General features: G+C 71.3%; 78 protein-coding genes, 2 tRNA genes and 4 pseudogenes (1 of these 84 cut by a window edge). 51 read left to right on the forward strand and 33 right to left on the reverse strand.

Features of this window, described 5'->3' with window-relative positions:
- Window positions 1–1,895, reverse strand: the 5' portion of a protein-coding gene (locus BLT82_RS11675; RefSeq protein ID WP_244291924.1) for a serine/threonine-protein kinase. It extends 22 nt beyond the left edge of the window; 1,895 of the gene's 1,917 nt are visible here — the first part of the coding sequence; the start codon lies at window positions 1,893–1,895; its stop codon lies beyond the left edge, outside the window.
- A 301-nt stretch (window positions 1,896–2,196) separates the two neighbouring features.
- Between BLT82_RS11675 and BLT82_RS11680 the strand changes: the two genes are divergently transcribed.
- The gene (locus BLT82_RS11680) at window positions 2,197–3,081 is read left to right on the forward strand and encodes a glycoside hydrolase family 19 protein (protein ID WP_093653840.1); all 885 of its coding nucleotides are present in this window, start codon (window positions 2,197–2,199) and stop codon (window positions 3,079–3,081) included.
- A gap of 149 nt (window positions 3,082–3,230) precedes the next feature.
- On the opposite strand, the gene BLT82_RS11685 is transcribed toward BLT82_RS11680, so the two are convergent.
- Complete coding sequence (locus tag BLT82_RS11685) at window positions 3,231–5,396, reverse strand: S1 family peptidase (protein ID WP_093653841.1); 2,166 nt, start codon at window positions 5,394–5,396, stop codon at window positions 3,231–3,233.
- 31 nt (window positions 5,397–5,427) lie between these two features.
- Complete coding sequence (locus BLT82_RS11690; RefSeq protein WP_093653842.1) at window positions 5,428–5,937, reverse strand: hypothetical protein; 510 nt, start codon at window positions 5,935–5,937, stop codon at window positions 5,428–5,430.
- A gap of 430 nt (window positions 5,938–6,367) precedes the next feature.
- Between BLT82_RS11690 and BLT82_RS11695 the strand changes: the two genes are divergently transcribed.
- Window positions 6,368–10,063 carry an ALF repeat-containing protein gene (locus BLT82_RS11695; RefSeq protein WP_167745997.1) on the forward strand — a complete coding sequence of 1,232 codons (3,696 nt, stop codon included), beginning with the start codon at window positions 6,368–6,370 and terminating at the stop codon, window positions 10,061–10,063.
- Between the two features lie 43 nt (window positions 10,064–10,106).
- The gene (locus BLT82_RS11700) at window positions 10,107–10,346 is read left to right on the forward strand and encodes a hypothetical protein (RefSeq protein WP_244291925.1); all 240 of its coding nucleotides are present in this window, start codon (window positions 10,107–10,109) and stop codon (window positions 10,344–10,346) included.
- Window positions 10,347–10,418: 72 nt separating this feature from the next.
- Here the strand turns inward: BLT82_RS11700 and sigJ are convergent, their stop codons facing one another.
- The gene (gene sigJ, locus BLT82_RS11705; RefSeq protein ID WP_093653845.1) at window positions 10,419–11,303 is read right to left on the reverse strand and encodes an RNA polymerase sigma factor SigJ; all 885 of its coding nucleotides are present in this window, start codon (window positions 11,301–11,303) and stop codon (window positions 10,419–10,421) included.
- 597 nt (window positions 11,304–11,900) lie between these two features.
- On the opposite strand from sigJ, the gene BLT82_RS11710 reads away from it, so the two are divergent.
- Window positions 11,901–13,028, forward strand: coding sequence for a CapA family protein (locus tag BLT82_RS11710; RefSeq protein WP_093653846.1), 1,128 nt, complete (start codon window positions 11,901–11,903; stop codon window positions 13,026–13,028).
- A gap of 81 nt (window positions 13,029–13,109) precedes the next feature.
- Here BLT82_RS11710 and BLT82_RS11715 read toward each other — a convergent pair whose 3' ends face one another.
- The 3 genes from BLT82_RS11715 to BLT82_RS11725 all read right to left on the reverse strand — a co-directional run bounded on the left by BLT82_RS11715 (window position 13,110) and on the right by BLT82_RS11725 (window position 16,837).
- A complete protein-coding gene (locus BLT82_RS11715) occupies window positions 13,110–15,044 on the reverse strand; it encodes a serine/threonine-protein kinase (protein ID WP_093653847.1) in 1,935 nt (644 codons plus the stop codon).
- Between the two features lie 393 nt (window positions 15,045–15,437).
- Window positions 15,438–15,926, reverse strand: coding sequence for a MarR family winged helix-turn-helix transcriptional regulator (locus BLT82_RS11720; protein ID WP_093653932.1), 489 nt, complete (start codon window positions 15,924–15,926; stop codon window positions 15,438–15,440).
- Between the two features lie 266 nt (window positions 15,927–16,192).
- Window positions 16,193–16,837 carry a DJ-1/PfpI family protein gene (locus BLT82_RS11725; protein ID WP_093653848.1) on the reverse strand — a complete coding sequence of 215 codons (645 nt, stop codon included), beginning with the start codon at window positions 16,835–16,837 and terminating at the stop codon, window positions 16,193–16,195.
- A gap of 178 nt (window positions 16,838–17,015) precedes the next feature.
- Between BLT82_RS11725 and BLT82_RS11730 the strand changes: the two genes are divergently transcribed.
- The 3 genes from BLT82_RS11730 (at window position 17,016) to BLT82_RS11740 (ending at window position 20,310) form a co-directional block, all read left to right on the forward strand.
- A complete protein-coding gene (locus tag BLT82_RS11730) occupies window positions 17,016–18,377 on the forward strand; it encodes an aspartate aminotransferase family protein (protein WP_093653849.1) in 1,362 nt (453 codons plus the stop codon).
- A gap of 292 nt (window positions 18,378–18,669) precedes the next feature.
- Window positions 18,670–19,356: a GntR family transcriptional regulator gene (locus tag BLT82_RS11735; protein ID WP_093653933.1), complete on the forward strand. Its 687-nt coding sequence runs from the start codon at window positions 18,670–18,672 to the stop codon at window positions 19,354–19,356.
- Window positions 19,357–19,659: 303 nt separating this feature from the next.
- The gene (locus tag BLT82_RS11740) at window positions 19,660–20,310 is read left to right on the forward strand and encodes a hypothetical protein (protein ID WP_093653934.1); all 651 of its coding nucleotides are present in this window, start codon (window positions 19,660–19,662) and stop codon (window positions 20,308–20,310) included.
- Window positions 20,311–20,601: 291 nt separating this feature from the next.
- Here the strand turns inward: BLT82_RS11740 and BLT82_RS11745 are convergent, their stop codons facing one another.
- The gene (locus BLT82_RS11745) at window positions 20,602–21,390 is read right to left on the reverse strand and encodes an SLATT domain-containing protein (RefSeq protein ID WP_093653850.1); all 789 of its coding nucleotides are present in this window, start codon (window positions 21,388–21,390) and stop codon (window positions 20,602–20,604) included.
- Between the two features lie 341 nt (window positions 21,391–21,731).
- On the opposite strand from BLT82_RS11745, the gene BLT82_RS11750 reads away from it, so the two are divergent.
- From BLT82_RS11750 to BLT82_RS11780, 7 genes are all read left to right on the forward strand, one after another.
- Window positions 21,732–22,073: a YbaB/EbfC family nucleoid-associated protein gene (locus tag BLT82_RS11750; RefSeq protein WP_093653851.1), complete on the forward strand. Its 342-nt coding sequence runs from the start codon at window positions 21,732–21,734 to the stop codon at window positions 22,071–22,073.
- A gap of 82 nt (window positions 22,074–22,155) precedes the next feature.
- Window positions 22,156–22,755, forward strand: coding sequence for a recombination mediator RecR (gene recR / locus BLT82_RS11755; RefSeq protein WP_093653852.1), 600 nt, complete (start codon window positions 22,156–22,158; stop codon window positions 22,753–22,755).
- Window positions 22,748–23,416 (forward strand): DUF5063 domain-containing protein, encoded by a 669-nt coding sequence (locus BLT82_RS11760; RefSeq protein WP_093653853.1) that lies wholly within the window; start codon window positions 22,748–22,750, stop codon window positions 23,414–23,416. The genes recR and BLT82_RS11760 overlap by 8 nt, the downstream gene beginning before the upstream one ends.
- Before the next feature lie 522 nt (window positions 23,417–23,938).
- Window positions 23,939–25,219, forward strand: a complete 1,281-nt coding sequence (locus tag BLT82_RS11765; protein WP_093653854.1) for an aspartate kinase — start codon at window positions 23,939–23,941, stop codon at window positions 25,217–25,219.
- A 28-nt stretch (window positions 25,220–25,247) separates the two neighbouring features.
- Entirely contained in the window at window positions 25,248–26,297 is a 1,050-nt protein-coding gene (locus BLT82_RS11770; protein WP_093653855.1) for an aspartate-semialdehyde dehydrogenase, read from the forward strand.
- A 287-nt stretch (window positions 26,298–26,584) separates the two neighbouring features.
- Complete coding sequence (locus BLT82_RS11775) at window positions 26,585–27,343, forward strand: SigE family RNA polymerase sigma factor (protein WP_093653856.1); 759 nt, start codon at window positions 26,585–26,587, stop codon at window positions 27,341–27,343.
- A gap of 353 nt (window positions 27,344–27,696) precedes the next feature.
- Window positions 27,697–28,848, forward strand: a complete 1,152-nt coding sequence (locus BLT82_RS11780; RefSeq protein ID WP_244291926.1) for a hypothetical protein — start codon at window positions 27,697–27,699, stop codon at window positions 28,846–28,848.
- Between the two features lie 322 nt (window positions 28,849–29,170).
- Here the strand turns inward: BLT82_RS11780 and BLT82_RS11785 are convergent, their stop codons facing one another.
- Complete coding sequence (locus BLT82_RS11785; RefSeq protein WP_093653858.1) at window positions 29,171–29,920, reverse strand: SURF1 family protein; 750 nt, start codon at window positions 29,918–29,920, stop codon at window positions 29,171–29,173.
- A 182-nt stretch (window positions 29,921–30,102) separates the two neighbouring features.
- A complete protein-coding gene (locus tag BLT82_RS11790; RefSeq protein WP_093653859.1) occupies window positions 30,103–31,968 on the reverse strand; it encodes a S9 family peptidase in 1,866 nt (621 codons plus the stop codon).
- 186 nt (window positions 31,969–32,154) lie between these two features.
- Between BLT82_RS11790 and BLT82_RS37850 the strand changes: the two are divergent.
- Window positions 32,155–32,474, forward strand: a pseudogene (locus BLT82_RS37850) (SAM-dependent methyltransferase); the annotation flags it as partial.
- Here the strand turns inward: BLT82_RS37850 and BLT82_RS11800 are convergent.
- The 4 genes from BLT82_RS11800 to BLT82_RS11820 form a co-directional block, all read right to left on the reverse strand.
- Entirely contained in the window at window positions 32,456–34,090 is a 1,635-nt protein-coding gene (locus BLT82_RS11800; RefSeq protein WP_208867848.1) for a pectate lyase, read from the reverse strand. The pseudogene BLT82_RS37850 and the gene BLT82_RS11800 overlap by 19 nt on opposite strands.
- 799 nt (window positions 34,091–34,889) lie before the next feature.
- The gene (locus BLT82_RS11805; RefSeq protein ID WP_093653861.1) at window positions 34,890–35,441 is read right to left on the reverse strand and encodes a YciI family protein; all 552 of its coding nucleotides are present in this window, start codon (window positions 35,439–35,441) and stop codon (window positions 34,890–34,892) included.
- A 650-nt stretch (window positions 35,442–36,091) separates the two neighbouring features.
- Window positions 36,092–36,787, reverse strand: coding sequence for a class F sortase (locus BLT82_RS11815; protein ID WP_093653862.1), 696 nt, complete (start codon window positions 36,785–36,787; stop codon window positions 36,092–36,094).
- Between the two features lie 65 nt (window positions 36,788–36,852).
- Window positions 36,853–37,347 (reverse strand): hypothetical protein, encoded by a 495-nt coding sequence (locus tag BLT82_RS11820; protein WP_093653863.1) that lies wholly within the window; start codon window positions 37,345–37,347, stop codon window positions 36,853–36,855.
- A 380-nt stretch (window positions 37,348–37,727) separates the two neighbouring features.
- Between BLT82_RS11820 and BLT82_RS11825 the strand changes: the two are divergent.
- Window positions 37,728–38,137: pseudogene (locus tag BLT82_RS11825) on the forward strand (VOC family protein).
- A 19-nt stretch (window positions 38,138–38,156) separates the two neighbouring features.
- On the opposite strand, the gene BLT82_RS11830 reads toward BLT82_RS11825, so the two are convergent.
- Window positions 38,157–38,681, reverse strand: a complete 525-nt coding sequence (locus BLT82_RS11830) for an HAD domain-containing protein (protein WP_093653864.1) — start codon at window positions 38,679–38,681, stop codon at window positions 38,157–38,159.
- A gap of 573 nt (window positions 38,682–39,254) precedes the next feature.
- Here BLT82_RS11830 and BLT82_RS11835 point away from each other — a divergent pair.
- Window positions 39,255–40,199 (forward strand): ice-binding family protein, encoded by a 945-nt coding sequence (locus BLT82_RS11835; RefSeq protein ID WP_244291927.1) that lies wholly within the window; start codon window positions 39,255–39,257, stop codon window positions 40,197–40,199.
- A 1,374-nt stretch (window positions 40,200–41,573) separates the two neighbouring features.
- Window positions 41,574–43,979 carry a hypothetical protein gene (locus tag BLT82_RS36800; RefSeq protein ID WP_143041490.1) on the forward strand — a complete coding sequence of 802 codons (2,406 nt, stop codon included), beginning with the start codon at window positions 41,574–41,576 and terminating at the stop codon, window positions 43,977–43,979.
- Window positions 43,980–44,203: 224 nt separating this feature from the next.
- Here BLT82_RS36800 and BLT82_RS11845 read toward each other — a convergent pair whose 3' ends face one another.
- Both BLT82_RS11845 and BLT82_RS11850 read right to left on the reverse strand, forming a co-directional pair.
- Window positions 44,204–44,878 (reverse strand): YdcF family protein, encoded by a 675-nt coding sequence (locus BLT82_RS11845; RefSeq protein ID WP_093653866.1) that lies wholly within the window; start codon window positions 44,876–44,878, stop codon window positions 44,204–44,206.
- 2 nt (window positions 44,879–44,880) lie between these two features.
- Window positions 44,881–45,669: a GntR family transcriptional regulator gene (locus BLT82_RS11850; RefSeq protein ID WP_093653867.1), complete on the reverse strand. Its 789-nt coding sequence runs from the start codon at window positions 45,667–45,669 to the stop codon at window positions 44,881–44,883.
- 444 nt (window positions 45,670–46,113) lie between these two features.
- Between BLT82_RS11850 and BLT82_RS11855 the strand changes: the two genes are divergently transcribed.
- From BLT82_RS11855 to BLT82_RS38955, 3 genes and pseudogenes are all read left to right on the forward strand, one after another.
- Window positions 46,114–46,389: a DUF6284 family protein gene (locus tag BLT82_RS11855; protein WP_093653868.1), complete on the forward strand. Its 276-nt coding sequence runs from the start codon at window positions 46,114–46,116 to the stop codon at window positions 46,387–46,389.
- The gene (locus tag BLT82_RS11860) at window positions 46,386–47,240 is read left to right on the forward strand and encodes a protein spdB (RefSeq protein WP_093653869.1); all 855 of its coding nucleotides are present in this window, start codon (window positions 46,386–46,388) and stop codon (window positions 47,238–47,240) included. Before BLT82_RS11855 ends, BLT82_RS11860 begins: the two co-directional genes overlap by 4 nt.
- Window positions 47,240–47,374, forward strand: a pseudogene (locus tag BLT82_RS38955) (RRQRL motif-containing zinc-binding protein); the annotation flags it as partial. The gene BLT82_RS11860 and the pseudogene BLT82_RS38955, both read left to right, overlap by 1 nt.
- Before the next feature lie 185 nt (window positions 47,375–47,559).
- On the opposite strand, the gene BLT82_RS11870 reads toward BLT82_RS38955, so the two are convergent.
- The 4 genes from BLT82_RS11870 to BLT82_RS11885 all read right to left on the reverse strand — a co-directional run bounded on the left by BLT82_RS11870 (window position 47,560) and on the right by BLT82_RS11885 (window position 50,772).
- A tRNA-Pro gene (locus tag BLT82_RS11870) sits at window positions 47,560–47,633 on the reverse strand.
- Between the two features lie 231 nt (window positions 47,634–47,864).
- Complete coding sequence (locus tag BLT82_RS11875; RefSeq protein WP_093653870.1) at window positions 47,865–48,806, reverse strand: metallophosphoesterase; 942 nt, start codon at window positions 48,804–48,806, stop codon at window positions 47,865–47,867.
- Window positions 48,689–50,041: a glycosyltransferase 87 family protein gene (locus BLT82_RS11880; protein WP_143041491.1), complete on the reverse strand. Its 1,353-nt coding sequence runs from the start codon at window positions 50,039–50,041 to the stop codon at window positions 48,689–48,691. The genes BLT82_RS11875 and BLT82_RS11880 overlap by 118 nt, the downstream gene beginning before the upstream one ends.
- Entirely contained in the window at window positions 50,038–50,772 is a 735-nt protein-coding gene (locus BLT82_RS11885; protein WP_093653871.1) for a hypothetical protein, read from the reverse strand. Before BLT82_RS11885 ends, BLT82_RS11880 begins: the two co-directional genes overlap by 4 nt.
- A 224-nt stretch (window positions 50,773–50,996) precedes the next feature.
- Between BLT82_RS11885 and BLT82_RS11890 the strand changes: the two genes are divergently transcribed.
- A complete protein-coding gene (locus tag BLT82_RS11890) occupies window positions 50,997–51,461 on the forward strand; it encodes a GatB/YqeY domain-containing protein (protein ID WP_093653872.1) in 465 nt (154 codons plus the stop codon).
- A gap of 169 nt (window positions 51,462–51,630) precedes the next feature.
- On the opposite strand, the gene BLT82_RS11895 is transcribed toward BLT82_RS11890, so the two are convergent.
- Window positions 51,631–53,880, reverse strand: coding sequence for a transglycosylase domain-containing protein (locus BLT82_RS11895; RefSeq protein WP_093653873.1), 2,250 nt, complete (start codon window positions 53,878–53,880; stop codon window positions 51,631–51,633).
- A gap of 360 nt (window positions 53,881–54,240) precedes the next feature.
- Here BLT82_RS11895 and BLT82_RS11905 point away from each other — a divergent pair, with 360 nt between their 5' ends.
- Window positions 54,241–54,585: a WhiB family transcriptional regulator gene (locus tag BLT82_RS11905; protein ID WP_171052979.1), complete on the forward strand. Its 345-nt coding sequence runs from the start codon at window positions 54,241–54,243 to the stop codon at window positions 54,583–54,585.
- 518 nt (window positions 54,586–55,103) lie between these two features.
- Here BLT82_RS11905 and BLT82_RS11910 read toward each other — a convergent pair.
- Window positions 55,104–56,399: an ATPase BagB gene (locus BLT82_RS11910; RefSeq protein ID WP_093653875.1), complete on the reverse strand. Its 1,296-nt coding sequence runs from the start codon at window positions 56,397–56,399 to the stop codon at window positions 55,104–55,106.
- 13 nt (window positions 56,400–56,412) lie between these two features.
- On the reverse strand, window positions 56,413–57,405 hold the full coding sequence (locus BLT82_RS11915; RefSeq protein WP_093653876.1) for an ATPase BagA: 993 nt from the start codon (window positions 57,403–57,405) through the stop codon (window positions 56,413–56,415).
- A 137-nt stretch (window positions 57,406–57,542) separates the two neighbouring features.
- On the opposite strand from BLT82_RS11915, the gene BLT82_RS11920 reads away from it, so the two are divergent.
- The 5 genes from BLT82_RS11920 to BLT82_RS11940 all read left to right on the forward strand — a co-directional run bounded on the left by BLT82_RS11920 (window position 57,543) and on the right by BLT82_RS11940 (window position 61,326).
- The gene (locus BLT82_RS11920; RefSeq protein ID WP_017947820.1) at window positions 57,543–57,701 is read left to right on the forward strand and encodes a Sp36 family protein; all 159 of its coding nucleotides are present in this window, start codon (window positions 57,543–57,545) and stop codon (window positions 57,699–57,701) included.
- Window positions 57,698–58,168: a RidA family protein gene (locus BLT82_RS11925; RefSeq protein WP_093653877.1), complete on the forward strand. Its 471-nt coding sequence runs from the start codon at window positions 57,698–57,700 to the stop codon at window positions 58,166–58,168. Before BLT82_RS11920 ends, BLT82_RS11925 begins: the two co-directional genes overlap by 4 nt.
- A 238-nt stretch (window positions 58,169–58,406) precedes the next feature.
- Entirely contained in the window at window positions 58,407–59,363 is a 957-nt protein-coding gene (locus BLT82_RS11930; protein ID WP_093653878.1) for an NUDIX hydrolase, read from the forward strand.
- Window positions 59,360–60,190 carry an MBL fold metallo-hydrolase gene (locus BLT82_RS11935; protein WP_093653879.1) on the forward strand — a complete coding sequence of 277 codons (831 nt, stop codon included), beginning with the start codon at window positions 59,360–59,362 and terminating at the stop codon, window positions 60,188–60,190. The genes BLT82_RS11930 and BLT82_RS11935 overlap by 4 nt, the downstream gene beginning before the upstream one ends.
- Window positions 60,191–60,441: 251 nt before the next feature.
- A complete protein-coding gene (locus BLT82_RS11940; protein ID WP_093653880.1) occupies window positions 60,442–61,326 on the forward strand; it encodes a prohibitin family protein in 885 nt (294 codons plus the stop codon).
- Window positions 61,327–61,435: 109 nt separating this feature from the next.
- On the opposite strand, the gene BLT82_RS11945 is transcribed toward BLT82_RS11940, so the two are convergent.
- Window positions 61,436–62,110: a Crp/Fnr family transcriptional regulator gene (locus BLT82_RS11945; RefSeq protein WP_017947815.1), complete on the reverse strand. Its 675-nt coding sequence runs from the start codon at window positions 62,108–62,110 to the stop codon at window positions 61,436–61,438.
- Between the two features lie 325 nt (window positions 62,111–62,435).
- On the opposite strand from BLT82_RS11945, the gene nth reads away from it, so the two are divergent.
- From nth to BLT82_RS11960, 3 genes are all read left to right on the forward strand, one after another.
- Window positions 62,436–63,539: an endonuclease III gene (gene nth / locus BLT82_RS11950; protein WP_093653881.1), complete on the forward strand. Its 1,104-nt coding sequence runs from the start codon at window positions 62,436–62,438 to the stop codon at window positions 63,537–63,539.
- A gap of 214 nt (window positions 63,540–63,753) precedes the next feature.
- Window positions 63,754–64,449, forward strand: a complete 696-nt coding sequence (locus tag BLT82_RS11955; protein WP_093653936.1) for an NUDIX hydrolase — start codon at window positions 63,754–63,756, stop codon at window positions 64,447–64,449.
- A 115-nt stretch (window positions 64,450–64,564) separates the two neighbouring features.
- Entirely contained in the window at window positions 64,565–65,764 is a 1,200-nt protein-coding gene (locus tag BLT82_RS11960; protein ID WP_093653882.1) for a MarP family serine protease, read from the forward strand.
- 501 nt (window positions 65,765–66,265) lie between these two features.
- Here BLT82_RS11960 and BLT82_RS37855 read toward each other — a convergent pair.
- The 5 genes from BLT82_RS37855 to acs form a co-directional block, all read right to left on the reverse strand.
- The gene (locus BLT82_RS37855) at window positions 66,266–66,445 is read right to left on the reverse strand and encodes a hypothetical protein (protein WP_093653883.1); all 180 of its coding nucleotides are present in this window, start codon (window positions 66,443–66,445) and stop codon (window positions 66,266–66,268) included.
- Window positions 66,446–66,634: 189 nt separating this feature from the next.
- On the reverse strand, window positions 66,635–67,597 hold the full coding sequence (locus BLT82_RS11970; protein WP_093653884.1) for an alpha/beta fold hydrolase: 963 nt from the start codon (window positions 67,595–67,597) through the stop codon (window positions 66,635–66,637).
- Window positions 67,594–68,097, reverse strand: a complete 504-nt coding sequence (locus BLT82_RS11975) for a phage holin family protein (protein WP_093653885.1) — start codon at window positions 68,095–68,097, stop codon at window positions 67,594–67,596. Before BLT82_RS11975 ends, BLT82_RS11970 begins: the two co-directional genes overlap by 4 nt.
- A 40-nt stretch (window positions 68,098–68,137) precedes the next feature.
- The gene (gene nhaA, locus BLT82_RS11980; RefSeq protein ID WP_093653886.1) at window positions 68,138–69,535 is read right to left on the reverse strand and encodes a Na+/H+ antiporter NhaA; all 1,398 of its coding nucleotides are present in this window, start codon (window positions 69,533–69,535) and stop codon (window positions 68,138–68,140) included.
- A 218-nt stretch (window positions 69,536–69,753) separates the two neighbouring features.
- Complete coding sequence (gene acs / locus BLT82_RS11985; protein WP_093653887.1) at window positions 69,754–71,709, reverse strand: acetate--CoA ligase; 1,956 nt, start codon at window positions 71,707–71,709, stop codon at window positions 69,754–69,756.
- A 739-nt stretch (window positions 71,710–72,448) separates the two neighbouring features.
- Here acs and BLT82_RS11995 point away from each other — a divergent pair.
- Window positions 72,449–73,927: a polysaccharide deacetylase family protein gene (locus BLT82_RS11995; protein ID WP_244291929.1), complete on the forward strand. Its 1,479-nt coding sequence runs from the start codon at window positions 72,449–72,451 to the stop codon at window positions 73,925–73,927.
- Here BLT82_RS11995 and BLT82_RS12000 read toward each other — a convergent pair.
- Window positions 73,905–74,900 carry an ATP-binding protein gene (locus BLT82_RS12000; RefSeq protein WP_093653889.1) on the reverse strand — a complete coding sequence of 332 codons (996 nt, stop codon included), beginning with the start codon at window positions 74,898–74,900 and terminating at the stop codon, window positions 73,905–73,907. The two genes, BLT82_RS11995 and BLT82_RS12000, sit on opposite strands and share 23 nt — an antisense overlap.
- Window positions 74,901–75,002: 102 nt before the next feature.
- Between BLT82_RS12000 and BLT82_RS12005 the strand changes: the two genes are divergently transcribed.
- Window positions 75,003–75,827: a Fic family protein gene (locus tag BLT82_RS12005; RefSeq protein ID WP_093653890.1), complete on the forward strand. Its 825-nt coding sequence runs from the start codon at window positions 75,003–75,005 to the stop codon at window positions 75,825–75,827.
- 354 nt (window positions 75,828–76,181) lie between these two features.
- Here BLT82_RS12005 and BLT82_RS12010 read toward each other — a convergent pair whose 3' ends face one another.
- On the reverse strand, window positions 76,182–77,027 hold the full coding sequence (locus BLT82_RS12010; RefSeq protein ID WP_093653891.1) for an HAD family hydrolase: 846 nt from the start codon (window positions 77,025–77,027) through the stop codon (window positions 76,182–76,184).
- 652 nt (window positions 77,028–77,679) lie between these two features.
- Between BLT82_RS12010 and ssd the strand changes: the two genes are divergently transcribed.
- The 7 genes and pseudogenes from ssd to BLT82_RS12045 all read left to right on the forward strand — a co-directional run.
- The gene (ssd, locus tag BLT82_RS12015; protein WP_208867850.1) at window positions 77,680–78,723 is read left to right on the forward strand and encodes a septum site-determining protein Ssd; all 1,044 of its coding nucleotides are present in this window, start codon (window positions 77,680–77,682) and stop codon (window positions 78,721–78,723) included.
- On the forward strand, window positions 78,720–79,868 hold the full coding sequence (locus BLT82_RS12020; protein ID WP_093653892.1) for a TadA family conjugal transfer-associated ATPase: 1,149 nt from the start codon (window positions 78,720–78,722) through the stop codon (window positions 79,866–79,868). The genes ssd and BLT82_RS12020 overlap by 4 nt, the downstream gene beginning before the upstream one ends.
- Complete coding sequence (locus BLT82_RS12025; protein ID WP_093653893.1) at window positions 79,865–80,719, forward strand: type II secretion system F family protein; 855 nt, start codon at window positions 79,865–79,867, stop codon at window positions 80,717–80,719. Before BLT82_RS12020 ends, BLT82_RS12025 begins: the two co-directional genes overlap by 4 nt.
- Window positions 80,709–81,500: a type II secretion system F family protein gene (locus BLT82_RS12030; RefSeq protein ID WP_093653894.1), complete on the forward strand. Its 792-nt coding sequence runs from the start codon at window positions 80,709–80,711 to the stop codon at window positions 81,498–81,500. Before BLT82_RS12025 ends, BLT82_RS12030 begins: the two co-directional genes overlap by 11 nt.
- Before the next feature lie 167 nt (window positions 81,501–81,667).
- Entirely contained in the window at window positions 81,668–81,880 is a 213-nt protein-coding gene (locus BLT82_RS12035) for a DUF4244 domain-containing protein (protein WP_244291930.1), read from the forward strand.
- Complete coding sequence (locus BLT82_RS12040) at window positions 81,867–82,265, forward strand: TadE family type IV pilus minor pilin (protein ID WP_093653896.1); 399 nt, start codon at window positions 81,867–81,869, stop codon at window positions 82,263–82,265. The genes BLT82_RS12035 and BLT82_RS12040 overlap by 14 nt, the downstream gene beginning before the upstream one ends.
- A gap of 53 nt (window positions 82,266–82,318) precedes the next feature.
- Window positions 82,319–82,525, forward strand: a pseudogene (locus BLT82_RS12045) (Rv3654c family TadE-like protein); the annotation flags it as partial.
- Window positions 82,526–82,703: 178 nt separating this feature from the next.
- Here BLT82_RS12045 and BLT82_RS12050 read toward each other — a convergent pair.
- Window positions 82,704–85,328 carry a DEAD/DEAH box helicase gene (locus tag BLT82_RS12050; protein WP_244291931.1) on the reverse strand — a complete coding sequence of 875 codons (2,625 nt, stop codon included), beginning with the start codon at window positions 85,326–85,328 and terminating at the stop codon, window positions 82,704–82,706.
- Between the two features lie 78 nt (window positions 85,329–85,406).
- Between BLT82_RS12050 and BLT82_RS12055 the strand changes: the two genes are divergently transcribed.
- From BLT82_RS12055 to BLT82_RS12105, 11 genes are all read left to right on the forward strand, one after another.
- Window positions 85,407–85,760, forward strand: a complete 354-nt coding sequence (locus BLT82_RS12055; RefSeq protein ID WP_003967428.1) for an STAS domain-containing protein — start codon at window positions 85,407–85,409, stop codon at window positions 85,758–85,760.
- A gap of 135 nt (window positions 85,761–85,895) precedes the next feature.
- The gene (locus BLT82_RS12060; protein ID WP_093653897.1) at window positions 85,896–86,345 is read left to right on the forward strand and encodes an ATP-binding protein; all 450 of its coding nucleotides are present in this window, start codon (window positions 85,896–85,898) and stop codon (window positions 86,343–86,345) included.
- A gap of 272 nt (window positions 86,346–86,617) precedes the next feature.
- Entirely contained in the window at window positions 86,618–89,014 is a 2,397-nt protein-coding gene (locus BLT82_RS12065; RefSeq protein WP_093653898.1) for a sodium-translocating pyrophosphatase, read from the forward strand.
- A gap of 231 nt (window positions 89,015–89,245) precedes the next feature.
- Window positions 89,246–89,917, forward strand: a complete 672-nt coding sequence (locus BLT82_RS12070; protein ID WP_093653899.1) for a small secreted protein — start codon at window positions 89,246–89,248, stop codon at window positions 89,915–89,917.
- A 187-nt stretch (window positions 89,918–90,104) separates the two neighbouring features.
- Entirely contained in the window at window positions 90,105–91,622 is a 1,518-nt protein-coding gene (locus BLT82_RS12075) for a DUF7059 domain-containing protein (protein ID WP_093653900.1), read from the forward strand.
- Between the two features lie 386 nt (window positions 91,623–92,008).
- Window positions 92,009–92,206 (forward strand): hypothetical protein, encoded by a 198-nt coding sequence (locus BLT82_RS12080; RefSeq protein ID WP_093653901.1) that lies wholly within the window; start codon window positions 92,009–92,011, stop codon window positions 92,204–92,206.
- 235 nt (window positions 92,207–92,441) lie between these two features.
- Complete coding sequence (topA, locus tag BLT82_RS12085; RefSeq protein ID WP_093653902.1) at window positions 92,442–95,306, forward strand: type I DNA topoisomerase; 2,865 nt, start codon at window positions 92,442–92,444, stop codon at window positions 95,304–95,306.
- Between the two features lie 149 nt (window positions 95,307–95,455).
- Entirely contained in the window at window positions 95,456–98,587 is a 3,132-nt protein-coding gene (gene tmk, locus BLT82_RS12090; protein WP_093653903.1) for a dTMP kinase, read from the forward strand.
- A 414-nt stretch (window positions 98,588–99,001) separates the two neighbouring features.
- Window positions 99,002–100,207: a DNA polymerase III subunit delta' gene (locus BLT82_RS12095; RefSeq protein ID WP_093653904.1), complete on the forward strand. Its 1,206-nt coding sequence runs from the start codon at window positions 99,002–99,004 to the stop codon at window positions 100,205–100,207.
- A gap of 192 nt (window positions 100,208–100,399) precedes the next feature.
- Window positions 100,400–101,965 carry an alpha/beta hydrolase gene (locus BLT82_RS12100; RefSeq protein ID WP_093653905.1) on the forward strand — a complete coding sequence of 522 codons (1,566 nt, stop codon included), beginning with the start codon at window positions 100,400–100,402 and terminating at the stop codon, window positions 101,963–101,965.
- 140 nt (window positions 101,966–102,105) lie between these two features.
- A tRNA-Thr gene (locus BLT82_RS12105) sits at window positions 102,106–102,179 on the forward strand.
- Window positions 102,180–102,232: the final 53 nt, after the last annotated feature.

Below are 102,232 nucleotides of genomic sequence, written 5' to 3' on the forward strand. Positions count from 1 at the left end.
GGCTCCCCGTCCGGACCCATCCCGTACACGAGCAGCCGCTCCTTGCCCCGCACCCGGTCGATGCGCAGGGTTTGGGAGACGTCGCCGGGAGTGCAGTCGGAGTCGGACGCGGCGGCGTCGGGCACCGTGGGGCCGGCGACGAGCACATGCCCGACGCCACCGAGCACGCTCGTGCCGGCGCAGTCGACGGTGGCGTCGAGGAGTTCCCCCGTGGCGCCGTCGGTCTTCGGGTACGACTGCCGGAAGCGGAGGAGCGGGGCGCCGACGGGGCCCTGGGTGATCGTGACGGTGTTGTCGAAGAGGTCGTTCTGATCGCCCCCGGACAGCTCGTCGAAGTGCTGCTTCCACGTGCCCAGGAAGGCCGCGGGCACGATGCGCGGCCCCGTCACCGCCCTGCGGAGGGTCGCGGTGACCGCACCGGACCGCCATTCGACGACGTCCTGGGAGCGCACGCTGAGCGTCTGGTGCGCGGCCGGCTGGCACTCCGCGGCCGGGACGCTCGTGGTCACGTCGCTCTCGCCGAACACGATCCGGTCGTCGTCCGCCGACACGAGCACGGACCGGCCCATGCACAGCCGCTCACCGGTGACCTGTACGTACGTGGCGGTCTTGGCGCCCTTGCGGCCCTGGGCGATCTCGATGCGGGCGGTCGACTTGGGGCTGTCGTCCGAGCCCTTCAGCACGCCCTCCCAGGCACCGAGGAACACGGCGGGGACCTCGCCGGCGCCGCTCGTCCGGGTGGAGCCCGCGGGCGGCTTCTCGTACGACTCGGGCTCCCCGTCCGGCCAGTACGCCACGGCGAGGGCGGTGCCGCCCGTGAGCACGGCACCCGCGCAGGCGACGGCGAGGAATGTCCGCCACCGGCGGCGCGGCCGTGGCGGGGGAGCGCCGGGCCCGGTTCCGGACCCCCCGCCGCCGGGGGGCGTGGGCGCTTCCGCGGCGCCCTGACCGCCATGGGCCCGGGTGTCCCGGGAGGAGGCTTCCGGTGACGGGTCGTGCGGTGCCGGGGTGTCCGCGTCCAGCAGCCTGGCCGCCTGCTCGCCGAGCCGCGCCAGCAGTTCGGACGGCAGCCACGCGCCACCGGACTCCGGTGCGACCCGGGCCAGTTCGGCGGCCGAGGGCCGGCGGGCGGGGTCCTTGTCGAGACAGGCGCGGACGAGCGGTCCGAGTTCCTCCGGGAGCCCTTCCAGGTCCGGTTCGTCGTGCGCGATGCGGAACATGATCGCGTGCACACCGCTGTCGGAGGCGCCGAACGGCTGCCGCCCGGTCGCCGCGTACGCCAGCAGCGCGCCCACGCAGAAGATGTCGGAGGCCGTGCCGACCTTCTCGCCGCGCACCTGCTCCGGCGACATGAACCCGGGCGAGCCCACGACCGCGCCGGTGCTGGTGAGCCCGCCGTCGGTCACGGTGTCCACGGCCCGTGCGATCCCGAAGTCGATGATCCGCGGACCCTCCACCGCCAGCAGGATGTTGGACGGCTTCAGATCGCGGTGCACGAGCCCGGCGGAGTGGATGTGCTCCAGCGACCGCCCCAGCCCGGCGGCGAGCGTGCGCACCGACGCGGGCGGCAGCGGACCCTGGTCGTCCACGACCGCCCGCAGGGCGGGCCCGGGCACGTAGGCGACGGCCACCCACGGCGAACCGGCGTCCGTGTCGGAGGCGATCAACGGCGTCGTCCCGGCCCCGCCCACCCGCTCCAGCGCGGCGACCTCCCGCGCGAAGCGGAGCCGGAACTCCTCCTCGGCGGCGAGCTGCGGATGCACCACCTTCACGGCCACCGTCCGCCCGCCCTCGGAGCGGGCGAGATACACCCGTCCCATGCCGCCGGTCCCGAGCCTGCCGAGAAGACGGAACGGACCGATGCGTACCGGGTCTTCGGGGGTCAGCGAGTCCACGTCGGGATCCTCGCACACGGTCCGGGAGAAGCCACCGGGCGTCCGGGGCGGTCTCCCTACCGGCACCGGCACCGGCACCGGCACCGGGGCACCGGGCCTGTGCCGGACGCCTGCGGGGTCCGCGGTCACGCCTCGGCCGGAAGCGGGGATTCGGCCAATCCTGGTCTAGACCTTGACAGGTCCAGACCATTACCTGTTCAGTGCTCAACACGCCCTACGGCGACACGACTTGGGAACCCCGTCCCGCGTACCTCCCCGCTCCCGCACCCCCACAACCCCCCACAGGGAAAGGTCGATAACGTTGTCGCGTCGGATCATCACCCTGCTCGCCGCCTTCGTGGCGGTGCTCGGACTCACGGTCCTCGTCCCCTCGACCGCGTCCGCCGCCGCGTGTGCTGCGGCCTGGAACTCCTCGTCCGTCTACACCGGCGGCATGACCGCGTCCCACAACGGCCGCAACTGGCAGGCCAAGTGGTGGACCCAGAACGAGACCCCCGGCTCCGCCGAGGTCTGGGCCGACCAGGGTGCCTGCGGCGGCGGTGGCGGCAACCCGAACCCGGACCCCTCGGGCTTCGTCGTCAGCGAGGCGCAGTTCAACCAGATGTTCCCGAACCGGAACTCCTTCTACTCCTACAGCGGGCTGACCGCGGCCATGAGCGCGTACCCGGCCTTCGCCAAGACCGGCAGCGACACGGTCCGGAAGCAGGAGGCGGCGGCGTTCCTCGCCAACGTCGCGCACGAGACGGGCGGCCTGGTCCACATCGTCGAGCAGAACACCGCGAACTACCCGCACTACTGCGACTGGAGCCAGTCCTACGGCTGCCCGGCCGGCCAGGCCGCGTACTACGGACGCGGCCCGATCCAGCTCAGCTGGAACTTCAACTACAAGGCCGCCGGTGACGCCCTCGGCATCGACCTGCTGGGCAACCCCTGGCGCGTCGAGCGCGAGTCGGCCGTCGCCTGGAAGACCGGCCTCTGGTACTGGAACACCCAGAGCGGCCCGGGCACGATGACCGGCCACAACGCCATGGTCAACCAGGCCGGCTTCGGCCACTCGATCCGCTCGATCAACGGTTCCCTGGAGTGCGACGGCAAGAACCCGGCGCAGGTCCAGAGCCGGGTGAACAACTACCAGCGCTTCACCCAGATCCTGGGCGTGCCGACCGGCGGCAACCTGTACTGCTGATCCCGGTACGGCGGGCCCGTCACACGGCCCGTACGCGCCGAAGGGCGGCCACCGAGAGGTGGCCGCCCTTCGTCCGTCCCGGTCGATCGGTCCGGAAGCGGGTGGTCCCGCCGGAAGCCGGAAGCCGGAAGCCGGGGCCGGGGTCCCCGCTACTGGCTGACCGCGCCGAACTCGTCGCCCGCCGCCGGAAGTCCGCCCGCGCCGGGCTGGTACGAGACCACCGGCTCGGCGGCGCCGTCGACCAGGCTCGCCCACGGCAGGGCGTGGAGCGCGCCGCGCGCGTTGGGGCCGACCGGCATGCCGACGTAGAGGTGGGTGGCGGCGGCGGTCAGATGGTTGCCGACCGCGTGGGAGGCGCCCGCCGCTCCCGGCAGACCCGCCTTGCCCTCCTCGACCACGACCTCGGACGCTCCCGGGCTGCCGATCAGCGGCACGACCCGGACGGAGCCGGCATCCTTCACGGTGCCGATGTCCTCTCCGGGGACCCCGATCGACAGCAGCACGGTCCGGGCGGTGCCGACCGCCCCGGGCCGGATGTTCACTGCGGCGACCTTCCGGCCGAAGTTGTCGCCGGCCTCGTGCTCGCCCGCGATGCCGGGGCTTCCCTGGGTGATGTCGGCCAGCTGCGTGATCTTGCCCGCCGCGTCCACGCGCACGGTCACGACGCGTCCGGCGTCCTTGATGAGCGTGCTTCCGCTCCCCATGTCCTCGCCCGGCGAGCCGATCGCGAGGATGGACTCCGTCCCGGTGGACGTGGCGTTCGGGCGGTGCTCGACCATCGCCAGGGAGGCGCCGAACTGGTCACCGGCCTCGGCGCCGCCACTGATCAGGTTTGAGTCCTGGTCGAAGCCGGCCAGCGGGGTGGGCCCACCGGACGAGTTGACGGCATGCCCGTAGATCTGCACCCCGCCCGACCCGGACTCGGTGCCGATGTCCTCGCCCGGGGTACCGACGGCGAAGTGCCCGGGGGCGCCGGCGAGGGCGGTGCCGAACCGGTCGTCCTTCTCGGCGGCCCCGGCCGCTCCGGGCTTGTCCTGGTGCGTCGAGGCGTTCGTGGTACCGCGCAGGTAGAAGACGTTGCCGGCGTTGGCCACGTCGGCCAGGTCCTCGCCGGGGACGCCGATGACGAGGTAGGGCTCGCCCGCGACGGTGGCACCGGCGGCCAGGGCGTGGCCCATCCGGTCGCCGGCCTCGCTGGCGGAGGCCTTGATGGCGCCCGCGCCGCTGGCCTGTTCCAGGGTCAGCGCCGTGGGTCCCTTTGTCAGCCCGCCGGTCGCGCCGTACAGCACCTGCACCATGCCCGCGTCAGCCGCGTCGCCGAGGTCCTCGCCCGGGATTCCCACGACGAGGTCGGTGCAGCCGTCCAGGTTGTGGTCGAAGCTAGCCAGCGCCTCGCCGAACTGGTCGTTCGCCTCCGCGCCGCCCGGAACACCGGGGCTGTCCTGGTTCAGCTCAGCCGTGCCCCTGCCGCCGCCGTACACGACCCGTACGACCCCGGCCTTGGCGTGGGCGCCGACGGTGGCCTTCGGGTCCGAGACCGCGATGTCGCGCACTCCGTCGCAGTTGAAGTCGGTCGGCCTGGCGGCCGTCACGGTGGCGGAGACCCAGCCGGCCAGGTCGTCCGCACGGGAGGCCACGGCGCCGGTGCGCGTCTCCTGCTCGCCGAAGCAACCGCCCTGCCAGGACCGGCTGTTGACGCCGACCAGCTGAACCGAGCCATTCGCCTCGCGAAGCAGCGGGGCGCCGGCGTCCCCCTTGCAGAGTCCGCCGTTCACGCCGGTGACGGCGATGTCGTCGGAGCCTGCGGTGTCCACCGTGAGAGATGCGGTGTGCGGCGTGCCCGGTACCCATTCGGTCCTGGTGCGGCCGTGACCGACGGCCTTCAGCTCCTCGCCGGGAGCGGCCGCGGTCGCCGACACGGTCACCGGTGCCGTTCCGGAAATCGGCTTGGCGAGCCGGGCGAGTACGAGGTCGCGGCCGGTGCGGGGCACCAGCTCGACGATCTCGCCGGTCTTCCCGGCGACCGTGGCGGTCGTCCGGAGAGCGGGCTTGCCCGCGGCGACGGAGGCGGACTCCGGGTCGGCCGCGAAGCAGCTCGCGGCGGTGAGGATCCACTGCGGGGCGACGAGCGAGCCGGTGCAGGCGCGGGCGGCCTCGTCGGCGCCGATGGCGAGCCGGGCGGCGAATGCGTAGCTGCCGGCGGGTGCGGGGTCGCCCGCGGCGGCGTGGGCGGGGACGGAGACGAGCGCACCGGCGGTGGCGACGGCGGCTACGAGGGCGGCGCTCGCGCCGGCCCGTGGACGAACGGGGGTCACGTTTCTCGATTCCTTGATGCGGGGAGGCCGGTCAGCCGGTGACGCGGATCTCGACGAGCACGGACCGGGCGCCGCCGACGGTGCCCTCGCCCACGCTCTCGAAGCCGTCCTTTGGCACGTCGACGGTGGTGGTGTCACCGTTGGCGGTCAGGTCGGCGCTGATGGGATGGTCTTCCGTCTCCAGGGCGAAGACACGCGGCAGTTCGAGGGTGAGGTACCCCGACTTGGCGGTGGCGCGGAAGCAGTAGTTGGGCTTGCGGCCGACCGCGTCGTCCTTGACCGTGTAGACCTTGATCTGCCCCGGAGCGGTGTCGCACTCCGCGAGGAGGATGCGTCCGTCGCCCTTCTTCAGCTTGATTCCCTGGCCGGCCAGGATGCCGTCGGCACCGGGGTAGTTGTAGTCCTCCACCGCGACCGGGGGGTTGCCGGCCGCGTTCGCCCCGGCAGTCGATTCGCTCGCCACGGCGAGGGGAATTCCCACTGCCGCGGCGAGGACGCCAATGGCTCCCGAGAGAAGAAGACGACGAGTGCGGAAAGTCACCGCACACTCCTTTCAGGCGGCACCCATGCGTTCGGAGTGGCCGAAAAGTAATTGTCCAGTAAAGGTGACGAGCGAATGTAGATCCATCGGTGAAGGGTCGTCAACTTCGTTTCACAGTACGGAAGTAGCGTCGCGTCAGGGTTTGATGGGGTAGTTCCCGGACTGTCGTGGCGCCGATGATGCGCGTGTCACATCGGAATTGCGTCACCGCGGGTTCCGGTATCCGGATGCCTGTATTCAGGATGTGAAGAACGGAGTTCGTGATTCCGGTGATGTGGGCAACATGCAGGCGTCTGCGGCGCGACTGCACGCTCTCTCGGAAAATCCCCGCGTTATGCTCCCGACGCCAAAGCGGAGTAACGGCAACTCTCGTTGCCGGTAACCGAGATGAGTGTTTCTTTTGAATCGAAGAATTCATGGGGGGAGACGGGTGAGGGGAGCCGGGAGAGCGGCACGCACGTCGCTGATCACCGGCCTGCTCCCGCTCGCCCTGCTGGTGGGTCTGCTGGGGGGCACCGCGAACGCCGCCGACGACCCGCTCTCCGACGACGGCCTGTTCAGCGGCCAGAGCGGCAGCCCCACACCGCTCACCAGCCGCGCCCTCGTCGTGGACCTGTGGAAGACCGGCGGCCCGGGCGTCAAGGCGGCCGCCGAAGCGGCCCTGACCGGTAGCGACGCAGACGTACAGAACCTCCTGGACACCGTGCGCCAGACCGGGGTGCAGGACAACCGCGTCGCCGCGGCCCAGCTCGCGTCCATCGGCGGCAGCCAGCTGCTGGACGCCGCGCGCACGGCGCTCTCGGGTACGCCGGAGGATCTGGAGACCTTCCTCGCCGAGGGCTGGGAGGACCCGCTCCTCCAGGACCAGCGGGTCCAGGCCGCGCAGATCGTCAGCTCGGGCGGCCCCAACGTGCAGGAGGCCGGCCGGGCCGCACTGAACGGAACCCCCGCGGACGTGCAGGCGTTCCTCTCCTCCGGCCAGTACGCCAAGCGGCAGGAGGACGAGCGCGTCCAGCTCGTGCAGATCATCGGCACCGGCGGGGCCAATGTGAAGGCTGCGGGGCGCCTCGCGCTGAGCGGGACACCCGAGGACGTACGGGAGTTCCTCGAGGTCGGACAGCACGTGGCGCGCTCCCGCGACCAGGAGCGGGCGACCGTCGAGCAGCTCGCGGCCCGGGCGAAGGAGGCAGGCCGGCAGGCGGCCAAGGAGACCGAGGCCGCCAAGGCCGCGTCGGCCAAGGCCGTGAAGGCCGCCGAACTCGCCAAGGAGGCCGCGGAGAAGGCCGCGAAGGAAGCATCCCTCGCCGAGAAGGACTCGCTGGACGCCGCGGCCGCGGCAGGACGTGCCGCCAAGGCCGCCAAGCAGGCCGCCACCGCCGCGCAGCAGGCCATCTCCGCGGCCAACGCCGCCAACAACTCGGCGCGGGTCGCGGCGAGCGCCGCCTCCCAGGCAGCCGCCGCTGCCGCCGGTGCGGCACGCGCTTCGTCGAACGCCCGCAGTGCGGCTGCAGATGCCGCACGTGACGCGAAGAACGCGGCCGCAGCCCGCAAGGCGGCCGAGGACGCCCGGGCCGCCGCCAAGGGCGCCGACCTCGCGGCCGACGCGGCCGACCAGGCGTCCAAGGCGGCCACCGCCGCCGGCGCCGCGGCCCTCTCCGCCATCAGCGCGGGCGCGAACGCCGATCGGGCCGCCACCGCCGCCGCTGAGGCGAGCGGCTACGCGAACCAGAGCAGCGCACAGGCGGCCGAGGCCCGCCGCGCCGCCGCTGCCGCCAAGCGCCACGCCGCCGAGGCCAACCGCGCGGCGACCGCCGCCGAGAAGCTCGCCCGCAAGGCAGCCGCGGCGGCAGGGCAGGCCCGTGACGAGGCCCGTTCGGCCGCCGCCCACGCCAACGCGTCCGCCAAGGCGGCCGACGACGCGGCCGACCACGCGGGCGAGGCGGCCCAGGCCGCCAACAGGGCCACCGCGCACGCGAACGCCGCCTCGGAGGCCGCCGCCACGGCGTCGAAGGCGGTGACGAAGGCGCAGGAGGTCTTCGACCTCGCCCGCGAGGTGGAGGCCGAGGAACTGCGCGGCCGGACCAACGCCGGCATCGAGCAGGCCAGGGACCTCAAGGAGCAGGACGACCTCCGCCGGGCCGCGGTGGCCGACGGCGTCCAGAAGGCCAGGGACCGGGACGCCGAAGCCCAGCGCCTGGCGGCCGCTGCCGCCCGGCCGGGAGCGGACCTCGGCCGGGTCGCGACCGACGGACGCAAGCTCGCGCTGCTCGCCGCCCGGAACGCGGATGCCTGGAGCCGGGCCGCCGCCGAGGTGGCTCTCGCCTCCCCCGACGACCACGTCGTCGACTACATCCGCAACGGCTGGCAGGAGGCGCGCGAGCAGGACGAGCGCTTCCAGGTCGAGCGGCTGGCCGAGGACAGCATGAGCAAGGCCGTGCGCGACGCGGCCGAGACCGCCCTCGCGGGTGACGCCGCCGGTGTCCACGCGTTCCTGGTCGAGGGCCAGTACGACGCGGGTGCCGAGGACTTCCGGGTCGCGATCGCCCAGGTGGCCTCCACCGGCGGCCCGGTCCTCACCGACGAGGCACGGAAGGCGCTCGCCGCCGGCACCCCGGCCGCGTACCGGCAGTTCCTGCTCACCACCCAGCACACCGCCCGCACCCAGGACGAGCGGGTCCAGGCGGCCCAGCTCGTCTCCAGCGGCGGCCCCGAGGTGAAGTCCGCCGCGCGCATCGCCCTCGAGGGATCGCCGCAGGCGCTGCACGCGTTCATCGCCAAGGGCCGGTTCATGGCCCAGCGCAAGGACCTGCTCGCGGCGACCCACGTCGCCCAGGTCCGCCAGCTGATCTCCGAGGCCGCGGGTGTCGCGGCCACCGCCCAGCAGGATGCCGCGGAGGCCCAGCAGGCCGCCGCACTGGCCCGCAAGGCCGCGGCCGACGCGGACAGGTACGCCAAGGAGGCCAAGGACTCCGAGACCAAGGCCAAGGGGCACGCCGCCGAGGCCGCGAAGCACGCCGACGCCGCGGAGAAGTCCGCCGCACAGGCCGCCGAGTCGGCACGCACCGCCCGCAACGCGGCGAACAACGCCAACAGCGACGCCCGCGCCGCGGCCGCGTCGGCGGCCACCGCGACCGTCTCCTCGGAGATGGCGCAGGCGTCGGCGTCGATCGCATGGTCGGCGTCCAACGAGGCGCGCGCGTCGGCCAGGGCGGCGGGCAAGGACGCCAAGGCGGCCCTCGCGGCGGCCAAGGACGCCTACTCCGTCGCCGTCAAGAAGCTGAAGGTGGAGGAGGAGGCGCGCCGCAAGGCCGCCGTCGCCGTCAAGGAGAAGGCGGCGAACGACCCGGGAGCGAAGGCCCGCGAGATCTACCGCTGCGGCTTCGTGGGCTGCGATCTGGCCTCCACCAACCACCCGCGCTGGTGCCAGCAGAACGAGCTCCTGTGCGCGATCTTCGCCGACGCGAGCCGGTTCGGCGAGGCGATGAAGCAGCTCCACGACGTCGCCTCGATCTTCACCGACCTCGGCCTCCTGGAGGCGTGCGCGGACGACCCGACCATCTCCAACTGCTGGGAACTCCTGGCCGACGTCACGGTCAAGTCCAAGGCGCGGTGGGCGGAGCAGTCCTACGACCTGCTGCGCAAGCTGTTCAAGGTCAACAAGGTCTGCGAGAAGGCCAAGCCGCTCGCGGTCTCCGGGCAGCGCTCGTCGGTGCAGCGGGCGTCCGTGCGGATGGCGGCTGCCGCCCCGAAGCGGGCGTGCGGCGACTTCACCAGAGGGTACGACGGGGACGGCATGATCACCGCCAACGTCACGGACGGCGTGCTGACCATCGCGGTCGAGAGGAACGGCAGCAAGACCAAGGGCTACCAGATGTTCGACGACATGATGGCCCACTACGGGGCGGAGGGCATCGAGGTGGTCCAGGGAAACTGGAACCGCAGCATGCCCAGCAACCTGGACGAGTTCAACAAGCTGTTGCGTGAGGGCAAGTCGCTGGAGGAGGCCGCTGCCGGCACCTTCACCGGCAGGAACTCGGCACGGTACGGGTTCGGCAGGGTCTACGGCATCAAGGTCGAGGGAGAGCACGGGCACTACACGAAGGTCCAGGTCCACTTCGGAAGGTAGGACGGAAGAGACAGTGGAGAAGGCAGCCGAAAACGTCCGCCGCATGGCGACGGAAGGCGCGGGGCTCCTCGCGGTCATCGAGATGCTCAGGAACGACGCCGAGTTCCGGCTGACACCGCTGCACCTGCTGCGGATCCTCGGCGAGGCCGTCGGTGTCCCGTGGACCGAGTCCCGGGTCCTCCTGGAGTTCTTCGACCCCGAACTGCGGCCCCTCGTCCCCGAGGACGAGATCGAGCGCAGGGCCGAGGAACTGCTCGCCCCCTATGTGGCGGCGGAGGGGTAGCCGAGGGCGGTGAAGGGGCCGGTGCGGACCGCGTGCATGCGCGGACCGCACCGGCCCCTGCCCTGCCGGGCGTCAGTCGCCCAGGAACGAGAGGTCCACCAGCGCCAGCCGTTCCGGGTCCGCGAGGATGTCGATGCGCACGACCCTGCCGTCCACGACGGTGAAGGACATGACCGAACGGGCCTCTCCCTCGGGCGCCGTGAGCGTGCCCACCGTGCCGTTGACCAGCACCAGCCGGGCCAGCGGGGCGAAGCGCCGGTACATGAGGGCCTGCCCGGCGACGGACTTCGCACCCTGGACGACCTTCGACAGGTTCCGGGCCAGGACGCCGCCGTCGACGCGCAGGGTGATGTCCGGGTCGAGCAGGGCGACCAGCGCCTCGAAGTCCCCGCCCCGCGAAGCCGCGACGAACGCCTCGACGACCTTCCGCTGACGGGCCACGTCCCGGTCGGGCGCCGGTCCGGCGTCCTGGACCCGGCGACGGGCGCGGCTCGCCAGCTGCCGCGTCGCGGCCGGTGCGCGGTCGACGATCGGAGCGATCTCGTCGAAGGGCACGGCGAACAGGTCGTGCAGGACGAAGGCCAGCCGCTCTGCGGGGGCGAGCGTGTCCAGGACCACCAGCATGGCGAGCCCCACGGAGTCGGTGATCAGCGCCTCCTGCTCCGGGTCGGCACCGCGCAGATCGCTGACGACCGGATCCGGTACGCGGACGTCCAGCGGGTCCTCGCGCCGGGACGTCCGTGACCGGAGCATGTCGAGGCAGATCCGGCCGACGACCGTGGTCAGCCAGCCGCCGAGGTTCTCCACACCGCTCGGGTCGGAGCGGCTGAGCCGCAGCCATGCCTCCTGCACGGCGTCGTCGGCCTCGGCGAGCGAGCCGAGCATGCGGTACCCCACCGCCCGCAGATGGGGGCGGTGCTCCTCGAAGCGCCGCGCCAGGAGTTCGTGGTCGTCCACCGGTGCCGTGTCTCCGTCCCGTTGTGCCACTGCGCCCACGCCTGTGTCACTGCGCCTGCGCCGGCAACGCCGGCCAGGCGCCTGACGCGACCGTCGTGAGGACCCGGTTGCCGGCGGGCCCCGAGTCCCGGACGCGGACGGTCCGGTCGAAGGCGGTGGCCCGGACGGACCCGCCGCCGCGCCGCGGTGACCGGACCCCGTCCGGCGCGCCGCTGATCATCTCTGCTCTCCCGCCAACTTCGCCACGAGTCCCGGCGGTTCACGGGACCCGACGCCTGTGCCCGGATCTTCGCATATCGCCGGGAGGAGGGGCTCACGTTCGCCGATGCCTTGATCGGCGGGCTCCCGTCCCGAGGTGCAGGGTGCCCGGGGCGGTCGCGCTCCGGACGGCTCCATCGGCGTCGTTCGTGCTCCGCCCGGACCGCCTCCGGCACCGGTACGTGCGCCGTCGCGGCACGCCCCCGCGTGCGCTCCATGAGATGCCTCGTCCCGTGCCCGGGCACTGCGCGGGCCGCGCGCGGCTGCGGGCGCCTCACCGGGAGGACCGGCGCCGGTCGTGCCGGGGCCCGTTCCGGCGGTCGGTGGGAAAATCGGTGCATGAACGGCCGGGATCCCGTGACGCTGTTCCTCTGCGGCGACGTCATGCCGGGCCGGGGCGTCGACCAGATCCTTCCGCACCCCGGCGATCCCGCGCTGCGGGAGAGCTACATCCGGGACGCCCGGGACTACGTGGCGCTGGCTGAGGCGGTCAACGGGGCGATACCGCGCCCCGTCGACTACACCTGGCCCTGGGGCGCGGCGCTCGGCGTGCTGGACCGCTTCGATCCCGACGTCCGCGTGATCGACCTGGAGAGCAGCGTCACGACGAGCGACGAGTTCGCCTCGGGCAAGGCGGTGACGTACCGGATGCACCCCGACAACGTGCCGTTCCTGGCGGCCGCGCGGCCCGACGTCTGCGCGCTCGCCAACAACCACGTGCTGGACTTCGGGCGGCGCGGCCTGGAGGAGACCCTGGACGTGCTCGGCAGGGCCGGTCTCGGGCCTGCCGGGGCCGGCCGGGACCGGTCCGAGGCACAGCGGCCGGTCGCGGTGGCCACCCGGAGCGGGGGCCGGGTGCTGGTCCTGTCCTGCGGGATGGCGTCCGCCGGGGTCCCCTCGCGCTGGGCGGCGGCCGAGGGCAGGCCGGGCGTCGACTACGTCCCCGACCTGTCGGTCCGCAGTGCCGACGCGCTCGTCCGCCGGCTGCGCGAGGTGCGCGAACCCGGCGATCTCGCGGTCGTGTCGATCCACTGGGGCTCGAACTGGGGATACGGGGTGTCGCAGAGCCAGAGCGCCTTCGCCCACCGGCTCGTCGAGGGCGGTGTGGACCTCGTCCACGGGCACTCCTCGCACCACCCCAGGCCGATCCAGGTCCACCACGGCAAACTCATCCTGTACGGCTGCGGCGACCTCATCGACGACTACGAGGGCATCACGGGCTACGAGCGCTACCGCGACGACCTGCGGCTGCTGTACTTCCCCACCCTGGACGCGGAGACCGGCGAACTGGCCGCCCTGCGGATCGTGCCGATGCAGGCACGGCGGATGACCCTCCACCACGCCTCGCCGACGGACTCCGGCTGGCTGTGCGAGGTGCTGAGCAGGGCCGGGCGCGCGTTCGGCACCCAGGTGGAACCCGAACTCGGCGGGGACGGGACGCTCGCCCTCCGCTGGCACCGCCGCTGAGGCCGGCCCCCCGCCACGGCGGCGGTGATGATCCGCCCGGGTGTGCCGGCGGTCCTCGGCCGGCCACGGCGTACGTCGGGCTCAGCCCACCTTCGTGTAGGTGAGGGGCTCTCCGCCCGAGCCGACCAGCTCGCGGACGATCGTGCGGTCGTCGGGCATGGAGAGGCGGCTCCACTGGCCCGGCGAGCAGCTCCGCCGGTCGCCGAACGTGACCCGGGTCGGGCCGAGTTCGAGTGGCGGGCCGGACGCGCGCAGGGTGGCCGACCAGCGGCAGTCGTAGTTGACGCCCCGTCCGGTCAGGGTCATGACCGTGTCGCCGGCGGAGCCGCTGGTGATGGTCATGACGCGGGTGTTGGTGTTGCCGTCGGCGGTCGTGAACTCGGCCTGCCAGGTCCCCGTGTACTCCTCCGGCACGGCGCCGGGGCGCACGGCGGGGGAGGAGTCCTTCGCTGCGGGCGTGTCGTCGACCGTCTGCCCGCCCTGGCCCCCGGAGGCGCCGGGAGAGCGGGGCGCGGACGCCGAAGGGCCGGGACTCGCGGGGGTGTCGGTGTGCTCGCCGTTCATCAGCGCGTAGACCGAGCTGCCGGCGGCCACGGCGACCACCACCGCGACGGCGACGAGGGCCACCGTCCCCCGCCTGTCCCGGTGCTGCGTTCCGCGGGCGGACGGCGGCCCGTACTGCGGGTACGTGCTGTACGGAGGGGCCGCGGAATGCGGGCCGTACGGGGCGGGCGCCGGGTGGTGTGCCGCCCATCCGGGAGGCGGGGACGGGACCGGGGTGTGCGCCGGGCCCGGGGGAGGCGTCGGAGGGCCGGCCATCGTGGGGAGAGCGTGCACCCCCGGCGCACCCGGGACGCCGCCGGGGGCGGCGGGCGCGCCCCCGGGCGGCGGTGTGCCCCCCGCTGCGGCCTGCGCGCCGCCGGTGGAGTGCCGCGGCCGAGAACCCCCTGCGGCGGAGTCGTGTGCGCCGCCTCCCGGTGCCGGGAGGTCCTGTGCCGGGGAGTCCTGCGCGGGGTCCTCGGCGCGCGGACCGGGGCCGGGCAGCGGCGCCCCGGCCCCCGGACCCGCCGCACCCGGGGCGTCGGCGAAGCTCTCCGGGTGCTCCACCTCCAGCAGTTTCACCGCGTGGCTGCCGAGTTGGGCGATGAGGGCGCCGGGCAGCCACGGCACGCTCGAGTCCTCGGACACACCGCCGGCCCGTTCCCGGATCTGCTCCAGCGGGGGCCGGGCGCCGGGATCCTTGTGCAGGCAGTCCCGTATCAGGTCCCGCAGCGACTCCGGGACCCCGGACAGATCGGGCTCCTCCTCGGCGATACGGAACATCTGCGCGTGGACGCCGCTGTCCGCGGAGCCGAACGGCAGCCGCCCGCCCGCCGCGTACGCCAGGACCGAGCCCAGGCAGAACACGTCGCAGGCCGGAGTGATGCGGTCCCCCCGGACCTGTTCGGGTGCCATGAACCCGGGAGAGCCGACCAGCGCGCCGGTGCGGGTCAACCCGCCGTCCGCGACCGTCTCCAGGGCGCGGGCGATGCCGAAGTCGATGACCCGGGGCCCGTCGATGGTGATCAGGATGTTGGACGGCTTCAGATCGCGGTGGACGATGCCCGCGCTGTGGATGTCCGCGAGCGCGCGGGCCAGTCCGGCGGCGAGGGTGCGCACCGAGTGCTCGGGCAGCGGCCCGTGGGCCGGGCTGCCCTGACCGCCGGAGACCACCGAGTGGAGCGAGGGCCCGGCGACATAGCCCGTCGCCACCCACGGCACCTCGGCCTCGGTGTCCGCATCCAGCACCGGAGCCGTCCAGGCCCCGCCCACCTGGCGGGCTGCCGCGACCTCCTGCCGGAACCGGCTGCGGAACTCCTCCTGCTCGGCCAGCTCCCGCCGTACCAGCTTGACCGCGACCGTGCGGCCCCGGTCGGAGCGGGCCAGATAGACCTGCCCCATGCCGCCGGCGCCCAGGCGGGCCAGCAGTCGGTACGCCCCGATGCGGCGCGGATCTCCGGATGCCAGCTGCTCCATGGCCGAGCGCCCCTCCCCCGACATACGTGGACGTACACGCACGTGTGCGTGTACGTGTGCGCGCGTACGGATGTGTGCGCGTGCCCGATCGCACGAGAATAGTGCGCCCCGAGCCGGTGCCCACAGGCAACCGCGATCGGGCCGGGATCAGGCCGGATCGCGCTCGTCCCACCCGTTGTGACTCCCGTGCGGAAGACACCCGCGACCGTTCCGCCGGTTCCCGGGGGAACGGGTGGACGAATACACCACGACGGCCGAGGCGCGCCACGACGTCTCGGCGGAGCGGGATCGGCGGGCGGGCCGAGCCGGGGGACCAGGGGCTGGGGGATCGGCGGGCGGGCCGAGCCGGGGGACCAGGGGCTGGGGGATCGGCCGGATCAGGCGGAGGTCACCTCACCGGCTCGCCCCGGCCGGCCCGTCCGCGCCCGCACCCTCGTGTTCGTCGTCCGATCCGAGTGCCTCCATCGCGGTGGAGAGCCGCTCCAGCACCCGCACCGTCTCCGCGAACCGCTCGTCGCCGAGCCGGTCCGCGAGACGCCCCGCGAGCTCGGCGTGCCCCGGGTTGATCTTCTCGATCGCCGCCCGGCCCTCGTCGGTGGGCAGGAGCAGCTTGGCCCGGCGGTGAGCCGGGTTCGGCACGTACTCGGCGAGGCCCTTGCCGACGAGCAGATCCGCGATCCGCTGCACGCTCTGCCGGGTGATGCCCATCGTCCGTGCTATGCCCGCGACCGAAAGCGGCTCGCGCAGTACGGCACCGAGGACCTGCCACCAGGCGGAGGTCAGCCCGGCGGGGCGGGCCAGTTCCTCCGCGACTCCGAGGAACTGGCCGTTCAGCCGGAAGACGCTGAGGGCGGCGTCGCTGAGCAGACGCTGCCGCTCCACGGCCGTCGCGCCGGCACGTGCGACGGCCGGTTCGCCGCTCGGTCCGTGGCCCGAGCCATGGCCCGATACGTCGTCCGGATCGTCGTTCGGGGCCGGATCGTGAGCCGGGTGAGCCGGAGTCGGGAGTGTGCGGGTCTGCTCACGGCCCTGCTGGTCCGGATGGTCCGGACGTTCCCACGGACCCCGCTGTTCCCGCGGATCCCGTGCCGCCCGCGCAAGGGCCGGTGCGCCCGGTCCGGTGGCCGCGCCCTCGTTCCGGCCGCCGGTCATGCGTTGAGCTCCTCGAACGCCGCCGGGTCCGAGTCGTGGAACAGCCGGTACCAGGCATCGAGCTTGCCGTCCTCGAACGCGCCGAGCCTGCCGAGGACTTCGCGGGCGAACGCCACCGGCTCGGTCGGGCCGGCCGTGATCAGATCGCCGTCGGTCACGGCGTCGGAGTCGACGTAGTGCTCGCCGCCGCCGTAGCCCGTGGCCTCCAGGTAGAACGACACGGCACTGGTGTGCTTCCGGTCGTCCAGCAGACCCTCGCGCGCCAGCCCGGCCGTGGCGCCGCAGATCGCGGCGACGGGCACCCCCGCGTCCAGGAACTCCCGCGCCTTGCGTGCGAACGGCGCCAGGTCGTCGCCCGTGTCCCACAGGTCGGCGCCGGTGAGGATGAGCAGTTCGCTGTCCTCCGGCCGCAGCGCGTCGAGGCCGAGGTCGGGCTGGATGCGCAGGGCGCCCAGTGTGGTGACCGGCTTGTCGGCGGCAGGTCCGACCGTGCGCACGGTGTGGCCGGTGCGGGCGAGCCAGGCGGTCGCGTGCCCCGTCTCCCAGTCGGCGAACGTGTCGTAGACGGCGACGTGGACGACGCCGCCGGCCTTCGCGGCCTCGGCGGCGGTGCTGGTGGCGGATGCCGTGTCGGCGGTCATGCCGGCCTCCTTGGCCCTGCGGGGGGAGTTCCGTTCCATGACAGAAGACTGTCATAAAGACAGCATGCTGTCAATATGGCGGCGTGCGTGCCGAGCCGCGACACCTTGCCCATGAAAGTGGCCGAGGGCATACAAGGTGGCCATGTCGGCCCGGCCCGGGCCTCCCTAACCTGGCCGCATGACCCCTCATGTCGAACCCGATCCGCAGGCCGGCGCGGCTGTGAAGGCCGCCGACCGTGCCCACGTCTTCCATTCGTGGTCCGCCCAGGGCCTGATCGATCCGCTCGCCGTGGCCGGGGCCGAGGGTTCGTACTTCTGGGACTACGACGGCAACCGCTATCTGGACTTCACCAGCGGCCTCGTCTACACCAACATCGGCTACCAGCATCCGAGGGTCGTCGAGGCGATCCGGGAGCAGGCGGGGCGGCTGGCCACTTTCGCGCCGGCGTTCGCCGTCGACGTGCGCTCGGAGGCGGCGCGGCTGATAGCCGAGCGCACTCCCGGCGACCTGGACAAGATCTTCTTCACCAACGGCGGTGCCGAGGCCGTGGAGAACGCGGTCCGCATGGCCCGGCTGCACACGGGCCGGGCGAAGGTGCTCTCGGCGTACCGCTCGTACCACGGCGCCACCTCCACGGCGATCAACCTCACCGGTGACCCGCGCCGCTGGCCCTCCGACACCGGCTCGGCGGGCGTCGTGCACTTCTGGGCGCCGTTCCTGTACCGCTCGCCGTTCTACTCCTCGACCCAGGCCGAGGAGTCCGCGCGGGCGCTGCAGCACCTGGAGGACACGATCGCGTTCGAGGGCCCGCAGACCGTCGCGGCGATCGTCCTGGAGACGATCCCCGGCACCGCGGGCATCATGACCCCGCCGCCCGGATACCTCGCGGGCGTCCGCGAGATCTGCGACCGGTACGGCATCGTGTTCGTCCTCGACGAGGTGATGGCGGGCTTCGGCCGCACCGGCGCCTGGTTCGCCGCGGAGCACTACGGCGTCGTGCCCGACCTGATGACCTTCGCCAAGGGCGTGAACTCCGGCTATGTGCCCCTCGGCGGCGTCGCCATCTCCGCCGAGATCGCCGCGACCTTCGACAGGCGGCCCTACCCCGGCGGCCTGACCTACTCCGGTCACCCGCTCGCCTGCGCCGCCGCCGTCGCCACGATCCGGGTGATGGAGGACGAGAAGGTGGTCGAGCACGCCGCGCACATCGGCGAGACCGTGCTCGGCCCGGGCCTGCGCGAGCTGGCCGAGCGCCACCCCTCGGTCGGCGAGGTGCGCGGCCTCGGCGCGTTCTGGGCCCTGGAGCTGGTGCGCGACCGCGAGACCCGTGAACCGCTGGTGCCCTACAACGCCTCGGGCGGGGCGGCCGCGCCGATGGCCGCCTTCGGCGCGGCCTGCAAGAAGAACGGCCTGTGGCCGTTCATCAACATGAACCGCACCCACGCCGTCCCGGCCTGCAACATCACCGAGGCCGAGGCCAAGGAAGGCCTCGCGGCCCTCGACGCGGCCCTCACCGTCGCCGACGAACACACCGTCTGACGCAGCCACCGGGCCCAGGTGCCCCGCACGGGGCCGGGGCCGGGGGCCCCGGCCCCTCTGCGTACGGGCGGGCGTGCGGGCCGAGGCCGCCGTGCGGGCGGGGCGCCGTACGGCGGAGGGGCGTGCGGGAGACGGCCGGGGCGGGCCGGAACGGGCGGAGCCCGGGCGGGCGGTCGCCTGAGGGCCCGGCAGAGTGCGGTCCGGCCGGGCGCGAGCCCCGGGCCGACGCGGGCGGACCGGGGCCGCCGCGGGGCTTAGGGTGTCCGTCAACCGGACGGAGGGGACCGACACCATGCCCGCGAGCGGAGCTGTCACCCGCAACACCCTGCGGCAGCAGATCGCCGGGGCGCTGCGGGACGAAGTGCTGGCCGGACGGCTGCGGCCAGGGCAGGAGTTCACGGTCAAGCAGATCGCCGAGCAGTACGGCGTCTCCGCCACGCCCGTCCGCGAGGCCCTCGTCGATCTCGCCGGACAGGGACTGCTCGACTCCAACCAGCACCGCGGCTTCCAGGTGCACCGGTTCTCCGTGGAGGACTTCCGCGGCATGATCGAGGCCCGCTCGCTCATCGTGGACGGCATCTTCCGCGAGGGCGGCGCCCCCCGTGCCCACGCGGCGACGGGTGCGGCCCTGGTCTCCGTACGCCGCCGCGCCGAGGAGGCCGCGCGGGCCGCCCGCTGCGGGGACCTGAATGTCCTCATCGGCTACGACCTGCGGTTCTGGCGTGAACTGGGGGCCCTCGTCACCAACCGCTACATCGGCGAGTTCCTCGACCGGCTCCGTGTGCAGTCCTGGGTCTTCGCCGTTCCGCGGCTGCGGGCCGAGCCCGAGCCCGAGCTCGGGGAGTGGCTGTGGAGCGGCCACGAGCAGCTCGTCGACGCGATCACCCGCGGTGACGCCGCGGCCGCCCGGGCGCTGATCGCGGCGGACGACGACCTCGCCCTGCGCTGGGCCGAACGCCTGGAGCGGCGCCCGGAGTGAAACCCGCGGGACCGCCGGCCGACCGGGGCCCGTGTGGGACCCACGGGGCCGCCGTCGGCCGATTCGAACCGGGGCGACGCCCGGGCCGGACCGGCCGCACCGGGGCCCGGCCGGGAACTGGCGGGCCGCGGTCCGCGCGGAGGGGCCGAGGATGGGTATGTGACCTGCAGACCCCCGGCACCGTGCCGCCACTCGGGCCGGACGGTCGTCGGCGACGGCTGACTGTGCGCGATGTGCTAGTAGCACTACGCTGTCCCGACCATCGCACAACCTGCTACGACTCCGATGGAGAGCGAGCCCGTCTTGGCCTGTGACCTCTGGCTGGTCCCCCTCGTCGATGTGCTGTGCCACAGCCCCGACAACCCCTTCGCCGAGGAGATCGCCTCGTACGACAAGGCCCTCACCGAGGCCGGTCTGCCCACCGTTCCCGTCTTCGCCTACATGCCGGGCCTCTCGGGCGACGTCGCCCCGGTCGCCGGTTTCGACTACGACGCCCTGCACTTCCTGCGCCGGGCGTACCTCCTCCAGCTCTGCGGGCTGGCCGTGACGCCCGTCGACGAACTGGGCGGCGACTACGAGCAGTTGCTGGAGATGTTCGAGTCAACGGCCCAGCAGTCCCATCTGGTGTGGCACTACGACCACGCCGGCGCCTACGTGCCCGTGGACTTCCCCGAGCCCCTGTCCAACGAGGAACTCCTCGCCGGCGGCGGCCCGCTGGGATCCTCGCAGGGCCTGCTGCGCGAACTCGAGTACGTGGCCCCGTCCATCGGCATCGACCCCGCCAACCCCCCGTCCGCCCCGGCTCCGCCCACCCGCCCCACCTCGCTGGAGGAACCGGCGGGTCCCATTCCCTACGACGACAGCCCGTTCGCCCGCGAACGCCATGTCTGGCTGGGGCTGCACGCGGCGGCGACCCGAAGCCTGGGCCAGGGCTCGATGATCATCTTCAGCTGACCCCCGGTCCTCGCCGGGCCCCGGCGTTCCCGTGTCCGTTCCGCTCCCCGCTCCAGTCGGACTCCCCACCCCCGTCCGCCGCGAGGGGCGGCCCGCGCACGCCGCGCGGGACCGCCGCCGGCCGGCCCGGCCGCTCCCCGGCAGCCGGACGACCGCCGGGGTCCGTCACCGCGGCCGGTCCGGGCCTCGCCCCCCGGCCGCAGCGACCACAGGCGCCGCCGACGCTCGTGATCGACACGCCCGGACCGGTGTCCTCGGACACCGGTCCGGGCGGGATTTGTCCGACACGGCTCAGCGCGTCTCCGGCGGGCGCTGCCGCGGCATGTTCGGCCGGGTGGGCGGGGGCGGCAGGGGGTAGCGGCCTGACGGGTGGGAGTGGTCCGGGCGCGACGGCACCGGCGCCGACTGCATCAGCAGCGGGGCCGGACCGGCCCGGAATTCCAGCATCCAGTCGGCCGTCTCGGCGCGGACCAGTTCCGTCAGGTCCTCCGAGAACCGGCGCAGCACGGTGAGGCACCGCTCCGCCGCCTCGCTCGCCGTGCCCTCCGTCGGGCCGAGCACCTCGCGGACGCTCTCGGAGGCCCACTCGAACTGGAGGCTCTGGAGCCGGCGGTGCACGGCCTGGGCCGCGGCCACGTCCCGCGTCCAGCCGGAGGTCAGGCCGAAGTACCGGTCGCAGGCCACACAGGCGGCGCCGAGCAGCAGCGACAGATACCCCCAGCCCGCCGCGCCGGCCAGCATCCCCGTCAGGTCCAGCAGGGGCAGCGCGGCCCCCGCGATCACCCCCAGGACCGTGCCGGCGCGCAGGGCGCGGGCGGCACGGCGCTTGCGTACGCGATCGGCCAGATACCAGTCCGCCGTCCGCAGCGCGTTGGCCTCCACCCAGCGGTACAGCTCGTCGAGGCGCTCCGCGGGCTCTCCCCAGTCGCCGAGCGGGAACGGCCGGCCGGCCAGATCACGGCCGCGGTCGCGGCCGCGGCGCGGGGTGCTTCCGGACTCCGGGGCGCCGCCGTTCTCCGGGACCCCGGCCCCGTCCTCCTCCCGGGCCGACCCCCCAGGCTGCATCTCCGGCTGACTCACCGGGGCACTCCTCTGCGCTCTGCGTGACTACGGCTGTGCATGACTGCGGCCGCGACCACGGCGGTACGCAGCCTCGGACGCGGTCCTGCTAACCCTGCGTGACGTGCGGTGCACGCGGGGGTTCTGGTGCGCAGGGCTTTCCTACCGCCGAACGGTGGGCCCAGGGAGCGGAATCCCGGTAATTCCGCCCGCACGAGCGTCCTGATCCGGTAGAGGCCGGACGCGCCTTCTCGCGCGGAAGTCACTCGAAAGGGTTGGTGCCCACTGGGCGGGGCACGCCGTCCCCCGACCACGTAGGCTCGGTTTACCGAACAATCGACGTCGAAATGCCAGGAGTGACCGTGATTCCCGGTGGTGGCCAGCCCAATATGCAGCAGTTGCTTCAGCAGGCCCAGAAGATGCAGCAGGACCTCGCCCGTGCGCAGGAGGAGCTGGCGGCGATGGAGGTCGAAGGCCAGGCGGGCGGCGGCCTCGTGACGGCGACCGTCACCGGCTCCGGCGAGCTGCGGGGCCTCGTCATCGACCCCAAGGCGGTCGACCCGGACGACACCGAGACCCTCGCCGACCTCGTCGTCGCAGCCGTCCAGGCCGCCAACGAGAACGCGCAGCAGCTGCAGCAGCAGAAGCTCGGCCCGCTCGCTCAGGGGCTCGGCGGCGGCGGGATCCCCGGGCTCCCCTTCTGACGCCCTTTCCGCGCCGGTCTTGACCCTGGTCGGACCGGACCAACTACCGTAACCATCGAAGCAATCCCAGAGAGGCGTTCCGTTGTACGAAGGCGTGGTTCAGGACCTCATCGACGAACTGGGCAGGCTGCCCGGCGTCGGTCCCAAGAGCGCGCAGCGGATCGCCTTTCACATCCTCCAGGCCGAGCCGACCGACGTCCGGCGCCTCGCCCACGCTCTCCTCGAGGTGAAGGACAAGGTCCGCTTCTGCGCGGTGTGCGGGAACGTCGCGCAGCAGGAGCAGTGCTCCATCTGCCGGGACGCGCGCCGCGACCCGGCGGTGATCTGCGTGGTCGAGGAGCCCAAGGACGTCGTCGCGATCGAGCGGACCCGGGAGTTCCGCGGCCGCTACCACGTGCTGGGCGGCGCGATCAGCCCGATCGAAGGCGTCGGCCCGGACGACCTGCGTATCCGTGAGCTTCTCGCGAGGCTCGCGGACGGCACGGTCACCGAGCTGATCCTGGCGACCGACCCCAATCTCGAGGGCGAGGCGACCGCCACGTACCTGGCGCGCATGGTCAAGCCCATGGGGCTGAAGGTGACGCGTCTCGCCAGCGGGCTTCCCGTTGGCGGCGATCTCGAATACGCCGACGAGGTCACGCTCGGGCGTGCCTTCGAGGGGAGACGACTTCTCGATGTCTGACGCAACGCTGCACTCCGTCACCCAGGACCCCGACGACTTCGCGGTCCAGATCGCCGACTCGATCGAGAGCTTCATCGTCGCCACCACCGAGGTGGCACGGGGCGACGAGCCGGACAGCGCCGTGCCGTTCCTGTTGCTGGAGGTCTCCCAGCTGCTGCTCGCGGGCGGCAGGCTGGGAGCCCACGAGGACATCGTTCCCGAGGAGCGCTACGAGACGGACACCGGACCGGACGTGGACGTCGACGACCTGCGCGAGCGGTTCGCCCGGCTCCTCGACCCGGTCGACGTCTTCTCCGAGGTCTTCGACCCGTACGAGCCCCGCAAGGCGCCGGTGCCGTTCCGGATCTCCGACAACCTCGCGGACATCGTCACCGACCTGCGCCACGGCCTGGCCCACTACCGTGCGGGCCGCACGACCGAGGCGCTGTGGTGGTGGCAGTTCTCCTACTTCTCCAACTGGGGACCGACCGCCTCCGCGACGCTGCGCGCACTCCAGTCCCTGGTCTCCCATGTGCGCCTCGACCAGCCGCTGCAGGAGCTGGACGGGCTGGACACCGACGAGGACCTCGCCGACGACGACCTCGCCGAGGAGGCGGGACGGGTGATGGCGGAGGAGATCGCGGCGCCGCTGGGGCTCCGGAAGGCCCCCGCGCCGCAGTGATCTGATCCGCCTGCGCGGCCCCGGGGCGAAGGCCCGAGACCACTGTCCCGTTTCGCTGCCCCGCGCCGCCGGCCGTGGTCCCGACCCGCGTTGACGGTGCTTCAGCCGTCGGGTCCTCGCCCGCCCGCCCGGTCGCCCTGCGGGGTGCCCCGCCGGGGACGGCAGGTCGGCGTGCGCCGAAGGCAGTCGGCCTCGTGGAGCGACGGCACCCGAGGCGGCGCCGTACGCAAGCGCCCTTCCGGATCGCGCGTCCCGCCGGGCCGGCACCGGGGCCGGACGGTGCCCGCGCGGCCCCGCCCCCGGGCCCCGCCGCGACGCACGTGAACATGTGACGCCGCCCACAGAACCGCGTACCCGGTGGGCCCCTGGGCAGATGCATCCTCGGGCAGCCCGGCCTTGCCGACGATCACGTTGTGAGCGGGACATCTCACGATGTGATCTGGCGGCGGCGATTCCGGGCTGCTCGTTAAACTGACGCAGACCGCAGTGCTGACTGCGGCACAGACCGAGCGAGGAGCGCACGTGGGCCTTGTCGTGCAGAAGTACGGAGGCTCCTCCGTTGCCGATGCCGAGGGCATCAAGCGGGTCGCCAAGCGAATCGTCGATGCCAAGAAGAACGGCCACCAGGTGGTCGTCGTGGTCTCGGCGATGGGTGACACGACGGACGAGTTGATCGATCTCGCCGAGCAGGTATCCCCGATCCCTGCCGGGCGTGAGTTCGACATGCTGCTGACCGCCGGAGAGCGGATCTCCATGGCCCTGCTGGCGATGGCGATCAAAAACCTGGGTCACGAGGCCCAGTCGTTCACCGGCAGCCAGGCCGGCGTGATCACCGACTCGGTCCACAACAAGGCGCGCATCATCGATGTCACGCCGGGCCGTATCCGGACGGCGCTCGACGAGGGCAACATCGCGATCGTCGCGGGCTTCCAGGGCGTGTCGGCGGACAGCAAGGACATCACCACGCTGGGCCGCGGCGGGTCCGACACCACCGCCGTCGCGCTGGCCGCGGCGCTGGACGCCGAGGTCTGCGAGATCTACACCGACGTCGACGGCGTCTTCACCGCCGACCCGCGCGTGGTGAAGAAGGCCCGCAAGATCGACTGGATCTCGTTCGAGGACATGCTGGAGCTCGCCAGCTCCGGCTCGAAGGTGCTCCTGCACCGCTGTGTCGAGTACGCACGCCGATACAACATCCCGATCCACGTCCGCTCGTCCTTCTCGGGGCTGCGGGGCACCTGGGTCAGCAACGAACCGCACGCCGAGCAAGGAGCCCGCAAGGTGGAGCAGGCCATCATCTCCGGAGTCGCCCACGACACCTCCGAGGCGAAGATCACCGTCGTCGGTGTCCCGGACAAGCCGGGCGAGGCCGCCGCGATCTTCCGCACCATCGCGGACAATGAGATCAACATCGACATGGTGGTGCAGAACGTCTCCGCCGCGTCCACGGGCCTCACCGACATCTCCTTCACCCTTCCGAAGACCGAGGGCCGCAAGGCGATCGACGCGCTCGAGAAGACCAAGAGCGCCATCGGCTTCGAGTCGCTGCGCTACGACGACCAGATCGCCAAGATCTCGCTCGTCGGCGCGGGCATGAAGACCAACCCGGGTGTCACCGCCTCCTTCTTCGAGGCGCTGTCCGACGCCGGTGTGAACATCGAACTGATCTCCACCTCCGAGATCCGGATCTCGGTCGTCACCCGCGCCGACGACGTCAAGGAGGCCGTCCGGGCCGTCCACACCGCCTTCGGCCTCGACAGCGACTCCGACGAGGCCGTCGTCTACGGAGGCACCGGCCGGTGACAGCTCGGCGCGCGACGGCGGTCGCGCGATGAACCGCAAGCCGACGCTCGCGGTCGTGGGTGCGACCGGGGCCGTCGGCGCGGTCATGCTCCAGATCCTGTCCCAGCGCGCGGACGTCTGGGGCGAGATACGCCTGGTCGCCTCACCGCGTTCGGCCGGCCGGAAGCTGGCCGTCCGCGGCGAGGAGACCGAGGTCGTCGCCCTTTCCGAGGCGGCGCTGACAGGGGTCGACGTCGCGCTGTTCCTGGTACCGGCCCCGGTCGCCGCCCAGTGGGCACCGGTCGCCGTCTCCCAGGGCGCGGTGGTCGTGGACAACTCGGCCGCCTTCCGGCTGGATCCCGGCGTCCCCCTCGTCGTCCCCGAGATCAATCCGCATGCCGTGCGGCTCCGGCCGCGCGGCATCGTCGCGAGCCCGGGCTGTACCACCCTGGCGATGATCGTCACAGTGGGCGCGCTGCACGCCGAGTTCTGCGTGGACGAACTCGTCGTCTCCGCCCTCCAGGCGGCCAGCGGTGCCGGGCAGTGCGGTGTCGAGGCGCTGCGCACCCAGCTCGCGCTGGTCGCGGACACCGAGCTGGGCACCGGCCCTGGCGATGTGCGCCGGGCGGTCGGCGACGGGCTCGGCCCGTTCCCCGCGCCCACCGCGCTGAACGTCGTTCCCTGGTCCGGGGAGCTCGCGGAGGACGGCTGGTCCTCCGAGGAGCTCGCGATCAGGGCCGAGACCCGCAAGCTCCTGGATCTGCCCGAACTCCGGGTCTCCGCGACCTGCGTGCGTGTGCCGGTCCTCACATCCCACTCGGTGTCGGTGCACGCGCGCTTCGAGCGCGAGGTCACCGTCGAGCGAGCCCACGACATCCTCGCCACGTCGCCGGGCGTGGTGCTCTTCGACGACCCCGCGGCGGGCGAATTCCCCACGCCCGCGGATGTGGTGGGCACCGACCCGACGTGGGTCGGACGCGTTCGGCGGGCCATGGACGACCCGAGGGCCCTGGACCTCTTCGTGTGCGGGGACAACCTCCGCAAGGGCGCGGCCCTGAACACCGCTCAGCTGGCAGAGGCGATCGCCCGCGAATTCTGAGCCGTGTGTCGGTGGATCTTTGTAGGATCTGTGAACCCCCTGTGATCAATCAACCGGGACGTGCCCCTTGAACTGGGGTGATGGCATGTCCGACGATGCATTCGCGCCACTGTGCAACCGGTTGCTGTGCGGGGAGCGTCTATGCGGTCGTCCCTTCGCGGTGCCGCGATAAGCCATGACAAATGGGGCATTGGGGAAGATCGGGAGCGCATGAGGGCATATGGTGCTTCGTCACAAGCGGTGGTGTGCGCGTACAACCCTGAGAGGGGTCGGCGTGTCCAACAGGCGTGGCAGAGGTACTCGACATCACCGCGGTGGTCCCGTTCCGCGGCAGGGCATTCGTCCCCGCCCGGCCTTTGGGCATGCCCCCGATCCGGGGCGCCGGTAGGGCTCCGGCCCGCGGCACCACGGTGCTCCCGCTCCGGGGGCCCCGCCCTTCCCCTGTCTCCGGCAGGGGCTCCGGCGGCGGGATGCCGGTGATCGCTCCGATGCCGGCCGCGCACTCCACCCCCATACCGTCGCAGCGCGAAAGCGCCGAGGAATCGGCGGCCGAGGGCACCACGGTCGACCACCTCACCGAGACCTACCGCGCCCACTACCGGTCGCTGCTCGGTCTCGCGGCCCTGCTGCTCGACGACACCGCGTCCTGCGAGGACGTCGTCCAGGAGGCGTTCATCCGCGTCCACTCGGCCCGCCGCCGCGTCCGTGACCCGGAGAAGACCCTCGCCTACCTGCGGCAGACGGTCGTCAACCTGTCCCGGTCCGCGCTGCGCAGGCGGATCCTCGGGCTGAAGCTGCTCTCCAAGCCGATGCCCGACATGGCGAGCGCGGAGGAGGGCGCGTACGACCAGTTGGAGCGGGACGCGCTCATCAAGGCGATGAAGGGCCTTCAGCGGCGCCAGCGCGAGGTGCTGGTGCTCCGTTACTTCGCCGACATGACGGAGGCCCAGGTCGCCGCGACGCTCGGCATATCGCTGGGCTCGGTGAAGGCATACGGCTCACGGGGCATCGCGGCCTTGCGCGTTGCCATGGAGGCCACGGCATGACCAGGCACGAACACGGACACGAACACGGACACGAGCACGAACACGAGCACGAACAGAGGGGCGAGGACCTCCCGCGTGAGGACCTGCCGCAGCACGATGTGCCGCAGGAGGAGTCGCGTGCCGGCCTCCGCCGGGAGGCCCCGGAGGTCCAAGAGGCCCCGGAAGCCCGGGAGGCCCGGGAGGAGGCCCCTGCTCGGACGGACCTCCCGCCGAACGGCTCCGTGCCACGAGCCGCACACAGCTCGTCCGGTGACACGCCGGACGGGACGCACACGACTGAGCCTTACGGGCCGGACGGGCCGTTGAACGACCGGACTGGGAAAGAGACTGTGAACGACGGGCCGCGGAACGCAATGGACGACCGAGGGCTCGGGGGTGACACACCCGGAGGCGACGCGGCCTCCGGTCCGGGCACCCCCTCCGGCGCCCCGACGGGTCGGGACCGGCTGCTCCGCGATCTGCTGGGCGGATCGGATCAGGACCGCCCGGCGCAGGCCGGGGACGGCCCGGAGGGCGGCGAGGACCGGGGCCGGGACGAACTGGCTCTCCGGCGGCTGCTCCAGGGCGCCGTCGGCGACCTCGAACCCACCGACGGCGCCCTTGAGCATCTGCGCCGGGCGGTGCCCGCACGGCGCGCACGCAAGCGCCAGGCCCTGGTGGGCATGGCGGCGTCCGTGATCCTGCTCGGCACCGCCGTCCCCGCCTTCGTCCACGTGGCGAGCTCAGGCGGTCTCGACGACCGCCCGGTGAACGCCGGGCACGGCGAGCAGGCCCAGGGCGGCACCGGTGAGGAGGAGCGCCTGGACGGCGGGCAGGCCGCGAACGGCGATCCCGAGGGACGGCAGCCGAGCGCCCCCGGTGCGCCGAGCGCCACGCAGCAGTCGCCCACGCCGGACGCCGCCGCGACCGCGGGCACTCCGGGCGGCACGGGAACCTCGCCCACCGACAGCGCCGTCGCCTCGACGCCCGCCTGCGACGCGGGCCAGCTCGGTGTGAACGCTGCTCAGGCGGGCGCCGCCGAGGCCGACGGGAAGGTGTACGGCACGTTCCGCATCTCCAACGTCTCCTCGAACGAGTGCTCGATCGGGGCGGCGGGCTCGGTGACCTTCCGTACGGCGGGCGCAGCGGACGCCACGAAGATCAGCGTCGTGACGCACACCACCGGCGACGCGGCGAGCGGACTGCCCGACCCGTCCCAGGAGATCAGCGCCATGGTGCTCAAGCCCGAGGCGTCGTACGAGGTGAAGTTCGCCTTCGTCCCCTCGGAGACCTGTCCCACGACCGGGGCCTCGCCCGACCCGACGCCCACGGACGGTGCTTCGGGCACGACCGACGGGGCGGGGACGGCTCCGAACGCCGAGCCCCAGCTGGACGACGGGGCGGTGGCGGACGGCAGCATCTCGGTGGTCCACACCCCCGAGTCGGGCGGCCCGAACGCGGAGGCCACGATCCCCGGCGCGTGCGCAGGCACGATCTACCGCACGGGCGTCCTCAACCCGTCCTGACCGCCCGCATCGAGGCCCGGCGTGACCGGTGCCGCCCCCCGGCGCGTTCCGGGCCGGACGTAGGTCCGGGGACGCGCCCTTCCCGGATCCGGCCCCTCGGGATGCGGCTCTTCGGACGAGACCCCGGGATACGGCACCTTCGGACGAGACCCCGGGATACGGCACCTTCGGACGAGACCCTCGGATGCGGCTCTTCGGAGGCGGCTCCTCGGTATGCGGAGGCGCACCGGCGGCACCCGTCGTACGGGGCCGGGTGCGTTGCCGAGCCTGCCCGCCCCCTTTCGGGAGGCGAGGCCGGATCACGCCGGGCCGTGGAGCCGGCTCACACCGGGTCGAGCCCGAGTGCCTGGTCCTTGGCCGCTTCCGCCTCGCGGCGCACGAAGCGGAACCACATGAACAGCACGAAGCCCGCGAAGGCGAACCACTCCAGCGTGTAGCCGAGGTTCTGGAACGCCTTGAGGTCGAGCCCGCTGCCCTGCGGCGCGGCCGCCGGCACCGGACGCATCCCCTCCGGCGACGTCGTGAGCGTGATCCACGCGTCGTACACGTCGTCCGGGACGAGGTTCACCAGCGAGGCGGCACTGATGATGCCGAGCTGACCGCTCGGCAGCCCGCCCGCGGTGTGCACGCCGTCGGTGTGCTGGGTCTCCGAGGCCTGCAGGGCTCCGGTGACCGTCACCTCGCCGGCCGGAGCGGGCGGTGCCGTCGCCCCGGAGGGCAGCCAGCCCCTCACCACCGGAAGGGCCCTGCCGCCGTCGGTGTGCAGCAGCGACAGGACGTACGAGCCGCTCCGGCCGTCCAGCTCCCGGCCCGGCACGAGGAACTGCTCGCCGTAGCGGCCGCTGGTCGTGGCGAGTCGCCCCGAGGTGCTCTTGTCCACCGGCAGCAGCTCCGCGAGCGGCGCCGCGGCCTGCGCACCCGGTTCCGGACGCTGCTCGGCGGCCCGGTGGGTGTCGACGCGGTCCTCGAACCGGCCGAGCTGCCAGGTCCCCATGAAGATGCAGAACGGGATCGCCAGCGCGACGAAGACATTGATTCCCCACCAGCGGGGCGTCAGCAGGAACCGGTACACGCCTCCACGGTACGGAACGCCCCGCTTTCCCCCTCTCCCGGGTCCCCGCTTCGGCATTCCGTCCGACGCTGCCCGGCACCGGCCGCTCGGCACCGGCTGTCCGCGGGGGCTGCCGCCCAGGCCCGGCGGCGACCGGGACCGGTGGCGGCCGGGACCGGTGGCGGCCGGGACCCCGGCACCGGCTAGCGCAGGTGCCGCTCGGCGAAGGCCAGCTCCAGCCGCACCTGCTTGATGCGCTCCTCCACCACCAGAGAGCCGTGGCCCGCGTCGTACCGGTACACCTCGTGGACCGCGCCGCGGGCCGCGAGACGGTCCACGTAATTCTCCACCTGGCGGATCGGGCAGCGCGGGTCGTTGACACCCGCCGAGATGTAGACCGGGGCGCTGACCGCGTCCACGTACGTCAGCGGCGACGAGGCCTCGTAACGCTCCGGAACCTCCTCGGGCGTGCCGCCCAGCAGCGTGCGGTCCAACGCCTTCAGGGCCTCCATCTCGTCGTGGTACGCCGTGACGTAGTCCGCGACGGGCACCGCCGCCAGGCCCAGCGCCCAGGAATCGGGCTGCGTGCCCAGTCCGAGCAGCGTGAGATAGCCGCCCCACGAGCCGCCCGACAGCACCAGCTTCGCCGGGTCGGCCACTCCGGAGGCCACGGCCCACTCGCGGACCGCCGCGATGTCCTCCAGCTCGATCAGCCCGACCCGGTGCTTGAGGGCGTCCGTCCACGCCCGCCCGTAACCGGTCGAGCCCCGGTAGTTGACCCGGATCACCGCATAGCCGTGGTCGACCCAGGCCGCCGGCGCGGCGGCGAAGGCGTCACTGTCGTGCCAGGTCGGTCCGCCGTGGATGTCGAAGACCGTCGGGAACGGCCCCTCACCCTCGGGCCGCTGCAGGAGCGCGTGGATCCGGCCGCCGGGGCCCTCGACCCACACGTCCTCCACTCCGACCGAACCGGGAGCCGCCATCCCCGGAGGGTCCAGCACCTCCCGGCCCGTGGTGGACCGGACCTTCGGCGGCTGTGCGGCGGACGACCACAGGTACTCCACCGTCCCGTCCGGCCTGGCCGTCGCGCCCGACACCGTCCCCGCCGGCGTCTCGACCCGCGTCAGCTCGCGCGTGGCCGGGTCGAACCGCCACAGTTCGCTGCGCGCCTCGAAGCTGTGTGCGACGAGCAGCGCGGAGCCGTCCGGATACCACTCGGCGCTCACATCGCCCGGCAGGTCGATCGCCAGGTCTGTCTCCTCGCCGGTCGCGACGTCCCACAGCATGGGCTCCCAGCGCCCCCGCCGCTGGTGGCCGATCAGCAGCCGGGTGTCGCCGTGGACCGGTGCGAAGCCCAGGACCTCCAGCCCCAGCTCCTCCGAGCCGCCCTTGGTGTCGTCCAGCTCGCACACCGTCGTACCGTCCAGCCGGACGACCCGCAGCGCCGAGTGCATCGCGTCGCCGTGCTCGGTGTGCTCCAGCGCGAGCAGCGTCCCGTCGTGGGAGAGATCTCCGACGCCCGCCGACTCCCGGTGCCGGTAGATCTCCTCCGGCGCACCGCCGGGCCGTACGACGTGGATCGTCGTCCCGTCCTCGTCCGTGGAGCGGCCCACCACGGCCGTGCCGTCCCGGCCGAGCGCGGCGCCCGCGCCGTAGGAGGGCTCGAGGCCCGGAGCCGCCGGTTCGTCCGGTCCGCCACCGAAGGGCTGCCGCATCCAGACGCCGAACTCGTCACCGTCCGTGTCCGAGAACCACCAGATCCACGCACCGTCGGGAGTCAGTATCCCGTCCGTCGTGCCGTTCGGCCGGTCCGTCACCTGGCGCTGTTCGCCGGTGGCGCGGTCCCACGCGTACAGCTCGTACGTCCCGGTCGCGTTCGAGACGAACAGAGCGCGGTCCGGGGCGTCCTCCGCCCAGTCGGGCAGCGAGACCCGGGGCGCGCGGAACCGCTGCTCCCAGGCCGGCATGTCCGCGGACCCGCCAGCGGGCACTGCCGGGCGCTCCGCGGCGGGGGCCGCGGGAACGGCGGCAGGCGCGCCGGACGCCGTGGATTCGGTGATCTCAGTCATGCCCCCATTCTGCGCCGCCGCGCCCACAATCCGTTCGCCTGCTCCGCAGCCTGTGGATAACCTCCGCGGCATGTACTCACCAATCCCTCGCGACTGGCGGGAGGCCAACCGCGCCCGGTGGGACGAACGGGTCGTCGAGGCTGTCGGTCAGCGGATGGAACTCGGCGAGGTGGTAGAGGAAGACCCACCGGCTCACGCGTCACCCACGACTGCTTCGCCCGCGACGCCTGGGTCGACGAGACCCCGGGGACCTACGCGGACCTCGACGCGCAGACGGTCCACAACCGCGGTGCCGAGTGGCAGCACCCGGTCGTCGAGGTCGTGTCGGCCGTCGCGGCGGCCGGTCTGCGCATCGAGTTCCTCCACGAGCACGACGTGTCGCTCTTCCCCCGGTTCGGCTCGCTCGTGCGGCACGAGGACGGCTTCTTCCGCTTCCCGGCCGTCCCCGTATCCCGCTCATGTACTCCCTGAAGGCGACGAAGCCCCGTCAGCGCACGGCGGTGTAGGCGGTCAGCCGCGCCATGTTCGCGGTCCAGACGGAGGTGGTGATCCCCGCCTCGCTCTCCCGCGGGACGTACGGCGACTCCGCCGGCGGGTCGCTCGGGTTGTAGGGGGAGGTGTCGTAGATGTCGCCCACGTGCTTGCTCATGTAGGCCGTGCCGGCGTACGGCGTCGCCGGCGCGGGTCCCCGGTACGGATTGGTCGTGGTGCCGATGGGGGAGAGCCAGTGGTCCCCGGCGCCTAGCCCGGCGACGAGCGCCTCCGCCTGGGCGTCGGTCACCTCCGGCGGCGTGAGCGGGGCGTCCCGGAAGAGGTCCGTCAGCTCCAGGTCGCGGAAGCCGAAGTACCGCGGGAGCGCGTGGGGGCGTCCCGGGGCGAGCGGGGACGCGGCGCGCATCTCGGCGACCTCCGCCCGGCTCATCGCCATCAGCTCGTCGTGGGTCTTGGCGAGTCCGGCGACGTCGACCGAGCGGCCACCGGAGTAGTGGCCGAGCGTGTTCCGGTGGTCGTGGTCGTAGTAGTACGCGCCGTTGCGGATGTTCGACCCGAAGCGGTGCACGAACCGCGCCCGGTTGGTGCCCAGTTCGACGAACGTGGGGTGGGTGCTGTTCCGCAGCAGCGGGTTCTCCTGCTTCTGCTCCTCGGTGAGCCGGCAGCTCTCCAGCCAGGCGAGGGCCTCGGGGACGCGGCGCAGATAGGCGTGGTCGCCGGTCAGCCGGAAGTAGTGGAAGAGCTGGCGGACATTGGTCTGGGTGGTGTGCGTGGCCAGCGCCCGGGGCTCGTACGAGCGGGCTCCGGCGGGGGCTCCCGCAGGGCGGCCGTTCGCAGCCCGAGTCAGGTGCTGCAGGCCCCAGCCGGCCTGCGGCCCGGGCTGCTGGAGCCGGTGCAGACACGCCATCGCGCGCAGGACGGGCCGGTTCAGGTCGCGCCGGCCCAGCGAAGAGGCGCACATCAGGAGGAACTTGATGTTCTCGCCCAGCACGTCGTCGTTGAAGGTGACGTGCCGGGCGTAGTCGCCGTCCTCCATGCCGTGGCCCACGTCCGAGGGCAGCCAGGACGGCCTCTGGTCGGGCCACGGTGTATGCGTCACCGAGCCGGAGAACGCCGGAAAACGCTGCGGCCACCCGCCGTCGGCCGGCCCGCCCCGCAGCTGCGCCCTCAGCATGAAGTCGATGACGCGGTGCAGCGAGGCCTTGAACACCGGGTTCCTGCGCTCCAGATACAGCCGCAGGATCAGCTGCGCCGCGCTCGACGTGCCCGCGTCGTCGAAGGTGGCGTTCCCGTAGTAGTGCTGGAACTCCTCCAGCCGCCAGCCGTTGGCGCCGACGGTGTCGTACCACTCGCGCAGGGAGCCCTCGCCGGCGAAGTCGTGGATGTAGTTCCAGCCGCCGACGGGCAGTTGGGCGCGTACGAGGGCGAGCCCGGTGCGTTCGGCCGCCCGGAGGAAGGTCTCGTCCCCGGTTGCGTGGTACGCGTCGAGGAGGCCGTGCCCCACGCTCGGCGTACCGGGCGGCTGCACCCAGCACATGGTGCGCCTGGCCTCCATCTCGCCCCAGGTGAGGGAGAGATCGGGCAGGTAGCTCCACACATAGGCGCCGTAGTACGAGACACGTTCATCCATGAAAACGGCGGCCCGTCTCATGGCATCGCGAACCGCCTGTGCGCCGACGGTGGCCCCTGTGGGTCCGGACGGTGCCGCGGGTCCTTGCGCGGCCGCTCGGGCAGGACCGGCCGACAGGGCCGGAAGCGCTCCGAGGAGTACGGGAGCGGCCGCGAGCCGTCCGAAGTTCCTGCGGGTCATGGGCGTCTCTGTCATGGTGCGCCTCCAGGCGTGGCTGACCGTGCCGCGGCCCGGGCGGCCGGATGCCTTCCACGGGGGGAGGTCCGGCGGAGGGTTCACAACTCGGGTGCGACAGCGGGGGATCGGGCGTCTGCCCTTACGCCTACCACCGGGCTCCTCGGTGCTCAATAGTTCTCACACATGATGCGTGTTCATTCATGTGAACTCTATGGTGGCAGGCGGATCGAGTTTCGCCGAACCGGTTCACGGCCCGGCGCGGCCTCGTCCAGACCGCGCGGGTCCGCATCGCGCCGACGTCGGAGCCGGCACTGCGCCCGCGCGGGATGCGCCGGGGTCACAGGACGCTGGGGCTGCGGTGCTCGAGCAGGACCGCGTCGCGCCGGAGTCCGTGGTACCGGCCGATCCGTTCACGGGTGCCGATGGCCGAACCCCACACTCCGTGCCGCTGACCCGGAACCCCACAGATCCCGGTGGCTTCAGGGAAACCGAAGGTCCTTCAGCGCGAACCCGCGGGTCCACCGGTGTGCGTCAGGTCGACGCGTCCGTGGGTTCGGGTGAAACACGGGTGCTGAGCGAGCCGAAGGGCTTCGGCGGTGACGTCGGCCTGGGCGTTCTCGGGTTATGACTGCCGCCCGCCGAACTGCCAGTTGTGCACCTCAATGTCGGCGTACCGGTCCGGGGTCAGGATGGCGCGTGCCGTTTCCGGGTCCGGCGCCCGGACCAACGCCGCCGTGCCCAGCCAGGTGGTGCCGTTGTCGGACAGAAGCGGCCCGTAGGCGATCAGCTCGTCCCGGTCGGGCGGCACCGCGAGGTCGGCAGCCTGCCCCGTGCCGAGGCCGAGCACCAGGTACCGGTTGCCGCCGGTCCGGCCGCCGGGGAAGTCCCACATGGTGCGCCCCAGCGTGTTGCGCCACCGTCGCAGCAGCACGTCCCGGTAGACACCGGCCTGGTAGTTCGGCTCGTCGAAGGCGAACGCGCGGGCAGCGGCGGGATCGGGCAGGTCGACGACGTGCATGCTGCCGGTTGGCGTGTCGCCGTCGTCGGCGAGGGTTGGGCCCCGGGCGATCATCTCCTTCGCGTACCGGTCCATGTAGGACCAATGCTCTTCCAGCAGCTCGTCGCGCAGCGCTGCGGAGCCGGGCCGGTCGCGGTGGTAGCAGAGGAACTCCATGCCCAAAGGATCTCTTCAAGGAGGTAACCGGGTCGAGTGGCTTTCACTGCGGTGGCTGCTCGGCAGCCTCACCCAGAAGCGGAAGATCTCGACGTACTCGGTGAGGACGAGGGCCATGCCGCGGTTGACGGCGAAGCGGATGTCACGCCCCCAGCCCCGCGCCTCGGCGAGCCGGTGAGCAAGGTACTTCGCCCAGGTCAGCCATGGCCTGGCCAGGTCAACGGCTGCTGGATCGAGACGCCGTAGTCACGCGGGATCTGCTCGAACAGCGGCAGCTGCCTCCAGCCGGGACTCGGCCGCCAGGCCAGCGCGGGCGGCGGCTTGCGAGGGGCGCCCCGCCGTCCTCCGCTCGTCGAGGGGCGGGTGCCGATCCGTTGCGGTGGTGCAGGCCATGAAGAACAGCTGGTGGTGCCGGATGGTGTTGAGCTCACGTCGGCCTCGGCGGTCAGCCGGCCGACAGCGGCCTGGGCGTTGAGCCGGGCTTGGCACCAGCACAGGCGGCAGTACGTACACCGAGTGCTCGACGACTCCTGTTCCGCATGCGCGGCTGCCATCGGCACGACGACCACGGGCGGGTCCCTCCCTTGCCCAACTGCGCCGTGCGGGCACCGTCATGCGGCCCGGAGCCCGGGCTTCCGCGGGAGGGGAGGTCAGGTCATGCGCTTGAGCGTCGCATACACGACGAGATTGCCGAGGTAGCCCGTCTTCTTGGTGTAGCCCCCGCCGCACGTGATCACCCGCAGCTGGGGAACCCTGGCGCCGGCATACACCTTCTTGGTGGGAAAGGCGTGCTTCGCATACACCTCCACGGCGTCCACGGAGAAATGCGCGGTGCGCCCGTCGAGCCGCGTGACCTGGATGGCGCTCCCTTTGGTGAGAGCGCCGAGCCGGTAGAAGACGGCTCGGCCGGTGGGGGTGTCGACATGGCCCGCCACGACGGCCGCGCCGATCTCCCCCGGCGCGGGCCCCCTGGAGTACCAGCCGGCGAGCTGCGCCTTGTCGACCGGCGGAACCTCCAGCGCGCCGTTCTTGCCCAGTGCGAGGTTCATCATCGGGGTGTCCACACCGATGGCGGGGATACGCAGCCGCACCGGTACGGAACGCGGCCGGGTACCCGGCGGCGCCACGGCCGCCCTTCGGGGAGCCGGGCCGGCGGCGAGAAGGGGCGGGACGGCCGGCCCGAAGGAGACCACCGGGCCCGGCACCGGTGCGGTGAAGGCCTGGGCGGCGGACGGCTGGGGAGCCGTCTCGCCGCGCAGCCCGTGGATCAGCAAGCCGATGCCGACCAGCAGCATGACGCCGAACACCCTGGTCGACGTGAAGAGGGAGGATTGCTTGCGTCCCATAGCGGTCCGGGCTCCGGTCTCGGTTACGGAGGTGACGGGTCCCGTCGGCCGGCGCCGGGGGACGCTCAGACTGCCGAACCGTTGCGGTGCCGGCGCCGCAGCGTCAGGACGCCGCCCGCCGTCGCGGTGAGGACCAGCGCGGCTCCGATGGTCATCTCCGTGCTGTTCATCCCCCCGCCACCGCCGAACCCACCGCTCACCGCGCCGTTCGGACGCCCGGCGACCTCGAATTCGGACTGGACACGGACCCCGGGAGGACACTTGACCGTGATGTCGTACGTGCCTTCCTTCGCGTTGTCGGGGACGGTGAACGTGCCCTCCAATTCCCCGTCGCTGCCACTCCCGGTCAGATTGATCTGACCCCCGATCTCCGCCTGTCCCTTGGCGTAGGTCGCTGCCGGGTCGCAGACCCCCGACGTGCTGACGGTGATGGTCGAGCCGGGGTAACCCACCTCGGGACTGACCGTGACCTCGGACCCTTCGGCGACTGCCGCGGGAGCCGAGAGGCCGAGTGCGGCCAGGGCCAAGGCACTACCGGCGAGAAGACGTGCGGTACGCATTTTCACCACCCTCCGAGTGGCGCGGGCCAGGACTCGTTTGCCCCGACGAGGACGCCGCGCTTCAGGGGGAAAGGCAATCAGTTCTTGTGATCAAACGACCGCAGCGAAATGGCCCGGGGATTCCGCGTCGTTTTCGTGTCGTGCCATTCCCACAGGTCGTGACGGCCGCAATACGCTCAAGGGCGGAACAGAAACGGCGCGGCGAACGGGTGGCGACACGCGGGTCGCGGCCGCCGCCCGGGCGTGTCGCGAGGCCCTTCGGAACCCGCGCGGAGACGACCGGGCACGACGCCGGGCCGGTCCGGCGAAGGCCCGCTCCGCTCCGACGGTGCCCCGTGCCGGCGCCAGCGCACGGACCGCTCACGACAGCAGGGGAAGACATGAGCGCACTCGCCGACGCCCGCATCGCCACCAGACTGCCCGCCCGGGACCTCGACAGAGCCCGGCGCTTCTACTCCGAGACGCTCGGTCTCGCCCCCGTCGACGAACGCCCCGGCGGCCTTCTGTACCGGTGCGGCGGCTCGGACTTCGCTCTCTTCCAGTCCACGGGGGCCTCACCGGGCACCTTTACGCAGATGGCCTTCGAGGTCGACGACATCGACGCGGCCGTCACCGAGCTCCAGGGCCGGGGAGTGGTCTTCGAGACCGTCGATCTGCCCGGACTCAGGACGGTGGACGGCATCGCCGACATCGACGGCAACTACCCGAGCAAAGGCGCCGGCGGCGAACGCGGCGCGTGGTTCCGCGACAGCGAGGCAACCTGCTGGGGGTCGGGCAAGCGGTGAAGTGAACGGCGGCGCCCGGCCCGTTCACCATCTGCGCAGCCAGTCCTCGATGACGTCCAGGTCCTCGCCCCGAAGACCACGACGGGGATCGACGCGATGGAGAAGGGCCCTGTCCCCGTCGCGGTCGCGCACCCACGCCCGGTCCGCGTCGCCGATCTCGTCGTCGACCCAGACGAACGGGCGCCCGGCGGCCCGGTCGAGGAGTACCCGGGTCTTCCAGTGGAGCCCCGCGCGCCGATCCCACTCCTCCTGCTCCGACGGCTCCGGCCAGTCCACCACGGCGAGGCGGGGCAGCCCGAGCCGTGGCGCGATGCACTCGTTGGCTTCGTCCATCCACGTCGTGGCCCAGACGAGCTCACAGGGAAGCGCCGCCAGCCTGGGCCCAAGCCCCGGATCGAGGCGGGCCAGCAGCGGATTCGAGCCGCCCGCCGCCCCTCGCTCCGGCGCCTGCCCACCACCCTCGTGCGCACCGGGTGCGGCACCGAACGGCAGGAGGGGCCCGTCGACATCGAGGAACAGCAGCGGCCGGCGGCCCTTGGCAACGGTCATCGCGGCACGATATCCGCCCCCCTCTCCTCGTGCCGCCGTCAGGGGCGTTGACGAGTCAGGGCCGGTCCTCTGTTAAGGAAACCGGCCCTGACCTGGTGTTTCGAGTGTCGGGGTGGCGGGATTCGAACCACCACCTCTCCGTCCCGAATCAGGCTCTGGAGAACTGGCGCGACCCCGTGACGAGCTGGTGGCCTGGATGTCCCGCTGGTAGGGCGAATGACAGACCATCCTCACCTCTTCGGCCCCCTGGGGGTCGTTTCGTCTTGATATGAGTTGTTTCTCTGGTTAAGTGACGGTGCGTAACTACGTCTCGCTGTCGGTCGTTTCCTGGGCCTGCGCTCGGGTGGGTTCGTGAGATCTCGTTGCGACGGTGCTGACCGAGGTCGACGGCGACAAGAAAGGACTCGTCCCATGGCAGTGGATGCCGCCCCCTCCGCCCCGCCTGGCAAGCGGCGAAAAGCCAGATTCAGAACGACTCTCGTCTTGCTGCCCACGGCAGCACTGGCGATGGCGATGGCTTTGATCTCCAACCTTGCGAGCGCAGCTGAGGCGCCCGTTGGGCTGGGAACCGCCATGAGCTACGCGGTCCTGGCCGGTTCTGCGGTCACCAATACGGGTCCCACGGTCGTCAACGGCGACCTTGGAGTCAGCCCCGGGTCCTCGGTGACCGGCTTTCCGCCCGGAATCGTCAACGGTGTGCAGCACGTGGCGGATGCCCCCGCCGCTCAGGCCCAATCCGACCTGACCATCGCCTACAACGATGCAGCCGGCCGGACCCCCACCGCCAGCCTGACCTCGCCGGGCGACATCGGTGGATTGACGCTGACGCCCGGCGTCTACAACGCCTCGTCGTCTCTGAATCTCACGGGGACCGTCACGCTCGACGCCCAGGGTGACCCCAATGCCGTCTTCATCTTCCAGATCGGCTCCACCCTGATCACCGCTCCGGGGAGCAATGTCCTGCTCGTCAACGGGGCGCAGGCGTGCAACGTGTTCTGGCAGGTGGGAAGCTCCGCCACCCTGGACGTCAATTCCTTCTTCAAGGGCAACATCCTTGCGCTGACCTCTGTCACGGTGAACACCAACACGGCGGTCGAGGGCCGGACGCTGGCGCGCAATGGTGCCGTCACGCTGGACAGCAACGTCATCACGAGGGCGGTCTGCATGACAGGCCCGCCCGGACCCACCGGGCCTCCCGGACCCACCGGACCCACCGGACCCACAGGGCCCCCCGGACCGACCGGCTCCACAGGACCCTCGGGACCCGCCGGACCTTCGGGACCCGCCGGACCTTCGGGACCCGCCGGACCTTCGGGACCCGCCGGACCTTCGGGACCCGCCGGACCCTCCGGACCACCCGGACCCTCCGGACCCGCCGGCGGGCCGTCCGGGCCTCCCGGGCCGTCCGGACCTCCTGGGCCTCCCGGAGCACCGGACCACGACCACGACCGGGACCACGACCGGGACCACGACGGTCGGGATGACCACGGCGACAAGGACGACGGCCGTAAGCCCTGACAGGGAAGCGCTCGGCCTTACGGCCGTGTCGCAGTCCGGGTAACTCCCGAGAAGCAGGATCTGCGACGCAAAGGACCGGTTCCCACCGCTACAGCGGACCGCGCCCCTGGACACATAGTCCAGGGGCGCGGCTGTCCCCGGACTGCCCGAGGGCCGGTGGCGCTTCATCCGCCCTGGTGTGTGGTGGCGGAAGAGACTGCGATGTCGAACTCGTGAGGGGTGGCCCCCGCGCTTTCCAACTGTCCACGTGAGCGTACGCGGGGGTCCACGCGGCGGATCAGGCGGGTTGGCACGTGGGATGGGCGGCCGCGGCCGGCGCACCGGACAAGGTCCAGGACAACCGGCCGGGCTCGGGCCGAGGTCTCGATCGCGCGTAGGTACGACACGGACACTCCCAACGCTGGGAGACGGCACGGGGCGAGACGGGCCGAGCGCAGGGGGCGGTTCTCCGAATCGCAGACCCGCTCTGAACCGTGCTTCTCAAGGCCATCGCCGACCTCGGGTATGTACGTAACGCGGGATCGGGGGAGTTGGCCGCACAGGCGACGTTCCGGGTTCGCCACCTGGCTCTTGTCACGCTCACCGGGATGTGGGAGTAGGCGTTGGACGCACGCCGGGCGATGAGCCCCGGCTCGCCCGTGGCTGCCCTCGACGCGTTGCTGAAAGCTCGCCGGTAGGGCACTGGTCTGGAGACGAATTTCCAAGATCTTCTCCAGGACTCCTCCAGATAGCCCCCGAGAAACAGGTCAGGCCCGGTGCTGATCTCTCAGCACCGGGCCTGACCTGGTGTTTCACTGTCGGGGTGGCGGGATTTGAACCCACGACCTCTTCGTCCCGAATCAGGTCCTGGAGGGCTGCCCACCTGTGTCTCATCCCAAAGGTGCAGTTCAGAGCGTTGGGTCGCGTCGGTCTCCGTTGCTGGCTCAGGGGCGTGATTTCAAGATCGTCTCCAAGATTTCTCCATGAAGCTGAGACTGGGACCGTTCTGCCGTGGCTGCCGCCCGCTATGCGCCCATCACCCATGAGACACCCCGAGGCGGAGCAGATTTGCAGCGGGCTCCAGTCACCCCGGGGCGCTTGCGCGTCTGCTCGAGGAACGGGCTCAGCAGAGTCATCCAGCCGCGCTCCCAAGCCCGCATGTGTCTGACGTGGACGCGTCGGCGCCGTAGGGCACAACGAGTGTTTGCGGTGGGGTGAATCGTGCATTCACTGGCATCGGGTGTGTTTTATCACAAGAAGTCCAAGATTAAGGCAAAACACCCTGAAAGGTGCACAACCTTCTGGGCCGGATCTCAGCGAACTCGCTATGCAACCAACCACCTGACGGAAGCCACACTTCCCGCTACCCTTAGTGCGCAAGGCGGGGAGGGCTGCATGGTTGTCTACACGTGCCAGGATCTTCGGGAGAAGTACCCAGATCCTGAAGAGCAAAAGACTTTGCTGCGACTTTACGGACTCTCCCAATTTATGGGGATTTCAATCCTATCGGGACGCTACCGAGTCCCAGCTTCCCTGCATGAACCAATCACCCTCACCCCCCTAGGGGAGAGTGTTTGTCGTAGGCTCATGAAGATCCGGAGCCTCAAATGGGCGGAAGCTCGCCTCGCATGTTTCCTGTCTTTCTATCACAGCGAACTTCTAGTCGACCATGAGAAAACAGATCTCGTAACCCTAACGTCCGCGTTCAATGAGGAAATGATCTCAGGGAAGGTTCTGCATCCCTTCATCTGGGGGCGCGAACTCTACGATAGGGCTTTCGAGCTATTTCCCCACGAGCCTAGCGATCTGGACCACGGTGAGACTATTCGACTGCTGGAGGGCACTCCCCGCGGAGTCTTCCAGCAGCTCGACTTGATTACCGGACCTTTGGGGATTCTGCGCAGCCAGGAAATGCGCAACGCACCCCCTACCGTCAGAGTGCCGCTGTACCACTGTGCAAAAAGAAGCTGCAGCGCTGTTCACGGAACTTTCCTAATCACCGCAGATAGCCAGATCGCCAAAACTCAGAATAAGCTGGAAGAGATTCTCAACAAAGAGTACGGATTGCCTTCGGCGTTCTTTGAGTTCTTCACTGAGGTCGAGGATGCTCTCTGTGACTATTACGGAGACAGTCGCAGTGTAGGCGAGATCCCACTACTGGGTCAGTGCTTCTCGGACGCAGAACTCGATGCCATCTTGCTGGAGGCGCTTAAGGGAAAGGATGCCCCGCTACGAGTGGCGCTATCCTCCAACGACCTTTCTGTCTCGAACCCTCGCGATTTTAGTGGCTCCCTCAGTAGGGCGGCTAAAATTCAGGCACTTCTCCTCATGAAGAGCCGGGACCTCATCACTTCAATTGACAGGGCCGTCTATTCAGGGGAAATCGACATCCCCGAATACGAGATTCGCAATCCGAAGGTATTGAGGGCCAAATCAGGTTACTACGACCTTACGGCGCAATGCTCGCGATTCGGGGTTCAAGTGGTGCCTGCGGATCGATCGCTGGCTCTGGTGCGACTTCAGCGACTCATCCTTGCCATCTATCCACCGTCGGACTCCAACGCTTCGCGTGATCTGTACTGGCGGCTAAAAAAAGTGCAGGGCGCCTCAGTTGAGGAGAAGCTGCATCGATACTTGGGAAAGGAAGAGCCCGCCGAGGTAATTCGCCGACTGATCCTCGTAGGTCCGGGTCCGTTCTCGATTGCGGCCGAGAGGTGCGGCTTGGTGCCGTCCGATGTGGAAGCGATGGAGGACGGTGACCTACTCAACATCCTTCTTTGGAAACTCGGATTCGACGTTGTCACGGGACACGAAGCGACTGGTTCACTGCAGCTACACCGGGAAGCCTTCGCGCAGGTCGTAACAGCATATTCCGGCTACAATGAGTCCGAGAGGTACGAAATCAAGCGGGAGGCAGCGCCTCTATTTTCGTCTCTCGAAAAGACGCTGGACTCGACCCTTTCTTTTTCCGCGTGGGCTCTCACGTTCGACCACTGGTCTGCCCATCCGCGATTTAACTATCACATCTCGGACGCTCGCGCCCACATGGCCGATTTGCTGAACAAGGCAGCAAGAGCATCTGCAACCGAAGCGGTAATTTATGACTCCCAGGGGCGAAACACCCTTTTCCCGCTTATCTCGGGGTTCTCGCGCTTGCGCGATTACTTGCAAGATGTTCAGCGCTCACCTGAACGTTATGCGCGACCGGTCAACGAAATGCCCAGCTATGCTCACCATGCTGAGCTCACACCCTTCCCCTTCGTGCACACGATCCCATTCTTGGATTTGAGCGTAGATTCTCAAGCTCGGATCCTGGCACTCTTTAAGGATTTCACAAGAATTCTTGAGGAGGGCGCGGTGAAGAGTGTTCGTAACGGCTTGCATCACCAGCGGGAACAAGAGGAATTCCCGAGGGAGGAAGAGCTCTTGCGTTGCGTGAGGGCAATTGCCAATTTCCTAGAGGCAGCCGAGAGTTCCGGTCTTTGTCCGACATTCTTCCGCTCTACCGGGACCTCGCGAGATTCGGCAGGGAGATCATCCTATTCTTTTAAGGATTACAAGGGTCGCGAGTACGTCGCGAGAATGCCATCCGGTATAGGGCGAGCAGGGATGCCTGCTTTGCTGACGGATCAATTTGTAATTCCGGTGGCCAATTTGGATGCTTCCACGGACGTCCTCAGATTCGACGTTGGCACCCGCTCCACCTATACGGAACTCTGGCAGGAGTGGCCGAAATATCGAGCGGCCTCAGATTCTGCTAGGGATCTGATGGCGTCGCTACCGTCTTCAGACGTCAGTTGAACCGAATGACGTAGCTCGTGCCGGCCCGGTCTCGGCGGGTGGCCCGCTTAGGAAAGAATTAAGCACCACTTCTAACAATGCTCGCGCAAACTCAGCCCGCACCTAACCGTGCGGAAGCAGGGCAAGTGCGAGGCCGCGATACGTTCCGGGCCGGGCCGTGGGGATCGCTTCCCTGCGAGTAGTTCATTTTGGAACGGTTTTCGGAGATGGCTGCCCTTCCAGCGTCACGCGCTAGGAGGATCGGCAACGTCAGCCGGCAGGAGTCGGCTGGTGAAGCCCTCTGCGCACAGCCGCTCGTAGGCAGCCATGACGGTGCCCGGAACATCCTGTTCGATGGCCAGCCCCCTGCCGGGAAAGGCGAGCACTCGTTGCAGGGCGCCTACGATCATGTCGATCACCATGTGCGGGTCCCCGATTGAGTCGGTGTACTCGCCCAAGCCCATCGGCGTGGACGCGCACACCACTTCGACCTCATCCCAGAGCTTCCGCATCATGGCGTACGAGCGTCGCTCTTCATACGGCTTGCTCACCAGCAGGACCGACGAGACCTCGACGCCGGTCTCAGCCAACACCGATTTCGTGAACTCGATGTTCTCTCCGGTGTTCGTGGCGCGCGGCTCCAGCAACACGGCGGAATCGGGCACACCGAGCTGCAACGCCCGCTCGCGGTAGTGGACAGCCTCTCCACGCGGCATACGCGCTCGGGTCGTGGGGCTGGTGGACCCGGTGAACACGATGACCGGGGCCATGCCTTGGCGGTAGAGCTCCGCTGTCACGTCGGCTACGCCGAGATCATGGCTGCCAAGACCGACGGCCACCGAACAGGGCCGCGGGGCGTGGTGCATGCGGTGGTAGTCCCACAGAAGCTGGGCATCTGCCCATGCCTGCGCCGAGATCATTTCTACGCCTTCCCGTCCTGTGCCGAGTCCGGAACCTTGAAGTCGTACTCCCACGCGAAGCGCGATGCCGCGTGGATGCCGATGGCGTACTCAACGACCGTGCCGTCTGCCGTGTAAGTCGTGCGGTGCAGCTCCATGACCGGTTCCCCCAGCGGCAACTGCAGGAGCTTCGCTTCATCCACTGTGGGGACGCGGGCGAACAGGGCTTCTCTCATGTGGTCGATCTCGTATCCCGCGTCATACAGCACCCTGTAACCGCCGCCACGGCCGGCAGGGCCCGGCGTCGGGTCGACGATGCGTGTTCCCTCGACGTGCTCGGGCCGGTAGTAGCTGGTCAGGGTGTGGGTGGGCTGCGTGCCCTCCTTCACCAAGCGGGCACGTGCGTACACCTCGGAGCCGACGGGGACACCCAGCCCCTCGGCGACGGCATTGCTCGCCTCGACACGGCTCACGGTCTGCGTCTGCTCGTTGCGCTTGTACTCACGCCCTGACGCCACACGGTCCGCGATGAATGCGACCTCATCGCTGTCACGCCACTTGACCTTGTCGTACCGGGCGATGCCGAGCCGCTTGAGCGGAGTGCGGGGGCGTACGACCGTGCCGTGCCCGCGGACCGATGTCACCAGTCCTTCCGCTTCAAGGGCCTTGTACGCCTGATGAACCGTGGACTTGGAGCCTTCCCCAGCCTCGACAAGGTCTCTGATCTGGGGCAGCTGGGCCCCCGGCGCGTAGTCGCCGTTCCTGATCTGGTCCGCGAGCCGATCCGCCAGCTCGCGCCACTTGGGTGCCACAGACGAACTCCTTTCGATGTGCCCCAGTGAAGCACAGTCCCAGGACTGTTGACAGTCCTGGGACTGCGTGCCATCGTCATTGCAGCGCCGCAGTCCTAGGACAGCGTCTCCGGAGGGCCTTCTTTGGGCTGCTCCGGCGCCCGGAGGGCCCGTGGAACGGCTCGAAGGAAGCGACTGGCCTTTGAGAACTGAACAGCGTGCACGAGGTATCCGCTCCCCTCCAGCGACAAGCGAGCGGCGCGCGTGGGTTCTGTCCCTCACGCGGTACAGCGCAACCCGACCCTTCCGCCGCGTGCCTGCGGCGGCCGGTTGCCTCCGCTGCTCGTCTCGTACGAGCAGCGCTGAGGGGAGCCGGATGTTCCGACTTCAACGGCGCGCACCCCCGGTGCTGGAACACCGGGGGTGCTGTTCGGGCCGTAGAACCTGCTAGGGAGACCACGACCCATGGAATACATCGCTGCACGTCAGACGGCCGTTACCGGGGCCGTCGACAGCGTTGACCGCGAGCCGACGGCCGCGGAGCTGGACGCGATCGAGCAGGAGCTGCCCGCGATCCTCGCGGAGGTCGACCTGCTCGACGCGCAGATCGTCACCCTGGACCGCACCCCGACTGAGCTGGACGCCCGGCGCATCCGCCGGGCCCGCCGCCGGGTCCTGGTCGCGCGCCGGGAGCTGGCCAACCGCACCACCCCCGAGGGCCTTGCCGGGGGTGCGGCATGAGGGCCAAGACCGTGCTGCCCGCCGTCGCGATGACGGCGGTGTCGATGGTCCTCACCCTCGCGGTGGTGGTGATGTGGCTGGGCACGGCGGTGCCGTGGCCGGTCGCCCTGGTCGTCGGTCTCGGTATCGACGGCGGATGGCTCGCCACCCTCGCCTACGAACGCCGCCTCGCCGCGCAGGGCGACCACAGCCCGGCGGTGACTGTGGTGGGCTGGTCGTTCGGCCTGCTCGCCGCCGGCGTCCTGGTCGCCCACGCGCTCACGGCCGAAGCATCGGCCGGTGCGTGGCTGGCGGTGGCGTGGCTGCCGCTCGCGGCGAAGGCACTGTGGCTGGTGCACGGGCTGTGGGAGCGCACCGCCCTCACCCCGGGCGCGCTCGGCGCGATCCGGGGGATCCAGCAGGAAGCCCGGGACGAAGCAGCCGTGTCCCGCGCCCGACTCCGGGCGGAAGCCACCACGGAGGAGACACGGCTGACAGCCGTGACCGAAGCGGGTGCCCGCGTCGCACGCGTCCAGGCCAGGACCGCGCAGACCCTTTCCCGAGCATGGTCGACGCTGGAGACGGCACGGGACGGGGAGGACACCGGGCGAGCGCTGACCAGCGTGACCCACCGGGTCACACCCGACGTCGCATCCCGCTGGGAGCTCCCCGTCTGGGGCCCCTCCGAGCCGGTGCCGGCGCTGGAGTCGGGCCCGGCGCTCACGGATGAGGCGCTGGACACGGTCGTGGAGCAGATCCGTACCAGCGAGGATCCGGCCCTGTCGTACCGGGAGATGGCGACCCGGTTCCGGGCGGCCGGTCACGCCGCGTCGGAGGTCCGTCTGCGGGCGGCGTGGAAGCGCGTCGTGTGATGGGGGCGCTGCCGGTGTTCCGGTGGCGCCTCGCCCCGGACGGATATGCCACCCGCCGCCAGCTCCGCGCCGTCGGGCTGCGGCCCGGCGGTCAGGACGTGGCCGCTCAGCTCGAACGGCCCCGCTGGACGCGCGCCGGGCGATGAGCCCCGGCTCGCCCGTTGCCGTCCTCGACGCGCTACTGAAAGGCTCGCCGGTAGGGAGCTGGTCTGGAGAAAGATTCCAAGATCTTCTCCAGGATTTCTCCAGAGAGCCCCTGAGAAACAAGTCAGGCTCGGTGCTAATCTCTCAGCACCGAGCCTGACCTGGTGTTTCTCTGTCGGGGTGGCGGGATTTGAACCCACGACCTCTTCGTCCCGAACGAAGCGCGCTGCCAAGCTGCGCTACACCCCGATGTCACTCGCTCTCGCGGCGACGACGTTTACTTTAGCCCACCGGCGCCCGGAGACGAAATCCGGTTTTCCGGGGCCCCCACCTGGGGCGGAGCGGTGTGAGCGGTGCCGGACGCCGTCAGGGGAGGGGCGGCGTGAGCGGGGGGAGCCTCAGGCGTCCCACCCGTATCGCCGGTGCCCCGATTCCCCCGTCGCGCCCACCGGCGCGGTTGGGGGACGCCCGGCCACTGGCTCAGTCCCGCGCGACCAGCGTGAGCAGCGTCGCCTCCGGCGGGCAGGCGAAGCGGACCGGGGTGTAGCGGTTGGTGCCGCAGCCGGCCGAGACGTGGAGGTAGGAGACGAGACCGTCGGACTCGTGGGTGGAGAGGCCCTTCACCCGGTCGGTGTCGATGTCGCAGTTGGTGACCAGCGCACCGTAGAAGGGGATGCACAGCTGGCCGCCGTGGGTGTGGCCCGCCAGGATCAGCGGGTAGCCCTCCGTGGTGAAGGCGTCCAGGGAGCGCAGATAAGGGGCATGGACGACGGCCATCGAGAAGTCGGCCGTCTTGTCCGGGCCGCCGGCGACCTTCTCGTAGCGGTCCCGCTTGATGTGGGGGTCGTCGAGCCCGGTGAAGGCGAGTTCGAGGCCGCCGTCGAGCTTCAGGCGGCCGCGCGCGTTGTTCAGGCCGAGCCAGCCCGCCGCGTCGAAGGCGTCCCGGAGGCCCTCCCACGGGTTGTGCACGACGCCCACCGCCGGGGCGTTGCCGTTGAGCCCGTGGCGGCCCTGGGCCTTCTCGAACAGGTAGCGGGCCGGGTTGCGAAGCTTCGGGCCGTAGTAGTCGTTCGAGCCGAAGACGTACACGCCGGGGTACTCCATGAGCGGCCCGAGGGCGTCGAGCACCTCGGGCACGCCGTTGGGGTCCGACAGGTTGTCGCCGGTGTTGACGACGAGGTCGGGGCGCAGCCCGGCCAGGGACTGCAGCCAGGCGCGCTTCTTGCGCTGTCCGCACACCATGTGGATGTCGGACACCTGCAGTACGCGCAGGGGCCGCATTCCTCTCGGCAGGACCGGGACGGTCACCCGCCGGAGCCGGAAGGAGCGGGCTTCGAACCCGGCCGCGTAGGCGATGCCGACTGCTCCGAGAGCCGTGACACCGGCACCGATTTTGAGGGGGAGGCCGTAGCGTGCGCGCATGCGCCCATCGTCGCAGACGGTCCGCTCTCCGCATACGGCCCGTCCCCGTCCGTGCCCGACCGCCCGAGCGGCAGGAGCAGGAGCAGGAGCAGCGCTATCCACACATAGGCGTTGGCACCCATGAATCCGGGCACACCGCCGTCGTTCCAGCGCCACAGCCAGACCATGCTGCTGCACAGGACGGCGTAGCTCACCAGGGCCCAGGTCAGCAACCGGCGGCGGCGCTCCCCGCCCGGCGCGGCCAGCAGTCCCTTGTCCGCGAGCACGGCGAGGGCCGGGATCAGCCAGACCAGATGGTGCACCCAGGTGACCGGGCTCACCAGGCAGGCCGCGATTCCCGTCAGGGCGAAGCCCGCGAGTTCGTCACCCGCGGCGACGGCCTGCCGCGCCCGCCGGGCCCACAGCCACATCAGGAGGAGTACGCCGGCGGCCCACACCGCGCGGCTGGGCTCGGCGAACGGCTCGGTGAGCCGGGCCAGCATGCCCTGCCAGGACTGGTTCGAGACGAAGGAGAGCGAACCGACCCGCTCGGTGTTCCACATCGCCTCGGTCCAGAACGTGCGCGATGCCGTCGGCGCCGCCCAGGCCGCGAGCAGGGTCGCGGCGCTCGCGGTGCCGATGGCGACCCCGGCCGCCCGCCACCGCCGGGTGACCAGCAGATAGCAGATGAAGATCGCCGGGGTGAGCTTGATCGCGGCGGCGAGCCCGATGCCGACGCCGGCCAGCCGGCCGAGGGACGGGAAGCGCTCGCGCCAGGCCGTCAGCAGCAGGCAGTCGGCGAGGACCAGCGCCAGCAGGAGCAGATTGACCTGGCCGAAGCTCACGGTGTCGCGGACCGGCTCCAGCAGGGCGAACATGCAGGCCGCCACGGCGTACGCGAACCATCTGTGCCGGCTCTCCCGCCGGATCGTCGCATCGAGGCAGACGTAGAGGATCACGGCGGCGGCCGCGACGTTCATCAGCTGGCTTATGGCCAGGGCGCTGTGCCAGCCGACCAGGGTCATCGGCAGCATGCAGAGCGCCGCGAACGGCGGATACGTGAAGCCGTAGCGGGTTCCGGGCCTGAGGTAGTCGTAGATCGGGTGGCCGCCCATCCAGTGCTCGACCGCCCCGTAGTAGACGTGCAGGTCGAACCAGTGCCGGTGGAACGGCACGGTCGCGAGGAAGAAGACCACCACCGCTGACATGCCGAGGGACACCAGGACACGGCCCCGCGTGGTCACGGGGATCCTCACGCTGTGCTCCCCAGCGGACGGTGCGGGTCCCCCGTCGGGCGGTCGCTCTGCGGAGGGGGATCCATGGGACGGGGAGCCGCCGGAGGGAGTGCCTCCGGACGGAGAGCCCTGTCTGCCGCTCGTGCCGCCACCCTGTATGCGCACCACAGCGCCAGTACCCCCAGTGTGCTTCCGCCAACTGCGATCAACAGCTGATTATGGTCGGGCGCGAACCTGCTCGGCATCACCACAAGAGCGAGAAGTCCGCTCAGCAGGGCCGCCGTGCGCACCGGACGCACCGAACCCCTGGGCGCAGTGGCCGCGATCAGGAACACGCCCCACAAGACGTACCACGGGCGGATCGCCGGGCCCAGGACGGCCACCGCACCCAGGCTGAGCCCCACGGCGTACACGGGCCTGTGCAGGTGGTGGCGCTTCCAGAACACCAGGACGGCGAGGGCGGCGGCCGCGAGTCCCGCCAAGTGCCAGGCCGGTACGGCGAATTCCGCGAGCCCGCTGCCCACACCCCGCAGCCCGGCCCCGGTCAGGCGCCCGAGCGTCGACGTCAGCGGCCAGTTGCCCGGTGAGGCCGGGGTGTCGAGGGCGGTGGTCCAGCCGTAGCCGGTGCCGGCCAGGGCCGTGGCCGCGACGGTGGTGGCGGCCGCCGCGCCGCCCGCCGCCAGTGCCGCCGACCCCGTCAGCCCCAGCAGCCGGCAGCGGCGGATGTCGACGGCGACGCGGAGGACCGGCATGCGCGCAGGCTGTCAACGACCGGTGGCCGCGGGCCGACGCGGGCGCCACCCGGAGACGGCCACGACGTGTCCGGCGCCTTACGGGCGGAGGGCGGGGCCGCGGCTGCGGGGAAGGGGACCGCGGGTCGCGACTCCGACGCGGCTTCCGTGCGGGGCGGCCGGCCCGGCGCGCGCCCGGCGAAATGCGCGGGCGCATCACGGCGCACGCCTGCCACAATCGATGCATGACCACGCTCAAGTCCAAGCTGCAGGAAGACCTCACCGAGGCGATCAGGGCGCGCGACGAACTGCGCTCCTCGACGCTCCGGCTGACCCTCTCCGCGATCACCAAGGAGGAGGTCGCGGGCAAGGAGGCGCGTGAGCTCTCCGACGACGACGTCCAGAAGGTGATCGCCAAGGAGGCGAAGAAGCGCCGCGAGGCGGCCGAGGCCTTCGCCCAGGGCGGTCGCGCCGAGCAGGCGGACCGGGAGAAGGCGGAGGGCGAGATCCTCGACGCCTACCTCCCCAAGCAGCTTACGGACGACGAGTTGCACGGCATCGTGGCCCAGGCCGTCGAGGAGGCCAGGGCCGCGGGCGCCGAAGGCCCCCGGGCGATGGGCGCGGTCATGAAGATCGTCAACCCGAAGGTGGCCGGCCGTGCCGAGGGCGGTCGCGTGGCCGCTGCGGTCAAGAAGCTCCTCGCCGGCTGAGTCCTCCGGCCGGCGCGCGACGCACGATCTGCGCTCGCGACAGTACGGCGAAGGGTCCCGGTGCCATCCGCACCGGGACCCTTCGCGTTACTGCTTCACACCCGTGGCGCCGGGCCGCTCCCGGGTCCGTCGGACTCGGGCGGCCGCTCCCGCGGTCGGCGCGACGGGGTCACCCCCGGTTCCGGCCTCCGTCCCCGCCGCCGTCCTGGCCGCGGGTGACGTTGCCGCCGATGAAGTCCGGCGGGAGCGAGATGCCGGGGAACGGGTCCCGGCCGCCGTTCTTGCCCGGCTTGTCGTCGTTGCCGCGGTCGTCGTCCGGACGCCCCTCGTCCTCGTCGCCGCCTTCCGGCTTCGACGTGTCGGGCACGTGGACGGTGTTGAAGTCCGGGGCCTCCTTGCCCTCCAGGGCCCCGGCCATCGCGTCCTTCCAGATCGGGCCGGGGACCTGACCGCCGAAGACCTTGTCGTGGTAGCGGCCGCCGATGCGGATGTTCACCATCTTGACCTTCTGGGTGGCGCTGCCGACCCAGACCGCACCGGACAGGTTCGGGGTGTAGCCCACGAACCACGCGTTCCTGCGCTCGTCCGTCGTACCCGTCTTGCCCGCGTTGTCACGGTTCGTCAGGCCGGCCTCCTGGCCGGTACCGGAGTCGACCACACCGCGCAGCAGCGTGTTGATGGTGTCCGCGGTGCGCTCCGACATCACCTTGCCGCACTCGGTCTGCGGCACCCTGAGGCTCTTGCCGTCGGCGGTCGTGATCGACTCGATCGCGGTCGGCGTGCAGTGCGTGCCGCGGTTCGCGAACGTCGCGTACGCGTTGGCCATCGTCAGCGGCGAGATACCGGTCGAGCCGAGGGTCAGCGGCGCGGGGCTGGCCGGAAGCTTCTCCCCGTTGCCCTGCACCACGCCCAGGCGGTCGGTCATCTCCACGACGGGGCAGAGGCCGATGTCTCCTATCATCTGCACGAAGTACGTGTTGACGGAGAGCTCCATCGCCTCGCGGAGCGCGTAGGGCCCGACTTCCTTCTCGTTCTCGTTCTCCACCGTGTCGCCGCCGCGGTTGCGCCAGGGGCGGTCGGAGCAGCTCGCGATCGAGTCCGGGTAGGGCATCTTGTACGGCGCCGGGTACGCCTGCGTCGGCGGCCGGCCCTGCTCCAGCGCGGCCGCGGCCACGAACGGCTTGAAGGTCGAACCCACCGGGAAGCCGTAGTTGGAGCCGCCCATCTTGGCGTCGACCGAGTAGTTGATCTGCGTCTCGTTCTCGCCGAAGCCGTACGGCTTGGACTGGCCCATCGCGATGATCCGGCCCGTCCCGGGCTCGACCATCGTGACCGCCGCAGCGACCTTGTCGTCCTGGTAGACGTGGTCCTTCAGCGACTCCTGGGCGGACTTCTGCGCCTGCGGGTCCAGGGTCGTACGGATCGTCAGGCCGCCCTGGTTCCAGACCTTGGCCCGCTCCTCGCGGGTCTTGCCGAAGACCCGGTCCGTCAGGAAGACCTCGCGCACGTAGTCGCAGAAGAAGCCCGCGCCGGCGACGGCCGTGATGCAGCCGTTCTTGGGCTTGCTGACCTTCAGCGTGATCGGCGTCTCCTTGGCCTTGTCGGCCTCGGACTGGGAGATGTCGCCGACGTCGGCCATCCGCTGCAGCACGGTGTTGCGCCGCTTGGTCGCCTCCTCGCCGTCGTTGACGGGGTCGTAGCGGCTGGGCGACTGGACGATGCCGGCGAGCAGCGCGGCCTCCTCCAGTTTCAGGTCCTTCGCCGACTTCGAGAAGTAGCGCTTGGACGCCGCCTCGATGCCGTAGGCCTGCTGGCCGAAGAAGGTGATGTTGAGGTAGTTCTCGAGGATCTTCTTCTTCCCCAGCTCCTCCTCGACCTGGATCGCGTACTTGAGCTCGCGGACCTTGCGGCCGATGGTCTGCTGGGTGGCCTGGGCGACCTTGTCCGGGTCGTCGCCGGCCTCCTCGACGAAGACGTTCTTCACGTACTGCTGGGTGAGGGTCGAGGCGCCCTGGGCGACGCCGCCCTCCTGCGCGTTGCGGTTGACCGCGCGCAGCACGCCCTTGAGGTCGATCGCACCGTGCTCGTAGAAGCGCGCGTCCTCGATCGCGACGATCGCCTTCTGCATGTACGGCGAGACGTCCTTCAGCGGCACGACCGTACGGTCACGCGAGTAGACGGTGGCGATCTGCCCGCCGTCGGCGTCCAGGATGGTCGTGCGCTGACTCAGCGGCGGGGTCTTGAGGTTGGCGGGGATCTCGTCGAACCCCTCGACCGTGCCCTTGGCGGCCAGCCCCAGCGCGCCGGCGGCCGGCAGGGCGAGGCCCGCCAGCACGGCTCCCGCGAGCACACTGACACCGAGGAACTTGGCGGCCTGCTGGGTCCCGGTCAGACCACCGCCCGATCGCTTCTTCGACATAGGGGCAGCCTACGTTCTCATTCTCCGGACACGCGTATATGCCTTGGCCTAAGCTGCTCCCAACTGTCACAGCAGTGCGGTTGTGTATCAAGACCCGCGCAATCCCCGAGCCGCTCCGCGGCGACATCCTTCCCGCGGTCGTCCCCCTTGCCTGGATGATTTGCCGGATTTATTACGTATGCCCTCAGCTCACTCCCCCGGGTGATCTGCCGCTTACGCATAGTCCGTTCGGACCATTCAAGATTGGGCCCGAAGGGGGTGTTGCGCTGTGCCCACCTTCCGTAACGTCCTCAACTGGCAGCGGTGAATATGCCGCTGCCGCCGTGGGGGAGCCTCGATTCGGGAGAGGACGGCGCCGGCATGGGCTGGGTAACCGACTGGAGTGCGCAGGCAGCTTGCCGCACTACCGATCCGGATGAACTGTTCGTACAAGGAGCGGCGCAGAACAGGGCCAAGGCGGTGTGCACCGGATGCCCGGTGCGGACGGAGTGCCTGGCCGACGCGCTCGACAACCGCGTCGAGTTCGGTGTGTGGGGTGGCATGACCGAGAGGGAGCGGCGCGCGTTGCTGCGCCGGCGTCCCACCGTCACCTCCTGGCGTCGCCTGCTGGAGACCGCGCGTACGGAATACGAGCGGAGCGCGGGCATTTTGCCCGTGGGCCTCGAGGACGACGAGACATACGAGACGTTCGCGGCAGTGGGCTGAGCCGGCGCCCGGTCGGGGCGCGTCGCGTCGCAGCCCTGTGCAGGGCAGAGCCCGGCCATGGGCCGTCGGCCTCGTTCGCTGGGCCTCGTGGGCCCGGTGGTCCGTGTCGTGTGGGCCGTGCCGCGGTGTCAGGTCGGTCCGAAGGGCTGACGGCGGCCGTGCGGCCGCGGAACGGCGGTCGCGCGCCGGGACGGACAGCGCCCCGCGACGGTTCCGGGCGGCCTCGTGCGTGTCGCTTCCGTCCCCGATGGCCGTTGCGGTCCGTGTGGGTGTCGAGCGTGCCGTACGGGGTGACCTCGGCGCATGGGGCGGCCCTGCTCCGTGCCCAGGCCGGGGCGGTGCCGTACGTGGCCTTCGAGCACCCCGCACCAAAGTGAGCCATCACACAGCCGACGCCGCCGGTGTCGGCTGGAGCAGCGGGGTGCCCGCGGCCGCCCGGGTGCGGCCGCCAGACTGCGCAGCCAGGCCGCGTCGTGCTGCCGCACGGCCGAGCGACGGCACGGCCAAGCGGCCGTCCGTTACTCGGCTCCGGCCGGGAGGCCACCGCTTGCGAGCTTGTCGCCGATGGCCCGAAGGCCGGCGAGGTCGTGCACATCGCCGGGCAGAGCGGCCACTTCGGCCACGGCCACTTCGGGGTGGAGTGCGGTGAACCGGTCGCGTGTGCGCTGCTCGCGCGACAGCACCTGCATCCGTTCGGCGTGCAGTCGCAGCAGACCGGCGGTCAGTTGTGAGGTCGGGGGTGCCGAGGGCTGGTGGGACTCGGACTCTGAATCCGGCTCCACGGCGGAAGGGGTGGGAGAGGACCCCGTGGAGCCACGCCCAGCAGCCTTCCCGGCCTCCTGATCCACAATGCGGCCCTCGTCAAGATTTTCCGCGGCGGCGAGCGCCCGCTCGGCCGACAGCCGGGCGGCACCACTGCCGTGGACACGGTTGAGCACCAGCCCGGCCAGCGGCATCTCCTCCGCCGCCAGGCGCTCCACGAAGTACGCCGCCTCGCGCAGCGCGTCCCGCTCGGGGGCGGCGACCACCAGGAACGCCGTTCCGGGCGCCTGCAGCAGCCGGTACGTGGCATCGGCGCGCGTGCGGAACCCGCCGAACATCGTGTCCATCGCGGCCACGAAGGTCTGCACGTCACGCAGCAGCTGACCGCCCAGCAGCTTCCCGAGCGTCCCGGTCATCATCGACATGCCGACGTTCAGGAACTTCATCCCCGCCCGGCCGCCCATCTTCGCGGGAGCCATCAGCAGCCGGATGAACTTGCCGTCCAGGAAGGACCCGAGCCGCTTCGGAGCGTCCAGGAAGTCCAGCGCCGACCGCGACGGGGGGGTGTCCACCACGATCAGGTCCCACTCGTCGCGCGCCCGCAGCTGCCCCAGCTTCTCCATCGCCATGTACTCCTGCGTGCCCGCGAAGCCGGCCGACAGGGACTGGTAGAAGGGGTTCTCCAGGATGGCGCGGGCCCGGGACGGATCCGCGTGCGCCTCGACGATCTCGTCGAACGTGCGCTTCATGTCGAGCATCATGGCGTGCAACTCGCCGTCGCCGTCGATGCCGTCCACCCGGCGCGGGGTGTTGTCCAGCAGGTCGATGCCCATCGACTGGGCCAGCCGGCGTGCGGGGTCGATGGTGAGCACGACCGCCCGGCGGCCGCGCTCCGCCGCCCGTACCCCGAGGGCGGCGGCGGTCGTCGTCTTGCCCACGCCGCCGGCGCCGCAGCACACGATGATGCGGATCCCCGGGTCGTCGAGCAGGGGATCGATATCGAGGAGCGGCGCTTCCTGCAGGGCGCTGCCATGCGTCATCGACGACGTCATCCGTTCACTCCGGTCACTGGGCATCCGTCCCGGCATCGGCTCCGGCGTTCACTCCGAGTTTTCGCAGTTCGGTCGCCAGCTGGTACAGCCCGGCCAGGTCGACCCCCTCGCTCAGCAGGGGGAGTTCGTACGCCGGCAGCTTCAGCGCCTCCAGCGCAGCACGCTGCTCGCGCTCCAGCTCGACGCGCTGGGCGTGCTCGGCGGCCTGCTCCAGCAGCGGTCCGACCAGCTTGGCCGCGCCGCCGACGCCCGCCCCGGTCAGCGCCCTGGCGATGTCCTTGCGGCGGCCGGCGGCCGCGGCGGTGCGGACCGCCTCCTCGTCGAGGACGTGCGGGCGCACCATGTTGACGATGACCTTGCCGGTGGGGAGGTCCGCGGCGCGCAGCTCGGCGATGCCGTCCGCGGTCTCCTGTACGGGCATCTCCTCCAGCAGCGTGACCAGGTGCACCGCGGTCTCGGCGGACTTGAGGACGCGCATCACGGCCTGGGCCTGATTGTGTATCGGGCCGATCTTGGCGAGACCCGCGACCTCGTCGTTGACGTTCAGGAAGCGGGTGATGCGGCCGGTCGGAGGGGCGTCCATGACGACGTAGTCGTAGGCGTACCTGCCCTGCTTGTCCCGGCGGCGCACGGCCTCGCAGGCCTTGCCCGTCAGGAGGACGTCCCGCACGCCCGGCGCGATGGTCGTCGCGAAGTCGATCGCGCCGAGCTTCTTCAGGGCCCGGCCGGCCGACCCGAGTTTGTAGAACATCTGGAGGTAGTCGAGGAGGGCCCGCTCGGCGTCGATGGCCAGCGCGTGGACCTCGCCGCCGCTGGGAGCGACGGCGATCTTGCGTTCCTCGTAGGGCAGCGCCTCCGTCTCGAAGAGCTGCGCGATGCCTTGTCTGCCCTCGACCTCGACGAGGAGGGTGCGCTTTCCCTCGGTCGCGAGGGCGAGCGCGAGGGCCGCGGCGACCGTCGTCTTACCGGTACCGCCCTTGCCGCTGACGACCTGGAGCCTGCTCACGTCCTGGAGCCTAACCAGTCGGCCCGCAGGCTAAGCGACCCCGGGTCGCCTTGGGCGGGTCAGATGCGCCGAGCGTCTCGCGTGCCGCGCGAACCTGTGTCGCGGGGCCGCCCGCCGGTGCGGCTACAGTCGCCTCCATGACCAAGTGGGAATACGCGACCGTGCCCCTTCTCGTGCACGCGACCAAGCAGATCCTGGACACCTGGGGCGAGGACGGCTGGGAGCTCGTCCAGGTCGTCCCCGGGCCGAACAACCCCGAGCAGCTCGTGGCCTACCTCAAGCGGGAGAAGTCATGAGCGGTGCCGTCGAGGCCAAGCTCGCCGAACTCGGGCTGACGCTGCCGGCCGTCGTACCGCCGCTGGCGGCGTATCAGCCGGCCGTGCAGTCGGGCCCGTACGTCTACACCTCGGGGCAGCTCCCGATGGTGGAGGGCAAGCTTCCGGTCACTGGCAAGGTCGGTGCGGAGGTCACCCCGGAGGAGGCCAGGGAGCTGGCCGCCACCTGTGCCCTGAACGCGCTGGCCGCCGTGAAGTCCATCGCCGGTGACCTGGACCGGATCGCCCGGGTCGTGAAGGTGGTCGGCTTCGTCGCCTCCGCCGCGGACTTCACGGGCCAGCCCGGCGTCATCAACGGTGCGAGCGAGCTGCTCGGCGCGGTACTCGGCGACAAGGGCGTGCACGCGCGCAGCGCCGTGGGTGTCGCCGTGCTGCCGCTCGACGCGCCCGTCGAGGTCGAGATCCAGGTGGAACTCGCCCAGGGCTGAGCCGTGACGAGGCCCGGGGCCTTCCGCCTGAGCGAGCCCGAAGCCTCCCCGAGGCGGTGCGGAGCCACGGCGGAAGGGCGGCCCTGAGCCGCCGCGAGGCGGGACCGGCCGGCGGAACGCGTCCGCCGGCCGGTACGGGCGCCACCCGTGGCGGACTCGGGACCGCCGGGTCGCCCGACCCGCCGCCGCGGACCGGGCGCCCCTCGAACATCCGCGCGTGAACGCATAGCATCCGGCCATGTCCAATGGTCAGTGGTACCCACCGGAATGGCCCGACCGGATCCGGGCGCTCGCCGCGGGCGAGATCACCGCCGTCGCCCCCCGGCGGGCGGCGACCGTGATGCTGCTCAAGGACACCTCCGAGGGTGTACACGTCCACATGCTGCGCCGCCGCGCCTCCATGGCCTTCGCCGGCGGCGCGTACGTCTACCCCGGCGGCGGGGTGGACGACCGCGACGCGCGGCCGGTGCGCTGGGCGGGGCCCTCCCTGTCCGAGTGGGCGCAGCGGCTGGGTGTCGAGGACGAGGCGTCCGCCCAGGCCGTCGTCTGCGCGGCGGTCCGCGAGACCTACGAGGAGGCCGGGGTCCTGCTGGCCGGGGAGACCGGGGACTCCGTCGTCGAGGACACCACGGGCGACGACTGGGAGGCCGACCGGGCGGCGCTCGTCGATCGGAAGCTGTCCTTCGCCGAGTTCCTGGACCGCAGGGGCCTGGTGCTGCGGTCGGACCTGCTGGGTGCCTGGGCCCGCTGGATCACCCCGGAGTTCGAGCCGCGCCGCTTCGACACCTGGTTCTTCGTCGCCTCGCTGCCCCGCGGGCAGCGCACCAGGAACGCCTCCACCGAGGCGGACCGCACCGTGTGGATCCGGCCCGCGGACGCCGCCGCCGGGTACGACAAGGGCGAACTGCTGATGATGCCGCCGACGATCGCCACGCTGCGGGTGCTGGAGCGGTTCGACACCGCCACGGACGCCCTCGCGGCGGCTGCCGAGCAGGACCTCGCGCCGATCCTGGCTCAGGCACGCTTGGAGGACGGGGAACTGGTGCTCAGCTGGCCGGGCCACGAGGAGTTCACCAAGCACGTCCCCACGGGTGGGGCCGGACCCACAGGACCGGCCGGACCGCACGGACCGGCCGGACCGCACGGACCGGCCGGACCGCACGGACCGGCCGGACCGACGGGAGGCACGCGATGACGAACGCATCGGCGCTGCCGGGGCAGCCGCGCGGCGCGGTGGTCTCCGGGCGAGCGACCGCCCGCGCCATCAACGTCCTGGCGCCCAATCCGTCCGCGATGACCCTGGACGGCACCAACACCTGGATCGTGGCCGAGCCCGACTCCGACCTCGCCGTCGTCATCGACCCGGGCCCGCTCGACGACGTGCACCTCCGGAACGTCGTCGCGACGGCCGAGGAGGCAGGCAAGCGGATCGCCCTGACCCTGCTCACCCACGGCCATCCGGACCACGCCGAAGGGGCCGGCCGGTTCGCCGAGCTGACCGGCACGAAGGTGCGTGCCCTCGACCCCGCGCTCCGGCTCGGCGACGAGGGGCTCGCCGCCGGGGATGTCATCCGCACCGGGGACCTGGAGCTGAGGGTCGTGCCGACCCCCGGGCACACGGCGGACTCGCTCTGCTTCCATCTCCCCGCGGATCGTGCCGTACTGACGGGCGACACCATCCTCGGCCGGGGCACCACGGTCGTCGCGCATCCGGACGGCCGCCTCGGCGACTACCTGGACTCGCTGCGCCGGCTGCGCTCCCTGACCGTGGACGACGGGGTGCACACGGTGCTCCCGGGACACGGACCGGTGCTGGAGGACGCCCAGGGCGCCGTGGAGTTCTATCTCGCCCACCGCGCGAACCGTCTCGCCCAGGTCGAGACGGCCGTCGAGAACGGCCACCGCTCGGCGGCCGACGTTGTCGCACACGTGTACGCCGACGTGGACCGGTCGCTGTGGCCCGCGGCGGAACTCTCGGTGCGGGCGCAACTCGAATACCTGCGCGAGCACGGTCTCATCTAGAACCCTCGGCCCGGCTCGTCGAAACTCCCTCGCCGCCGCCGGGCCTGCCATCCTCGGAAAAGCCTTCCGCCCAGGCCCTTCCCGCCTTCTCCGCGACTGCGCGGCGGCCTTCCTGCCCCCGTCCTCGAGCCCGTCACGGGCCGGGGTGCGTTCGCGTACCGGCGGACCCCCGCCCCGCGCCCCGCGGCCCGAGTGCTTTACGCTCCGCTTACTTTCAGCGTTTCGTGCGTGCTCGTACATGGGGGGAAACCGTGTTCGTCGTGTCCATCCTGCTCGTCATCGCCGCTGTGGTGATGTTCCTCGTCGCCCGCGGCGGCGGACCGCGCGGCCTCAGGATCGGTGCCGCCGCCGCACTCATCGCGGGGGTGTTCGCCGGTGTCACCAGCATGGTGTACGTCGTCAGCGCCTACGAGGTCGGCGTTCCGGTCGCCTTCGGCAAGGTCGGCGTGCCCATGACGTCCGGTATGCACGTCAAGTCGCCCTTCACGAGCGTCACGACGTTCTCGACCCGGCCGGTCGACCTCAACCTCTCCGACAAGGACGTGGTCGAGGTGCGCTCCAACCAGGGCGGCGTGATGTACGCCGAGGTGACGGTCAAGTGGGCGGTGACGCCTTCCAAGGCCGTCGAGCTCTACAGGCTGGCCGGCAGCGAGGACGCCATCCAGCAGCGACTGGTCTACCCGGACAGCCGTGAGATCGTCCGCAACGTCTTCGCCCGCTACACCAGCGAGCAGGGCTACGCCTCGGCCCGCGAGCAGATCAACACCGAGATCGGCCGTCTCATCAAGGAGCGGCTGGCGCCTCGCGGTATCGACGTCACCACGGTGAACCTGCGCAATGTGAAGCCGTCCGACCGGCTGCAGGACCAGATCGACCGCAAGATCCAGCAGCAGCAGGCCACGGAGCGCGCGACCGAGGCGGCGCGCACGGCGAAGGCCGAGGCCGAGCGGCGCAGGATCGAGGCCGAGGGCGTCGCCCGGGCGAACAAGATCCTCAACAACTCGCTGACGGACAAGGTCCTGCTGAACCAGTGCATCGAGGCGTACAAGGAAGCGGCGGCCAAGAACCCCGTGTACGCCGTTCCGTGCGGCGGTGGCAGCGGGAACCCGCTGATCGTGGACGGCAGCAAGCGCTGACCGACCCCACGCGGGTCCGCACAATACGCGGAGGGGCCGCCCGGCGATCTGCCGGGCGGCCCCTCCGTCCGGTCATGCGCGCACGTGCGTACGCGGGCCGGTGTAACCGCTAGCGGGAACGCTTCGCGAGGCGCTCCACGTCGAGCAGGATCACGGCACGGGCCTCCAGGCGGAGCCAGCCGCGCTGCGCGAAGTCGGCGAGCGCCTTGTTCACGGTCTCGCGCGAGGCGCCGACGAGCTGGGCCAGCTCTTCCTGGGTCAGGTCGTGGACGACGTGGATGCCCTCTTCCGACTGCACGCCGAAGCGGCGCGACAGGTCGAGGAGCGCACGGGCGACACGGCCCGGAACGTCGGAGAAGACCAGGTCGGACATCTGGTCGTTGGTCTTGCGGAGCCTGCGGGCGACGGCGCGCAGCAGGGCCGTGGCCACCTCGGGTCGCGCGTTCAGCCAGGGCTGCAGGTCGCCGTGGCCCAGGCCGAGGAGCTTGACCTCGGTGAGGGCGGTGGCGGTCGCGGTGCGCGGACCGGGGTCGAAGAGGGACAGCTCACCGATCAGCTCGCCGGGGCCGAGCACGGCCAGCATGTTCTCCCGGCCGTCGGGCGAGGTGCGGTGGAGCTTGACCTTGCCCTCGGTGACCACGTAGAGGCGGTCGCCGGGGTCGCCCTCGTGGAAGAGCGCGTCGCCGCGGGCGAGCGTCACTTCACTCATCGAGGCGCGGAGCTCCGCGGCCTGCTCGTCATCGAGCGCCGCGAAGAGCGGGGCGCGCCGCAGAACGTCGTCCACGAGTTCTCTCCTTGTCGACCTGCTCAGGGGACGGTGGTCCCCATGATGCCGCACGGCAAAACAGTGCGATCGATCACAAGGGTCCCCCACAAGTCTGACGCACCGGCCCTTCCGGCTGTGAGTCAGGGGCCGATTCGAGTGGTGATCGGCCATGGCCGGGGCGGATGTCCCCGGCGGCCCTTAGGCTGGCCGGGTGTCCAATTCGCCGGTGAGAGCACAGGCCGAGGGGGCCATCAGAGTGGCAGGGGAGCAAAATTCCGCTGTGGGCGAACAGGATTCGTCCACCGCGGCGAAAGTGGCAAGAAAGACAAATAGGAACACGTCCGTGGCCTCCCCGAAGACGCCGCGGTCAGCCGCACGGAAGACGCCGGCGGCGAAGACGGCTGTCGCGAAGACGACCGCGGCGGGTGGCCCGGCCGGGACTCCCGCGACCGGCGCCGCGACCGCGAAGAAGGCCACGGCCACGAAGAAGAGCACAGCCGGGAAGAAGGCCGCGACGGCGAAGAAGGCCACAGCGGTGCAGAAGAGCACGGCGGTGAAGAAGGCCACAGCGGTGCAGAAGAGCACGGCGGTGAAGAAGGCCACGGCCGCCTCCGGAGAGGCCGTGACCGCGAAGCGGACCGCCGCCGCAGGGAGGAAGTCCGCCGCGGGTTCGGCGGCCAAGCCCGAGTCACGGGTGGCGCTGGTGCGCCGTGCCCGGCGGATCAACCGTGAGCTGGCCGAGGTGTATCCGTACGCACATCCCGAGCTCGACTTCCTGAACCCCTTCCAGCTGCTCGTCGCCACGGTCCTGTCCGCCCAGACCACGGATCTGCGGGTGAACCAGACGACGCCCGCGCTCTTCGCGAGGTACCCGACGCCCGAGGACATGGCCGCGGCCGTGCCGGAGGAGCTGGAGGAGCTGATCAGGCCGACCGGCTTCTTCCGGGCCAAGGCGAAGTCCCTCATCGGCCTCTCCAAGGCCCTGCGGGACGACTTCGGCGGCGAGGTGCCGGGGCGACTGAAGGACCTGGTCACGCTGCCCGGTGTGGGGCGCAAGACGGCCTTCGTGGTGCTGGGGAACGCGTTCGGGGTCCCCGGCATCACCGTCGACACCCACTTCATGCGGCTCGCGCGCCGATGGAGGTGGACCGCGCAGGAGGACCCGGTCAAGATCGAGGCCGAGGTCGCCGAGATCTTCCCGAAGAGCGAGTGGACGATGCTCTCCCACCGGGTGATCTTCCACGGCCGACGGATCTGCCACGCTCGCAAGCCCGCGTGCGGCGCATGCCCCATCACTCATCTCTGCCCGTCGTACGGGGAGGGCGAGACCGATCCGGAGAAGGCGAAGAAGCTCCTCAAGTACGAGATGGGCGGCTTCCCCGGGCAACGTCTGAACCCGCCGCCCGACTACCCGGGCAAACCCGCACCCCCGCTGGGGGCCGGGTGATCCCTCCGAGAGCCTGCCGCCGGCCCGGGCACCGGCGGCCCGGCCCAGGCTGCCCCCCAGCCGGTGCGCCGGGTCTCACGGGCCTCCTCGGTCCCGCCGTTCCCGCCGTCTCCCGCCGGCCCGTCGTCCTGCCGGGCTTCCGAGGCCGTGCCGGGGACCGGGCCCGCCGGAACGATCCCGGCCACCGCACGCGTTGCACACCACGGGGGTGCCCATGACACGCACACATGAGACGTACGACGGCGACGTGGTCGTGAGCAGCGACGGCCTGCCCGAGTGGCTGGAGCCCGTGGAGCGGTCCGCCAGGACGATCGCTCCCGAGCAGCTCAGCCGGTTCCTTCCGCCCGAGGGCGGTGGAGGGCGCCAGTCCGCCGTACTGATCCTCTTCGGGGACGGTGCCCAGGGCCCGGAGCTGCTGCTCATGGAGCGGGCCGGCAGCCTGCGCTCCCACGCCGGCCAGCCGTCGTTCCCCGGCGGCGCACTCGATCCCGAGGACGGGGATCCCGCCACCAGCGGGCCGCTTCGCGCGGCCCTCCGGGAGGCGGAGGAGGAGACCGGCCTGGATCCGTCCGGCGTCCAGATCTTCGGGGTGCTGCCCAGGCTGTACATCCCGGTGAGCGGCTTCGTCGTGACCCCGGTCCTCGGCTGGTGGCGCGACCGATCCCCGGTCGCCGCCGTGGACCCGGCCGAGACCGCCCGGGTGTTCACGGTGCCCGTGGCGGATCTCACGGACCCGGAGAACCGGGCGACGAGCGTCCACCCCAGCGGTCACCTGGGTCCGGCATTTCTGGTCGAATCGGCTCTGGTCTGGGGTTTCACCGCGGGAGTGATCGACCGCATCCTTCATTTCGCGGGCTGGGAACGACCATGGGACCGGGCCAAGCAGGTCCCGCTCGACTGGCGCGCATGAGACCGTTGCCCACGTGCTGTGTTTTCCCGGTGACCGGTCCGGCGTCACCGGGAGCTGATCCGGAGAACCCCTGCCGGACGGAGTGCCGGACGACGAAACTGCGAGGCTAACGACGGTGAACGTGCTGGACATCCTGCTGCTGCTCGCCGCCGTGTGGTTCGCCGTCGTCGGATACCGCCAGGGCTTCGTCGTCGGCATCCTGTCCGTGATCGGGTTCCTCGGCGGTGGACTCGTCGCCGTCTATCTGCTCCCGTTCGTGTGGGACCGGATGACGAACGGGACGGAGGTGTCCACGGCAGCGGCGATCGTCGCCGTCGTGATCGTGATCGTCTTCGCGTCCGTCGGCCAGGCCCTCACCACACACCTCGGCAACAAACTCCGCCGGTACATCACCTGGACCCCGGCGCGGGCGCTCGACGCGACCGGCGGCGCCCTCGTGAACGTCCTCGCGATGCTGCTGGTCGCCTGGCTGATCGGCTCGGCCCTCGCGGGAACGGCGCTGCCGACCCTCGGCAAGGAGGTCCGGAGCTCCAAGGTCCTCCTCGGCGTGGACCGGGTGATGCCTGCGCAGGCGGACGGGTGGTTCGACGACTTCTCCTCCGTCCTCGCGCAGAACGGTTTCCCGCAGGTCTTCAGCCCCTTCGCCAACGAGCCCATCACCGAGGTCCGGCCGCCGGACCCGGCGCTGGTCAACAGCCCGGTGGCGGCACGCGCACAGCGGTCCATCGTCAAGGTCGTCGGCACCGCGCAGAGCTGCAACAAGGTGCTCGAGGGCACGGGCTTCGTCTTCGCCGAGCGCCGTGTCATGACGAACGCGCACGTCGTGGGCGGAGTCGACGAGCCGACCGTGCAGATAGGCGGGGAGGGCAGGCGCTACGACGCCAAGGTCGTCCTCTACGACTGGAAGCGCGACATCGCCGTCCTGGACGTCCCCGACCTGAAGGCACCGCCCCTGCGCTTCGCCGAGGCGGACGCCCGTTCCGGCGACAGCGCCATCGTCGCGGGCTTCCCGGAGAACGGCTCGTACGACGTGCGCTCCGCGCGTGTCCGCGGCCGCATAGACGCCAAGGGCCCGGACATCTACCGCAGCGGCGAGGTACGCCGCGACGTCTACTCGCTGTTCGCGACGGTCCGCCAGGGCAATTCCGGCGGGCCGCTGCTCACCGCCGACGGCCAGGTGTACGGAGTGATCTTCGCCCGGTCGCTCGACGACGCCGACACCGGCTACGCACTGACGGCGGACGAGATCCGCGACGACATCAGGCTGGGCCGCGCGGCCGACCAGCAGGTCGACAGCCAGGCCTGCGCTCTCTGACCTCTGCCGTCGTCCGGATGCGTGACGGCCGGCGTCATCGCCGGCGCCCCGGGCGTCACCCGGCCCGGACGCGTGGTGTGGGCCCGCCCGGGGACATGACCCGGGTCGGACGTCCGACCCGGGGGACAGGAACGTGCCGACGCCGACGCCGCCCGAACGCACGGTGCTGCCGGATGCCACCGCCGGCTCGCCCTCGTGCGCCGCGCACCGGCCGCCCCCGCGTGTGCCGGGCTTCGGACACGCCGAGCGCGCCGCGCACCGGCCGCCTCGGGCACACGACCGGATGCCGGGTGCCACCTCCGGCTCGCCGGCGTCGAGAGCACGTGGTGTGCGCCGGACATCAGCCGGCCCGGGCGCGTGGGCGCGGCGGCGACCAGCACTCCCGGACACACCGATTACCCGGGAGGGCACGTGCCCCGGTGCGGGGTCCTGCGCCCACAGGAGTGTGCGCCCCTGTGGAGGCGTGCGTGAGCAGGTGACGCGGACGCCGGTGTGACGGCGTCAGCCGCGAGGATGGCGCAGTCGCGCCGAGACCCAGCGCGCGCGGCGGCGGAGGATGCGCGGAATCCCGAGACGGGGATCATGGCCCCGCCCCTGGGGGCCGCCCCTTTCGTCCGCCACCGGCGCGGAGGCCGAGCGGGAGTTGCGTGCTGTGTCACTGTAGTCGTGCGTCCAGCCCATACCCCGACGTGTGCCCGTGCCCCAAGGTCGGTAACCGCATCGGGGCCCGCCAATTGGCCTATGCGTCGGGCAATCCCCGTTCGCCGCACACCCGTTCGCGGGACGGGCGCGCCCCGAGCTGCGGCGGAGGCGGCGTCGCCCGGCGCGGCCTCGGAGAGCCGGAGCCCGTCGCGAAGTCGCGGCCCGGGGTCAGCGGTCGGGCTCGGGGTCCTTCAGCCAGTTGATGAGCTCGTTGGAGAACGCCACCGGGTCCTCCTCATGGGGGAAGTGGCCGAGCCCGTCGAACAGCCGCCAGCGGTACGGGGCTTCGACGTACTGCCCGGAGCCCGCCGCGCTGCGCGTACGCATCGCCGGGTCCAGCGAGCCGTGGACGTGGAGCGTCGGCACCCGGACCGGGCGCTTCATCCGGCGGTTGAACTGGATGCCGTCCGGACGCGCCATCGAGCGCACCATCCACCGGTACGGCTCGATCGAGCAATGCGCCGTCGACGGGATGGACATGGCCCGGCGATAGACGTCGAGGTCGTCTTCCTCGGGCGGGCGCGGACCGGACCACTCCCGGATCAGCCGGCCCACCAAGGCCGCGTCGTCCGCGAGGAGCTGACGCTCCGGCAGCCATGGCCGCTGGAAGCCCCAGACGTACGATCCGGCACGGCTCTGCGCGAAGTCGCCGAGCATCGACGAGCGCCAGCGGCGCGGATGCGGCATCGAGGAGACCGCGAGCCTGCGGACGAGCTTGGGACGCATCACGGCCGCCGTCCAGGCGAGGTAGCCGCCCAGATCGTGGCCGACGAGTGCCGCGTCGGGCTCGCCGAGGGACCGTACGACGCCGGTGATGTCGAGCGCGAGGTTCGCCGGGTCGTAACCCCGGGGCGTACGGTCGCTGCCTCCCACGCCGCGGAGGTCCATCGCGACCGCGCGGAAGCCGGCATCGGCCAGCGCCGTCAGCTGGTGCCGCCATGTCCACCAGAACTGCGGAAAACCGTGGAGGAGGAGCACCAACGGCCCGTCGCCCAGCTCCGCGATGTGGAAGCGCGCACCGTTGGCCGCCACGTCCCGATGGGTCCAGGGACCATCGATCCGAACGGGGCCGCCGTTTCCGTTTCCGGTGCTGTTTCCGTTGCCGACAGAGGGCGTATCGGGTGCCGTCATGCGGACGAGCGTGCCACAGATGTGGACGGTTCCTTGGCCCCACGGGGGTGCGGCTTGGCGTTCTGCAGCACCGCGGCCGTCTGCTTGGCCGACGCGATGGAGCGCTCCGGGGGCTTGACCTTCTTGAACTTGGTCATGGCCAGCAGCGCCGCCAGCCCCGCCACCAGCAGGAACGCCGCCCCCACGATCAGGAACGACCAGGCGAGTCCCAGGCCGAGGTTGTGGATGCCGTAGGCGGCGGCGAAGCTCAGCACCGGCAGGGAGAAGAGCGCGAGCACCCCGGCGACCGTGCCGGCCACTCCGCCGGTCACCCCCCGCTTGACGTCCTGCCTGAGCTCGGCCTTGGCCAGTGCGATCTCGTCGTGCACCAGGGCGGACATCTCGGCGGTCGCCGACGCCACCAGCTGTCCCATGGTCTTGTCGGCGCCGGCCAGCCGAACCGGTCCGACCACATCGCCCGCGGCTTCGACGACGGCGGTGCTCCTGCCGGGGTCGCTCATCGGTGACTCCCCTCATCTCTGCTTCGGATCTGCTGTCAGATCATGCCGGACTGTCGCCGTCGGCGCGCGACGCACCCGCCACTTCCGCCATGCGCCGGTGCTCCGCGGCCTTCTTCTCGTAGATCTCGGCCATCCGCAGGTGGTACTCCGGGTTGTCCTGTTCGTACACGTCGGGGATACCGTCCTGGTCTTCGTCGCGCTCCTCCGCCTCACACAGGGCCTGGTACTTGCGTACCCGCAGTTTCAGCAGCACACAGGCGATCACGGCGGCGAAGAGGGAGCCGAACAGCACGGACGCCTTGACCTCGTCCGTGAGGACCGCGTCCCCGGCGAAGGCCAGCTCGCCGATGAGCAGGGAGACGGTGAAGCCGATGCCGGCCAGTGACGCGACGGCGAGGACGTCGGGCCAGGCCAGGTCCTCGTTGAGTTCGGCCTTGGTGAAGCGGGCGGCCAGCCAGGTGCCGCCGAAGATGCCGAGCGTCTTGCCGACCACCAGGCCGAGCAGTACCCCGAGGGTCTCTGGGCGGGTGAAGACGGCGTGCAGGGCGTTGCCGGAGATGCTGACACCGGCCGAGAACAGGGCGAACAGCGGTACGGCGAGACCTGCCGAGACCGGCCGCACGAGATGTTCGATGTGCTCGCCGGGCGAGTGCTCCTCGCCCTCGCGTCGGGTGCAGCGCAGCATCAGGCCCATGGCGACGCCCGCGATGGTGGCGTGGACGCCGCTGTTGTACATCAGCCCCCAGATGACCAGGGCCAGCGGGACGTACACGTACCAGCCGCGTACGCCCTTGCGCAGCAGCAGCCAGAAGACCGCGAGGCCGGCCAGCGCCCCGCCGAGCGCGGCGAAGTTCAGATCGTTGGTGAAGAAGATCGCGATGATCAGGATCGCGAAGAGGTCGTCGACGACGGCCAGGGTGAGGAGGAACGCGCGGATCGCGGACGGCAGCGATGTGCCGATCACCGCGAGCACGGCGAGGGCGAAGGCGATGTCGGTGGCCGTGGGCACCGCCCAGCCCGCGAGGGAGCCGCCACCGGCAGTGCTGACCAGCGTGTAGACGAGCGCGGGGGCCGCCATGCCGCAGACGGCGGCGATGACGGGGAGCGCCGCGGCCTTGGGGTCGCGCAGTTCGCCCGCGACGAGCTCCCGTTTGAGCTCGATCCCGGCGACGAAGAAGAAGATCGCGAGCAGTCCGTCGGCCGCCCAGTGCTGGATGGACAGATCGAGTCCGAGTGAGGCGGGGCCCACGTGGAAGTCGGCCACGGCCTCGTAGCTGCGGCCGAGGGGGGTGTTCGCCCAGATCAGGGCGGCGACGGCGGCGGCCAGGAGCAGGATTCCGCCGACGGTCTCGGTGCGCAGGGCTTCGGCCACGAAGTTTCGCTCGGGGAGCGAAAGGCGTCCGAGGAACCTGCGGGGGGTGGGGGTCGGCGCTGCCACGAGTGGGGACCTCCGGTCGGATAGGCACGGCAAAGCACATGCCGACCAGACTTCCCGGCGCACCTCGGTCTTCCTGTCGCATCCTTGATGCGGGTCCTTACCCTACCTAATGATTTCGCCCTGCGGTACGCGGGTGCCACCGGTTGATCTTCACCTTAGGCGCAAAAGGGGCACCCGGCGCGTTCGCTCCGGATGCCCCTCACGGTGACCTGCGGACGTCAGTCCTCCGAGGCCGCCGTCGGCAGCTTGGACTGGATGAGATCCATCACCGAGGAGTCGGTGAGGGTCGTGACGTCACCGAGCTGGCGGTTCTCCGCCACGTCCCGCAGCAGCCGGCGCATGATCTTGCCGGACCGGGTCTTGGGCAGCTCGGCCACCGGCAGGACCCGCTTGGGCTTGGCGATCGGCCCGAGCGTCGCCCCGACGTGGTTGCGGAGGTCGGCGACGAGGTTCTCGTCCTCGCTCGCGGTCCCGCGCAGGATCACGAACGCCACGATGGCCTGGCCGGTCGTCTCGTCGGCCGCGCCGACGACGGCAGCCTCGGCGACCTTGGGGTGGGAGACCAGCGCCGACTCGACCTCGGTCGTCGAGATGTTGTGGCCGGAGACCAGCATCACGTCGTCGACGCGGCCCAGCAGCCAGATGTCGCCGTCGTCGTCCTTCTTCGCGCCGTCGCCCGCGAAGTACCGGCCCTCGAAGCGCGTCCAGTACGTGTCGATGAAGCGCTGGTCGTCGCCCCAGATGGTGCGGAGCATCGAGGGCCACGGCTCGGTGAGGACCAGGTAGCCGCCGCCGCCGTCGGGTACTTCGCGGCCCTCGTCGTCGACGACGGTCGCGGCGATGCCGGGGAGCGGGCGCTGGGCCGAGCCGGGCTTGGTCTCGGTGACGCCGGGCAGCGGCGAGATCATCATGGCGCCGGTCTCGGTCTGCCACCAGGTGTCCACGATGGGGGTGGAGCCGCCGCCGATGTGCTCCCGGTACCAGATCCATGCCTCGGGGTTGATCGGCTCGCCGACGGAGCCGAGGACGCGCAGGCTCGACAGGTCGAATTTGGCGGGGATGTCGTCGCCCCACTTCATGAAGGTACGGATCGCCGTCGGCGCCGTGTAGAGGATCGTGACGCCGTACTTCTGGACGACCTCCCAGAAGCGGCCCTGGTGCGGGGTGTCCGGCGTGCCCTCGTACATCACCTGCGTCGCACCGTTGGCCAGGGGGCCGTACACGATGTACGAGTGGCCGGTCACCCAGCCGACGTCGGCCGTGCACCAGTAGACGTCGCTCTCCGGCTTGAGGTCGAAGACGGCGTGGTGGGTGTAGGCCGCCTGGGTGAGGTAGCCGCCCGAGGTGTGCAGGATCCCCTTGGGCTTACCCGTCGTGCCGGACGTGTACAGGATGAAGAGCGGGTGCTCCGCGTCGAACGCCTCAGGCGTGTGCTCGGCCGGCTGGCGGCCGACGACGTCGTGCCACCACACGTCCCGGCCCTCGGTGATCGCGGTGTCCTGGCCGGTGCGGCGGACCACCAGCACGTGCTCGACCTGCGGGCACTTGGCGACCGCCTCGTCGATGGCGGGCTTGAGCGCGCTGGGCTTGCCGCGGCGGTAGCCGCCGTCGGCGGTGATCACCAGCTTGGCGTCGGCGTCCTGGATGCGGGAGGCCACGGCGTCCGCCGAGAATCCGCCGAAGACCACCGAGTGCGCGGCGCCGATCCGGGCGCAGGCCAGCATCGCCACGGCGGCCTCGGGAATCATGGGCATGTAGACCGCGACCCGGTCGCCCTTGCGGACGCCCAGTTCCGTCAGGGCGTTGGCGGCCCTGGAGACCTCGTCCTTGAGCTCGGCGTAGGTGAGGGACCGGCTGTCGCCCGGCTCGCCCTCGAAGTGGATGGCGACCCGGTCCCCGTTGCCTGCCTCGACATGGCGGTCCACGCAGTTGTACGCGACGTTGAGCTTGCCGTCGGCGAACCACTTGGCGAAGGGCGGGTTCGACCAGTCCAGGGTCTCGGTCGGCTCCTCGGCCCAGGTGAGCCGCCGCGCCTGCTCGGCCCAGAAGCCAAGCCTGTCCGCCGCGGCCTGCTCGTACGCCTCCGCCGTCACGTTGGCGTGCGCGGCCAGCTCGGCCGGCGGTGCGAACCGCCGCTCTTCCTTCAAGAGGTTGGCCAGGCTCTCGTTGCTCACGACATCTCCCTTTCCCAGGGCGTCCTATGTGCCTATGTGTCCCAGGCCATAGCTCATCAGGCGGATGGCCGGGTGACAAGGGCCTTAAAGAAATTGGTTTAGACCTATTGAGGCGTGGAGTGGCTGGTGGGACGCCGGATCGCTCGTCCCGGACAAGCGGCCCCTTCTCTCCGGGCGGTGGGGGAAGGGGCCACCCGTACTCACGTATGCCACACCGGGTCGGTTCACCCCTGATACGTGGCCCCGGCGGGGCGTCTCCGGCGCACTTCCCGTTCGGGCCACCGGGGCTCTGCCGGGTGGCCGGTCAGGTCTTTCGGTGCTGCCCCGTCGCCGGTCGGGACACGGGCGCCGGCTCCGGTGAGGGGCGCGGCGCTCAGGACGCGGTCGTCCGTCGTGGACGGCCCGCCCAGGATGACGGCCGTCCGGAAGGGGGTCACCTTCCGCCGCCGGTGCGGGGCGACCGGCTCGAACACCGCTTCGCCGCTCCTTACGCGCTCCGGGCCTTCCCCGTGCACCGAGCAGATACGCCTGCGCCTCGGCGACATGGAAGTGCATCCCGTGCAGCCGCAGCGTGCCGTTGGCGAGCTTGCGGGTGCCCATTCATCCAATCCAGTGATTAATCATTCCGGCTCGGCCTGCCTCCTGAGGTCCGTGCGCCCCGGTGGGAGTTTGTTCAGGTCCGCGGTCGTATCGGCATGTCAACCGAACATCACTGCACACGACGGAAGAGGGTGGACGGATGCTGCCCGCAGCACGGAAGGCCGTTCTCGGTGCCATTGCCACCGCGCTCGTCATGGGCCTCGCCGCATGTTCCGGTGGCGACGGAGGATCGGGGCTCTCCGGTGCGCTGGGGAACCAGCTGGGCCAGATCGGCGACGGTTCGACCTCGTACACGGGAGCCCAGCCGGGTCTGGCGCGCCCGGAGCGGCTGAAGCCGGGGCAGAAACCCCCGCAGTTCGTGGTCTTCTCCTGGGACGGGGCGGGCGAGGACAGCACGAAGCTCTTCTCCCACTTCCGCGAAGTGGGCAAGAAGCACGGCATCACGATGACCTATTTCCTCAGCGGCGTGTACCTGCTCCCCGAGGCGAAGGCCGAGTTGTACGACCCGCCCCGGCACGAACGGGGGCGCTCCGACATCGGCTTCAACGACATCGGCGGCATCAAGGCCACCGTTCGCGAACTGCGCGGTGCCTGGCTGGACGGGAACGAGATCGGCACGCACTTCAACGGTCACTTCTGCGGACCGCAGGGCGGAGGTGCCACCTGGACGCCCGAGGAGTGGAAGAGCGAGCTCGCCCAGGCCAAGTCCTTCGTCAAGAAGTGGCGCAGCAACGCGGGCCTGCCCCGCGAGCAGTCGCTGCCGTTCGACTACGACCGGGAGCTCATCGGCGCCCGCACGCCCTGCCTCGAGGGGCGGGACAACTTCCTCCGGTTCGCGGCGAAGCAGGGCTTCCGCTACGACAGCAGCGGCATCAGCGAGCAGATCTGGCCGGACAAGAAGCAGGGCCTGTGGGACCTCTCCCTCCAGATGGTCCCCGTGCCCGGGCGCGCCTTCGAGACGCTGTCCATGGACTACAACTTCATGATCAACCAGTCGGGTACCGCCAAGGGCGCCCCCAGCATGCACACCTTCTGGGGAAACCAGATGCGCGACGGGCTGATCAAGGGCTTCAACCGGGCCTACAAGGGCAACCGTGCCCCGCTCGTCATCGGCAACCACTTCGAGACGTGGAACGGCGGCACCTATATGCGTGCGGTCGAACAGACCATCGGGTACGTCTGCGTCCAGCGCGACGTGCGGTGCGTGTCGTTCCGTCAGCTCGTCGACTGGCTGGACGCCCAGAACCCCGAGGTGCTGAAGCAGTTGCGCACCCTGCCGGTCGGCCGCGCGCCGAGGGGTGGCTGGAAGAACTTCCTGACCACGGCCTCCTCGGGTTCCGACAAGCCGGGCGGGAGCGCATCGGCCGGGGCCCCCACGCGGGCCGGGTCGGGCACGGCCGAATCCCGCACGGCGGGGGCCGCGACCGAGGCGACCGGCGCCGCCGCGGAGGCGAGGCGCGCCCGCGGGGCGGGGGTCGACACCACCTCCGGGACGGACGGCGGCCCCGCCGCGGACCGGACGAGTCTGGTCTGGCCGGCCGCGGGCGGCGGATGGTCCGCCCCCGACCGGCTGGCGCACGACGGACCGGCGGCGATCAGGCCGGTTGCGGGGCGCTGATCTGCGCGGCCTGCTCACCGAGCACGAAGTCGGGGTCGACCTGGGCGGCCAGGTCGACCCCCGTCTTCGCGTTGCCCCAGCTCTCGGCGTTCTTCAGATGGAAGTGGACCATCTGCCGGGTGTACCGCGCCCAGTCGCGTCGCGCATAGGACGCGTCGGCCGCCTGCCGCAGGGTGCGCAGAGCGGCCCGGTTGGGCTCCTCCAGTTCCGCGAAGAGCGCCGGACGGCCCTTCTCCATCGACCGGACCCAGTCCGAATGCCCGACGGTGACGAGAAGGTCGTCGCCCACCTCGTCGCGCAGGAACTCGAGATCGTCGGGGCCCTGGACCTTGTTGCCGACGACCCTGAGCGCGACGCCGAAGTCCCGTGCGTACTCCTTGTACTGCCGGTACACGGAGACGCCCTTGCGAGTGGGCTCGGCCACGAGGAACGTCATGTCGAAGCGGGTGAACATGCCGGAGGCGAAGGAGTCGGAGCCCGCCGTCATGTCGACCACGACGTATTCGTCCGGGCCGTCGACGAGATGGTTCAGGCACAGTTCCACCGCCCCCACCTTGGAGTGGTAGCAGGCGACCCCGAGGTCCGACTCGGTGAACGGGCCGGTCGCCATCAGCCGGATCCCCCCGCCTTCGAGCCGTACCGTCCTGGCGCAGGACTCGTAGACCGGGTTCTCCTCGCGAACGCGCAGGAGCCGCGAACCTTCACCGGGCGGCGTGGTCTTGATCATCGTCTGGGCGGATGTGATCCGCGGATTGGTGCCGCGCAGGTACTCCTTGATGAGCGGCAGGTGTGCGCCCATCGCGGGCAGGGCGGCGGCCTCCTGCTCGTCGAGCCCGAGCGCGGTGCCCAGGTGCTGGTTGATGTCGGCGTCCACGGCGACGACGTCGGCCTGCTGCGCGGCGAGGTGACGGATGAAGAGCGAGGACAGCGTCGTCTTGCCACTACCGCCCTTGCCCACGAAAGCGATCTTCATGTTCACCTAAGGTAGCGGGACGATAGCCGGGAGTGGTCGCAGTGCGTGAAGAAGACCACTCCAACGTGGGGTGCGGGCCCGGTGCGCGTAGCCTCGCTACTTATGAGTACGAACGCCTCCGACCCCCTGGCCGCTCTGGGTGATCTTCCCGGAGTCGCGGACGCCGTGGACTCCGTGCGCAAGGCCGTCGACCGTGTCTACGGGCACCGCGTCATGCGGCGCCGCAGCAACGAGGTCACCTCGGAGGCCGCGCTCCGCGGGGCCCGGGCGTCCGCGGCGCTCTCGGGCGCGGACTGGGCGCTGGAGGAGGTGCGCCGGCGCACCGACTTCGGGGGTGAGGCGGAGGCCCGGACCGTGGGGGCCGCGCTCCGGCTGACCGCCGAGGCGGGCCAGCTGCTGTCCATCTGGCGGCAGTCCCCGCTGCGTGTCCTGGCTCGGCTGCACCTGGTCGCGGAAGGCGGAGTCGCACCCGACGAGACGGTCGGCCGGCCGCGGCTCGCCGGGGAGAGGGTCGAGGAGCCGTTGATCGAGGCGCCGCTGCCGGACGCGGAGGAGGTCGCCGGGCGGCTCGACGGGCTCTCGGGGCTGGTCATCGCGGGAAGTTCGGCCTCGGCGCTGGTGATGGCCGCCGTGGTGCACGGCGAGCTGCTCGCGCTGCGCCCGTTCTCCTCGGCCAACGGCCTGGTCGCCCGGACGGCGGAACGCATCGTCCTGGTCGGCAGCGGGCTGGACCCCAAGTCGATCTGCCCTGCCGAGGTCGGTCACGCCGAACTCGGCCGTACGGCGTACCTCGAGGCGTTCGACGGTTATCTGTCCGGGACTCCGGCGGGTATGGGTGCCTGGATCACCCACTGCGGCCGCGCCGTCGAACTCGGTGTGCGGGAGTCCACGGCCGTCTGCGAGGCGCTTCAGCGCGGGGCTGCGTGAAGCCGTCCCGTTGCCGGGAGGTCTTGCCTTCAAGGGAGTTGAGCGCGGCGAACGGCCGGACAAAAGGGTTGCGGCGGTACCGGGTGGTACCGCCGCTGGCATGTTGGCCAAGTTACCAAGCGTCCTCGATGTGTTGCCCATCAGGTCGGGAGCTTTGCCCGTCACCTGGTGCGGCTGGCCCGTAATCGACGGGTCGACGTCGCGTGGGTGCTCAGCGTCCATGCTCGGTCCGTGGGGCCTTTGTTGCGTAGAAGGTGATCCTCTCGGATGTCCCAGGTCTCGCGGGCCGTTAACTCCTTTGTACTCCAGCCGTACGGCAAGCGGAACCCCTGGCCGCACTTTTTACTTTCAATCTCAAATGCGGGCAAAAGAGTCGGTGCTGCGACGTCGGCTGGCATACCAGACGAGCCCGGCGGTGGCGGCTGCCGCTCCCACCGCCGCCACGGCGAGAAGCGCGGGGCGCGCGGGCATCGTGAACCCCGGGATGCGCTGCTTCAGTCGCACCGGGCGGTTGAAGACGAGGACGGGCCAGCCGCGTGAGGACGCCTCACGGCGCAGTGTCCGGTCGGGGTTGACCGCGTACGGATGACCCACGGCCTCCAGCATCGGGACGTCGGTGACGGAGTCGCTGTAGGCGTAGCAGCGCTCGAGGTCGTACCCCTCGGACGCGGCGAGTTCCTTCACCGCCTCGGCCTTGGTGGGGCCGTACGCGTAGTACTCCACCTCGCCGGTGAAGCAGCCGTCGTCGCCGACGACCATCCGCGTCGCCACCACGCGATCGGCGCCCAGGAGCTCGCCGATCGGCTCGACGACCTCGGCGCCCGAACTCGAGACGATGACCACGTCGCGGCCGGCGGTGTGGTGCTCCTCGATCAGGGAGGCCGCCTCGTCGTAGATGATCGGATCGATGAGGTCGTGAAGGGTCTCGGCGACGATCTCCCTCACCTGTTCCACGTTCCAGCCCTTGCAGAGCGCGGACAGGTACTTGCGCATCCGCTCCATCTGGTCGTGGTCGGCGCCGCCCGCGAGGAAGACGAACTGGGTGTACGCCGTCCTGAGTACGGCGCGGCGGTTGATCAGCCCACCGTGGTAGAAGGACTTGCTGAAGGTCAGCGCCGACGACTTCGCAATGACCGTCTTGTCCAGGTCAAAGAACGCTGCTGTGCGCGGCAAGGAGTGGTTTTCCACGACGCAGAGCATATGCGCCCTCCATTCGGCGTAAGGTGGGGCGCGTGGGTTTGCCTGAGAAGGCTCTCGGGTACACCATGGAAGTCACGGATCGTTCGCGACCGTGCTAACCCGGTCCGACTCCTCCCCCCCCGAGTCGGCCGTGGGGACGACCCCCGCTCTCCCCCCCGGCGGGGGTCGTCGCATGTCCGGACGCATTTTCGCCGTCCACCGCTCGTCTTTCTTCCCTCTCGGGCCCCGGAACGGGTCGCTCCGCCGACCACCGCTGTTCGTCACTCTGCGTGATTGATGTGCTGCGCTGTGGAAGTCGTGCCGGAAGTCACCGGTATGGGCTACCGGGATATTCACAAGCGGTGAGTTGTCCACAGTTTTGGAGCAAGATCCACACGATTTTCCGCCGCACTGCACGGTGATTCCGTCCGCGAAGTTCACGGGCCGAAGGAATCACTGATCCCGCATCGATCTCACCCGTGGTGGGAGCGGTGCCGGGACACGTGCGGGGACGGTCGGCCGCCCCCGCGGGAGCTGCCGCGACAGCGCGGCGAGAGGGGGAGACGTCGTCGTGCGACACATCGTGTCCGTCACGTCCGGGACGACTGCCGCGCCGGGTGCGCCCGGTGCCGGTGGTGGGGAAGGGGCACCGGCGGAGCGCCGGGCGGGACCTTTGATCATCACCGAGGATCCGCCGCTGCTGGACGACCTGCTGAGGCTGTGCGCCGCCGCGGGAGCCGAGCCGCAGGTCCACCACGCGGTGCCGGAGGACAGAGTGAGTTGGGAGACGGCACCACTGGTCCTGGTCGGCGACGACGCTGCCGCCCGGTGCGTCGGGGCCGCCCGCAGACGAGGTGTCCTCCTCGTCGGGCGCGACCAGGACGATCCACAGGTGTGGCGCCGGGCGGTGGAGATCGGTGCCGACTGTGTGCTGATGCTCCCGGACGCCGAGGGATGGCTCGTCGACAGGATCGCCGATGTCGCGGAAGGCGTGGGTAGGCCGGCGCTGACCGTCGGTGTGATCGGCGGGCGGGGCGGAGCCGGTGCGTCCACGCTGGCCTGCGCGCTCGCCGTGACGGCGGCACGCGAGGGCAGGCGCACCATGCTCGTCGACGGCGATCCTCTCGGCGGCGGGCTCGATGTGCTCCTCGGCGGAGAGCAGCAGGAGGGCCGGCGCTGGCCCGACTTCGCGGCGTCCAGGGGCCGGGTCGCCGGCGGTGCACTCGAGGAGTCGCTGCCGTCGGTGCACGGGCTGCGGGTGCTCAGCTGGGACAGGGGCGACTCGGTGACGGTTCCGCCGGAGGCCATGCGGTCGGTGCTGGCCGCGGCGCGCAGGCGCGGTGGCGTCGTCGTCGTGGATCTGCCCCGCCGGGTCGACGAGGGGACCGCCGAGGCGCTGGCGCAGCTGGACGTCGGCCTCCTGGTGGTGCCGGGCGACCTGCGTGCCGTGGCGGCCGCGCGACGGGTGGCGTCGACCGTCCGCATGGTGCTGGGCGATCTGCGGCTCGTCGTCAGGGCGCCCTGGACCTCGGGGCTGGACGAGCGCTGGGTGGCGGAGGCGCTGGACCTGCCGCTGGCCGGCGAAATCCCGCTGGAGGCCCGACTGTCCACCGATCTCGACGCGGGGGTTCCGCCGGGCGCGGGGGAGCGCGACCCACTGGCCAGGTTCTGCTCCGCGTTCTGGGCGCGGGCGCTCACCGGCGGAGGTGCGGCATGACGTCGGTGCTTCTCGAAGCGGTGCGGCAGCGGCTCGCCGAGAGCGGGGCCGAGCCGACCCCCGCCAGGGTGGCCGCGGCGCTGCGGGCGCAGGGACGGCTGCTCGGGGACGCAGAGGTGCTCGGCGCCGCCGAGGAACTGCGATGCGAACTGGTCGGCACCGGGCCGCTGGAACCGCTCCTCGCGGACCCCGCCGTGACAGATGTACTGGTCTCGGCGCCCGACCGGGTGTGGGTCGACCGCGGCGGTGGACTCCGTCTCACGGATGTGAGCTTCCCCGACGCGGCGGCGGTGCGACGACTGGCGCAGCGGCTCGCGGCGGTGGCGGGAAGGCGCCTGGACGATGCTCGTCCCTGGGTGGACGCCCGGCTCCCCGACGGCACCCGGATGCACGCGGTGCTGCCACCGGTGGCGGTCGGGTCGACCTGTCTGTCGCTGCGGGTGGTCAGGCCGAGGGCCTTCTCCCTGGATGAGCTGACGGCGGCCGGGACGGTACCGCCGGGCGGCGACCGGCTCTTCAGGGCGCTTATCGAGGCCAGGGTCTCCTATCTGATCAGCGGTGGCACGGGCTGCGGCAAGACGACGCTGCTGTCCACCCTGCTGGGGCTGGTGGGCGAGCACGAGCGCATCGTGCTCGCGGAGGACTCGGCGGAACTGCGTCCCGACCATCCGCACGTGGTGCGTCTGGAATCCCGTCCGGCCAACCAGGAGGGTGCGGGCCTGGTCACCCTGCGCGACCTGGTGCGCCAGGCGCTCAGGATGCGCCCCGACAGGCTGGTCGTCGGGGAGGTGCGTGGTTCCGAAGTGACGGATCTGCTGGCGGCGTTGAACACCGGACACGACGGGGGCTGCGGAACCGTCCATGCCAACACGGCCGCGGACGTCCCCGCCCGGCTGGAGGCCCTCGGAACTGCTGCCGGTCTCGACCGGGCGGCGCTGCACAGCCAGTTGGCCGCGGCACTGTCGGTCGTGGTGCATCTCGTACGGGGGCGGGACGGCAGGCGACGGGTCGCCGAGCTCCATGTGCTGGAGCGGGACGCGGCCGGACTCGTGGTGACCGTGCCCGCGCTGCGGTGGAGCGCGGCGCACTTCGTCCGCGAGCGCGGCTGGGAGCGGCTGCGGTCCCTGATCGGCGGCGCGCGATGACGACGACGGTGATGTACGCGGCAGTGTGCGCGGGAGCTGCCGCCTGTCTGACGGTGGGCCGGGACGAGGGGCTGCGGCGGGCGCGGCTGATGCTGGCGTCCGGCTGTGCGGTGCGGCAGGGCCCCCGATGGCCCTGGGAGCGCTGGCGGCGATCCGTGGACCGGCTGCGGCGGGAGTGGCTCTGCCTGCCGGTGGGCGCGCTGCTTGCGGTGCTCGGGGAGTCGGTACTGCCGCTCCTCGCGGGTGTGGTGGCGGTTCCCCTGGTGGGGCGGCGGCTGAGGGCATCCGATCGGGGACGGGCGAGGGACGCCAGAGCCCGCGCGGTGATCGCTCTGTGCGGGGGCGTCGCTGGGGAGTTGAGGGCGGGCAGCCAGCCGGCACAGGCGCTGCTGACCGCGGGCCGGTCCACCGGTGCGCTGGGCCGCGCGGAGGCCGCGGTGCTGGCCGCCGCCAAATTCGGCGGGGACGTGTCCGCGGAGCTGAGGCGTGCGTCACGGGAGCCGGGTGCGGAGGGACTGGCCGGCCTGGCCGCCTGCTGGCTCGTCGCGGTGGACAGCGGTGCGGGTCTGGCGGCGGGGATCGACCGGCTGGAGGCCGCGCTGAGGGCGGAGCGAAACCAACGGGAGTCGCTGCGTGCGCAGTTGGCGGGTGCGTGGTCGACGGTCGTGGTGCTGGCGCTGCTCCCCGCGATCGGGCTGGCTCTCGGCTGGGCACTGGGCGCCGATCCCCTGCGGGTTCTGCTGCACAGCCCCGCAGGACTGGGCTGCCTGCTGGTGGGCGCAGTGGCGGAAGCCGCCGGGTTGTACTGGGCGACGCGGATCGTGCGGGCGGGGAGCGGAGATGAGCGATGAACTCATCGGGAGCCTGGGCATCGCCGTTCCGGTGAGCGCGGCTGCGCTGTGGGTCGTGCGGGGGCGGCTGCGTCGCCGGCGGTCGCGCAGGCGGCTCCACGCCCTCCTTGGACCGAGTTCCCTGCGGCACGGGACGTCGCCCCGCCCTCGCCCTGTACGCCTGCCGGCGTGGTGGGGGCCATGGGCGGCACCGGTCATGGCGGTGATCGGGGGCTGGGTCCTGGCCGGAGGCATCGCCGGATGCCTACTGGGACTTGCGGGGGCCTACGGCCTGCGGAGATGGCAGCGGGGCCGCGCACGGGACCGGGTGGCGGCCGCCACCGAGAGCAGGGCGTCCGAGCAACTGCCGCTCGCCGCCGAGCTGCTGGCGGCCTGTGTCTCGGCGGGAGCCGGACCGCGCGAGGCGGCGCTTGCGGTCGGGCAGTCGCTCGGCGGACCGGTGGGAGAGCGACTGGCACGGACGGCGGCCGAGCTCCGGCTGGGAAGCGAACCGGCCCGGGCCTGGGGGAGGTTCGGCGAGATACCGGGTGCGGCGGGACTCGCCCGCTGCCTGGAGCGGGCGGCCGCATCGGGTGCGCCGGCCGCGGAGCCGGTCGCCCGGCTGGCCGCCGGGCTCCGGGCGGAGAGGGTCCGCATCGCGGCTTCCCGGGCGCAGCGCGCCCAGGTGCTGATCACCGCGCCGGTGGGGCTGTGCTTCCTGCCCGCCTTCCTCGCGATCGGGGTGGCCCCCGTCGTGATCGGCCTCGCCACGGGGCTGCTGTACGGCAACGGAGGCCACTGACCGGGGTCCAACGAAGCGCTGCGTCAACGGAAAACGGCATTCGGAAACGGCGCCGACGGCGCCACGGCATTCGGAACGAGGGGATCGACATGAACGGGACCGATGCGAGGGCCGAGGGAACGGCATCCACCGGAACGAGGCTCGCGGACACCGCATGTACCAGGACCATGAGCCGGACCAGGGAACTCTTCACCAGGGCCCGTGACCGGATGTCCGGCCGGCTTCCCCGGGGCGACGCCGGGATGACGACGTCGGAGTACGCGATGGGCACGATCGCCGCATGCGCCTTCGCTGCCGCCCTCTATCAGGTGATCACAAGCGACACGGTCTCCACAGCACTCGAATCGATCATCGGGAAGGCGCTCAATGCGCAGTTCTGACACCGCGCCGCCCGCGCGCGGGCCCACCGGCCGCCGGGCCGACCGGGGATCCGTCACGGCGGAGGCCGCGGTGGCCGTGCCCGCGCTGGTGGTCTTCACGATGGCGCTCGTCTGGGCACTGATGGCGGCGTCGGCGCAGATCCAGTGCGTGGACGCCGCCAGGGCAGGGGCCCGGGCGGCCGCCCGCTCGGAGCCGGAGACCGCCGCCCTCTCCGCCGCCCGTTCGGCCGCACCGCCCGGCGCGAGGATCTCGCTCGGCAGGGACGGGGACCTCTGGCGGGTGCGGGTCGAGGCCGCGAGCCCCGGTCCCGGGACACCGGCTCTCACTCTGACGGCCGAAGCCGTCGCGCTCGCGGAGGACACGGTGGGGAGCGATGACCGGTGAGGGACCGAGAGCGGGGGTCGGCGACCGTCTGGGTGGCCATGGCGGCGTGCGCGATGTGCGTGGTCTTCGCCGCGGTGCTCGCCCTGGGTCAGGCGGTCGTCGCCCGGCATCGGGCGGGCGCCGCGGCCGACCTCGCGGCGCTCGCCGCGGCCGACCGGGCGCTGGAGGGCACCGGATCGGCGTGTGCCCAGGCGGCACGGGTGGCCCGGGCACAAGGGGCGGTGGTCGTGCGGTGCGCGGTGGCCGGCGAGATCGCCGACGTGACGGCCGGCACGGCTCTCGGCCCGTACAGGCCGGAGACCAGATCCCGTGCCGGTCCGCCGGACGTGCCCGGTCGGCCGGACCGGTCGTCCGAGGCACCGGGGGCGGCCGGGCCGGGCCCGCCCGGTCCACTCGGTTCGGGCAGCCGCGGCGGTCCGCCGGGGCCACCGGGGTACCTCACCCCTCCGGGGTCCCCGGCCCCTCCCGGTGCTCCGGCTTCGCCGGGCCGCCCGTGGGCGGGTCCTGCGGGGCCGTCGGATCCCCCTGACGGCCCGCTGGCTCCGCGGCCGCCTCCGCTCCCCCGTCCGGGCTGACACGGGCTCCGGGCCGGTCCGGGGACCCGGAGTCAGGAGCGCCCGGGGCATCCCTCAGCAGGACGGTGAGGAGGCGGACGGCGGCGCGCTTGTGGAGCGGGTCGTTGCCGTTGCCGCACTTCGGGGACTGGATGCAGGACGGACAGCCCGCGTCGCATTCGCAGGAGGCGATGGCCTCCCGGGTCGCGTCGAGCCAGTCACGGGCCGTGTGGAAGGCCCGCTCCGCGAAGCCCGCACCGCCGGGGTGGCCGTCGTACACGAAGACCGTCGGCAGCAGGGTGTCCGGGTGCAGCGGCACGGAGACGCCGCCGATGTCCCATCGGTCGCAGGTGGCGAAGAGCGGCAGCAGCCCGATGGAGGCGTGCTCTGCGGCGTGCAGCGCCCCGCCCAGCTGCTCCGGGTTCACCCGGGCGGCGTCCAGCTGGTCCTCGGTCACGGTCCACCACACGGCGCGGGTGCGCAGGGTGCGTGGCGGCAGGTCGAGCTTGGTCTCGCCGAGCACCTCACCGGTGATCAGCCTCCGGCGCAGGAAGGAGACGACCTGGTTGGTGACCTCGACGGAGCCGTAGCAGAGACGGCCCGCGCCCCATGGGATCTCGGTGTCGGTCTCGAGGATGGAGATGGAGGTGGTGTCCCGGGCGGTGGTCGAGTACGGCGGATTCGCCTCTTCGACGAGGGCTACGGAGTCCTCCAGGTCCAGCTGCTTCACCACGTACGTACGGCCCTGGTGGAGGTGCACGGCGCCGTCGTGGACTGCGGTGTGTGCGGCCGGCTCGTCGACCGTGCCGAGCAGCCGGCCGGTGGCGGCCTCGACGATCTGCACGGGCCGGCCGCCCTCGCCGCGGATGTCTGTGAGGTCGGCAGCCCGCTCCCGGCGGGTCCAGTACCAGCCGGCGGTGCGCCTGCGCAGCAGCCCCGCGCTCTCCAGCTGCGGAAGCAGCCCGGGGGCGGTCGGACCGAACAGTTCCAGGTCCTGGTCCGTCAGGGGAAGCTCGGCCGCGGCAGCGCAGAGGTGCGGCGCCAGGACGTAGGGGTTGTCCGGGTCGAGGACGGTGGATTCGACGGGCTGCCGGAAGAGCGCCTCGGGGTGGTGGACGAGGAAGGTGTCCAGCGGGTCGTCTCGGGCGACCAGCACCGCGAGGGCGCCCTGACCGGAGCGGCCGGCCCGGCCCGCCTGCTGCCAGAGGGAGGCGCGGGTGCCGGGGTAGCCGGCGATGAGGACCGCGTCCAGGCCGGACACGTCGACGCCCAGTTCCAGCGCGGTGGTGGCGGCCAGCCCGAGCAGCTCGCCCGAGTGCAGGGCACCCTCCAGCGCACGCCGCTCCTCCGGCAGATAGCCGCCCCGGTACGCGGCGACACGCCGTGCGAGCGTCCGGTCGACCTCGGCGAGGCGTTCCTGGCTGATCACCGCGATCAGCTCCGCACCCCGCCGTGAGCGCACGAAGGCGACCGTGCGGACACCCTGGAGGGCGAGGTCGGTCAGGAGGTCCGCGGTCTCCGCCGTGGCCGTGCGGCGCACCGGGGCGCCCTTCTCGCCGTGCAGCTCGGTGAGCGGCGGCTCCCAGAGGGCGAAGACGAGCTCCCCCCGGGGCGAGGCGTCGTCCGACACCTCGGTGACGGGCAGACCGGTCAGGCGGCCGGCTGCGACGGCGGGGTCGGCGGCCGTCGCCGAGGCCAGGAGGAACACCGGATGCGCACCGTAGCGTGCGCACACCCGGCGCAGCCGGCGGAGCACCTGGGCGACGTGGGACCCGAAGACGCCGCGGTAGGTGTGGCACTCGTCGATCACGATGTAGCGCAGGGAGCGCAGGAAGGAGGCCCAGCGGGGGTGTGACGGGAGTATGCCCCGGTGCAGCATGTCGGGGTTGGTGAGGACGTAGTTCGCGTACTGGCGGACCCACTCGCGCTCCTCGACGGGGGTGTCGCCGTCGTACACGGCCGGTCGCACGCGGTTGCCGAGCGGCGAGGCGAGTTCCTTCACGGCGCGGCGCTGGTCGGCGGCGAGGGCCTTCGTGGGGGCCAGGTACAGGGCGGTGGTGCCGCGCCCGTTGGCCGCCTCCGAGCCGTCCAGCAGGGTGCTGAGGACCGGCGCGAGGTAGGCGAGCGACTTGCCCGACGCGGTGCCGGTGGCGATCACCACCGACTCGCCGTCCAGGGCGTGCTCGGCTGCGGCTGCCTGGTGGGCCCAGGGGTGCTCGATCCCGGCCTGCTGGATGGCGTTGATCACTTCCGGCCGGATGCGGTGCGGCCAGACTGCATGGCGGCCCGGCCTGGGGGGCAAGTGCTCCGTATGAGTGATGCGCGCAGCCCGGCCCGCCCCCGCGGTGAGCCGGTCGAGGACCGTACCGGGGGAGGGGCGGGTCTCCCCGCTCTCGGTGGGTCGTCTGGGTCGGTGATTCATGGCCATCGGCACCGAGTGTGTCACCGGCGTGACGGACAATGGTCCCAAGGCGTCGTGCATGGCTGCTGGTAAGTGATTGAATGCCATCGCGGCTGGCGATCCGTCCCCTGGCTCCGCCGGGGAGACCGAGGGGCGACCGCTCGATAGCAAGGTGCTGGAGGATCCGTGGACCTGTCCCTGTCGACTCGCAATGTGTCCGGCCCTGGCGGCGACCGCACGGTCGTCGAGGTCGGTGGCGAGATTGATGTGTATACCGCGCCCAAGCTGCGCGAGCAGTTGGTCGAGTTGGTGAACGACGGCAGCTACCACCTGGTTGTCGACATGGAGGGTGTGGACTTCCTCGACTCGACCGGCCTCGGCGTGCTCGTGGGCGGTCTGAAGCGCGTACGTGCGCATGAAGGCTCGCTGCGCCTGGTCTGCAACCAGGAGCGCATTCTCAAGATCTTCCGGATCACTGGTCTGACCAAGGTGTTCCCCATTCACACCACGGTCGACGAGGCCGTCGCGGCGACCGACTGAGTCGCCCGGGGGCTCCCCGGGGACTCCGGACCGTTCGGAGGCTCCGGGGAGTCCGGAAGAAGGCCAGGGTGCCGGGCACTAGCCCGGTGCCCCAGAGAAGCACGCTCGCACGCTCGTACGTCCGAGGGGGACCGCATGGCCACCGTTGAACTCCGCTTCAGTGCTCAGCCCGAGCATGTCAGGACGGCCCGCCTGGTGGCGGCCGCCGTGGCGCGGCGGGCCGGGGTGGACGAGGCGGTGCTGGACGAGGTCAGGCTCGCCGTCGGCGAGGCGTGCAGTCGTGCCGTCGGGCTGCACCGGAGCCATGGGATCACCGCTCCCGTGCAGGTCCTGCTCACCGAGGAGGAGAAGTCCTTCTCGATCGAGGTCGGAGACGAGGTGCCCGTGTCGGGCGGCCCTTCGGGAGCCGAGGCCGGGAAGCACGGCTCCGGTCCCCGTGACGATCACGAGGACGCCGACGGCCGCGACCAGATGGGGCTCGCGGTGATCAGCGGTCTCGTCGACGACGTCGAGGTGACGACGGGTGAACACGGAGGTGTCATCCGGATGAGTTGGCCGACGAATCCGGCCACGATCGTGTCATGACCCGATGACCGCCCCTGGTGCGCCGCGCTGACGGCGGCACGTTCGCCCACCCATTTGAGAGGCCCTGCTGAGCAGGGCCTTTTTCATTTCCATAGATCATTGATCAAGCGTCAATGCTTTTGCCCCATTACCGCTTTCGGGGGCAATCCTGAGCCGCGATCATTTGGTGGGGGGCGAACGAAGGTCAATTCCATTTGTCGCGCACTGTTTTGATCAGGTTCCGCTCCCTACAATCCGTCCACATCTTGAGCTCTGAACGTCAAGGAGGACGAATGGCGGGGCTCTTCAACCCAACCCTGACCGAACCCACTTCCCTCGCGGCCGCAGTACTCACCGATGACAACAGAATGATCGTAATTGTCATCGCTGTCGTCGCGATCGCGGCACTGGTCGTCGCCCAGTTGCTGGCGCGCCAGGTGCTGGCGGCCGGCGAAGGCACCGAGTCGATGAAGAAGATCGCGGCAGCCGTCCAGGAAGGCGCAAATGCCTATCTGGCCCGGCAGTTGCGCACTCTCGGCATCTTCGCGGTGATCGTTTTCTTCCTGCTGATGCTGCTGCCGGCGGACGACTGGTCGCAGAGACTGGGACGTTCGGTCTTCTTCCTGGTGGGTGCGCTGTTCTCGGCGGCCACCGGATACATCGGCATGCGTCTCGCGGTACGTGCGAATGTGCGCGTGGCCGCAGCGGCACGCGAGGCCACCCCGGCCGAAGGGGAGCCGGCAAAGGATCTGACGGCCGTCGCGCACAAGGCAATGAAGATCGCTTTCCGTACCGGCGGTGTGGTGGGCATGATCACGGTGGGCCTCGGCCTGCTCGGTGCCTCCTGCGTGGTCCTCGTCTACGCCGCGGACGCCCCCAAGGTCCTGGAGGGCTTCGGCCTCGGCGCCGCGCTCATCGCCATGTTCATGCGTGTCGGCGGCGGCATCTTCACCAAGGCCGCGGACGTCGGGGCGGACCTCGTCGGCAAGGTCGAGCAGGGCATCCCCGAGGACGACCCGCGCAATGCCGCCACCATCGCGGACAACGTCGGTGACAACGTCGGCGACTGCGCCGGCATGGCCGCCGACCTCTTCGAGTCGTACGCCGTGACGCTCGTCGCCGCCCTCATCCTGGGCAAGGCCGCCTTCGGCGATCTGGGACTGGCCTTCCCGCTGATCGTTCCGGCGATCGGCGTGGTCACCGCGATGATCGGTATCTTCGCGGTCGCCCCGCGGCGCGCCGACCGCAGCGGGATGTCCGCCATCAACCGCGGCTTCTTCATCTCCGCGGTGATCTCGCTGGCCCTGGTGGCCGCGGCGGTCTACGCCTACCTGCCGTCGTCGTACGCCGAGCTGAGCGGTGTCACCGAGCCCGCGATCAGGGGCCACGAGGGAGACCCGCGCATCTTCGCGCTGGTCGCCGTCGCGATCGGCATCGTGCTGGCCGCCCTGATCCAGCAGCTGACCGGGTACTTCACCGAGACCACCCGCCGCCCGGTCCGTGACATCGGCAAGTCGTCGCTCACCGGTCCGGCCACCGTCGTTCTCGCCGGTATCTCCATCGGTCTCGAATCCGCCGTCTACACCGCGCTGTTGATCGGTCTCGGCGTCTACGGGGCGTTCCTGCTCGGCGGTACGTCGATCATGCTCGCGTTGTTCGCCGTGGCCCTCGCCGGCACCGGACTCCTCACCACCGTCGGTGTCATCGTCGCCATGGACACCTTCGGTCCGGTCTCCGACAACGCCCAGGGCATCGCCGAGATGTCGGGCGACGTCGAGGGTGCGGGGGCGCAGGTCCTCACCGACCTGGACGCCGTCGGCAACACCACCAAGGCGATCACCAAGGGCATCGCGATCGCGACGGCCGTGCTCGCCGCGGCCGCGCTCTTCGGCTCGTACCGGGACGCGATCGCCACCGCGGTCGCCGAGGTGAGCGCCAAGGCCGGGGAGATGGGCCTGAGTCTGGACATCTCCCAGCCCAACAACCTGGTGGGGCTGATCCTCGGAGCCGCTGTCGTCTTCCTCTTCTCCGGGCTGGCGATCAATGCCGTGTCCCGATCCGCCGGTTCCGTGGTCTTCGAGGTGCGGCGGCAGTTCCGTGAGCACCCCGGGATCATGGACTACACCGAGAAGCCCGAGTACGGACGCGTCGTCGACATCTGCACCAAGGACGCCCTGCGCGAGCTGGCCACGCCGGGTCTGCTCGCCGTCATGGCGCCCATCGCGGTCGGCTTCACGCTCGGCGTCGGAGCCCTCGGCTCGTACCTCGCCGGAGCGATCGGCACGGGCACCCTCATGGCCGTCTTCCTCGCCAACTCCGGTGGCGCGTGGGACAACGCCAAGAAGCTCGTCGAGGACGGGCACCACGGCGGAAAGGGCAGTGAGGCGCATGCGGCGACGGTGATCGGTGACACCGTCGGCGACCCGTTCAAGGACACCGCGGGCCCGGCCATCAACCCGCTGCTGAAGGTGATGAACCTCGTGGCGCTGCTCATCGCGCCCGCGGTCGTGCAGTTCAGCTACGGCGACGACGCCAACGCGGGCGTGCGGGCGGTGATCGCGACTCTGGCGATCCTGGTCATCGTCGGCGCGGTGTACATCTCAAAGAGGCGTTCGGTCGCGGTGGGTGACGAAGACAACGCCGCGGAGCGGTCGTCGAAGTCACCGGACCCGGCGGTCGTTTCGCAGTAAACGTCTCATCTGGACGAAACGCCTGCTCACAGCACGGGCGGACAGTGCGGTCGACCGCACTGTCCGCCCGTTCGTCCGCTCGGCGGCCGGCCGCGAACGGAGACGGCGGTGAGCCTTGTCTCCCCCGGGGCAAACAATCGTCTACTACTACATACCGGACATTCGGCCCGGGATTGTTGTGCGGGGGCCGTGTATGTTCCGGGGCCGAGAGCCTTGGAAGGGACCGATCCGGTGAAGGTGAACAAGAAGCTCGCGGCCGCGGTGTCGGGCGGAGCGGTACTGGTGCTCGCGCTGACGGGCTGCAGTGACGAGGGCGACGGCGGAAAGGTGGACGCCTGGGCGAAGAGCGTCTGCGACAAGGCGCAGCCGCAGATCCAGAAGCGGACCGACGCCCAGCAGGCGATCATCTCGACCTCCGTCGACGGCAAGCCCGCCGATATACAGGCGGCCGACTCCAAGGCCTTCAAGGACATCGCCGACGCCAACAAGGCGCTGGCCTCAGCGGTGCAGGCCGCCGGTTCCCCGCCCGGTGAGGGCCAGGAGCAGCTGCGGCAGGACGCAATCAAGGAGCTCAACGCCACCGCCACCGCATACCTCGACCTCAAGAAGAAGGTCGACGCGCTCGACCCGAAGAACCAGCAGAAGTTCGCGGACGGCCTGCAGGACGTCGCGGACGGGCTGAAGAAGATCCAGAAGATGGACCAGGTCGCCCTCGGCAAGCTGCAGTCCGGTGACCTGGGCAAGGCGATGGGGAAGCAGAAGGGCTGCCAGCGGGTGAAGCCGTCGGCGACCGCGCCCGCCGGTACCGGCGACGGTGCCTCCGAGCCCGGCAGCAAGCCGTCGAACGCCGCCGGCCCGTCTAAGTCGGCCGGGTCCGAGGCGTCCAAGGGGTCGTCCGAGTAGCCGAACCGCCACCGCGCCGGGCGGATGAGCCGCCCGGCCGCTCCTACGGCGCCTTGCACGCAGCGGGCCGCGCGGACGGGACCCCCGTGCAGGGCTCCCCGGCGCGGAACGGTCGCACCGTCGCCGCTGCGCGTGGCGACGGTGGTGAAGACGGCGAAGGCCGACTGCCGCGGGTGAGAATGGGCGGGTGAGTACGACCAGCCTTGCCGCAGGCCTCCCCGTTCCCGACCAGTCCGCCCGGCTCCGCGATGCACTGCTCGCCGCCGACTTCACCGCCGACGGGCTGCTGGAGCTGCTCGGTGCGCCCGCCTACAGCGCCCTCGCCCGCAGCGAGACCGTCCCGGCCCTGCGCGCCACCCGCGGGGACTCCCCGCTGGAGACGCTCGTTCGGCTCTTCCTGCTGCAGCGGCCGGTGGCGCCCGAACGCGCCCGGGAGGCGCTGCCCCTGGACGTGGCGCTCGCCGACGGCTGGGTGGCCGAGTCCCCCGACGGCATCCGGGCGACGGTGGACGTCCGCCCGTACGGCGGGCCCGAGGGGGAGGACTGGTACATCGTCTCCGACCTCGGCTGCGCCGTGGGCGGGGCCGGCGGGGCGAGCGGCCGTGACGAGGGCGTCGTCCTCGGTGTCGGCGGCGCGTCCACCACCCTCGCCGGCATCACGGTCCGCACTCCGGTGTCCGCCGCCCTCGACCTCGGCACCGGCTCCGGCATCCAGGCCCTGCACGCCACCCAGCACGCCACCCGGGTCACGGCAACCGACCTCAACCCCCGGGCCCTGGCGTTCACCCGGCTCACCCTGGCGCTGTCCGGCGCACCCGAGGCGGATCTGCGCGAGGGCTCTCTCTTCGCGCCGGTCGGCTCGGAGACGTACGACCTGATCGTTTCGAACCCGCCGTTCGTCATCTCCCCAGGTGCACGGCTCACGTACCGCGACGGCGGAATGGGCGGGGACGATCTGTGCCGCTCGCTCGTTCAGCAGGCCGGGGACCGTCTGAACGAAGGGGGGTTCGCACAGTTCCTCGCCAACTGGCAGCACGTGGAAGGGGAGGACTGGCAGGAGCGGGTGCGCTCCTGGGTGCCGCGGGGCTGCGACGCCTGGATCGTCCAGCGCGAGGTGCAGGACGTGACGCAGTACGCCGAGCTGTGGCTCAGGGACAGCGGCGACCACCGCACCGCTCCCGAGGAGTACGCGGCGCGGTACGACGCCTGGCTCGACGAGTTCGAGGCCCGCGGGACCAAGGCGGTCGGCTTCGGCTGGATCACATTGAGGAAGACGGGCTCGGACCTGCCGTCGATCGTCGTGGAGGAGTGGCCGCACCCGGTCGAGCAGCCGCTCGGTGACGCCGTACGCGCGCACTTCGCCCGGCAGGACTATCTGCGCACCCACGACGACGCGGCCCTGCTCGCCGACCACTTCGTCCTCGTGGACGACGTGGTGCAGGAGCAGGTCGGGCTGCCCGGCGCGGAGGACCCGGAACACGTCGTGCTGCGGCAGAACCGGGGGATGCGGCGTGCCACGAAGGTGGACACGGTCGGCGCGGGCTTCGCCGGCGTCTGCGACGGCACGCTGAGCGCGGGCCGGATCCTCGACGCCATCGCCCAACTGGTCGGCGAGGACCCGGTGCTCCTGCGGGACCGCACGCCGGAGGCGATCAGGCTGCTCGTGCAGGAAGGCTTCCTGGAGCCCGCCGCTCCGCGAGGCTGAGGCGCGCGCCGGGCGTGGAGATCCTGCCGGGCCGCGCCCGGCGCATCGGGCGGCTCGCGCGCAGGAACGCTCCCTTCTGCCCCGGGCGGCGCTCGTCGGCCATCGCTCCCGTACGGAACCGGTCATTGTGCGGATGCCCGTGTGTGTGCCGGACGCGTGCCGGTGGAGCGGTCGAGAGCGTCGCACCGGGCAGCTCCGCCGCCGGTGCACCCGCCTGCCCGTCCCGCGGAAGCAATTGCTCCGGAAATTGCTCCGGAAATTGCCCCGGCGGCGCCGCCCGGGTGAACCCCTGTCGCGTTCACCTGGAATTCGCGTGGGTGACGCCCGGAGGTGCCAGCCTCGGCCACGGGTGGTCCAGGGGTCGGGCCGAGAAATGGGAGACGGGCATGGAGAGCAGTCCGGCGATCTTCGCGGGAACGGCATTTGCGCTGTTCGGAGCCGCACTGCTGATATGGACGGCAGCGCGGGTCCGGCACCGGGCCCCGGTCGCGCACGGCGTGAATCCCGCCACGGCCGCGGCTCTCACGACGATCTTCGGCGCCGGGTTCCTGCTCGCCGGCGTCTGGTGCTTCAGCCGCCTCTGAAGTCGTCGCGGCCTTCGCCCGGCCGCCACCCCCGACATCCGCCATGGGAGTCCGGGCGGCAGGAATGCCCGGACTCGGGTTACCGTTCGAGTGGCCGTTGCGAGCTTTTGCCGTTTGACACGGGGGCGGGTTGTACCGTCACACTCCGCAGCGACAGCAAAGTGCACTACGGCCGTACGCCGTACGTTGTGCGCCGTACGAGCCCACCGAGCGTCGACCGGAGAGAAGAGCCAAGTTGTCCCCGACCAGCGAGACCGCGCAGGGCGGCCGTCGACTCGTCATCGTCGAGTCGCCTGCCAAGGCGAAGACGATCAAGGGCTACCTCGGCCCCGGCTATGTCGTCGAGGCGAGTGTCGGGCACATCCGTGACCTCCCGAACGGTGCCGCCGAGGTCCCCGAGAAGTACACCGGCGAGGTGCGGCGCCTCGGTGTGGACGTCGAGCACGATTTCCAGCCGATCTACGTCGTCAACGCCGACAAGAAGGCACAGGTCAGAAAGCTCAAGGAGCAACTGGCCGACTCGGACGAGCTCTACCTCGCCACCGATGAGGACCGCGAGGGCGAGGCCATCGCCTGGCACCTGCTGGAGGTCCTCAAGCCCAAGGTCCCGGTCAAGAGGATGGTCTTCCACGAGATCACCAAGGCCGCGATCCAGGAGGCGGTCGCCAACCCGCGCGAGCTCAACAAGCGCATGGTCGACGCCCAGGAGACCCGCCGCATCCTCGACCGTCTGTACGGTTACGAGGTCTCGCCGGTCCTCTGGAAGAAGGTCATGCCGCGGCTGTCCGCCGGCCGTGTCCAGTCCGTGGCCACCCGTCTCGTCGTCGAGCGCGAGCGTGAGCGCATCGCCTTCCGCTCCGCCGAGTACTGGGACCTGACGGGCACGTTCTCCACCGGCCGCGCCGGACGGGGGTCCCCCCGGCCGGAGGCTGGGGGAGCCTCCGACCCCGCTGCCTTCACCGCCCGGCTGACCACCGTCGACGGACGGCGTGTCGCCCAGGGCCGGGACTTCGGCCCGGACGGACGGCTCAAGTCCGACCAGGTGCTCCACCTCGACGAGGCGAACGCACGCGCACTGAAGGCCGCGCTGGAGAGCGCCGCGTTCTCGGTCCGTTCGGTCGAGTCGAAGCCGTACCGCCGTTCGCCGTACGCCCCGTTCCGTACGACCACGCTCCAGCAGGAGGCCTCGCGCAAGCTCGGCTTCGGAGCCAAGGCGACGATGCAGATCGCCCAGAAGCTGTACGAGAACGGCTTCATCACCTATATGCGTACGGACTCGACCACGCTCTCCGAGACCGCCGTCGCCGCGGCCCGGGCGCAGGTCACCCAGCTGTACGGCGCCGACTACCTGCCCGAGAAGCCGCGCACCTACGCCGGGAAGGTCAAGAACGCCCAGGAGGCGCACGAGGCGATCCGTCCCTCGGGCGACCGTTTCCGCACCCCGGCCGAGACCGGCCTGACCGGCGACCAGTTCCGTCTGTACGAGCTGATCTGGAAGCGGACCGTCGCCTCCCAGATGAAGGACGCGGTCGGCAACTCCGTCACCGTCCGGATCGCCGGCACCGGCTCCGACGGCCGGGACGCCGAGTTCTCGGCGTCCGGCAAGACGATCACGTTCCACGGGTTCATGAAGGCCTACGTCGAGGGCGCCGACGACCCGAACGCGGAGCTGGACGACCGCGAACGCCGGCTGCCGCAGGTCGCCGAGGGCGACCTGCTCTCCGCCGAGGAGATCACGGCGGACGGGCACGCGACCAAGCCCCCGGCCCGCTACACCGAGGCCAGCCTGGTCAAGGAGCTGGAAGAGCGCGAGATCGGCCGCCCGTCGACGTACGCGTCGATCATCGGCACCATCCTCGACCGCGGCTACGTCTTCAAGAAGGGCACGGCACTCGTGCCGTCCTTCCTCTCCTTCGCGGTGGTCAACCTGCTGGAGAAGCACTTCGGGCGGCTCGTCGACTACGACTTCACCGCCAAGATGGAGGACGACCTCGACCGCATCGCACGGGGCGAGGCCCAGGCGGTGCCGTGGCTGAGGCGCTTCTACTTCGGCGAGGGCATGGCCGAGGGCGGCGCCGCCGATGCCGGGAACGGCGACGGCGACCACCTCGGCGGCCTCAAGGAGCTCGTCACCGACCTCGGCGCGATCGACGCCCGGGAGATCTCGTCCTTCCCGGTCGGCAACGGCGTCGTGCTGCGCGTCGGCCGCTACGGCCCGTACGTGGAGCGCGGCGAGAAGGACGCCGAGGGACACCAGCGTGCCGACGTGCCCGCCGACCTCGCGCCGGACGAGCTGACCGTCGAGCTCGCCGAGGAACTGCTGGCCAAGCCGAGCGGCGACTTCGAGCTGGGCAAGGACCCCGTGACCGGCCACGAGATCGTCGCGAAGGACGGCCGCTACGGGCCGTACGTCACCGAGATCCTGCCCGAGGGCACGCCGAAGACCGGCAAGAACGCGGTGAAGCCGCGGACCGCCTCCCTCTTCAAGTCCATGGCCCTCGACACGGTGACCCTCGAGGACGCACTCAGGCTGATGTCGCTGCCGCGCGTCGTCGGCAAGGACGCCGAGGGCGTCGAGATCACCGCGCAGAACGGCCGTTACGGCCCGTACCTGAAGAAGGGCACGGACTCCCGCTCCCTGGAGACCGAGGACCAGATCTTCAACATCACGCTGGACGAGGCACTGGCGATCTACGCCCAGCCGAAGCAGCGGGGCCGGGCGGCCGCCAAGCCGCCGCTGAAGGAGCTCGGCACGGACCCGGTGAGCGAGCGTCCCGTCGTGGTGAAGGACGGCCGCTTCGGCCCGTACGTCACCGACGGCGAGACCAACGCGACCCTGCGGACCGGCGACAGCGTCGAGGAGATCACGCCGGAGCGCGGTTACGAGCTGCTCGCCGAGAAGCGCGCCAAGGGCCCGGCCAAGAAGGCCGCCAAGAAGGCCCCCGCGAAGAAGGCGACGGCGAAGAAGACGGCCGCGAAGAAGACGACGACCGCCAAGAAGACCGCTGCGAAGAAGACGACCACGGCGAAGACGGCAGCGAAGAAGACGACGGCCGCCAAGAAGACCGCGGCGGCGAAGACGTCGTCCTCGGACGAGTAGCACGGCGGACGCCGCGTCGGCGTCAACATCCGGCGAGGGGCGCCCCGTGGACGGCCACGGGGCGCCCCTCCGCCGTTCCACGGGCACTCGCCGCCCGTTTGTTCGGGCTGGGCCTCCGGGGAGCAATCTCCTCCGGATAGGCTGGGCGGATGACGCGAGCCGACCAGCCAACGGCCCAGAGCCCCACCTCTGAACCCGAAGCACGTGCCGCCGACGCACTGGCCGCGGACTCACGCGAGCGCGCCGTACGGTCGCTCCTGCGTGTACCCGCGCTGCGGCGGCTGTGGAGTGCGCAAGTCGTCGGCGGTATCGGTGACGCCCTCGCCCTCCTGGTGCTGATCCTCCTGGCACTCCAGACGGCGGTCGCCGAGGGAGCCTTCGGCGGCGGATACCGGGGCGCCGCCTTCGCCGTCGCCGCCGTCTTCGGGGTGCGCATCCTCGCCACCTTCCTCTTCGGGGCCGTGCTCCTCGGTCCGCTCACCGCGCTGACCGCACCCGGAGGGCCCCTGGACCGCCGCTGGACGATGGTCGGCGCCGACGGCATCCGGATCGCCCTGCTCGTCATCGCCCCGCTGTGGATCGACTGGACGCCCGACAGCGCCGTGGCGTACGTGCTCGCCACGGTCTTCGTCGTCGGCGTCGCCGAACGCTTCTGGACCGTCGCCCGGGAGAGCGCCGCACCCGCGCTGCTGCCCGCGCCGCCGCTCGAGGGCGCGGCCGTGCGCCCGCTGCCCGACCACCAGGACGCCTTGCGGAGGCTCTTCCTCCGCACGTCCTTCGCGGTCATTCCGGCCGGCGCCGCCGCACTGCTGGTGGCAACGCTGATCGGCAACCTGCTCGGCTCGGCCGTCGAGTGGTTCTCGGTGCACCAGGCCGCACTCGGGTCGTACGTGGCGGCGGGCCTCTTCGCCGCCTCGCTGTCCGTCCTCGCCGCCGTCGAGCTGCCGGACGCCCAGACCCCGCGCCCCCGTTCTCCGCTGGAGGGCCTGCGCCGCCCGTCCACCGGCAGTGGTCTCGACAAGGGCCGTACGGGCGCCGTCCCGCTGCTGGTCCTGGCCTGCGCCGCGGTCGCCGGGGCAATCGCCGCCGCCGCTGCCGTGTCCGTCCTGCACGCACGCGACCTCGGCGGCGGCCCGGTCGCCTTCGCCCTGCTCGTCCTCGCCCTGACCGGGGGCACGGTCCTCGGCGTCCGGGGCGCCCCGGGCGTGCTTCGGGCGCTGTCCCGCCGCAGGCTGCTCGCCCTGGTGATCGCCGTCAGCGGCGTGGCGCTGCTGGCGATGGGACTCGTCCCGGACACGGCGACGGTGCTGTTCCTCGCGGTCCTCGCGGGTGGTTCGGCGGGCGTCGCCGCGCACACCGGACACACGCTGATCGACCTTGAGACCGAGGAGTTCCGCCGGCCGCGGGTCACAGAGCACCTGCGAGCCGTTGTCCGGGTCGCCATCGGGATCGCCGTCGTCGGCGCCCCGCTGCTCGCCGCGGCCATCGGTCCGCACCGCCTGGCCAGCGGCGAATTCGTCTTCGCACACGGCGGCGCCGCCTTCACCCTGATGCTGGTCGGCGCGCTGCTGCTGCCCGTCGCCGTGATCGTCCTCGCCAAGACCGACGACCGGTCCGGCGTGCCGCTGCGCCGCGACCTCGCCGACGCGGTCCGCCGCGGCGCGGACCCGGCCCAGGCGCCCGCGGCCACCGGTTTCTTCATCGCGGTCGAGGGCGGCGACGGCGCCGGCAAGTCCACGCAGGTCGAGGCACTCGCGGAGTGGATCCGCGCCAAGGGCCACGAGGTCGTCGTCACCCGCGAACCCGGCGCCACACCCGTCGGCAAGCGGTTGCGCTCCATCCTGCTCGACGTCTCGTCGGCCGGGCTGTCCAACCGCGCCGAGGCCCTCCTCTACGCCGCGGACCGCGCCGAGCACGTCGACACCGTCGTCCGCCCGGCGCTCGAGCGCGGTGCCATCGTCATCTCGGACCGCTACATCGACTCGTCCGTGGCGTACCAGGGTGCCGGCCGCGACCTCTCCCCGACCGAGATCGCCCGCATCTCGCGCTGGGCGACGGACGGGCTCGTACCGCACCTGACCGTGCTGCTCGACGTCTCCCCGGAGACCGCGCGCGAGCGCTTCACGGAGGCACCGGACCGGCTGGAGTCCGAGCCGGCGGAGTTCCACCGGCGCGTACGGGCCGGGTTCCTCACCCTGGCCGCCGCCGACCCCGGCCGCTATCTCGTCGTCGACGCGGGCCAGGAGCCTGAGGCCGTCGCCACGGTGGTGCGGCACCGGCTCGACCAGATGCTCCCGCTCTCCGAAGCCGAGGTGAAGGCCCAGGAGGAGGCGCGGAGGGCCGCCGAGGAGGAGGCCCGCCGCAGGGCCGAGGAAGAGGCCGCCCGCAAGGCCGAGGAGGAGCGTCTGGAGCGCGAGCGCCAGGAGCAGCTCGCGAAGCTGCGCGCCGAGGAGGAGGAGCGCAAGCGGCGCGAACTGGAGGAGGCTCGCCGGCAGGAGGCCGAGCGGCAGGCGGAGGAGGCCAGGCAGCGGGCCGAGGAGGCGCGACGGCTGGCCGAGGAGGAGCGGCGCCGCCGCGAGGCGGAGGAGAAGACCCGCCGAGAGGAGGCGGAGCGCCGTCGCCGGCAGGCCGAGGAGGAGGCCCGGCTGCGGGCCGAGGCCGAGGAGCGCCGGCGCGAGAAGCAGCGCAAGGCCGAGGAGGCCCTGCTGCGGGCGGAGGAGGCGCGGCGGGCCGCTGAGGCGGCCGCGTTCGCCGCGGAGTCCTCGGCTGCGGAGACGACGGTGCCCACTCCCGTCGTCGGCGCGAACGACGTGACGCAGACGGTGGGGACGCCGCGCCCGCGCATCGACATGACGAAGGAGGACGCGGAGACCACGGTCCTTCCTCAGGTGCCGCAGCCTCCGGACGCGGACACGCACCGCACACGCGGTGCGGCACCGGGAAGCACGGGCGCACCCGCGGGCCCCGCGGACGAGACGGCGGTGATTCCGCCGGTGCGGGACGACCGGCCGGAGACCGCCGGCATCGACGAGACGGCGGTCCTGCCGCCGGTACGGGACGAGAGCCCCGCGGACCGCGTCCCGCCCGGTCTCTTCCGTGACGAGCCGGCCGCCCTCGCCGAGGAGGAGCGCACGCGCGAGCTCCCGCAGGTCGACGAGGAGGGACGGCCGCGCCGCCGCTCCGACTGGGCGGAGGAGACCCCGCTCGACGACCTGCCGACCCTGGCGGACGAACTGCTGGGGCCGCACGACGAGGACGACGACGGGCGCCGGAGGCGCTAGTGCCGCGTCAGGCGAATTCGCCCCGTCGCGACGCCCGGCACGGCGAATCGCGGCGTTGCCGAACCGGGCCCGCTACGAGGTCGATCCGGCGTCTTGCGATCCTTCCCCTCGGCCCGGAGGAGCCGGGGGAGACGCCACGCACCGGACGCCGCTCCTCGGCGGGCGATCCCTGCCTGACGCGGCACTAGCTGTTGTGTCCCGGTCCGGTCGGGCTCCCGACCGGCCGGAACGCGGGTCTGCGGGGCGGCGGCGGGTCCGCGAGCAGCGCAGGGGCGGCCGGTCGTCCACAGGCGGTGAGGGGTGTCCGACCCCTGCTCCACAATGGGAAGCCGGTGCAGTACCTCGCGGCCCGGGGCCTGGGGTCCGTGGCTTGTGGCTCGTAGCTCGTACGACGTGGAAGGCGGTGGCGGCGGCATGGCCGTGTGGGACGACCTGGTCGGCCAGGAGCGTGTCCAGGAGCAGCTCGCCGCCGCCGCGCGGGACGCCGACGCGCTCGTCACGGCGCAGGCGGCGGGGGAGGAACCTCCCGCCGCGTCGAGGATGACGCACGCCTGGCTCTTCACCGGCCCGCCCGGCTCGGGCCGCTCCACCGCGGCCCGTTCCTTCGCCGCGGCCCTGCAGTGCACCAGCCCCGACCGGGCGCTGGGCGGCGCACCGGGCTGCGGTTTCTGCGACGGCTGCCACACCAGCCTGGTCGGCACGCACGCCGACGTGGAGGTGGTCCGGACGGACATGCTCTCCATCGGCGTGAAGGACACCCGCGAGCTCGTCCGACGGGCCCAGCTGTCGCCCGCGGTCGGCCGCTGGCAGGTCATCGTCCTGGAGGACGCCGACCGCCTCACCGAAGGCGCCGGCAACGTCCTGCTGAAGGCTGTCGAGGAGCCCGCCCCGCGGACGGTCTGGCTGCTGTGCGCGCCCTCGCTGGAGGACGTGCTGCCCACGATCCGCTCCCGCTGCCGTCACCTCTCGCTCCGCACGCCGTCGGTCGAGGCCGTGGCGGACGTACTGACGAGACGGGACGGCATCGATCCGGAGGCCGCGGCGTCCGCCGCCCGGGCGACCCAGGGGCACATCGGCCGGGCCCGCCGGCTCGCCACCGACGAGGCGGCTCGTGCGCGCCGAGCGACCGTGCTGAAGCTCCCTCTGAGAGTGGAGGACGTCGGAGGCTGTCTCAGGGCGGCACAGGAGTTGATCGACGCGGCCGCCGAGGACGCCAGGCAGGTCTCCGAGGAGATCGACGCCAAGGAGGCCGAGGAACTCAAGGCGGCCCTGGGCGCGGCGGCGGGCGGCCGGATGCCGCGGGGCACGGCGGGGGCGATGAAGGAACTGGAGGACAAGCAGAAGCGCCGTCGCACCCGCACCCAGCGCGACAGCCTCGATCTCGCCCTCACCGACCTCACGGCCTTCTACCGCGACGTGCTCGCGTTGCAGCTGGGATCGCGGGTCGCCCTCGCCAACGAGGACGTGCGGGACGCGCTCGACCGGGTGGCGCGCAACTCCAGCCCGGAGGGGACCCTGCGCCGGATGGAGGCGGTCCTCGCCTGTCGTGAGGCGCTGGACACGAATGTGGCGCCGCTGCTCGCGGTCGAGGCGATGACGATGGCGCTGCGCACGGGATGAGCCTCGAAGGCGCTCCGGACCCGCCGGCGCGGAAGCGTCCGCACGGTGCTCCGGTGCCGCGGCCGCTGCATGAGCGCCGGAGTTCCCGCCGGGGACGCCGGAAACGCGGGTACTGCCGCAGCCGCTTTGGGGCGAATCACCCATACGAGTGCGAAGGGGCATGATCCGTCTTCGTGCCGATAGGCTCCCAGGATGGACACCAGGCAGTTCCTCAGGACCTCCGCCATCGCGTTCACCACAGCCCTGGGGCTGCTGGTCTCCGGCTGCAGCGGCGGCAATCCGGCCTCGGAGGCTTCCGAACCCTCGGGTTCGGTGCCGCCGGGAGCGGCAGCGCCCTCCCCGGTGTCGACCGCCGCGCTGAAGCCGTACTACAACCAGAAACTGGACTGGCGTAACTGCGGTGCCCCCGGCTTCCAGTGCGCCACGCTCAAGGCCCCGCTCGACTACGCCAAGCCGGACGGGCCTTCGGTCAAGCTGGCCGTCGCCCGGGTGAAGGCCACCGGACCGGGGAAGCGGATCGGATCGCTCCAGGTGAACCCGGGTGGTCCGGGCGGCTCGGCCGTCGGCTACCTCCAGGCGTACGCGGGCGTCGGCTATCCCGCTCCGGTGCGGGCCCGGTACGACATGGTGGCCATCGACCCGCGCGGAGTGGCCCGCAGCGAGCCGGTCAAATGCCTCGACGGCAAGGAGATGGACGCGTACACCCAGAGCGACCAGACTCCCGACGACTCGGCCGAGGTCGACAAGCTGAGCACCGCCTTCAAGGGCTTCGCGGCGGGCTGCAAGGAGCGGTCGTCCACGGTCCTCCCGCACGTCTCCACGGTCGAGGCGGCCCGGGACATGGACATCTTCCGGTCCGCGCTGGGCGACGAGAAGCTGTCCTACGTCGGGGCCTCCTACGGCACGTTCCTCGGCGCGACGTACGCCGAGCTCTTCCCGGAGCGCGCCGGCCGGCTCGTGCTCGACGGGGCGATGGACCCGTCCCTCCCGGCCCGTCAGATGAACCGCGACCAGACCGAGGGCTTCGAGACGGCCTTCAAGTCTTTCGCCGCCGACTGCACGAAGCGCTCGGACTGTCCGCTCGGAACGAAGTCGACCGCCGACGCCGCCGCCCGGATGAAGGCGTTCTTCGCCAAGCTGGACGCCCAGCCGGTGTCCACCGGGGAGAGCCGCGAACTCACCGAGTCGCTCGCCACCACCGGCGTCATCGCCGCGATGTACGACGAGGGCGCCTGGCCGCAGCTCCGCGACGGACTCACCGGCGCCATGAACGGCGACGGCGCGGGGCTGCTGGCCCTCTCCGACAGCTACTACGAGCGCGAGAGCGACGGCTCGTACTCCAACCTGATGTCCGCCTACTCCGCGGTCAGCTGCCTCGACCTGCCGCCCGCCTTCACCACGCCCGACGAGGTCACCGCCTCCGCCGCCGACTTCGAGAAGGCCTCGCCCGTCTTCGGCAGGAACTTCGCCTGGGCCTCCCTGAGCTGCGCCTACTGGCCCACGCCCGCCACCGGCGCCCCGCACCGCATCGATGCCAAGGGCGCCGCACCGATCCTGGTCGTCGGCACCACCCGCGACCCGGCCACCCCCTACAAGTGGGCGCAGGCCCTCGCCCGACAGCTCGACTCGGGGACCCTGCTCACCTACGACGGCGACGGTCACACGGCGTACGGCCGCGGCAGCGACTGCGTCGACACGGCGATCAACAAGTACCTGCTGACCGGGACTCCGCCGGCGGACGGCACCCGCTGCCGGTGACAGGAGGGGGCCGCTGCCCGCACGACCGGCCCGGAGCGCGTGATCGCCGGGCTGGTCAGGGGCACCCCGATTAACCCTGTAGACTTAGCGCCGCTGCTGATGCGAGCCTGTTCCTGCCGGAACGGCCATATCCGCAGCTTGCCGCCTTAGCTCAGTTGGCCAGAGCAACGCACTCGTAATGCGTAGGTCTCGGGTTCGAATCCCGAAGGCGGCTCAGAGGCAAAGTGGCAGGTCACGGGCCACATGCGATGGGCCCCACGGAAGATC

Source organism: Streptomyces wuyuanensis (genome assembly GCF_900103455.1).
Taxonomy (GTDB): domain Bacteria; phylum Actinomycetota; class Actinomycetes; order Streptomycetales; family Streptomycetaceae; genus Streptomyces; species Streptomyces wuyuanensis.

Bases quoted from the DNA above. Each gene is read 5' to 3' on its own strand.
- BLT82_RS11895 (WP_093653873.1), bottom strand. From the start codon at position 53,880: ATGTCGAAGAAGCGATCGGGCGGTGGTCTGACCGGGACCCAGCAGGCC.
- BLT82_RS11930 (WP_093653878.1), top strand. From the start codon at position 58,407: ATGTCCAATGGTCAGTGGTACCCACCGGAATGGCCCGACCGGATCCGG.
- BLT82_RS37855 (WP_093653883.1), bottom strand. From the start codon at position 66,445: ATGGGCTGGACGCACGACTACAGTGACACAGCACGCAACTCCCGCTCG.
- BLT82_RS12050 (WP_244291931.1), bottom strand. From the start codon at position 85,328: ATGGCATTCAATCACTTACCAGCAGCCATGCACGACGCCTTGGGACCA.
- BLT82_RS11975 (WP_093653885.1), bottom strand. From the start codon at position 68,097: ATGAGCGACCCCGGCAGGAGCACCGCCGTCGTCGAAGCCGCGGGCGAT.
- BLT82_RS11760 (WP_093653853.1), top strand. From the start codon at position 22,748: ATGTCTGACGCAACGCTGCACTCCGTCACCCAGGACCCCGACGACTTC.
- BLT82_RS12080 (WP_093653901.1), top strand. From the start codon at position 92,009: ATGGAGAGCAGTCCGGCGATCTTCGCGGGAACGGCATTTGCGCTGTTC.
- BLT82_RS11935 (WP_093653879.1), top strand. From the start codon at position 59,360: ATGACGAACGCATCGGCGCTGCCGGGGCAGCCGCGCGGCGCGGTGGTC.
- BLT82_RS11955 (WP_093653936.1), top strand. From the start codon at position 63,754: ATGACACGCACACATGAGACGTACGACGGCGACGTGGTCGTGAGCAGC.
- BLT82_RS12000 (WP_093653889.1), bottom strand. From the start codon at position 74,900: ATGAAGATCGCTTTCGTGGGCAAGGGCGGTAGTGGCAAGACGACGCTG.
- BLT82_RS11700 (WP_244291925.1), top strand. From the start codon at position 10,107: ATGGCGACGGAAGGCGCGGGGCTCCTCGCGGTCATCGAGATGCTCAGG.
- tmk (WP_093653903.1), top strand. From the start codon at position 95,456: ATGACGCGAGCCGACCAGCCAACGGCCCAGAGCCCCACCTCTGAACCC.
- BLT82_RS12030 (WP_093653894.1), top strand. From the start codon at position 80,709: ATGAGCGATGAACTCATCGGGAGCCTGGGCATCGCCGTTCCGGTGAGC.
- BLT82_RS11820 (WP_093653863.1), bottom strand. From the start codon at position 37,347: ATGCGTACCGCACGTCTTCTCGCCGGTAGTGCCTTGGCCCTGGCCGCA.
- BLT82_RS11845 (WP_093653866.1), bottom strand. From the start codon at position 44,878: ATGATCTCGGCGCAGGCATGGGCAGATGCCCAGCTTCTGTGGGACTAC.
- BLT82_RS11830 (WP_093653864.1), bottom strand. From the start codon at position 38,681: ATGACCGTTGCCAAGGGCCGCCGGCCGCTGCTGTTCCTCGATGTCGAC.
- BLT82_RS11735 (WP_093653933.1), top strand. From the start codon at position 18,670: ATGCCCGCGAGCGGAGCTGTCACCCGCAACACCCTGCGGCAGCAGATC.
- BLT82_RS12020 (WP_093653892.1), top strand. From the start codon at position 78,720: ATGACGTCGGTGCTTCTCGAAGCGGTGCGGCAGCGGCTCGCCGAGAGC.
- BLT82_RS11715 (WP_093653847.1), bottom strand. From the start codon at position 15,044: ATGGAGCAGCTGGCATCCGGAGATCCGCGCCGCATCGGGGCGTACCGA.
- BLT82_RS12040 (WP_093653896.1), top strand. From the start codon at position 81,867: ATGCGCAGTTCTGACACCGCGCCGCCCGCGCGCGGGCCCACCGGCCGC.
- BLT82_RS36800 (WP_143041490.1), top strand. From the start codon at position 41,574: ATGGTTGTCTACACGTGCCAGGATCTTCGGGAGAAGTACCCAGATCCT.
- BLT82_RS11730 (WP_093653849.1), top strand. From the start codon at position 17,016: ATGACCCCTCATGTCGAACCCGATCCGCAGGCCGGCGCGGCTGTGAAG.
- BLT82_RS11860 (WP_093653869.1), top strand. From the start codon at position 46,386: ATGAGGGCCAAGACCGTGCTGCCCGCCGTCGCGATGACGGCGGTGTCG.
- BLT82_RS11995 (WP_244291929.1), top strand. From the start codon at position 72,449: ATGCTGCCCGCAGCACGGAAGGCCGTTCTCGGTGCCATTGCCACCGCG.
- BLT82_RS12095 (WP_093653904.1), top strand. From the start codon at position 99,002: ATGGCCGTGTGGGACGACCTGGTCGGCCAGGAGCGTGTCCAGGAGCAG.
- BLT82_RS11875 (WP_093653870.1), bottom strand. From the start codon at position 48,806: ATGCGCGCACGCTACGGCCTCCCCCTCAAAATCGGTGCCGGTGTCACG.
- BLT82_RS11770 (WP_093653855.1), top strand. From the start codon at position 25,248: ATGAACCGCAAGCCGACGCTCGCGGTCGTGGGTGCGACCGGGGCCGTC.
- BLT82_RS11855 (WP_093653868.1), top strand. From the start codon at position 46,114: ATGGAATACATCGCTGCACGTCAGACGGCCGTTACCGGGGCCGTCGAC.
- BLT82_RS12065 (WP_093653898.1), top strand. From the start codon at position 86,618: ATGGCGGGGCTCTTCAACCCAACCCTGACCGAACCCACTTCCCTCGCG.
- BLT82_RS11890 (WP_093653872.1), top strand. From the start codon at position 50,997: ATGACCACGCTCAAGTCCAAGCTGCAGGAAGACCTCACCGAGGCGATC.
- BLT82_RS11725 (WP_093653848.1), bottom strand. From the start codon at position 16,837: ATGACCGCCGACACGGCATCCGCCACCAGCACCGCCGCCGAGGCCGCG.
- BLT82_RS11920 (WP_017947820.1), top strand. From the start codon at position 57,543: ATGACCAAGTGGGAATACGCGACCGTGCCCCTTCTCGTGCACGCGACC.
- BLT82_RS11885 (WP_093653871.1), bottom strand. From the start codon at position 50,772: ATGCCGGTCCTCCGCGTCGCCGTCGACATCCGCCGCTGCCGGCTGCTG.
- BLT82_RS11790 (WP_093653859.1), bottom strand. From the start codon at position 31,968: ATGACTGAGATCACCGAATCCACGGCGTCCGGCGCGCCTGCCGCCGTT.
- BLT82_RS11805 (WP_093653861.1), bottom strand. From the start codon at position 35,441: ATGGAGTTCCTCTGCTACCACCGCGACCGGCCCGGCTCCGCAGCGCTG.
- BLT82_RS12035 (WP_244291930.1), top strand. From the start codon at position 81,668: ATGAGCCGGACCAGGGAACTCTTCACCAGGGCCCGTGACCGGATGTCC.
- BLT82_RS11835 (WP_244291927.1), top strand. From the start codon at position 39,255: ATGAGCTACGCGGTCCTGGCCGGTTCTGCGGTCACCAATACGGGTCCC.
- BLT82_RS11970 (WP_093653884.1), bottom strand. From the start codon at position 67,597: ATGACGGCACCCGATACGCCCTCTGTCGGCAACGGAAACAGCACCGGA.
- BLT82_RS11905 (WP_171052979.1), top strand. From the start codon at position 54,241: ATGGGCTGGGTAACCGACTGGAGTGCGCAGGCAGCTTGCCGCACTACC.
- BLT82_RS11800 (WP_208867848.1), bottom strand. From the start codon at position 34,090: ATGGATGAACGTGTCTCGTACTACGGCGCCTATGTGTGGAGCTACCTG.
- BLT82_RS11710 (WP_093653846.1), top strand. From the start codon at position 11,901: ATGAACGGCCGGGATCCCGTGACGCTGTTCCTCTGCGGCGACGTCATG.
- BLT82_RS11780 (WP_244291926.1), top strand. From the start codon at position 27,697: ATGGACGACCGAGGGCTCGGGGGTGACACACCCGGAGGCGACGCGGCC.
- BLT82_RS12060 (WP_093653897.1), top strand. From the start codon at position 85,896: ATGGCCACCGTTGAACTCCGCTTCAGTGCTCAGCCCGAGCATGTCAGG.
- BLT82_RS11925 (WP_093653877.1), top strand. From the start codon at position 57,698: ATGAGCGGTGCCGTCGAGGCCAAGCTCGCCGAACTCGGGCTGACGCTG.
- BLT82_RS12025 (WP_093653893.1), top strand. From the start codon at position 79,865: ATGACGACGACGGTGATGTACGCGGCAGTGTGCGCGGGAGCTGCCGCC.
- BLT82_RS11815 (WP_093653862.1), bottom strand. From the start codon at position 36,787: ATGGGACGCAAGCAATCCTCCCTCTTCACGTCGACCAGGGTGTTCGGC.
- BLT82_RS11910 (WP_093653875.1), bottom strand. From the start codon at position 56,399: ATGACGTCGTCGATGACGCATGGCAGCGCCCTGCAGGAAGCGCCGCTC.
- BLT82_RS12100 (WP_093653905.1), top strand. From the start codon at position 100,400: ATGGACACCAGGCAGTTCCTCAGGACCTCCGCCATCGCGTTCACCACA.
- BLT82_RS12005 (WP_093653890.1), top strand. From the start codon at position 75,003: ATGAGTACGAACGCCTCCGACCCCCTGGCCGCTCTGGGTGATCTTCCC.
- BLT82_RS12010 (WP_093653891.1), bottom strand. From the start codon at position 77,027: ATGCTCTGCGTCGTGGAAAACCACTCCTTGCCGCGCACAGCAGCGTTC.